The 115,343-nt window shown below is 42.5% G+C and carries 106 protein-coding genes, 2 tRNA genes and 5 pseudogenes (2 of these 113 cut by a window edge); 34 read left to right on the forward strand and 79 right to left on the reverse strand.

What is annotated here, in order from left to right; all coding sequences use genetic code 11:
- Positions 1 to 64 carry the 3' portion of a radical SAM protein gene (locus tag AOB57_RS05155; protein ID WP_054297880.1) on the forward strand. 932 nt of this gene lie to the left of the window's left edge, so only the last 64 of its 996 coding nucleotides appear in the window; its start codon lies off the left edge, out of view; its stop codon occupies positions 62 to 64.
- Between the two features lie 1,146 nt (positions 65 to 1,210).
- Here AOB57_RS05155 and AOB57_RS05160 read toward each other — a convergent pair.
- Positions 1,211 to 2,008: a 2-amino-3,7-dideoxy-D-threo-hept-6-ulosonate synthase gene (locus AOB57_RS05160; protein WP_054297879.1), complete on the reverse strand. Its 798-nt coding sequence runs from the start codon at positions 2,006 to 2,008 to the stop codon at positions 1,211 to 1,213.
- 76 nt (positions 2,009 to 2,084) lie between these two features.
- Positions 2,085 to 2,600, reverse strand: a complete 516-nt coding sequence (locus AOB57_RS05165) for a deoxyuridine 5'-triphosphate nucleotidohydrolase (RefSeq protein WP_054297878.1) — start codon at positions 2,598 to 2,600, stop codon at positions 2,085 to 2,087.
- 225 nt (positions 2,601 to 2,825) lie between these two features.
- On the opposite strand from AOB57_RS05165, the gene AOB57_RS05170 reads away from it, so the two are divergent.
- Together AOB57_RS05170 and AOB57_RS05175 are read left to right on the forward strand one after the other, a co-directional pair.
- Entirely contained in the window at positions 2,826 to 4,994 is a 2,169-nt protein-coding gene (locus AOB57_RS05170) for a DUF2341 domain-containing protein (protein ID WP_054297877.1), read from the forward strand.
- A 380-nt stretch (positions 4,995 to 5,374) separates the two neighbouring features.
- Positions 5,375 to 5,998 (forward strand): flavodoxin family protein, encoded by a 624-nt coding sequence (locus tag AOB57_RS05175; RefSeq protein WP_264371731.1) that lies wholly within the window; start codon positions 5,375 to 5,377, stop codon positions 5,996 to 5,998.
- 100 nt (positions 5,999 to 6,098) lie between these two features.
- On the opposite strand, the gene AOB57_RS05180 is transcribed toward AOB57_RS05175, so the two are convergent.
- Positions 6,099 to 6,614, reverse strand: coding sequence for a GNAT family N-acetyltransferase (locus tag AOB57_RS05180; RefSeq protein ID WP_082384059.1), 516 nt, complete (start codon positions 6,612 to 6,614; stop codon positions 6,099 to 6,101).
- Positions 6,615 to 6,886: 272 nt separating this feature from the next.
- Between AOB57_RS05180 and AOB57_RS05185 the strand changes: the two genes are divergently transcribed.
- The 3 genes from AOB57_RS05185 to AOB57_RS05195 all read left to right on the forward strand — a co-directional run bounded on the left by AOB57_RS05185 (position 6,887) and on the right by AOB57_RS05195 (position 9,865).
- On the forward strand, positions 6,887 to 8,098 hold the full coding sequence (locus AOB57_RS05185) for an ABC transporter permease (protein ID WP_054297875.1): 1,212 nt from the start codon (positions 6,887 to 6,889) through the stop codon (positions 8,096 to 8,098).
- 210 nt (positions 8,099 to 8,308) lie between these two features.
- Positions 8,309 to 8,740, forward strand: coding sequence for a peptide-methionine (R)-S-oxide reductase MsrB (msrB, locus tag AOB57_RS05190; RefSeq protein ID WP_054297910.1), 432 nt, complete (start codon positions 8,309 to 8,311; stop codon positions 8,738 to 8,740).
- Positions 8,741 to 9,220: 480 nt separating this feature from the next.
- Entirely contained in the window at positions 9,221 to 9,865 is a 645-nt protein-coding gene (locus AOB57_RS05195; protein WP_054297873.1) for an HAD family hydrolase, read from the forward strand.
- Between the two features lie 77 nt (positions 9,866 to 9,942).
- Here AOB57_RS05195 and AOB57_RS05200 read toward each other — a convergent pair whose 3' ends face one another.
- The 3 genes from AOB57_RS05200 to mtaC all read right to left on the reverse strand — a co-directional run bounded on the left by AOB57_RS05200 (position 9,943) and on the right by mtaC (position 13,898).
- The gene (locus AOB57_RS05200) at positions 9,943 to 11,082 is read right to left on the reverse strand and encodes a UDP-N-acetylglucosamine--N-acetylmuramyl-(pentapeptide) pyrophosphoryl-undecaprenol N-acetylglucosamine transferase (protein WP_054297909.1); all 1,140 of its coding nucleotides are present in this window, start codon (positions 11,080 to 11,082) and stop codon (positions 9,943 to 9,945) included.
- 643 nt (positions 11,083 to 11,725) lie between these two features.
- Entirely contained in the window at positions 11,726 to 13,111 is a 1,386-nt protein-coding gene (mtaB, locus tag AOB57_RS05205) for a methanol--corrinoid protein co-methyltransferase MtaB (RefSeq protein ID WP_054297872.1), read from the reverse strand.
- Positions 13,112 to 13,121: 10 nt separating this feature from the next.
- A complete protein-coding gene (gene mtaC / locus AOB57_RS05210; protein WP_054297871.1) occupies positions 13,122 to 13,898 on the reverse strand; it encodes a methanol--corrinoid protein MtaC in 777 nt (258 codons plus the stop codon).
- A 910-nt stretch (positions 13,899 to 14,808) separates the two neighbouring features.
- Between mtaC and AOB57_RS05215 the strand changes: the two genes are divergently transcribed.
- The 3 genes from AOB57_RS05215 (at position 14,809) to AOB57_RS05225 (ending at position 17,228) form a co-directional block, all read left to right on the forward strand.
- Entirely contained in the window at positions 14,809 to 15,663 is an 855-nt protein-coding gene (locus tag AOB57_RS05215) for a helix-turn-helix transcriptional regulator (RefSeq protein WP_193726279.1), read from the forward strand.
- A gap of 153 nt (positions 15,664 to 15,816) precedes the next feature.
- Entirely contained in the window at positions 15,817 to 16,617 is an 801-nt protein-coding gene (locus AOB57_RS05220; protein WP_054297868.1) for a helix-turn-helix transcriptional regulator, read from the forward strand.
- 134 nt (positions 16,618 to 16,751) lie between these two features.
- Positions 16,752 to 17,228, forward strand: a complete 477-nt coding sequence (locus AOB57_RS05225; protein ID WP_054297867.1) for a DNA-deoxyinosine glycosylase — start codon at positions 16,752 to 16,754, stop codon at positions 17,226 to 17,228.
- A gap of 113 nt (positions 17,229 to 17,341) precedes the next feature.
- On the opposite strand, the gene AOB57_RS05230 is transcribed toward AOB57_RS05225, so the two are convergent.
- The 4 genes from AOB57_RS05230 to AOB57_RS05245 form a co-directional block, all read right to left on the reverse strand.
- Positions 17,342 to 17,521, reverse strand: a complete 180-nt coding sequence (locus AOB57_RS05230; protein ID WP_054297866.1) for an indolepyruvate ferredoxin oxidoreductase subunit alpha — start codon at positions 17,519 to 17,521, stop codon at positions 17,342 to 17,344.
- Positions 17,522 to 17,712: 191 nt separating this feature from the next.
- Complete coding sequence (locus AOB57_RS05235; protein ID WP_226999677.1) at positions 17,713 to 17,985, reverse strand: PAS domain-containing protein; 273 nt, start codon at positions 17,983 to 17,985, stop codon at positions 17,713 to 17,715.
- A 586-nt stretch (positions 17,986 to 18,571) separates the two neighbouring features.
- Positions 18,572 to 18,889, reverse strand: coding sequence for a protealysin inhibitor emfourin (locus AOB57_RS05240; protein ID WP_054297864.1), 318 nt, complete (start codon positions 18,887 to 18,889; stop codon positions 18,572 to 18,574).
- A 66-nt stretch (positions 18,890 to 18,955) separates the two neighbouring features.
- Entirely contained in the window at positions 18,956 to 20,068 is a 1,113-nt protein-coding gene (locus AOB57_RS05245; protein WP_226999652.1) for a M4 family metallopeptidase, read from the reverse strand.
- A 366-nt stretch (positions 20,069 to 20,434) separates the two neighbouring features.
- Between AOB57_RS05245 and AOB57_RS05250 the strand changes: the two genes are divergently transcribed.
- Positions 20,435 to 20,587: a peptidase associated/transthyretin-like domain-containing protein gene (locus AOB57_RS05250; protein WP_167829549.1), complete on the forward strand. Its 153-nt coding sequence runs from the start codon at positions 20,435 to 20,437 to the stop codon at positions 20,585 to 20,587.
- A gap of 23 nt (positions 20,588 to 20,610) precedes the next feature.
- A complete protein-coding gene (locus AOB57_RS05255; protein WP_394339703.1) occupies positions 20,611 to 21,528 on the forward strand; it encodes a GMC oxidoreductase in 918 nt (305 codons plus the stop codon).
- Between the two features lie 304 nt (positions 21,529 to 21,832).
- Here AOB57_RS05255 and AOB57_RS05260 read toward each other — a convergent pair whose 3' ends face one another.
- On the reverse strand, positions 21,833 to 22,045 hold the full coding sequence (locus AOB57_RS05260) for a hypothetical protein (RefSeq protein WP_054297862.1): 213 nt from the start codon (positions 22,043 to 22,045) through the stop codon (positions 21,833 to 21,835).
- An 82-nt stretch (positions 22,046 to 22,127) separates the two neighbouring features.
- On the opposite strand from AOB57_RS05260, the gene AOB57_RS05265 reads away from it, so the two are divergent.
- Entirely contained in the window at positions 22,128 to 23,465 is a 1,338-nt protein-coding gene (locus AOB57_RS05265) for an erythromycin esterase family protein (RefSeq protein WP_054297861.1), read from the forward strand.
- A 279-nt stretch (positions 23,466 to 23,744) separates the two neighbouring features.
- On the opposite strand, the gene AOB57_RS05270 is transcribed toward AOB57_RS05265, so the two are convergent.
- From AOB57_RS05270 to AOB57_RS05290, 5 genes are all read right to left on the reverse strand, one after another.
- Positions 23,745 to 24,035, reverse strand: a complete 291-nt coding sequence (locus tag AOB57_RS05270; protein ID WP_082384056.1) for an antibiotic biosynthesis monooxygenase family protein — start codon at positions 24,033 to 24,035, stop codon at positions 23,745 to 23,747.
- 670 nt (positions 24,036 to 24,705) lie between these two features.
- Positions 24,706 to 25,119, reverse strand: coding sequence for a DUF1699 family protein (locus tag AOB57_RS05275; RefSeq protein WP_054297860.1), 414 nt, complete (start codon positions 25,117 to 25,119; stop codon positions 24,706 to 24,708).
- 641 nt (positions 25,120 to 25,760) lie between these two features.
- Positions 25,761 to 27,743 (reverse strand): PocR ligand-binding domain-containing protein, encoded by a 1,983-nt coding sequence (locus tag AOB57_RS05280; protein ID WP_054297859.1) that lies wholly within the window; start codon positions 27,741 to 27,743, stop codon positions 25,761 to 25,763.
- Between the two features lie 521 nt (positions 27,744 to 28,264).
- Positions 28,265 to 28,336 (reverse strand) — tRNA-Thr (locus AOB57_RS05285).
- A gap of 192 nt (positions 28,337 to 28,528) precedes the next feature.
- Positions 28,529 to 29,539, reverse strand: coding sequence for a class I SAM-dependent methyltransferase (locus AOB57_RS05290; RefSeq protein ID WP_054297858.1), 1,011 nt, complete (start codon positions 29,537 to 29,539; stop codon positions 28,529 to 28,531).
- A gap of 253 nt (positions 29,540 to 29,792) precedes the next feature.
- On the opposite strand from AOB57_RS05290, the gene AOB57_RS14465 reads away from it, so the two are divergent.
- Positions 29,793 to 30,251: a hypothetical protein gene (locus AOB57_RS14465; RefSeq protein WP_226999653.1), complete on the forward strand. Its 459-nt coding sequence runs from the start codon at positions 29,793 to 29,795 to the stop codon at positions 30,249 to 30,251.
- Between the two features lie 148 nt (positions 30,252 to 30,399).
- Here AOB57_RS14465 and AOB57_RS05300 read toward each other — a convergent pair whose 3' ends face one another.
- The 3 genes from AOB57_RS05300 to AOB57_RS05310 form a co-directional block, all read right to left on the reverse strand.
- Positions 30,400 to 31,056, reverse strand: a complete 657-nt coding sequence (locus tag AOB57_RS05300; protein ID WP_054297857.1) for a LysE family transporter — start codon at positions 31,054 to 31,056, stop codon at positions 30,400 to 30,402.
- 152 nt (positions 31,057 to 31,208) lie between these two features.
- Positions 31,209 to 32,222 carry a transcription initiation factor IIB gene (locus AOB57_RS05305; protein WP_048142134.1) on the reverse strand — a complete coding sequence of 338 codons (1,014 nt, stop codon included), beginning with the start codon at positions 32,220 to 32,222 and terminating at the stop codon, positions 31,209 to 31,211.
- 190 nt (positions 32,223 to 32,412) lie between these two features.
- Entirely contained in the window at positions 32,413 to 32,673 is a 261-nt protein-coding gene (locus AOB57_RS05310) for an H/ACA ribonucleoprotein complex subunit GAR1 (RefSeq protein ID WP_054297856.1), read from the reverse strand.
- Positions 32,674 to 32,999: 326 nt separating this feature from the next.
- Between AOB57_RS05310 and ppdK the strand changes: the two genes are divergently transcribed.
- A complete protein-coding gene (ppdK, locus tag AOB57_RS05315) occupies positions 33,000 to 35,651 on the forward strand; it encodes a pyruvate, phosphate dikinase (protein WP_054297855.1) in 2,652 nt (883 codons plus the stop codon).
- Between the two features lie 403 nt (positions 35,652 to 36,054).
- On the opposite strand, the gene AOB57_RS05320 is transcribed toward ppdK, so the two are convergent.
- The 13 genes from AOB57_RS05320 to AOB57_RS05380 all read right to left on the reverse strand — a co-directional run bounded on the left by AOB57_RS05320 (position 36,055) and on the right by AOB57_RS05380 (position 46,172).
- A complete protein-coding gene (locus AOB57_RS05320; RefSeq protein ID WP_054297854.1) occupies positions 36,055 to 37,020 on the reverse strand; it encodes a polyprenyl synthetase family protein in 966 nt (321 codons plus the stop codon).
- Positions 37,021 to 37,055: 35 nt separating this feature from the next.
- Positions 37,056 to 38,399, reverse strand: coding sequence for an RNase J family beta-CASP ribonuclease (locus tag AOB57_RS05325; RefSeq protein ID WP_054297853.1), 1,344 nt, complete (start codon positions 38,397 to 38,399; stop codon positions 37,056 to 37,058).
- 1,068 nt (positions 38,400 to 39,467) lie between these two features.
- On the reverse strand, positions 39,468 to 40,568 hold the full coding sequence (gene fni / locus AOB57_RS05330) for a type 2 isopentenyl-diphosphate Delta-isomerase (RefSeq protein ID WP_054297852.1): 1,101 nt from the start codon (positions 40,566 to 40,568) through the stop codon (positions 39,468 to 39,470).
- Complete coding sequence (locus AOB57_RS05335; RefSeq protein WP_054297851.1) at positions 40,565 to 41,353, reverse strand: isopentenyl phosphate kinase; 789 nt, start codon at positions 41,351 to 41,353, stop codon at positions 40,565 to 40,567. Before AOB57_RS05335 ends, fni begins: the two co-directional genes overlap by 4 nt.
- Before the next feature lie 94 nt (positions 41,354 to 41,447).
- Positions 41,448 to 42,353, reverse strand: a complete 906-nt coding sequence (locus AOB57_RS05340; RefSeq protein WP_054297850.1) for a mevalonate kinase — start codon at positions 42,351 to 42,353, stop codon at positions 41,448 to 41,450.
- 342 nt (positions 42,354 to 42,695) lie between these two features.
- Entirely contained in the window at positions 42,696 to 43,493 is a 798-nt protein-coding gene (locus AOB57_RS05345) for an MEMO1 family protein (RefSeq protein ID WP_054297849.1), read from the reverse strand.
- Between the two features lie 69 nt (positions 43,494 to 43,562).
- Positions 43,563 to 44,306 carry a 30S ribosomal protein S2 gene (gene rpsB, locus AOB57_RS05350; RefSeq protein ID WP_054297848.1) on the reverse strand — a complete coding sequence of 248 codons (744 nt, stop codon included), beginning with the start codon at positions 44,304 to 44,306 and terminating at the stop codon, positions 43,563 to 43,565.
- A gap of 70 nt (positions 44,307 to 44,376) precedes the next feature.
- Positions 44,377 to 44,559 carry a DNA-directed RNA polymerase subunit K gene (locus tag AOB57_RS05355; RefSeq protein WP_054297847.1) on the reverse strand — a complete coding sequence of 61 codons (183 nt, stop codon included), beginning with the start codon at positions 44,557 to 44,559 and terminating at the stop codon, positions 44,377 to 44,379.
- A 113-nt stretch (positions 44,560 to 44,672) separates the two neighbouring features.
- Positions 44,673 to 44,747, reverse strand: a tRNA-Pro gene (locus AOB57_RS05360).
- Positions 44,748 to 44,936 carry a DNA-directed RNA polymerase subunit N gene (locus AOB57_RS05365; RefSeq protein ID WP_054297846.1) on the reverse strand — a complete coding sequence of 63 codons (189 nt, stop codon included), beginning with the start codon at positions 44,934 to 44,936 and terminating at the stop codon, positions 44,748 to 44,750.
- Between the two features lie 4 nt (positions 44,937 to 44,940).
- Complete coding sequence (locus AOB57_RS05370; protein ID WP_054297845.1) at positions 44,941 to 45,345, reverse strand: 30S ribosomal protein S9; 405 nt, start codon at positions 45,343 to 45,345, stop codon at positions 44,941 to 44,943.
- A gap of 13 nt (positions 45,346 to 45,358) precedes the next feature.
- A complete protein-coding gene (locus AOB57_RS05375; protein WP_054297844.1) occupies positions 45,359 to 45,781 on the reverse strand; it encodes a 50S ribosomal protein L13 in 423 nt (140 codons plus the stop codon).
- Positions 45,782 to 45,791: 10 nt separating this feature from the next.
- Positions 45,792 to 46,172, reverse strand: a complete 381-nt coding sequence (locus AOB57_RS05380) for a 50S ribosomal protein L18e (RefSeq protein ID WP_054297906.1) — start codon at positions 46,170 to 46,172, stop codon at positions 45,792 to 45,794.
- 705 nt (positions 46,173 to 46,877) lie between these two features.
- Between AOB57_RS05380 and AOB57_RS05385 the strand changes: the two genes are divergently transcribed.
- Positions 46,878 to 47,045, forward strand: a complete 168-nt coding sequence (locus tag AOB57_RS05385; RefSeq protein ID WP_167829550.1) for a hypothetical protein — start codon at positions 46,878 to 46,880, stop codon at positions 47,043 to 47,045.
- Positions 47,045 to 48,673, forward strand: a complete 1,629-nt coding sequence (locus AOB57_RS05390; RefSeq protein ID WP_054297843.1) for an alpha-keto acid decarboxylase family protein — start codon at positions 47,045 to 47,047, stop codon at positions 48,671 to 48,673. The genes AOB57_RS05385 and AOB57_RS05390 overlap by 1 nt, the downstream gene beginning before the upstream one ends.
- A gap of 90 nt (positions 48,674 to 48,763) precedes the next feature.
- Here the strand turns inward: AOB57_RS05390 and AOB57_RS05395 are convergent, their stop codons facing one another.
- Complete coding sequence (locus AOB57_RS05395) at positions 48,764 to 49,267, reverse strand: DUF2240 family protein (RefSeq protein WP_054297842.1); 504 nt, start codon at positions 49,265 to 49,267, stop codon at positions 48,764 to 48,766.
- Positions 49,268 to 49,693: 426 nt separating this feature from the next.
- Between AOB57_RS05395 and AOB57_RS05400 the strand changes: the two genes are divergently transcribed.
- The gene (locus AOB57_RS05400) at positions 49,694 to 50,797 is read left to right on the forward strand and encodes a phospholipase C/P1 nuclease family protein (RefSeq protein ID WP_054297841.1); all 1,104 of its coding nucleotides are present in this window, start codon (positions 49,694 to 49,696) and stop codon (positions 50,795 to 50,797) included.
- Between the two features lie 37 nt (positions 50,798 to 50,834).
- The gene (locus AOB57_RS05405) at positions 50,835 to 51,389 is read left to right on the forward strand and encodes a hypothetical protein (RefSeq protein WP_128503643.1); all 555 of its coding nucleotides are present in this window, start codon (positions 50,835 to 50,837) and stop codon (positions 51,387 to 51,389) included.
- Positions 51,390 to 51,761: 372 nt separating this feature from the next.
- Here AOB57_RS05405 and serA read toward each other — a convergent pair whose 3' ends face one another.
- The 3 genes from serA to AOB57_RS05420 form a co-directional block, all read right to left on the reverse strand.
- Positions 51,762 to 53,333: a phosphoglycerate dehydrogenase gene (serA, locus tag AOB57_RS05410; RefSeq protein WP_054297839.1), complete on the reverse strand. Its 1,572-nt coding sequence runs from the start codon at positions 53,331 to 53,333 to the stop codon at positions 51,762 to 51,764.
- 147 nt (positions 53,334 to 53,480) lie between these two features.
- The gene (locus tag AOB57_RS05415) at positions 53,481 to 54,341 is read right to left on the reverse strand and encodes an RPA family protein (RefSeq protein ID WP_054297905.1); all 861 of its coding nucleotides are present in this window, start codon (positions 54,339 to 54,341) and stop codon (positions 53,481 to 53,483) included.
- Complete coding sequence (locus AOB57_RS05420; protein ID WP_054297838.1) at positions 54,334 to 55,698, reverse strand: Single-stranded DNA binding protein; 1,365 nt, start codon at positions 55,696 to 55,698, stop codon at positions 54,334 to 54,336. Before AOB57_RS05420 ends, AOB57_RS05415 begins: the two co-directional genes overlap by 8 nt.
- Positions 55,699 to 56,014: 316 nt before the next feature.
- Between AOB57_RS05420 and AOB57_RS05425 the strand changes: the two genes are divergently transcribed.
- Positions 56,015 to 57,121, forward strand: coding sequence for a right-handed parallel beta-helix repeat-containing protein (locus tag AOB57_RS05425; RefSeq protein WP_054297837.1), 1,107 nt, complete (start codon positions 56,015 to 56,017; stop codon positions 57,119 to 57,121).
- A gap of 283 nt (positions 57,122 to 57,404) precedes the next feature.
- Here the strand turns inward: AOB57_RS05425 and AOB57_RS05430 are convergent, their stop codons facing one another.
- The 3 genes from AOB57_RS05430 to AOB57_RS05440 form a co-directional block, all read right to left on the reverse strand.
- Positions 57,405 to 58,709 carry a TolB family protein gene (locus tag AOB57_RS05430; protein ID WP_167829551.1) on the reverse strand — a complete coding sequence of 435 codons (1,305 nt, stop codon included), beginning with the start codon at positions 58,707 to 58,709 and terminating at the stop codon, positions 57,405 to 57,407.
- Positions 58,710 to 59,348: 639 nt separating this feature from the next.
- A complete protein-coding gene (locus AOB57_RS05435; RefSeq protein ID WP_082384055.1) occupies positions 59,349 to 60,320 on the reverse strand; it encodes a right-handed parallel beta-helix repeat-containing protein in 972 nt (323 codons plus the stop codon).
- Between the two features lie 1,197 nt (positions 60,321 to 61,517).
- The gene (locus AOB57_RS05440; protein ID WP_054297835.1) at positions 61,518 to 63,233 is read right to left on the reverse strand and encodes a glutamate--tRNA ligase; all 1,716 of its coding nucleotides are present in this window, start codon (positions 63,231 to 63,233) and stop codon (positions 61,518 to 61,520) included.
- Between the two features lie 87 nt (positions 63,234 to 63,320).
- On the opposite strand from AOB57_RS05440, the gene AOB57_RS05445 reads away from it, so the two are divergent.
- Complete coding sequence (locus tag AOB57_RS05445) at positions 63,321 to 63,479, forward strand: hypothetical protein (protein ID WP_167829552.1); 159 nt, start codon at positions 63,321 to 63,323, stop codon at positions 63,477 to 63,479.
- On the opposite strand, the gene AOB57_RS05450 is transcribed toward AOB57_RS05445, so the two are convergent.
- From AOB57_RS05450 to ahbD, 12 genes are all read right to left on the reverse strand, one after another.
- Positions 63,466 to 63,771 (reverse strand): hypothetical protein, encoded by a 306-nt coding sequence (locus AOB57_RS05450; RefSeq protein ID WP_054297834.1) that lies wholly within the window; start codon positions 63,769 to 63,771, stop codon positions 63,466 to 63,468. The two genes, AOB57_RS05445 and AOB57_RS05450, sit on opposite strands and share 14 nt — an antisense overlap.
- A complete protein-coding gene (locus tag AOB57_RS05455) occupies positions 63,771 to 64,505 on the reverse strand; it encodes a fumarylacetoacetate hydrolase family protein (RefSeq protein ID WP_054297833.1) in 735 nt (244 codons plus the stop codon). Before AOB57_RS05455 ends, AOB57_RS05450 begins: the two co-directional genes overlap by 1 nt.
- A gap of 72 nt (positions 64,506 to 64,577) precedes the next feature.
- A complete protein-coding gene (locus AOB57_RS05460) occupies positions 64,578 to 65,357 on the reverse strand; it encodes a dihydroorotate dehydrogenase electron transfer subunit (protein ID WP_054297832.1) in 780 nt (259 codons plus the stop codon).
- On the reverse strand, positions 65,357 to 66,262 hold the full coding sequence (locus tag AOB57_RS05465) for a dihydroorotate dehydrogenase (protein ID WP_054297831.1): 906 nt from the start codon (positions 66,260 to 66,262) through the stop codon (positions 65,357 to 65,359). The genes AOB57_RS05460 and AOB57_RS05465 overlap by 1 nt, the downstream gene beginning before the upstream one ends.
- 27 nt (positions 66,263 to 66,289) lie before the next feature.
- A complete protein-coding gene (gene hemC / locus AOB57_RS05470; RefSeq protein WP_054297830.1) occupies positions 66,290 to 67,240 on the reverse strand; it encodes a hydroxymethylbilane synthase in 951 nt (316 codons plus the stop codon).
- A gap of 32 nt (positions 67,241 to 67,272) precedes the next feature.
- Complete coding sequence (gene hemL / locus AOB57_RS05475) at positions 67,273 to 68,547, reverse strand: glutamate-1-semialdehyde 2,1-aminomutase (RefSeq protein ID WP_054297829.1); 1,275 nt, start codon at positions 68,545 to 68,547, stop codon at positions 67,273 to 67,275.
- A gap of 361 nt (positions 68,548 to 68,908) precedes the next feature.
- Positions 68,909 to 69,883, reverse strand: a complete 975-nt coding sequence (gene hemB / locus AOB57_RS05480) for a porphobilinogen synthase (RefSeq protein ID WP_054297828.1) — start codon at positions 69,881 to 69,883, stop codon at positions 68,909 to 68,911.
- Between the two features lie 39 nt (positions 69,884 to 69,922).
- The gene (gene hemA, locus AOB57_RS05485; protein WP_054297827.1) at positions 69,923 to 71,251 is read right to left on the reverse strand and encodes a glutamyl-tRNA reductase; all 1,329 of its coding nucleotides are present in this window, start codon (positions 71,249 to 71,251) and stop codon (positions 69,923 to 69,925) included.
- 236 nt (positions 71,252 to 71,487) lie between these two features.
- The gene (locus AOB57_RS05490) at positions 71,488 to 72,162 is read right to left on the reverse strand and encodes a precorrin-2 dehydrogenase/sirohydrochlorin ferrochelatase family protein (protein WP_054297826.1); all 675 of its coding nucleotides are present in this window, start codon (positions 72,160 to 72,162) and stop codon (positions 71,488 to 71,490) included.
- 36 nt (positions 72,163 to 72,198) lie between these two features.
- Positions 72,199 to 72,657 (reverse strand): siroheme decarboxylase subunit beta, encoded by a 459-nt coding sequence (gene ahbB, locus AOB57_RS05495; RefSeq protein WP_054297825.1) that lies wholly within the window; start codon positions 72,655 to 72,657, stop codon positions 72,199 to 72,201.
- A gap of 4 nt (positions 72,658 to 72,661) precedes the next feature.
- Entirely contained in the window at positions 72,662 to 73,225 is a 564-nt protein-coding gene (gene ahbA / locus AOB57_RS05500; protein ID WP_226999654.1) for a siroheme decarboxylase subunit alpha, read from the reverse strand.
- On the reverse strand, positions 73,222 to 74,271 hold the full coding sequence (gene ahbD / locus AOB57_RS05505) for a heme b synthase (protein WP_054297824.1): 1,050 nt from the start codon (positions 74,269 to 74,271) through the stop codon (positions 73,222 to 73,224). The genes ahbA and ahbD overlap by 4 nt, the downstream gene beginning before the upstream one ends.
- 588 nt (positions 74,272 to 74,859) lie before the next feature.
- On the opposite strand from ahbD, the gene AOB57_RS15025 reads away from it, so the two are divergent.
- Positions 74,860 to 75,219, forward strand: a complete 360-nt coding sequence (locus tag AOB57_RS15025) for a transposase (protein WP_054297823.1) — start codon at positions 74,860 to 74,862, stop codon at positions 75,217 to 75,219.
- Positions 75,147 to 75,623 (forward strand): transposase, encoded by a 477-nt coding sequence (locus AOB57_RS05515; protein ID WP_167829553.1) that lies wholly within the window; start codon positions 75,147 to 75,149, stop codon positions 75,621 to 75,623. Before AOB57_RS15025 ends, AOB57_RS05515 begins: the two co-directional genes overlap by 73 nt.
- A 435-nt stretch (positions 75,624 to 76,058) precedes the next feature.
- Here AOB57_RS05515 and AOB57_RS05520 read toward each other — a convergent pair whose 3' ends face one another.
- The 7 genes and pseudogenes from AOB57_RS05520 to AOB57_RS05545 form a co-directional block, all read right to left on the reverse strand.
- Positions 76,059 to 78,773: a PAS domain S-box protein gene (locus tag AOB57_RS05520; RefSeq protein WP_226999655.1), complete on the reverse strand. Its 2,715-nt coding sequence runs from the start codon at positions 78,771 to 78,773 to the stop codon at positions 76,059 to 76,061.
- The gene (locus tag AOB57_RS14945) at positions 78,719 to 79,291 is read right to left on the reverse strand and encodes a PAS domain-containing protein (RefSeq protein WP_273076852.1); all 573 of its coding nucleotides are present in this window, start codon (positions 79,289 to 79,291) and stop codon (positions 78,719 to 78,721) included. Before AOB57_RS14945 ends, AOB57_RS05520 begins: the two co-directional genes overlap by 55 nt.
- Positions 79,277 to 79,752: pseudogene (locus tag AOB57_RS14950) on the reverse strand (MEDS domain-containing protein); the annotation flags it as partial. The pseudogene AOB57_RS14950 and the gene AOB57_RS14945, both read right to left, overlap by 15 nt.
- Before the next feature lie 308 nt (positions 79,753 to 80,060).
- Positions 80,061 to 81,158, reverse strand: a complete 1,098-nt coding sequence (gene aroC, locus AOB57_RS05530) for a chorismate synthase (protein ID WP_054299957.1) — start codon at positions 81,156 to 81,158, stop codon at positions 80,061 to 80,063.
- Between the two features lie 5 nt (positions 81,159 to 81,163).
- Positions 81,164 to 82,060 carry a cation diffusion facilitator family transporter gene (locus AOB57_RS05535; RefSeq protein ID WP_054299956.1) on the reverse strand — a complete coding sequence of 299 codons (897 nt, stop codon included), beginning with the start codon at positions 82,058 to 82,060 and terminating at the stop codon, positions 81,164 to 81,166.
- Positions 82,061 to 82,257: 197 nt separating this feature from the next.
- Positions 82,258 to 82,998, reverse strand: coding sequence for a 3,4-dihydroxy-2-butanone-4-phosphate synthase (gene ribB, locus AOB57_RS05540; protein ID WP_054299955.1), 741 nt, complete (start codon positions 82,996 to 82,998; stop codon positions 82,258 to 82,260).
- The gene (locus AOB57_RS05545) at positions 82,995 to 83,672 is read right to left on the reverse strand and encodes a winged helix-turn-helix domain-containing protein/riboflavin kinase (RefSeq protein WP_054299954.1); all 678 of its coding nucleotides are present in this window, start codon (positions 83,670 to 83,672) and stop codon (positions 82,995 to 82,997) included. The genes ribB and AOB57_RS05545 overlap by 4 nt, the downstream gene beginning before the upstream one ends.
- 170 nt (positions 83,673 to 83,842) lie before the next feature.
- Between AOB57_RS05545 and AOB57_RS05550 the strand changes: the two genes are divergently transcribed.
- The 6 genes and pseudogenes from AOB57_RS05550 (at position 83,843) to AOB57_RS05575 (ending at position 87,767) form a co-directional block, all read left to right on the forward strand.
- Positions 83,843 to 84,478, forward strand: coding sequence for an HVO_0476 family zinc finger protein (locus tag AOB57_RS05550; RefSeq protein WP_054299953.1), 636 nt, complete (start codon positions 83,843 to 83,845; stop codon positions 84,476 to 84,478).
- Between the two features lie 40 nt (positions 84,479 to 84,518).
- Positions 84,519 to 85,163 (forward strand): annotated as a pseudogene (locus AOB57_RS05555) (protein-L-isoaspartate O-methyltransferase).
- Between the two features lie 103 nt (positions 85,164 to 85,266).
- A complete protein-coding gene (locus AOB57_RS05560; protein ID WP_054299952.1) occupies positions 85,267 to 85,731 on the forward strand; it encodes a bifunctional nuclease family protein in 465 nt (154 codons plus the stop codon).
- Positions 85,732 to 85,964: 233 nt separating this feature from the next.
- Complete coding sequence (hisF, locus tag AOB57_RS05565) at positions 85,965 to 86,786, forward strand: imidazole glycerol phosphate synthase subunit HisF (protein WP_054299951.1); 822 nt, start codon at positions 85,965 to 85,967, stop codon at positions 86,784 to 86,786.
- 99 nt (positions 86,787 to 86,885) lie between these two features.
- The gene (locus AOB57_RS05570; RefSeq protein WP_054299950.1) at positions 86,886 to 87,173 is read left to right on the forward strand and encodes a MazG nucleotide pyrophosphohydrolase domain-containing protein; all 288 of its coding nucleotides are present in this window, start codon (positions 86,886 to 86,888) and stop codon (positions 87,171 to 87,173) included.
- A gap of 192 nt (positions 87,174 to 87,365) precedes the next feature.
- Positions 87,366 to 87,767 (forward strand): hypothetical protein, encoded by a 402-nt coding sequence (locus AOB57_RS05575; protein WP_054299949.1) that lies wholly within the window; start codon positions 87,366 to 87,368, stop codon positions 87,765 to 87,767.
- A gap of 93 nt (positions 87,768 to 87,860) precedes the next feature.
- Here the strand turns inward: AOB57_RS05575 and AOB57_RS14470 are convergent, their stop codons facing one another.
- Positions 87,861 to 88,067: a hypothetical protein gene (locus AOB57_RS14470; protein ID WP_054299948.1), complete on the reverse strand. Its 207-nt coding sequence runs from the start codon at positions 88,065 to 88,067 to the stop codon at positions 87,861 to 87,863.
- 126 nt (positions 88,068 to 88,193) lie between these two features.
- On the opposite strand from AOB57_RS14470, the gene AOB57_RS05585 reads away from it, so the two are divergent.
- The 3 genes from AOB57_RS05585 (at position 88,194) to AOB57_RS05595 (ending at position 91,640) form a co-directional block, all read left to right on the forward strand.
- Positions 88,194 to 90,734 (forward strand): DUF3656 domain-containing U32 family peptidase, encoded by a 2,541-nt coding sequence (locus tag AOB57_RS05585; RefSeq protein ID WP_054299947.1) that lies wholly within the window; start codon positions 88,194 to 88,196, stop codon positions 90,732 to 90,734.
- Positions 90,735 to 90,777: 43 nt separating this feature from the next.
- Positions 90,778 to 91,236 carry a nucleoside 2-deoxyribosyltransferase gene (locus AOB57_RS05590; RefSeq protein WP_054299946.1) on the forward strand — a complete coding sequence of 153 codons (459 nt, stop codon included), beginning with the start codon at positions 90,778 to 90,780 and terminating at the stop codon, positions 91,234 to 91,236.
- Positions 91,237 to 91,382: 146 nt separating this feature from the next.
- Positions 91,383 to 91,640, forward strand: a complete 258-nt coding sequence (locus tag AOB57_RS05595; protein ID WP_054299945.1) for a pro-sigmaK processing inhibitor BofA family protein — start codon at positions 91,383 to 91,385, stop codon at positions 91,638 to 91,640.
- A gap of 121 nt (positions 91,641 to 91,761) precedes the next feature.
- On the opposite strand, the gene AOB57_RS05600 is transcribed toward AOB57_RS05595, so the two are convergent.
- Both AOB57_RS05600 and lysS read right to left on the reverse strand, forming a co-directional pair.
- Positions 91,762 to 92,442, reverse strand: coding sequence for a class I SAM-dependent methyltransferase (locus AOB57_RS05600; RefSeq protein WP_054299944.1), 681 nt, complete (start codon positions 92,440 to 92,442; stop codon positions 91,762 to 91,764).
- Positions 92,443 to 92,444: 2 nt separating this feature from the next.
- Positions 92,445 to 94,058 carry a lysine--tRNA ligase gene (gene lysS, locus AOB57_RS05605; protein WP_054299943.1) on the reverse strand — a complete coding sequence of 538 codons (1,614 nt, stop codon included), beginning with the start codon at positions 94,056 to 94,058 and terminating at the stop codon, positions 92,445 to 92,447.
- Between the two features lie 32 nt (positions 94,059 to 94,090).
- On the opposite strand from lysS, the gene AOB57_RS05610 reads away from it, so the two are divergent.
- The gene (locus AOB57_RS05610) at positions 94,091 to 94,330 is read left to right on the forward strand and encodes a hypothetical protein (RefSeq protein WP_167829554.1); all 240 of its coding nucleotides are present in this window, start codon (positions 94,091 to 94,093) and stop codon (positions 94,328 to 94,330) included.
- Between the two features lie 599 nt (positions 94,331 to 94,929).
- On the opposite strand, the gene AOB57_RS05615 is transcribed toward AOB57_RS05610, so the two are convergent.
- The 17 genes and pseudogenes from AOB57_RS05615 to cobD form a co-directional block, all read right to left on the reverse strand.
- Positions 94,930 to 95,517, reverse strand: a complete 588-nt coding sequence (locus tag AOB57_RS05615) for a PepSY domain-containing protein (protein WP_226999656.1) — start codon at positions 95,515 to 95,517, stop codon at positions 94,930 to 94,932.
- Positions 95,518 to 96,368: 851 nt separating this feature from the next.
- A pseudogene (gene mtbB / locus AOB57_RS05620) lies at positions 96,369 to 97,772 on the reverse strand ([dimethylamine--corrinoid protein] Co-methyltransferase).
- 61 nt (positions 97,773 to 97,833) lie between these two features.
- The gene (locus AOB57_RS05625) at positions 97,834 to 97,983 is read right to left on the reverse strand and encodes a hypothetical protein (protein ID WP_167829555.1); all 150 of its coding nucleotides are present in this window, start codon (positions 97,981 to 97,983) and stop codon (positions 97,834 to 97,836) included.
- Positions 97,984 to 98,001: 18 nt separating this feature from the next.
- Complete coding sequence (locus AOB57_RS05630) at positions 98,002 to 98,298, reverse strand: hypothetical protein (RefSeq protein ID WP_054297576.1); 297 nt, start codon at positions 98,296 to 98,298, stop codon at positions 98,002 to 98,004.
- Entirely contained in the window at positions 98,299 to 99,345 is a 1,047-nt protein-coding gene (locus tag AOB57_RS05635) for an EamA family transporter (RefSeq protein WP_054297575.1), read from the reverse strand.
- Positions 99,346 to 99,567: 222 nt separating this feature from the next.
- Positions 99,568 to 100,221 (reverse strand): cobalamin B12-binding domain-containing protein, encoded by a 654-nt coding sequence (locus AOB57_RS05640; protein ID WP_167829556.1) that lies wholly within the window; start codon positions 100,219 to 100,221, stop codon positions 99,568 to 99,570.
- 25 nt (positions 100,222 to 100,246) lie between these two features.
- A pseudogene (gene mttB, locus AOB57_RS05645) lies at positions 100,247 to 101,734 on the reverse strand ([trimethylamine--corrinoid protein] Co-methyltransferase).
- Positions 101,735 to 102,179: 445 nt separating this feature from the next.
- Positions 102,180 to 103,586, reverse strand: a pseudogene (gene mtbB / locus AOB57_RS05650) ([dimethylamine--corrinoid protein] Co-methyltransferase).
- A 6-nt stretch (positions 103,587 to 103,592) separates the two neighbouring features.
- Positions 103,593 to 104,243, reverse strand: coding sequence for a dimethylamine corrinoid protein MtbC (gene mtbC / locus AOB57_RS05655; protein WP_054297638.1), 651 nt, complete (start codon positions 104,241 to 104,243; stop codon positions 103,593 to 103,595).
- A 946-nt stretch (positions 104,244 to 105,189) separates the two neighbouring features.
- The gene (locus tag AOB57_RS05660) at positions 105,190 to 105,582 is read right to left on the reverse strand and encodes a hypothetical protein (RefSeq protein ID WP_054297637.1); all 393 of its coding nucleotides are present in this window, start codon (positions 105,580 to 105,582) and stop codon (positions 105,190 to 105,192) included.
- Positions 105,583 to 105,693: 111 nt separating this feature from the next.
- Positions 105,694 to 106,656, reverse strand: coding sequence for a SufB/SufD family protein (locus tag AOB57_RS05665; RefSeq protein ID WP_054297636.1), 963 nt, complete (start codon positions 106,654 to 106,656; stop codon positions 105,694 to 105,696).
- 2 nt (positions 106,657 to 106,658) lie between these two features.
- The gene (locus AOB57_RS05670; RefSeq protein ID WP_226999657.1) at positions 106,659 to 107,399 is read right to left on the reverse strand and encodes an ABC transporter ATP-binding protein; all 741 of its coding nucleotides are present in this window, start codon (positions 107,397 to 107,399) and stop codon (positions 106,659 to 106,661) included.
- Positions 107,400 to 107,418: 19 nt separating this feature from the next.
- Positions 107,419 to 108,024, reverse strand: coding sequence for an NTP transferase domain-containing protein (locus AOB57_RS05675; RefSeq protein ID WP_054297635.1), 606 nt, complete (start codon positions 108,022 to 108,024; stop codon positions 107,419 to 107,421).
- Complete coding sequence (gene cobS / locus AOB57_RS05680; protein ID WP_054297634.1) at positions 108,009 to 108,851, reverse strand: adenosylcobinamide-GDP ribazoletransferase; 843 nt, start codon at positions 108,849 to 108,851, stop codon at positions 108,009 to 108,011. Before cobS ends, AOB57_RS05675 begins: the two co-directional genes overlap by 16 nt.
- A gap of 17 nt (positions 108,852 to 108,868) precedes the next feature.
- The gene (gene cobZ / locus AOB57_RS05685) at positions 108,869 to 109,411 is read right to left on the reverse strand and encodes an alpha-ribazole phosphatase CobZ (protein ID WP_054297633.1); all 543 of its coding nucleotides are present in this window, start codon (positions 109,409 to 109,411) and stop codon (positions 108,869 to 108,871) included.
- Positions 109,412 to 109,549: 138 nt separating this feature from the next.
- Complete coding sequence (locus tag AOB57_RS05690) at positions 109,550 to 110,536, reverse strand: cobalamin biosynthesis protein (protein WP_054297643.1); 987 nt, start codon at positions 110,534 to 110,536, stop codon at positions 109,550 to 109,552.
- The gene (gene cobD / locus AOB57_RS05695) at positions 110,533 to 112,023 is read right to left on the reverse strand and encodes a threonine-phosphate decarboxylase CobD (protein ID WP_054297632.1); all 1,491 of its coding nucleotides are present in this window, start codon (positions 112,021 to 112,023) and stop codon (positions 110,533 to 110,535) included. The genes AOB57_RS05690 and cobD overlap by 4 nt, the downstream gene beginning before the upstream one ends.
- Positions 112,024 to 112,564: 541 nt before the next feature.
- On the opposite strand from cobD, the gene hisS reads away from it, so the two are divergent.
- Both hisS and AOB57_RS05705 read left to right on the forward strand, forming a co-directional pair.
- The gene (hisS, locus tag AOB57_RS05700) at positions 112,565 to 113,800 is read left to right on the forward strand and encodes a histidine--tRNA ligase (protein ID WP_054297631.1); all 1,236 of its coding nucleotides are present in this window, start codon (positions 112,565 to 112,567) and stop codon (positions 113,798 to 113,800) included.
- A gap of 623 nt (positions 113,801 to 114,423) precedes the next feature.
- Positions 114,424 to 114,978, forward strand: a complete 555-nt coding sequence (locus AOB57_RS05705; RefSeq protein ID WP_226999658.1) for a ferritin-like domain-containing protein — start codon at positions 114,424 to 114,426, stop codon at positions 114,976 to 114,978.
- Between the two features lie 321 nt (positions 114,979 to 115,299).
- On the opposite strand, the gene AOB57_RS05710 is transcribed toward AOB57_RS05705, so the two are convergent.
- A protein-coding gene (locus AOB57_RS05710; protein WP_082384029.1) for a type II toxin-antitoxin system HicB family antitoxin crosses the window boundary here: on the reverse strand, positions 115,300 to 115,343 show its final stretch. It continues 94 nt past the right edge of the window; only the last 44 of its 138 coding nucleotides appear in the window; its start codon lies off the right edge, out of view — the gene reads right to left on this strand; it ends in the stop codon at positions 115,300 to 115,302.

Below are 115,343 nucleotides of genomic sequence, written 5' to 3' on the forward strand. Positions count from 1 at the left end.
GCTTGCAAAGACCATGTGCTTGAAATGTACAGGCTGTGATCTTGTTCCCTTTGTTGATCTCTAATTCCTAACTTTTCTCCAATTTTTCTTATCTACTTGTAATTTTCCAGATTTTTTTATTTTTTACTTCAATTCTCCGCTATCTATGCTCTGTTTTTTGAGATTCTTACCTCATTTTATCTCTGTAAAGAGGGACCCCTTCATTTCCACTGGAAACTTCTGCGGATTAATTTTCTTTACTATCTGTGTTTCTTTCGTTTATCTCTTTTTTGCTTCTTTTCTATATACTCCTCAATTTATCTCTAATATTTTCATTTTCATATTAGAAAGTCTCTCTTTTCCGTTTTGGTTTGATTGTTTAGGACTCACAGGCACTTTGTCTGCAATTTTATCTCTTAAAGTTCGCTTGAGGGCCTGTAAATATTTATTCACTTAAGCGCATTCATTCTTATCTTTTTATCTACTTTCCTGGGAGCTTCAGCATCCCCTTATTTCCACTGGAATCTACAGGTTAACAACCTGTTTTCAATGAAATATATACATGAGTTCCGGCTTAATTCTCCTCAGTTGTTTTCTTTCACTCTTCTCAGTTGATCTCTTTCACTCTTCTCAGTTGTTCTCCCTATTCTGAATACCATGCTTGAGTGATTTATTCTGGGGAATCTTTCCTGAGAAATATCTGTTAAAATTACAACTTTAAGGGTAATAAATTCAAAAAAAGAGTCCAAAAGATTGACTCATATAAAATTTTAAATGTTTCCTGTTTAGAAAAAAATAAACCGGAGAGATTCAAAGGTAAAAATCTGAAAAGAAGGGATAAAGAAGATAAAGAGGACAAAGAAAATAACGAAGATAAAAAGGATAAAGAAAGCAATGAAGATAAAGAAGATTAAGAAGATAAAGAAAATAACGATAATAATAAAATAAACAAAAGTAGAAAATAGTATTTTGGGGATCGCAACCGATTAAAGGATTTTCAGGTGGATAGGGCTATGAGAATTAAGTTTTTAGTTTGAGGGTGTTTCATCTCAGGTTCTAAAAAAATTAAAACCCTTTCATTTCCACTGGAAAGATTTAACATCGTTTTTTCTAACACTATATTTTCTGTCTAAATTAAATTCCGTTCGTTTTTGTCAAATTAAATTCCGCCCGTTTTTGTCTTTTTTAATTTCAAATTATAATTTCTAAATCAGGCTTTTAATCTTCAGATTTACCTGCCTAATTTCGATAACTCTTCCACACTCACGCCTTCATGAACGATTTTTGCAATTTTGCGGACAAGACCTGTGGGGTTCTGAGCCTGGAAAACATTTCTTCCAATAGCTACACCCCTTCCTCCTGCTTCAAGAGAATCTTCAATCATTTCCAGCAGTTCCTTTTCAGAATTCATTTTCGGGCCGCCTGCGATGATTACAGGTACAGGGCATCCTTCAACGACTTCTTTAAAGGTTTCAGGGCTTCCGGTATAGTTTGTCTTAATGATATCAGCCCCAAGCTCGGCTCCAATCCGGGCTGCATGTTTTACAACATCCACATCATATTCAGAATGAACCTTTTTTCCGCGTGGATACATCATGGCAAGGAGAGGCATTCCCCATTCATCGCACTTTCCTGCCACATAGCCCAGTCCCTGCAGCATCTCGTACTCGTCTTCAGCCCCTACGTTTATATGAACCGATACCGCATCGGCTCCAATTTTTATAGCTTCTTCTACTTTTGTTACCAGAACTTTATGGTTCGGATCAGCGGAAAGAGAAGTTGAAGCTGATAGGTGGATTATAAGACCGACATCATGCCCGTATCCCCTGTGTCCATGTTTGGCAAGACCCATGTGCCCGAGTACGGCGTTTGCCCCGCCTTCTGCGACTTTGTTTACAGCTTCCTGAAGGTTTCTAAGCCCTTCAATCGGACCTGCACTAACTCCATGGTCCATAGGAATAATAATCGCGTTACCCGTATTTCGATTGAAGATACGTTCCATCCTTATGGATTTACCTATAGTGCTCATGCTGTTATATTGCAGATCAGATAATAAATACTTATCGATATATTTTCTAAAGATCTCTATCATCGTTTTTAAGAGTTCATTTTGTATTTTCGTTCTGGTATATCCCTGAATATCCTTTTTCTACCTCGGTGTCCAGCGTATAGAATAAAAGCTGCATAATTCGTGCGTCTTTTTTCAGCCTGAAGCCTGAAGCATTATAAACTACCAACAATGACTCGCTGCGCCCCCTGTATCCCGCGTCCCATACTGCAGTCTCAAGGGTAGCCCCGCAGCGAATAAGTGTTGATCGTGGCTTTGCAATTGCAGCCAGGTTCATGGGAATATTTACAACCTCATTAAAAAGTATCTTATAGATTCCCTCAGGCAGGTGAATCCAGCCATCACTGCCGAATTCAAGGGATTTTCCATCTGGCAGCTTTCTTTCAGAATTATCAAAATCCACAGCTCCAGGACCTTCTATTGTTTTTATTTCCTTCAGGGTAAGTTCAATCCCATTAGGCTGGATCTGGGTCTCGATGTCAACAGCGTTTTCAAGCAAAGGAGGATTTGCCTGTATAAGTTTTCTCAATTCGGTACTGGATAAAAGCGTCATCTGAATTGTAATTGCGAAGATTCTTTATTACAGTTTCGGATTCCTTTCCCTAAACATCGTCATTTTTCAGATTTTTTATCAGAATCACTAATATCATTATCTTTATTATTTTAGACATTATTTATGAAAAGGTTTATTGTTTTCAGGTAAGTAACCATTACCTGTCAAAATTCTCATATTAATCTCAATCTGGTTTAATAAAGGGTTTACGAGAGGCTTCTAAAGATGGCAAAAAGATCTACTGTATTCGGGATTACTTCATTGTTTCTCATATTTTTGTTAACAGGCTGCGCCCTGGGCGCTATAAACAATACGTGGAACCTATCCACAAGTGAAAATTCATGGAATTTTTCCCAGGAAATTGTAGTTACTGAGAACGCCGGCAAAACTCTGCAAGGATATCCTGTCCCTGTTAGTTTGAACTCATCCAATTTCAATTTCTCAGAAGCAAAAAATGATGGTTCAGATATTCGATTTTTGTCAGGAGATAGAACGCTCAATTACTGGATTGAAACTTGGGACCCTGAAAATAAAGAAGCTCTTATCTGGGTCAGGCTTCCGTCTCTTCCTGCAAACAAGACCGGCAAAATCCTCATGAGATATGGGAACCCAGATGCTGAAGCCATGAGCAATGGAGAGAAAACATTCGACTTTTTTGATAACTTCGAGGGCAATAACCTCAACGAGCTTAAATGGAATACTGAAAGTGCAGGGGGAGGCCTAGTTGAGGTTAAAGATGGGATTTGTAATGTTGCAGCCCCGAAGGTCCATGCTTACGACTCCTCAATGATTTACAGCAAAAAGAGTTTTGAAATTAATTCTATGTTTGTGGTCAAAAGAATGAAAGTCACTACAGGCACGGATACTAGAGGGCCTGTACTACGGCAGGGTTTCATAGATCAGATAGACAGCAGAAAAAACGAAATAAAACATGAAACCGAACTTGCCAATGAAAGCCGTGTTAACCTTGGAACAACCTACAGGAAGCAAAAGAATACTCTCCATGACGTAACTGATGTCAATGTTCCTGAAGGAGAATGGTATGTCTCAGGAATCGCCTGGTATGAAGAAAACAGTACTCGCAAGGTGTCATGGTTTAAAAACGGCGTCCGGGACTCTAAAATGGATTTTGCTTCAAATGATTATATCACCAATTTCCCAATGCGTGTTTATCTGTATGCCGCTTCCTACCAAGATGCATCGAAGAATACAGGCTATATGGCAGTCGATTACGTTTTTGTCCGGAAATTTGTCGAAGCCGAGCCTACGGTCAAGGTTATTTCAGTTCATGGTGAAGACGAAGTTTCTTCAGAAAGTACCTTTGAGGAGAATTCTGTAAACCTTCCTAAAAATAATTATGGCGATAATTTCGAAAATAATTCCGGAAACAACTCTGAAAACGCCTTTGAGAATAGTTCTCAGTCGGGAACTCTTTCTGAGCCTCAGGCAGCTCAAGGGTCCGAGTTAAACTCCGAAACCTCGGCTCCTGAGAGAGTTGCCCAGGCGCAGGAAAACCTGAGTCAAAATGAGATCGGCTCTCCCGATCCTCTATTCCCTGAGTACGATGTGCATATCTCCGGAATCAGGCTTTCTTCCCCTTACAGGTTCGATTTCCCAGCCCTTGTAGAGGAACTCAACTCCTCAGGCATAGATACGATTTTCCTCAGTGTGGACAGCAAGGACGTATGGCAATACGAGCGCTTTGTAAAGATGGCTCATGAAGAAGGAATTTCGGTGCACGCAGTGCTCCTGGAAAACATAAATTGCACAGAAAACGGAGCCGACGACACCTGCCAGGGTTTACTGGATACGATACTGGGTTACAATGAAAAATCCCTCGCCCCCTTTGACGGGATAGATATCTACGTAAACTCCTCTGCTGGGGAAGGCTATAAAGAAAGCTCAATAGACTACAGGACACTGTTTGAAACAGCCAATAAAGAGGCTGAAGAAAATGTATCCATCTCAGCAAGCCTCCCGTTAAATTATAACGCATCCAGAATCGAAGAAACAGCTCCTTTTGTCGATTTCTTCATCATCAGGGCTTATCCTTCGGAAATTGAAGGGCTTAACTCAGTGCCAGGAATTGTTGATACCGTTGCACTTGAGATGGGAGAGATAAGAGGCGCTGGTTCAAGAGGAATAATCGAAGTCTCTGTGGAAGAAGGTTTTAAGGATAAATTTTCTATACAGGAACTCTTTGCCGGACTTTCAGATTATTATTCAAGTGATCCGGCTTTCCTGGGAGTCTCGGTTTTCAATTACGATACCTATACAGCATTACCTCGCACAGAACCAGATGAGAAAAGTTTTCCGATTCCTGGATTCAAAGCTCTCCCGGTACTTCTTGCAGGTCTTGGAGCTTTCGCCCTTTTAAAGATAAAGAGAGATTAAAAAGAAATTAGATAAAAACAAGAGAAATCAAAGAGTAGTCAGATGAAATTAAAGAAAGTTTAATCAAGCAGAAAAAAGACAGGGAAAAGCTAATAGAGAATTATTCTCTCTTTTCCTATCTTTTTTGATCTCACTCTTCTTTTCTCTTTTTCTTTTCCCTTTAATTTTCCATTTTTCCTTTCTTACCAGTCTATTCGTTTTTTAATTCACTTTCTAATTCCTTTTTTCTCTTCCATTCACTTTCTAATTCCTTTTCCCTCTTTTCTGTCGTGCTTTCTGAGCCAAATTATTTTCCTTATTCAACAGGAGAAACATTTTTATGCTGATTGTTCGTTTATACTCTTGTTTACTTCTGTTTAAAGTTCTAAATTATTAAACGTTTGAACGGGGGTTCTAGCATTAAAGTTCTTGGATTGGTGGGTAGTCCTAATATAAATGGAAACACTGCAAAGCTTATAAACGCAATTCTCGACGGAGCTGCCGAAAACGGTGCAGAAAAAGTAATTTACAATCTGGGCTCACTAAACATTAAAGGTTGTGATGCTTGCTGCAAATGCCAGGAATCAGGCTGCTGTCTCATAGATGACGATATGCAGGAAATTTATCAACAAATCCAGACTGCAGACATGGTTGTACTCGGTTCTCCAGTTTACATGTGGCAGATGACTGCCCAGACTAAACTCCTGATTGACCGCATGACAGCCTTCTTAAAACCTAATCTTTCGAGCAGACTTGATAATAAAAAACTGATTCTTGTCTTCTCCCAGGGCAGTCCGGACAGGGACGCCTTCAAACCATATTTTGAATACACAGCCGGCCTTCTTTACTATCTCGGTTTTGATGTTCTGGATACCGTAATTGCTGCTGGCACGGATAAGCTTGAAGTGTCCTTCAGACCCAGGCTGCTTGAAAAAGCAAGGGAGCTCGGAAAACTGGTCTCGACTCCTAACCTTACTGGTCCTGAGTTTAGGAGAGCCGAGTCAAGCTTAACCCCGCTTCTCTGATTTAATTCATTTTATTTTCCTTTTGTCTGCGGTTTTTGGTTCTCCGGACTTGTTTTTACTCATTTAAACCTAATTTTATTTTTTAATCTATCTTCCTTTTTCAAACCTCAAGAAACTCGCCCGGATACTCTACGACCCCGCCTGCCCCTTCAAGTGCTTCTACCTTTAATTCCAGCGCCATAAACGCTTCATTCGGCACGCCAAAAGGATCAGTTATTCTCCACTTATTTGCCGGCTTAAACCCGAATTTAGGATAATATTCAGGATGCCCAAGAAATATAACAGAATCGTATCCCAGCCGCTGGCAGGCTTTGAGCCCTTCTCTTATAAGTTCGCCTTCTATGCCCTGCCTCTGAAACTCAGGTAAAACTGCAACAGGGGCAAGTGACATAATTTCTTTTTCTTCGCTGTTCTCCAGTTTGATAACTACAGGGAAAAAGAGAATGTGGCCAGCTATTTTCCAATCAATTTCAGCCACAAGCGAAAGTTCGGGAATAAACTTTGGATTTTTCCTGAGGTTCTCAACTAGTTTTCCTTTATTGGGCTGCCCGAAGGCAAGATTGTTTACTTCGGTTATTGCCGGGCAGTCTGAAAGAGTTTCGGGGCGGATTTTAATAGACTTCTTTCCTTCCTGTTTGTTTCCTTAAGCATGTTTCTCTTTTTCCTAAACAAGTGTTTTTTTCTTCTTATAATCTCATATAATAACAATTTATTGTCATAACAACAATTTATTGTCATAATAACAATTTATTATCCCTATTTTTTCTCTCTGTAGAGTTTATATGTCTAATGTATTCATTTAAAGAATGCTTAAGGAAGATCAGTTCTATTTTAGTTCTTAATCACCCCAGTTTTTCCCTATAAAAATCTATAAAATGGAGCCCAGTTATGATCCCCCTTTTCAGTGCAGGAAAAATCGCGCTTGGAAGCATTAGAAGTGCAAAGTTGCGTTCAACCCTTACCATACTTGGAATTGTCATAGGAGTTGCAGCCGTAATTGCAAATGTATCCCTCGGGGCAAGTTTCAACCAGCATTTTACAAATGAAGTGACCAACCTGGGGTCGAACTTTATCTATATCCAGGGAATGCAGCCCAAGCTTTTTTACGATAATGAGCTCAAGATTGTTGAAAATACGCCCGGAATTTCGGGAGTTTCGCCTTTGAAGTCACAGACCGCAGAAGTCACGTACATGTCCGAAACCAAAAATATCATGGTTAGCGGTGTCGGGGAATCTTATGATGAGGTAGCGAATACAAAGCTTCAGAAAGGGGACTTTATCGCCGACAATGACGGGTACGTGGCTGTCATCGGGCACAAGGTTGCAAACGAAAAGTTTGATCGTAACATTTCTGCCCGGAGTTCCATAAACATAACCTTCACGGTAGGAGAAAATGAAAAAGTTTCAAAGACCTTTAAAGTCAAGGCAATAATCCAGAACCCGGAAAATACTGTTGTCCAGGCATATGACGACAATGAGGCTGTTATTATCCCGATCGATGTCATGAACAAGATTCTTGGCGAAAAAGATTATGGCGGGATTTTTGCAATGGCTGAGGATCCTGCGACGATTCAGGAGACTTCGGATGAAGTAGATGAACGTCTTGCCCGAAATTTTGGGATCTCCGAGAGGGCACTTGAAGATAAAGAGGCTCGTCCTTATTTCATCATCAATCAGGCTGAGATCTTAAAACAAACAGATATGATGGCAGCAGCCCTCAGTTCTTTCCTGACGACCGTTGCGCTGATCTCTCTGCTGGTCGGCTCTATAGGGATAATGAACATTATGCTCGTAAGCGTGACTGAAAGAACAAGGGAGATAGGAGTGCTCAAATCCCTGGGATTCACAAGCTTTGATATCCTTTTCCTTTTCATGGTTGAGTCAGTCTTACTTGGAGTTTTCGGAGGCATTCTCGGTAGTATAGTAGGAATTGCAGGCGCATACAGCGTTGAGACCTTTCTCAAGCTTCCTGTCATATTTCCTTTCAACCTCATAGCAGCCGGATTTTTTGTGGCTGTGTTCGTGGGCTTCGTCTCGGGAGTCTACCCTGCAAGGAAAGCTGCAAAAATGAAACCTGTAGACTCACTCAGGCACGAGTGAACACCCGATTCCACATTCCGCCTCAGATAAACTTTTTAAATAGGCTTTATTCCTGAAACTTTATTTATATTAAATATTATATAATTCTTTATAATTTCCATTTTGCTTAATTATCCTGCTTTCGAATACGTAATTTATTGATCCGCTTCTTATTTCAAGAAAAAGCGATATTTCCACAAAAACTAACATAAATACACAGGGGGTTTGCAACTGGCACAGGAAACAATAGAAAAATCCGAAGAAGAATGGAAAAAGGTGCTCACGCCCGAGCAATATCATGTCCTGAGGGAGAAAGGTACAGAAAAACCCTTTTCCGGCAATCTGTACTATAATAAGGAAAAAGGAATTTATACCTGTGCTGCCTGCGGGCAAGAACTATTTTCCTCGGATACAAAGTTTGAATCTGGCTCAGGTTGGCCAAGTTTCTATGATGTAATCTCGAGTGACAAGGTAAGGCTCAAAGAGGACACCAGCTATTTCATGAGCAGAATCGAGGTAGTGTGTTCCCGCTGCGGAAGTCATCTGGGTCATGTTTTTGACGATGGACCTGCGCCAACCGGGAAGCGTTACTGCATTAATTCCATCTCTCTTAATTTTAAGAAAGAAGGGGAAAAAGACAAGCAAGGAGAAGAAGGAAAGTAAGCTCAAAAAGAAAGTAGGAATATCAAACCAGGAAGAAAGTAGGAAGGTCAAACCAGGAAGAAAGTAGGAAGATTAAACCACAAAGAAAGTAGGAATATCAAAAACCAGATCAGGTTAAGCCTGATCTTTGAGATTTACAGATTCTGCGGTTGGAGAAAGGGGGTTTGGGCGGAACTTGAAATTGCAAAAAAAGTATTTCGAGATGTTTGGATTTTTAATCTTTCTAATCTTCTACCTTCTGTTTTTCAACCTTTTATTTCCTATTCAGGGCTCAGATGCACCTATCTATGCTCCGGGCACACTCATTTTTGCTTTATTTGGGTATTGGTTAGGAGGCATCCTGTATGAGAAGTATATAAAGTGAAAAAGCCTGATCGAAAAATATTCTGGCTTCACAATCTAAGATATGTCTATATAGAGATTTTACTGAACTTTGATCTTCATAATCTTTATCATAGATTACAACAATCTATTGAATAGATGTTAAAAGCAATAATTTTTGATGTGGATGGAGTTCTTGTAGATTCCATGTTTTACCAGGCCGATGCCTGGGTTAAAACCTTCAAGGAAGCTGGTATTAACATCACCAGGGAAGATATTTACGAGCTTGAAGGCTCAAATAACCAGAGGTTAATTAAATCGATCTTCGAAAAGGCTGGAAAAGAGCCTGATCCCTGGCATTTAGAGCAATTGCCTGAAAAGAAACGCGAGGTTCTTGAATTTGATAAAATAAAACCCTTTGAAGGTATTCTGGATTGCCTTAAGGAATTAAAACAGCACTTTAAGCTCGCCATGGTTTCCGGGTCACATATCGACACGGTAACTGGGGTTGTAAATAAGTATTTTTCTAACTGCTTTGACGTCATAATTACCGGTAGCGACCTTGAGCGTGGGAAACCTGATCCCGATCCTTATCTCAAAGCCCTTGAGATGCTCGACCTGACAAAGAATGAGTGCATAGTAATTGAAAATGCACCTCTGGGCATAACTGCTGCCAAGAGGGCGGGGCTTTACTGTGTCGCAGTTGCAAGTATGCTTGAACCTGAAAAAGTAGAGCATGCGGATCTTGTACTCGAAGACCATGCTGCCCTTCTCGAATATCTGAAGAGCCTTATCCCAAAGTGATCGCAGTTCTCTCCTGATCACTTCTTCACTCTGCCCGAGTTTCCAGAGATATTATGGACGGAAATTGAGGAGGCTTTTCAGAACGCTTTTTCTTTAAACTCTTTTTCAAGCATTTCTCTCACAGCACTGGGACCATTCAGTTCTCGGGCAAGCCTTCGCAACCTTTGAGTTTTATTTCTATACTTTTCTTCCTCAAGAACTTCCCGGATACATTCGAGAACGACCTCAGGAGGTGTGGAATAACTGAGCATCCTACCATAGCCCTCTTCTTCAATCACTTCAGCGTTATTTTCCTGCTCGCTATGCTCCCTGTCAGGAAAAGAAAGGATAGGAATTCCGAAGCTCAGGGCTTCTATAATGGTACTGTGCCCCCCAGGGGCTATTACTGCATCCGAGCCCTTCATGTATGGGTATGTATCTTCTATGAACTTAAGGAGTTCTACATTTTCCGGCAGGTCAGCAAGCTTTGAGGGGTCAAGGGAGGGACCTGAGATTAGAGTATAATTGATAGAAGTATCGAGCTTTGCGGTCTCGATTACTTTTTCGAAAATAGGTCTCCTGTATCCGAAACCTCCAATAAGGGAAACAGTATGTGGCTTTTTAAGGGTAATTTGCTCCACTTCTTCATACTTTTCTTTTAAAAGGGGGCCACTGTAGAATACTTTTTCCTGAACTTTACCCCGGAAATTCAGATTTTTCCTGCAAACGGTATAGGGGAGGGGATAATCAGGAATAATTATTTTGTTTACTTTCTCAAAAATTTGGTTGTAGAATCTTCTTGTCATTTCCCCAAGAAGCCTCAGAGAAACTCCTCGATTTTTAAAAAATTCCTCCATATTTGATTGGTTCAAAATAAGGTATACTGGAATTCTAAGTGTGAAGCCGGCAAGCGTTCCCAGATAATAGCTGTCCGAAAAGATGACATCGGGATCTATATCTTTTATCAGCTTCAGAAGCTTTGGCCCTCCTAAAATATCTGCGTTTTTAAGAGTTGCCTCAATTGAACCCTTGAAATCCAGGGTTCCAGCCTTTCCGATCAGCTTTATTTCAGAGGGAATTTCATGTGCCGGATAACCTGTCTTCTCAACCATTTCCTTTGAGTATCCATAAGCTCCGAAATGTACTTCGTGCTCGCCCTCAAGAAATTCTTTTCCAAGTGCCAGGCATCGGCTGGTATGACCAAGTCCCTCTCCACAGATTAAAATAATTATTCGCATTCCCATCCTTTCCTTTAAAGCTGCATTTATTTTCCCTTTATTCTCCCCTTAGTTTTCAACTTTTAATTCTATATTTCAGGTCTTCTTAAAAAAAATTGCGGACAACTTCCGGCTTGACATCCAATCTCTGAGAACTACTGGGAAAACGTTAGAACAGCGTCTAATCTATAGAGTGAGACTTACTAACCTTTAGAATTGGATAATTATGAAGATTCTAAAAATAAAAGGAAAGGAAGTAACATGGGAGAGCTATATAAAACTTCCTACTGATGGCACGGTTTTTGGTCTGTTCATGTATTTTTTTGTCCCACGCTACTATTTATCGATACACCTCTCAGGTATATATACTTTTCTTTTTTCTATGTAATTCCTTAATTAAGTATTGTTCTTACGCTCATGGAATATATTTATTTCTCAAATTTAATTTTATGTTTTGTTGTCCTGCCTTCTTCTATTTCTACCCTTTATATTTCTTTTTTATCAGTCTGTCAACTGAGTGAATAATCAAAGGGCAGAAAAGAAGGGTACAAATGATAACAACCATGTAAAATCATTGCAAAAAGCAGAGGTCAAAAGTAATAAGAAATGAGAAGAAATTCACGGATTCAAAGTGAATTTAAAAAAGAAAAAGAGAACAGAGGGCTTAGAAGCCGTAGTTCTCTGGCAGGAAGACCTTAACTTCACTCTGGTATTTTGTGAGGCAGTCGTCCATGAACTTGTCCATATCGTCTGGAAGAGCTTCGAGGGTTGCCTTTGCGTCTCCGAGAGCCTTGGTCTCGAACCTGGAGAGCTCGAGCTTGCCAGCTGCACCTTCGTTGACGATGTTGCAGCATTCTATTGCGGCGTTCTTTGCTCTGAGGTAGATGTTGTCTCCGTCCTTGACAATTGCTTCACCGACTCTGTATGCGTTGTCGTATGCAAGCACATAGGCCTGTGGGTCTCTGTACCTGTCGGAAAGCATGAGAAGGTCCCTGAGAACTTTGTCGTTCTTGGTTTCAAGAGCAGTGTTCATGAGGGCGCAGTCGTATGCGAGGGACTCAGCCCAGCACTGAACAGTTGTACCGCCGAATTCGCCGTGGTACTCAACAGACTCGTTGGACCAGCAGTCACAGCACTGCATAATGAGGTTACCCATAACATCAGAGTGGGCACAGGTGGAGGTCTTACCTTCCTGGGTCATCGGCATACCAGTGATGGCTTTGATGATAACGTTTTCATATCCGCAGTCCTTACCAGGGCCCTCTGCTCCGCATTCGTATGCAACGAGGGATCTTGGGGCGGAAATTGCCCTTGCAATGATTGCGAGGGTGTGGGCAAGGTTCTTGTCAAGCAGCCCACCGCCAATGAACATTGCCGTGTTTGCCTGGGCGCAGTCAGTGTCACCAGCTGCAACAGTACCTGTCTTCTTTGCGATTGCGGCAATGTCGGACCAGATTAGTTCCATGTCAATGGAGCCGAGGCAACCGATTGAGTAGAGAATACCAGCAATGTCGTTTCTGAGAACTGCGTAGTCGAAAACTTCCTTACCACCCATGCTCTCTACGGAAAGCAGGTCTGCGCCGGCCTTGGCGCATTCTTCAAAGGCTTCGAGGAAGACAGAGTACTTGTCGCCTCTGAGCTGGAGGAAGTCCCTGTTCTCACGGATGTCACCAATTGTGTGGCGAAGTGCACACTTTATGCCATATTCATCGTGATATTCTTCCATGATGGTCTTCTGGGCATGTGCAACTTCTGCTCCCCAGGAGGGGTTGTTGGACATCTGCTGAACGTGTTCGGTTTCGAGGATAACTGCCGGGAAACCAACCTGAACCATTCTTGACATAATGTCGGTGGTGATCCTCTCATATTCCCTTATGAGTTTTTCCTTGGATGCACCGGCTTCTGGCCTTGGAGCATAGTTAATTTCAGGAATTGTGTAGCCTGCACCGATCTCGAGATCGAGACCTGCCTTTACCGGATACTTGGACACGCCGAAGGTCATTTCGTCTGCGCTTGCATATGCCATTGAAGTGTATCTTTTTGCTGCCATTTAACTCACCTCAGTGCTTGTGGAATTTCTCTCTTAATGCTGCGATATCTGTAGTACCTGCAACGATTGCGTCAGCAATCTTGGGTGCATCAGCGGCTTCCTCACCATAAATGCCGAGTGCGTACTGGGATACGAAGTCCTGGTTAACTGCGCCACCACCGCATGCAAATGGAATCTTATATCCTTTCTCGAGGAGTTTGTCGTTAACTTCCTTGAATGCATACATGGTGGTGGTCATGAGGGCAGTACCTGTGACCATTATTGGGTTGTTCTCAGCAACTGCTGCAAGGACTTCGTCCACAGGAACGTCCCTTCCGAGGTCGACTACATTGTAACCGTTTGCCCTGAGGAGAGCGGTAACGATGTTTTTCCCGATGTCGTGAACGTCACCCTCTGCAACATGGCAGACAACAGTTCCCTTTGTTACAGGAGCAGTTTGGGAATTTTCCTTGCAGAATTCGATACCTGCGAGCATGGCATCAGCGGACATCATGACATTTGGAAGGAAAATTACACCTTCATCATAGAGTCTTGTGACAACGCCCATACCGACCATGAGAGCGTCATCGATAAGTGCAATGGGGTCCTTGCCTGCATCGATTGCGGCCTGGAGACCCTCGATAACGTCATCTTCTTCTCCTTCAAAGATGGCCTTTGCGATCGGGTAGATTAATTCGTCCTTAGGATAGATCTCTTCTGCGGCTTCTTCAGGTGTCATTGCCTTTTCCAGAGCCACATTGTATCTGGTTAATACTTTTTTCAGACTTGCTTCTGTAAAGTCCAACATATTTCTAAACCTCCGTTTTGGTTTTTAGCAAAAAGGTCGTTACCGTTTCCGGGTCTGCAGTCCCGGAAATGTTCGGCACCTTGAGGTCCCGGCTTTTCCTCCGTGAAGTTTTCCTCTTCCGGGGGCATTAAGTTCTGAAAAATCTGCAATATATCCGTGCCACAGGATTTTATCTTCAGATTATCCTCAGCAACCTTCCTGCGAAAAAATTTCTCCTTTTCACCGGAACTTTTCCTTTTTGAGTTAATTGCCTGTCTGTAATGCCAACAAGCGTATACAGCATAATTAGGGGAAATCATCACATATACCATAACCGACGGAAATTTTTTCCTGGTTTTTATAGTGCAAGATGAGGTCTAAAATTTTGAGCCGACTATGCAGTTTTCTATCCTGAAATTTTTTGCTGGTTTTTTTCCTGATAAACAACCCTTAAATTTTTGAGGCAAATTTGTCAGATGTATACATTTTTGCGTCTCAATTCCTGTACGTGGGTTGAATACATAATAAAATCTTTTGAACAATGCGATTATTCAGATAAATCCTTTCAAAAATTTCAATGTTCATGCTGCACTCTTTTCAATTTTACATAATTCAATTAGTCAGTCTGTAAGGGTCCTATCGATTTTAAACTCTCGCCAATGATACCGTTTTTACGGGGATCTGAGATTTTTCTCAAACTCATATAATTATATTGTTTAGATTCCCTCGCGTCTAAAATTATTCATCCAAATTCTTTTATATAAATGGGTATATCGGATACCCCAAACATATGGCACAAACGCTTCTTCCTATTCAGGTCATACAGGATCAGACTGGAACTTAAATTTTCATCAGACCTTGCGCGGAGATTTTAGCGTCACTTGATACAGACATTTTATATTTACATAAAAACGCGATAGAAGTGGTTTGAATGCAACATAAGTTAATAGATGTCGTATTTCGTTCCCAGAAAAGAATAGACCTCATTTTACTCTTGGGAGAGGAACCAAGAACAATGGAAGAAATTAAGACCCTTCTTGAAGTTTCTCCCACCGCTATCTTACCCCAGATCAAAAGGCTTACAGACAGCGATATTGTTATTCAAAAAAATAGCAGCTATGAGTTGACAGATATGGGTGAACAGGTATTTAAAAAAGTTCAATCCCTTGTCAATGTCCTCACATTGCTTGAGCGAGACAATTACTGGATCGAGCACGACCTCAGTGGAATTCCTCAGTACCTTCTCGATAGAATAGGTGACCTTAAGGACTGTAAACTGGTTGAAGCCGATCCGAGCCAGATTTTTGAGCCACGCACAGAACTTTTGAATTTCTTCTCTTCTTCACGTTTTCTTATGGTATTTTCGTCCTTCTACAGACCTGAATTCCTGCCCCTTTATACAAAACTTGGAAGGCTGGAGTCTGAGGTTACCCTTATTTTCACGGAGTCAGTACTCGAAAAATTCCTGTATAATTATGAGAGGAAAATAAGGAAACTTTCTACAATGAAAAACGCCGAACTTTTTGTCTGTAATGATGGGGTCAAGCTGGCTGAACTCATGGTCTCGGACCGTGGAATGATGATCTCTCTCTTTGATAGTAATGGAAGATTCTATCATAATTACATGTCCTGTTCCGAGCCTGAAGCTGTAAACTGGGCAAAGGAACTTTTTGAATTCTATAAATCAAGAGCATGGCGGATCGATAGCGAGAAAAGTATTGATAACTTTGTCTGTACAGTTGAAAGTGAAACTTTCCCGGAATCCATGCTACTCAGCCCGCACTGAGATACAAAAGTAGTTTGAAAGGCAGCTTCAAAGGTAATCTGAAAGGCGATTTGAAAGGTAGTTTATAAGGTAGTTTATGCAGGTTTAACTTTAGAGTCAGATTTTCAACCAAATTCCTGATATTAACCAAGAATTTTTCCGGAGTTAACTTTAATGAGCACGGAACTACAATTAATAGACACAATTTTTTTTTCGGACAAGAGGAAAAAATTGCTTCTACTCCTGAGGGAAGGGGCAAAGACAATTGAGGAAATCAAGACCGAGCTTGATGTCAGTTCCAGCCCTATAATGGCTCAGATTCGCATTCTGCTCAAGGAAGGGCTGCTGGTGCAAAAAGGAGATAGTTATGAGCTCTCTATAAAAGGAAAAATTATTGTCCCCAAAATGGAACCTCTTCTCTCTACCTTCCGGGTTTTTGATGAAAACCATGATTACTGGGCAAGGCAGGATTTGAGGACCCTTCCTTCCCATCTGCTTGACCGGATCGGAGAACTTGGCAGCTGTAAGGAGATCCTGCCCGAAAGAACCCACATTTTTGATTACCCTCCTGAAATTATGGACCCTCTTTACAGGTCAAAGACAGTTATGGAAATATCCTCATTTTTCCGCCCTGGATATCCGAGCCTCTATCTGGACCTTGCAAAAAGAGGTATTGAAGTCTCGCTTGTTCTGGAAAGGTCAATCTATGAAAAACTGATTTCTGACTACAGGGCAGGTGCTGAAGAGTTCTTAAGTCTGGAGAATACGCGCCTTTTTGTCTGTGACGATAAAATTGAGCTTGCTTCCAGTATTGTTACAGATCGCTTTATTTCCCTATCCATGATCTCTAAAGAAGGAAGATATTATAATCATGAAATGGTAAGCTTTGAGAAAAGTGCCCTTGCCTGGGGGCAGGAGCTTTTTAAATATTACAAAGATCTGTCCGAAGAGATAACTGAATTGGAATCCAGTTGAAGTTCAATTGGAATCCAGTTGAAGTTCAAATGAAATCAGTTTAAACTCAAATGAAATTTAACTGAGGTTTAACTGGAATTTAAATTTTTGCCTCCAAAGTTTGATATAGTGTTACATTGTAACTTCTTTAATCTATGAAAAAGCAAGGTTTCCCAGAAGTTCTTGATGAAAATACCGAGATCCTTATTCTCGGATCCCTTCCAGGTGACGTTTCTATCAGAGAACATCAGTACTACGCGCATCCGGGCAATGACTTCTGGAGGCTGGTCGGCAGTATTATTGGAGAAAACCTTCAGGACATGAGCTATCAAGATAGGCTTGATACTCTTAAACGTCACAAAATAGGGCTCTGGGATGTATTTAAAGCCGGAGAACGAGAAGGAAGTGGGGATGCAAAGATAAAGGACGAAGAAATAAACCAATTCTCAATGCTGAAAGATAAGGCTCCGAACTTGAAACTGGTTCTTTTTAATGGCAAAAAGTCAGGAGAATATGAGCCAATTCTAAGGGCAATGGGATATAAAACGAAAGTCCTTCCTTCGTCAAGCGGAGCTAACCGGCGGATCCTGAAAAGTAGAAAATCAGAATGGGAAGCAGCTTTAAAGCATTGATAGGCTCTTCCTTGCTCCCACTCTCTTACAATTTCCAGATAATTATGATTTCTGTTTATAAGAGCTACTCTAGCGTGCAGTTCTGTTCTTTTGACTATCTGATTTCTTTGAGGCTATCTGACCTCTATAGCCTGTATGGGGCAAACTTCTTCACATGCTTTGCATTCTACGCATTCTTCTTCATCCACAACTGCACAACCTTCGTCCTCATCAATAATGATTGCTTCTACAGGACACTCCTCCACACAGGTTCCACAGCCTGTACATTCTTCTTTGTTAACTTTTGCTGGCATTTTTATGACTCCTTTCTTGCGTTTTTCTCCATACCTTTTTCTGTAATTTTCTGTTCAGATCAGCATTTTTAAAGCGTGTCAGGGATTTAAAAATCTATACTAGTCAGAAATCTAATTAGTCAGAAATTCAAATTAGTCTGACCCCATTTTTATCTATGCTATTTTATATTATATAAACTTGCTCTTACCTCTTACAAATTTGCTGATTCATTTTGCCGGTTGTCAGGATGCTTTTGAATCTTCTGCCTCTTTTTCTTCGGTAATATCGTAAACTGCTCCCTAGTATTATCTGGCTCTCCATACCTTCCCGGAATTTTCTGATACAGCTCCTTTATCCATCTTATTTTTTCATCCTTGCGTACTATTCTGAACTCAAATTCGGTATCGTGAGCACGAGCGGGATTTTTGATCCTCATCACCTGTTTAAGAACAGAAGGCCGGTCTTCTGGATAGATATGTGCTATTCAGTCTTCCAGAGTAAAGTTTTTAACTTCCTCCAAGTTGTACTCGAAAACTTCTTCAACAGCACCTGCCAATAAAGCCTGTCATTCTGAAGATCATTGTCGTATACGAGCTGCCCTGTCTGTTCTGATTTGAAATCCAGAGAATAACAACAGGGATTACATGGTTTGAAACAAAGTGGAGCATTATAAGAAACGCTGTTAACCAATTTATAAGAAAGCCAGTTTACACCTTAGAATAAAAAGAGAAAAATTCAAAAGTTGTCTGCAAAGCAGGCAACCGCGTAAGTCCTATTATATTCAAGTGCCAGAGTCTCGATCTGGTCACTGCTTTCGCATATGATTCATTCGCTAGCAGCCTGTGATGAACTTCCATATCTTCGCATTTACGCTGAGTTGATACTTCCGAAGGCTCCTCCCAGCTCTCCTTATTTTCAATTTATTTCTGCCATGTGTTATACTTCCTACCGGTTGTTTGTTTGAGATTGCAAATCTCAAAAAATTGAACAAAATTTATCTATTCCAGCCATCTGCCGAATGTTCATGTCTGTCTTTTCTAAGTTATCATTTGTTTGTCTTCTCTAAACTGTTAGTCTTTTCTAAGTTGTTCCCATGCTAGCTCCTGCAAAAACTCTAATAACGGTTTCAATTGATCTGGCACCGTAGCATCATTAAAGGATAATGATTTTTTCTGACCGCCTTCGTAAAGCGTGAGATTATAATGGAACGCATCAGGAGGGCCAGCAATAGTGGAATCGATTTCACTTTGTTGAATTTCAAGTACTCTGGAGCTTTTTATAAGTCCCAGGAGCTTACTGGCAACATCAGGAGGAAGTTTCTCGGTATCTTCACGATATGCTAAATTAATGTTGACATATCCGCCTGAAATCTCAAATTCTATGTGCATAATCAGCGATTCCTGTCTCGGTGAGAAGAGCTCCCTGCACTTTTAAATCACAGGGAGTATAAAAAATTACAACTGTATTAACTGAGCGGTAGGGCTGCCCAGGATATTGGCCTCGTCTTTGGCTGGAAGTCCAACTTCTTTGAATGCTGCCCTCACTTTTTGCGTGGACCCACTTTTTATTTTTCTATTTTTTATAAGAAGCTGGGTAGCTCTGACAATCTGTGCGACAGCATCATTAAAATTTGATGTAGGCCAGAGATTCTGTAATGCAGTATACCATATTAATGCTGCGTTTTCGGTTTCGAGTTCCCTTGCTGCAAGGTAAAAAGCTTTGTTCATGATCCCGCTGTTAATATGCACGCCCCCGTTATCGCTAGGGCCTTTATAAATGTCTCTCATATGGTCAGGTTGCGGGTCCTTGCCCATAAGATCATTATCATATGCAGTCCCAGGTGAAGCCATGCACCGAAGAGCTTCTCCATATAATTTTGGTCCCATAATTTCGTCACCGATTAGCCAATCGGCATCATCTGCTGTTATTTGTTCAGCATGCTGTGTAATCACGGTCCCGAACACATCAGAGAAATGTTCATTCAATGCCCCCGATTGATTACGATATTCCAGATTAGCCGTCCACTGTACAACGCCATGAGCCAGTTCATGGGCTATAACCTCACGTGATCTGGAAAAATTGGTGAATATTATATCGTCCCCATCCCCAATGGTGATTTCTTTACCATTGAAAAAGGCATTATTGAACTTTACACCAAAATGAACATTGCATATTATGTCCATCCCATTGTTATCAATGGAATCTCTACCTAATTTTTCTCTAAAGTAGTCACAGAAATTCCCAATATGGTCATAAGCATAATTCACAGCATCATCTTCTACAACCGGGCCTCCTTCATCTCTTATTAATTTCACCTGATACTCCGCTTTATTCTGCGAATCAAACACCCGCCTGGCGGATCTCCCTCTCTCTGCTACCGGAGCAGTACCCAAAAACGCTCCTATCTCCGGAACTACAGATGCTATTTGTTTGAAGCTACTCCTTTCTTGATGAAGGGTTCGCGTTGCGTCCTCAATCCCGGCTTTTGCCAGGTTTTCGAGAATAAAAGGTGGTACAAACGTGCAGAAACATTTATGGCTAACCTTTAAATTTGTAATATGATCCAAACTCCTATCCCCCATGATATTGTTTAATCCCCATCTTAGAGCATTATTTAAACACTTATAAAATATAGTTGTAGCAAAAAAGAAAAATTAACTATAATTCTAAAACATTTAAGATTAAATACGCTCTCTGTAACGTTATATTTTTAAAGGAATAAATAACTAACGCAATTATATTTTTAAGCATATTCTGTTACTCAAATATATTATTCTGGGTCGCTGGATAACTTCTTTTTTACTTTTCTTCTCAATGAAAGTTTTAAAAAATTCTAAATCTCTGGAGTTACATCAGGATTAAGAATTTTGTTCTGAATTTAAAACCAGGGTTATATCTAAATATTTTAAATGGTAATTCTAATTAGTGGGATTATGACAGGGGAATATATAATTACTGGCAGGATCAGGGATAAGGATAATAATCCTGTTGAAGGCTACACCGTAGAAGCCTACGATAATGATCCAGACCTTTTTGGTTTTAACGATGACTTGCTTGGAAAGACAAAGTTCGATATAAAGCTCTAAATGATCCTAAATCAAAACTAAGGGTGTTTTGCAATTGTGTGGCTGAGAAGATAACAGGTTCACATGGAATTATTGACGGGGTAGAAGGGCATTTCTTAAACAGGATAGGTAGTGCAATTCACAGCATAAGGGTTAACGCAAAGCTTGTAATCATATCTGCAGGCTCCATTGGTTCGACACAGGTACTGATGAAAAATTCCATCGCAAAAGATAAGACCGGAAAGGGCCTTGCTATGCACCCCGCACCTTTTATCCTTGGTGATTTCCCCTTTGAAATAAGGGCTAATCAGGGCATACCTATAAGTTATACCCTGCACGAATTTGGAGTGACGAATGGAGTGGAAGACGGAGGGTTTCTCATACAGGCTGTATATTTACCTCCTTTACAGTTCTCAATGGCTCTTCCAGCAACCGGCAGGCAGGGACAGGATCTTATGAGCCGATACAATTATTTTACAATGGCAGGAGTGGAAACAAGGGACGAGTCGAATGGTGTAATAACCTTATCGGATTTTGGTATTCCAAGAATGTCATATTCCTTTGGCGAAAAAGAACTGGATATTATGTCAAGGGGCGCTTCAATAATCTCGAAGATGTGGTTCAGGCTCGGTGCAAAAAGGGTTATTACTTCTCACATGGTAAAGCGTGAACTAAAAAGCGAAAGTGAAATCCCTGAACTGATAAACGCCATAAAGAAGGATCCTAAAAATCTTCTGGTAGGTTCTGCCCATCCTCAGGGAGGCAACAGAATGGGCAGCGATCCGGACAGGTGCGTTGTAGACTCTAACTGTAAAGTATACGGGTTCAGAAACCTTTTTGTCTGTGATGCAAGTGTTTTTCCAACAGCAGTTGGAGTAAACCCTCAGATGAATATTATGGCTCTTGCCTCTATAATCTCTGATAGAATAAACAAAAATTGGGATGATTTCGTGTCTGAATAATGAAAAGAAGGCCTGTAAAAAGGCTTTTTAGAAGTAAAAATTCCAGTTTAAGCCCTCAAAGCATTTTGCAGCTCTCTGGAATTTCAGATTCTTAAGGCAATTCCAGCTCGACAACTACTTGCGCATGGTCCGACTTCGGGAATTCGGTATCAGTTGCAAAAGCTATAGTCTCATCATGCCGCAGTTTGTTGTGTACCTCAAAATGCTTAAAGTATTCAAACAGGTCTCTTAATCTGCAGATGATCCAATCCTCCCTTTGCCTTGGTGGTAAAGCGAAAAACGGGAGGATTCAGGGATGCTTATTTTACAGGGCAGTATCACGCATCCTGGCAGTTTTTCGTTCTATGTTTTCAACTTTTTCCTGAATGGGATCAAGAGGCACCTCATCAAATTCCGCATTGAAACCTCCACAGATTACGATCCAGAGATTCTCGGTTTTATCGGATAAATCATCAGTTAATATCTTTACTTCAAAATCGGAATAAGCGTTGCTAGTTATCAAGCACCCGGTATCCAAGAATTAAAGCCCATTAACTTTAACAAAAAAGTATTAGATACACAATGTCTGGATTATCCCGACTATCAGGAGTCCTTGGAAAATGAAAAAAAATCTATCTCTTCACAGAAATTCCGGCCCGGAGTATACCATTCTAGACGACTGGATTTTACACGAAACGATTCCTTTCTCTATAGATTCACCCGAAATCTTCAACGTCGCCGTCGACAGGGTTATCACCTCACTTGATAACTCGGTGAAGTTGCTTGGCTTTGGAGAAGCACTTCATGGCGGCGAAGATATTCTTATACTTCGCAACCGGCTTTTCCAGCGCCTGGTAGAAGCACACGGCTACAGTGCCATTGCCATCGAAAGCAGTTTCCCCAGAGCGCACCTTGTGAATGAGTACATAGCTGGCCACGGTCCGGCATCGTATGAGGATTTGCAGGATTCCGGATTTAGCCACGGTTTTGGCGGGCTCGACGCGAATCGAGAGCTGGTGGAGTGGATACGGCAATACAACGCTGATTCTTCCCATCCAGTCAAACTTCGATTCTATGGCTTCGATAGCCCGACAGAAATGACCTTCAGCGATAGCCCAAGGCAAATTCTATACTTTATTCTCGATTACCTTGCCTCGATCGATAGTGTCAGCAGCCAGAAACATCGGGAGCGTATAGACGCATTTCTTGGTCAGGACTCTGATTGGGAGAATCCTGATGCAATGATGGACCCATCTAAGTCAATAGGCTTATCCCCGGCTGCAACCTCACTTCGGATTGAGGTGGAAGATCTCATTATGGAATTGCGCTTACGCCGTCCCGAATTGGTAGCTAAGAGTGATGAGAGCCGTTATCTGGAAGCTGTGCAATATGCAGTGCTCTCCAGGCAGTTACTTAACTATCATGCGGTGCTGGCGCGGACTTCTGCCAAACCAAAAGAAAGGCTTGTCGAAGGCCTCGGCATTCGTGACCTGATAATGGCAGATAATCTGACGTATATAGTGTTCCGTGAACGCGGCAGGGGAAAAGTTTTTGCCTTCGCTCACAACAGCCACCTGCAGCGTGGAAAGGCGCAATGGCAACTGGGCACTGATTTACTCATCTGGTGGCCAGCAGGAGCCCAACTCAATGAGATATTCGGCTCACATTATGCCGTAATCGGAACAGCCGTGGGCGTTTCAGAAGCCAATGGCATCAGTGAACCCGAAGCCGGTACTCTTGAGGCTCGATTGACCAGCTCACCAGGACCGGGGCGATTCATTCCAACCTATAAAGGTCAGGGACTTCCAGCTTCTGAAATTGAAGCTCTTCCAATTCGCTCGGGCAGTATGAAGAATTCGACTTACTTCGCACTAACTCCGCAAAGCTTCACTGACTTTGACTGGCTTGCTGTCTTGGATTCAACGGAATACAGCCGCGGTGGCCCTCCATTGCAATAAAGGGACGCTGACAATGAACACTAATTCAAGGCAGTAAAACCTGCGATATTCTGCCAGCCGCCAGTACAGTGAGATGTAAAGTCGGTTAAATATTCAAACAAGGTTGAAAAATAAAAAATACTCAAGCTATTAACGTTATTAAATGTAAACAATAGCCGCCGGAGGGATTCGAACTCCCAGCCTGCTGATTACGAATGATAGTAAATATAAAAATTTTTCGATCATGTGTAGTTCCAGTTAAAGTGAATTTCTTCCACTATCACATTGAACTTTTACAATTCATAATGAAAAATCCTCGATTTTCTCAAAAAAGTGGATTTCAGGTTTTGTGATTACTCCTGCTTTTTTCATTATTTTTCTCAGTTCTTCAGATTCTACGAACCCGGTTGCGTTTTCTTTTGTATCCCATTCCAAAAGGATGAAGATCTCATTGGGGTCATCCAAACTGCGGAAAAGCTGCCAGCCTTTACAGCCTGCTTTTTCTCTCCTTGATCCATCTTCATCAAAAACAGGTTCCCACTTTGAATAATCTTCGACCCTGTGCTTTATAAAAAAATATACTATAACTATCCCCCCGCTTTACCCAAAGGTTATTGTAAACAAGACTACGTACTTGAGATAAAGTCAAGTATGAGTTAGATGAAGGATTATGCTACTGAGTTTGTAATTCAGCTGCTTCAATCCTAATTTTTATTCTTTTTCCAAATCTCCCCATACTTCTTTCTCAATGTAAAATTACCAGCCTTATAATCTTTTGACCCCTCTTCTATTGATTTCATATCCTCTTCACTAAGAGGCTGCCAATCATAAGCATAAGTAGCTAATCTTTTTATTATAGAATCAAGAGATTCTTGAGGATATATTTTTCAAGCCTATCAACAATTCTTCCGCTTCAGAGTCTATACTGATAGCTGTTGATAATGCCACAATATCTCATAAGATGTTATCTTATTTAAGAGCCTATTCGAAAATGTGTGACTCACATTATCTGATGATTCCAATATCGAGCCTTTCTAACATAGAGTTTTATAGAAATCAAGAGGGTAATATTGTAGTAGATTTTAAATTGGGGATATGGTAGATTTTAAATTGGGAATGACGGTTTGTATTGCTATTGAAAACACTGATTTTAATACATATACCCTTTATAAATCTCTGAGTTTCTTACAGAAATATAAGTCAATAAATTAATAATAATAGTATAACTGGCTTTACCGGTTATAGAAATTTTTTATTTGACTCAAGCCCAGGCTTGAGCTTCTTTGCTCATAATGTAGGCAACCATATCAGGGTTAAGTCTGCTTTCCCTTAAGATTCTCTCCTCAATCACCTCATTGGATTTACCTGCAATCTTCATTTCCTTTATTTTCTCAAAGACCGAGGTGGGAATGATATAATACTCGTTTATATCCTTTCTGTGACCCCAAACATCGCCTTCAATAAGCTGGATTCTCTGCATTTCAAGGAACATTCCAATGGATTTTGAGACCGTACGTCTGTAAGATTTTGGAATTTGTATAGCCTCAATTTTCGGGCAGGTTTCGACAAGTGTAAAAATATCCTTGTTCGACGGCCTGAAAGCCAGGTGAACAACACGTTCATTAGGATTTAATGTAAAGATTTCTTCTTTTGAGCTAACTACTCTAATCTTCATATCTTTCCCCTTGCAAAGTTTTTAATCTCATAGGACTTAAATATTTAAGGATTAAAAATCACGATCACTGATAATTCCTTGTTTTATTCGATTTCTTTACATTTTTTACCCAATAGGCTGGGTTTAATAAAGAGCCATTTATAATCGAAATTACTTGGAAATCTTCAAATATATACATACTTATTTTTATTATATTTTATAAAAACAGAAAATGAAATTTAAAACTTCATAATACTTTGTACTCAAAATTAAAACATTATAAAACCAAAAATATTTTTACTCTTAATGCATATCTCTTAAATAATAAATTTAACATATATGAAGAAGTAGTGGCTCTTTATATCTCTTTATAGTTCTTCATATCTAAACACACCACATTTCTAAAGTTTTTTTCTGTATGCCTGGGTTATTAAGGCTTTTTATGGTATTACAGGACCGCATATGTAGTATTTTAAGGAAAAAAAGCTTATTATTTTCACAACAATGCTGCACTTACAAAGAACAGCCAATCAACTAATCATTCCTGTATATTTGTATATCAGCAGCCCTTCTCCAATTAAGGTACACTTATTTCTCTGGCATTGAAGGGGTTTGGGTGTGAGTGGGATTTGGTTTGTCTAGAGTTATAGAGAGAAAGGGAATTAGGAACGAGCAATACGCTGTAATGGTTCAGGTTCATTTCTTATACCACTAAACCGGATAGTGAACTCTGTCCCATTGTTTCTTTTCAGTTCAAGTTCACCATCTAACTGGTCTACAAGGGAAGTTATAAGCTGAAGCCCCAAACTATCGAGTTCTTCAATATCAAGATCAAGATTTTCAGGCATGCCTATGCCGTCATCTGAAACAATTAGAACAAAGTCGGCACACTTACAGCCATTGTTTTTGCATTTTCCTATCTCGTCCCTATGGAGTTTGATTTGGATCTCTCCTTTATCCCGGTCAGGAAATGCATATTTAAGAGAGTTTGAAACCAGTTCGTTGATAATTATCCCTAGCGGAACAGCAGTATCCATATCTAAAAATAGGTCTTCTTCCAGATCGAGATTCAAGTTAACATCGGTTTCAAGCCTGTATGTAAGGAGCAGGTTATCAGCTAAGTCCTTGATGTATTTAGAAAAATTAAGCACATCGATATTTTCATCTTTGTACAGTTCTTCATGTATAAGAGCAATAGAAAGAACTCTGTCTATGCTTATTGCGAAAGCGTTCAACACTTCTGAATCTCTAATGTTGTTTCTGCCTTTAAACATCTCAGCCTGAAGATCCAGGAGAGAGGAGATTACCTGAAGATTATTCTTGATTCTATGATGGATTTCCTTTTTACGGAAAGTCTCGAAATTCATTAGAGCTTCTTCAGCTTCTTTTCGCTTTGTAATGTCAGTATGGAGGTTCAGAACCCCGATAAACTTACCATCCTTATCAAAAAGAGATTTAGAATTTGTATGCATCCAGATAGGATGACCGTCTTTACGTATAAGTTTAATTTCAAAACTTTCATTGGCGCTTTTACATCCTTTTTCTATCATCTGGCTGATAATAGCCTTACTTTCATTACTGAGAAAGTCCCACATCGATCTGCCAATAAGTTCTTCTGAACTGTAGCCAAGCATATCTTCAATCTTCTTATTGACAAAAGTAATTCTTTCTTCAGCATCAATTATGCTTATGCCTTCATTTGCGGTCTCAACGATGTTGCGGTACTTATCCTCACTTGCGCTCAACGCTTCTAAAAGAGCTTCGCGTTCAGCTAGCGATTGAGCCAGCTTGTTATTGCTATAGCTTAACTGTGAGAGTATATTGGCAATGGTCATGAAGAAAGACAAGGCTGTATCCACGGCTTTCCTGCTTAACCGCGGAACTTTTTCAAGTGCTGTTATATATTCCTCTTCGTTGAAGCCGTATTTTCTAGCCTGTGATCGGAAAAGCTCATAGTCCAGAGGCTCGTTATTAAAAATGAACTGCCCTGCGATGATATTGCCTATATGTTGGTTACTCACCGTGATAGGAGTCAATATATCCCACATATTGTTCTTGCACTTGTACAGCTTATACTCTCCAGGGAGTATATCCCTGGATTGTTCTGTAATACTTTCTATGCAATGCTTGCAAGTTTCTGGGTGAACCCTGTGAAATTTAGAGCAGATATCCTGGAATCCAGCACCTGCCAGAACATTGTCTTTGAGATCTCTTAAGCCAATTGGAATATGAGTAAGTTCATAGAAATCATTGATAAGGGACTGAACCGTTTGGATATCAATGATTTCGGCAAGCTCCACGTTCGCTATTTCCTTAGATCCATTTTCCTGAACTTTTTCATTAAGATCTTTCTGGTTGTTTATATCAAATCCATAAATGTTTACGCATTCTTCTACTGGTAAGGGGTGAAAAGAGACCAGGTATACTTTATTTCCCACTTTAACTTCTATTTCTTCGGCGTTATTCCGTGAAATTACCCTTTGCACAAAATCTATGATAAAGGGAGGCAATTTTTCTTCGAATCCCATACCCCATCCATGCAATAAGTGCTCATATACTCCATTTGAGTAAAGAACCCGCCCATCCTTTCCCACACTGATCACAGGATTCGGGTTCTTTGCGGGAAATAGCTTCATTTTTTCCATTTTTCCCCTCAGGATCTTCTTTGATAGTAATATGCCTATTTCTCAATGAAACAGGATAGATTATTACTTTAGCTAACATTACTCCTTATTTTCGACTCTGTAGAAATCCTCTAAATTCTATTTTTACCAAAAAATATTATAAAAATAAAATTGTAAAAATGCTCTTTAATTTTTTTTATCCCCACAGAAAACAAAGGAGCAATTGCTATTGTCATCAAATAAGTATATTAAATTTATCAATTTCAGTCTTAATTCTGCCCTTAACAAAGAATAGTGTGGATAATTCAGCAAATATTTATCCGTTTCTGGATAGTTAAACATAATCCACATTTATCCTAACTCAAAAAAGTGATAGAATTACTATATTTTTCTCACCCCGCAAGCCAAACGCAACCATATGGATAGACCAACACATACATTCAGCGTTACCTAACCCATTAAAGGTATGCTCATATAATCCGGTGGGTAATTATTAAGTACAGTAAATAGAAGAGATGCGGTACCGGACAAAAATTTTATTAAGCCGCCGGAGGGATTCGAACCCTCGGCCTGCTGATTACGAATCAGCCGCTATACCGCTAAGCCACGACGGCAAATGAATAAGAAAAATAAGCAGACTTAAAATAGCAATCAAGAATTTAATTATTTCGCTCGGGCGGAGCTATCTGCTTTTACAGATTCTGGATAATCTTGATCCACTTAAATAATTATGGCGTCCCTTAATAACCCTGACATTAATTAATAATCCTATAATTAATAATCTGTAATTAATAATCCTATATTGTTTAAATAACCCTGGCTTCTATGCAGATATTATACTGGTGAGGGGCATAAGAGCGAACTACTCTTTTGTCCAGAATCTCGATTTTCCTTCCTGCTTTTTCCGCAGCCGCCCTTATTAGTTCAATAGAGCTTTCGAAGAGGTCGTCCTCAGGGGTTATTCCGTAATAATGGATTATTCCGCCGGGCTTTGTCAGGAGCACCGCAGAGTCCAGAAATTCAAAAGCTTTATGGGGAAGATTCATAATCACATGGTCGGCAGTGCCTGCAAACCTCTTTGCTTCTTCCCTAGCATCACCTTCTATTGCTTCGATGTTTTTCACAGAATTAAGAATTATGTTTTCCCTGAGATACCGTACAGCTTCCGGGTTTTTATCGATTGCCAGAACTTTTGAAGGTTTTTTGTTTTTCGCAATCAGGATGCTGTAAGGGCCTACGCCTGAAAACATATCAACAACAATATCGCCTTTTTTAACCCAGGAGAGAACTCTTGAGCGTTCGGTCGAGAGGCGGGGAGTAAAATAAGCTCGTGAAAGGTCAACCTGATAGCGACAGCCGTATTCCCTGTGAATTGTTTCGGTCCTGGGCTCGCCTGCAATAACCTCAAACTCCCTGACCCGGAATTCCCCAATCACAGGTGTAAGAGGCTTAAGTACAGTTTTTACATTCGGATGTGCCCGGAGTAGGGCGTCGGCAATTCTTGAGGCTTTCTGGGTATCAAGATCAGGATCTTCCAGAAGGGCAATATCTCCTATAACCTCATAGACTGGGCTGAAACCAAGCAGATCTTCAGGAACAGGCTTTTTTTCTTGAATTTCGAAATCACACTCATTAAGCTCAGTTTCTTCAGGGAAATTCCTCAGTTCGTCAGGAGCAGGCTCTCTGGTCAGAGGAAGATAAAGAAACATCTCATCTGCACTTATTTTTACGGAATTGTCAAGAATCTCAAGCTCAAGGAGCATTCTTCTTATTGATTCTCCTTTCTTTTTAGGGACTTTTATGCACTGCCTTCTCATGGAAAATCGACCTTTCGAAAGCCTAAGGCTATCCTTCTATTAATAAGCTGTCTCAATAACTGTCCGGTTACTTGTCCTGCACTTATCCAGCTATTTTCTCGGACGTTAAAATTCTGAAAAATCTGAGAAGTCCGACTGAGCTTTTCAGTAACGGAAGATTTCTCAGAATCTTTGCTTCCAAAGAGATCATTAAGCGTGAACCTTATTTTCAAATAAGGTAAAAACGCAACTTAACTTTAATGGGGTGCTAAAATTGGTAATGGGAATGGGCATTAATCAGCTCAGGGAAATCTCACTTGGTTTGCAGGTTTCGACTTTATTGACTTATATATTTGGATTTACTGCACTGAAGTTAAGCAGCTTAAAGAAAGATGGAATTCTAAGGCATGGAAGAATAAACACTGTTGGGTATACCCTTGGAGCCTTATCTTTACTGTTTATGTTATACTCCGGAATAAGGCTAATAATTGCCAGGGCAGCTCCTTTAATTCTGTATATTCACGGCTTCTTTGGGATTATAACTCTGGCTCTCAGTTCCCTGTTCGTGGCTAATAGGTGGAGCTGGAAAACTGTCAGAAACATGAGGATTCTTGTGCTTCTATTCCTGTCTACTTTCAGTGGAGGTGTTTACATGTTCTCAAAGTTTTATAAAAGAGATGCGGCTGCAAAAAAGAGATCTATTAAAAAGAAACTTGCAGCTAAAAGGTACTAATAAAACCATAAATTCATAACTTCATAGGCCGGAAACCATATACAAGTCTCAGGATGATTGATTAACCTGGCGACAATTTCCCGATACATGACTGAACTTTCAGGACATTGTGGTCTAGTGTGGTCTGGACTTCATGAAAGCTGAGCTTTCAGGCCAGCTTAACTGAATTATTATAGTTAAGCATAAAATAAAACCCGAAAATTGCCAAAAATATCCCGCAGATATAGAGAATATACCTGTGCATTTTTTGGGAGAGCAGGTTTTTCCCACGGCTGAACGATCCGGATACGATAGTAAACCAGCTCAGATCTGCTATCCAGTGCCCGAGCATGTAAGCTATTGCAAATATAACTCCCAGCTCATATTCCTTAAGTATAAGGGCACTGCCCGCAGTCAGCCACCAGATCCAGAAATAAGGATTGGATACTGAAGTAACCACGCCTATCAGGATGGGATTGGAAGTCAATTTCGAGCCTGGCGAGCCCTGAGAGATCTGTGCAGAAGAAGCCGTGGCTCTGGCGTCCTTTATGGTGAGAAGCCCGAAGACCAGAAGTGAAAGCCCTCCTATAAGAAAAATTGCAGAGATTACGCCGCTGTCTACGAGTGAAGCAGCCCCAAAGAGAATCATGAGATATATCACTACTTCCACAATTATATGCCCGAATACGACCTTAGGACCTGTAAACCAGCCTTTTTTCAAAGAAGTCTCTATAGTTGCAAAAAGCATAGGGCCTGGAACGAGTGCGCCTGTAAGCCCTACAGAGAATCCTAAAAGCAAAGCTTTCAAAATTTCAATATTTAGCATTATAGATCAAAAATTCAAAACTTTAAAATTTTTAAAACTCTGTTTGAAAATAATCTCCGCGCGGCTAATGCAGCTAGACAAAATGCAAAAATAGGATATCTCTCTATGTAATAATAGAGAAAATCTGCTAGTGAAAGAACAATAGGAAGAACTTAGAGGATAATTTCAATATCCAGTTCTTCTGCAAGTTCTTTGTACCTGTTTCGGATGGTAACTTCCGTTACGCCGGCTACATCTGCGACTTCGCGCTGGGTTCTGCGTTCACCGCAGAGAATGGATGCAATATAGATTGCAGCTGCAGCAACTCCTGTGGGACCCCTTCCGCTTGTGAGTTCCTTTTCGGAAGCCTGCCTCAGGATCTCAACGCTCTTGGACTGGACCTCTCCTTTAAGGTTAAGGCCGGAACAGAACCTTGGGACATAATCAATTGGTGAGGTAGGCATAAGTTTCAGTGCCAGTTCTCTGGAAATAAAACGGTAAGTTCTTCCGATCTCTTTCCGGCTGACCCTGGATACCTCTTCGATCTCATCAAGGGTTCTTGGAACGCTGCACTGACGGCAGGCAGCATAAAGGGCAGCTGCAGCGACACCCTCAATACTTCTTCCACGGATAAGATTTTTGTCCACAGCTTTTCTGTAGACGACTGCTGCAGTTTCCCTGACCGTTCTCGGGAGACCAAGAGCAGAAGCCATTCTGTCCAGTTCGGATAGTGCAAATGCGAGGTTTCTTTCAGTTGCGTTACTTACGCGGATTCTACGCTGCCATTTTCTTAAACGATAGAGCTGAGCACGGTTTTTGGAGGAGATTGACTTTCCGTAGGAATCACGGTTTCTCCAGTCAATCATTGTGGAAAGCCCCTTGTCGTGGATTGTGTATGTCATTGGCGCACCCACACGGGAACGCTTCATACGCTGATCATGATCGAAAGCTCGCCATTCTGGGCCCTCATCTACAAAATCGGCATCAATGACAAGTCCGCAGTCCCCACACACAAGTTCGGCTCGCTCGTAGTCGTGAACGAGGTTTCTGCTACCGCATTCTGGACACACTGCCTTTTCCGTCTCAAAACTTTGCTCCTTTTGTTTCTCTTTGCGAGCTTTGATCATGGCACGTATTTTTTCCCTTTCAAGAGTGTCCGAATAGCGAACCCTTTCGACTTCTACCATATCATATCACCTTACAAGTTAAAATGACCATATGTTTATGCTTCCCGGTATTTTGGCTGCACCACTTAAATCACAGTATATATAAAAGGAAGGAGAAGAAAAATCACGGCTATAACCAGCAAAAAATATATAAACCAGTTAATGTTAAACCATAATAAAGAATTCAAACGCGCATTCAATGTCAGAGATCTCACCGAATATAGACTCTTTCATTAACGAGAGCCCGAATTTCTGAATCAGGAGTTCGTTTAAAGCCCTTCACCAAAAAATATGGGTGGTTTACAGGTCCGAAAACATTGACAATTGTACCAATCCGATTCAAGGATTTATCTACAACGATTGAATTTAATTTAGGGAGACTACCTGATACATTCTCGGGTTTTATCTTATCCCCTCTAACTATCAGGTTTTTAACACCTGAACTGTGCAGCACTTTACCGAGTCGTTTCATATTAGCCACGAGTAATTAATAGCTATTTCTCCAGCTCAGGGCAAAATTGCCTGGCTTTGAGCATGTTATTCTGTCAGTCATAAATAAGATTATATATCATAGACTGAAAAGCATATGTAGTCTATGCTCATCCTATATAAAGATATCGCAAGACCTATATTATACGTTAATATTAACTGAATTGAGATAGTAAAATATAAAATATAGGAGTGGGAATCCACAACCTTATATATTAAATGGACATTGTTGGCAGCAATCAGACCATAAATTTGGTCATATATAGTCACTAGCTCCGATTAATGATCTCGTTCCAGGGAGGAGACTCATTGTCCAAATTCGTATATTTTTTTGGAAAGGATGTAACTGATGGCAAAGGTAGTATGAAAGACTTACTTGGAGGTAAGGGCGCAGGCCTTGCCGAGATGGCAAATCTCGGAGTGCCGGTACCGCCAGGTTTTACAATAACAACCGAAGTTTGCGTACTTTATTTAAAGGAACGGAAATATCCTGACGAAGTACTCAAACAGATCGAAGAAGCAATTGATAAGCTAGAGACCTTAAATAACAAAAAATTGGGGGATCCAGAAGACCCACTGCTTGTTTCTGTAAGGTCCGGAGCCAGGGTGTCCATGCCGGGGATGATGGATACCGTCCTTAACCTTGGGCTCACGGACAAATCTGTTATCGGGCTCGCAAATAAGGTCAACGACGAAAGATTTGCTTATGATTGCTACCGCAGATTTATCTCCATGTTTGGAGATGTGGTTCTGGGAGTTGACTTCGACAAGTTCGAGTCCCTTATTGAAGACAAGAAGAAAGAACTTAAAGTCGAGTCAGATACCGATCTCGATGCAAAAGCCCTGAAAGAATTGGCTGAGAGATTTAAGGGAGTAATCAAACTCGAAAAAGGATTCGAATTCCCTCAGGATCCAAGAGTTCAGCTGCAGATGGCAATTAACGCTGTTTTTGAGTCTTGGAATAATCCGAGAGCCATCACTTACAGAAAGCTTAATGAGATTGATGACAGCTGGGGTACAGCTGTTAATGTACAGACCATGGTTTACGGGAACAGAGGAAACACCTCAGGTACAGGAGTTGCTTTTACAAGAAACCCGTCGACAGGAGAAAAGAAGTTCTTCGGAGAGTACCTTATCAACGCACAGGGTGAAGATGTTGTTGCAGGTATCCGGACACCGGATTTCATTGACACTCTTGGAAATAAAATCCCTGAAGCCTATAATCAGCTTGTAGATATCTGCCAGAGGCTTGAAGCCCACTTCAAGGATATGCAGGACATAGAATTTACCATCCAGGAAGGAAAACTCTATATGCTGCAGACCAGGACAGGGAAGCGCACAGCTGCCGCAGCCGTTAAGATAGCAAAGGATATGGTAGCAGAAGGGCTAATTGATAAGGAAACTGCAGTCACCAGGGTTAAAGCCGAGCATATTGACCTTCTCCTGCACCCGAGAATCGATCCTAAAGTAAAACTTGAAGTAGTTGCAAAGGGACTTCCTGCATCTCCCGGAGCTGCCGTAGGAAAAGTTGTGTTTACTGCAGAAGATGCCGAGGAAATGGCTGAGATTGGAGAAAAGACAATTCTCGTCCGAAACGAAACCTCTCCTGAAGATATAGGAGGAATGGCAGCTGCTCAGGGTGTACTTACCGTACGCGGAGGTATGACCTCTCACGCGGCAGTAGTCGGAAGAGGTATGGGCAAGCCCTGCGTTGTGGGGTGCGGGGAAATCTCAATCGATACAAAGAATAATTTCTTCATGGTAAATGGTCACACTGTCAAAGAGCACGATTATATCACCATTGATGGAAGTACGGGCAGTGTAATTATCGGGAAAGTGGATCTGATTGATGCTGAAATAAATGACGATTTGAAGCAGATTCTTCTCTGGGCTGATGAAATCAGGACTCTCGGAGTGAGAACAAACGCAGACAATCCGGCAGATGCAAGTCTTGCCCGCGAATTAGGGGCTGAGGGGATAGGACTTTGCAGGACTGAGCACATGTTCTTCGGAGAAGACAGGATCCCCGCAGTAAGGGAAATGATCATGGCCGAAGACGAAAAATCCAGGAAGAAAGCTCTTAAAAAATTACTTCCTATGCAGAAGGAAGACTTCCTTGGCATTTTCCGCTGCATGGAAGGTCTGCCTGTAACCATCAGGCTGCTTGACCCGCCTCTCCATGAATTCCTTCCTGACAAAGAAGAGCTGGACACAAAGCTCAGGGAGCTTGAAGCCTCAGAAGACTGCGGAAAGATCGACGAGGTAAAAAAGATCATCCAGCGTGTGACTTCCCTCAAAGAACTCAATCCTATGCTTGGCCACAGGGGATGCAGGCTCGGAATAACCTATCCGGAAATCTATAATATGCAGGTGCGTGCAATTATGGAAGCAGCATGTGAACTTGCAAACGAGGGAGTGCAGGTTATTCCCGAAATTATGATACCGCTCGTAGGCCTGGCAAAAGAGCTTTCCGTCACCCGGGAAGAAGTCTGCAAGATGGCAGAAACGGTCATGGCTGAAAAAGGCTTAAAGATTGATTACAAAGTTGGAACAATGATTGAGTTGCCCAGAGCTGCAATTACCGCAGATCAGATTGCACAGGTAGCTGACTTCTTCTCCTTCGGGACAAACGACCTGACCCAAACAACCTTTGGGTTCAGCCGCGACGATGTTTCCAAGTTTGTACCAATCTACCAGAAGGCAGGAATTCTCGAGCACGACCCATTTGCAGTTCTTGACCAGGAAGGCGTTGGCGAGATAATGAAAATCGGCATAGAAAAAGCCCGCTCCGTCAAACCCGATCTCAAAATGGGAATTTGCGGAGAACACGGCGGAGAACCGAAATCCATTTGTTTCGCTCATGAGGTAGGCCTCGACTATGTAAGCTGCTCCCCTTACAGAGTTCCTATTGCAAGGCTCGTAGCTGCCCAGAGCACAATTAAAATGAGAAATAATGAATAATTCCTGAAATTTTAAATATTAATTTAAAGAAAGGCAGGGCTCCCATCCTGCTCTTATTGCTTTTTCTTGGAAAACTTAACTGGATGATGAAGACTTGTAATTTTGTTTTTAAAACCTTGATTTTTAAAAAATTAGTTTTCAATGAATATTATACGCTATAATATAATAAGTTAATACAAAGTACAATTCCTGAATTACTATAATATATTAATAGGTAGAAGAAATAGTAAAATGGTTTTAAACTTAATCTAAATTCAGTCGAAAATAAGCCTGAGTTCTGTTTAGAACCCAGCAAAACAATAAACCAGGTTATATTGCGACCTTCATTAGCCACAACTTTCCCTGGAGCCTTCATTAGTTCTGGCGTCTTAGCTATTACTTATTCAATTATTCTTTATTTCATTCAATATTTCCTTGAGATCATATAATCGGCGATCTGAAGGAGAAGATCTTTTTCCGGGCAGTCCTGCAGAGCGTCCAGCTTTGCTTTGCCTTCGTTGATATATGAAATTGCAAGGTTTTTCACATAATCAATTGATCCGCACTCTGTTAAGATACTGACGGCTTCGTCGGTTTCTTCCTGAGTTGCTTCCCCTTTCCCGAAAATGTCCAGTTTCACACCTTTTTCGAAAGCATCGATTACGATAAGAGTGTGCTTTCCTTCCATAAGGTCGCTACCTCTCACTTTTCCAAGAACTTCTTCGGGGGAGACCATATCCAGAACATCATCGTACATCTGGAAGCCAATTCCTATAAGACGTCCATATTCGGATAAAGCCTCAGCGACTTCATCAGAGGCTCCTCCAAGAAGGGCTCCGATCTTGGCTGCAGCGGCATAGAGAACCGAGGTTTTCTTTTCCACCATCTCAATGTATCCGGATTTAGAAACCTTCTCTCTTTTCTCAAAATCCATATCAAGCCATTGCCCTTCGCAGATCTCGGTACAGGTCTTTGAGAGGACATCCATACATTTTAAAATCCTTACAGGTTCATTCTCGACTTTTGACAGGATCTCAAAAGCTTTGGAATAAAGCGTGTCACCTGCAAGAATTGCCCCGGCTTCACCCCATATTTTATGGACTGCGGGTCTCCCTCTGCGAACATCATCTCTATCCATTATATCATCATGGATCAGAGTGAAATTATGTACAAGTTCCACGGCTACTGCTGCAGGCAACACCGATTTTAGATTTGAGCCTACGGCTTCGGCTGCCAGAATAAGAACTGCGGGGCGGAGGCGTTTTCCTCCCGCATCGACCAAGTAGCGAGAAGCTTTATACAATTCCTCGGGACGGGCTACTGGCAGCAGTTCATTAATTGCGTCATCAACATGGACACTTCTTTTTTTGATCTCATCAATCAGCATCATAAACATCACGAGATACGGAATCTATTCCTATTCAATTATTCTTCTATATATAACACTTCACCGTTCCTGAGAAGGTGTACTGTATCTCCGAGTACATACCCGGCATCTTCCGCCATCTCGATGTAGTGCCCGTGCATTTCCATATCCCCATGAGCAGGGATTACATGTTCAGGATTTATCATGCGCAGAAGCTCCCAGTGGTCTTCTCTGTATGCATGTCCTGAGACGTGAACATTGTCATAGATCCTGGCGCCCCGCATCTTGAGCTTGGTTTCAAGAGCATAGCGGTTAGCCTGAGTCATGGGACTCGGGATTACATTTGCAGAGAAAATAACCCTGTCTCCCGGTTCAATTGTATAAGGGGTTTCCCCGTTCGCAACACGTACAAGTATGGAGCCTGGCTCGCCCTGGTGTCCGGTGACGATTGGAAGGTACTTGTTCTTTCCTTCCTGGATAATACGTTTGAAAGCCCGGTCGACATCTTTACGCTGCCCGTACATCTCGACATTGGAAGGTAATTCCAGATAACCCAGATCTCTCGCAGCCCCCACATAGCGTTCCATTGAACGGCCCATAAGTACAGGAATCCTGCCCATTTCTCCGGCTGCCTCAATAATTGCTTTTAGCCTGGGTATGTGGGAGGCAAAGGTTGTAATGATCATCCCGACTTCGGACTCTTCAGTTCCGAGCAACACATCCCTTACCATATCTTTTGCAATCTGTTCGGAAGGAGTCTTTCCTGAGCGCCCGGCGTTCGTGCTCTCGACAATCATTGCGATAACCCCTCCCTTTCCGAGGGCTTTGAGGCGCTCGAAATCCGGAGCTTCACCCATTGTCGGAGTCCTATCCAGCTTAAAGTCGCAAGCGTACAGGATTGCTCCAGCTGGAGTATGAACCACTGCAAGTACACAGTCAATGATGCTGTGCTGAACGTTAATGAATTCGACGGCAATATCTTCCGTAACCTGGTAAGTCCCTCCTGCATTCAAAGGAATAACCCTGTTGCAAACCTCAAACTTGCGCTCAGCCTCGATCTGTTGTTTGATAAGGGCTGCTGTATATGGCGTGGAGATAATTGGGGCGTTATACCTGTGGGCAAGTTTCGGGATTGCCCCTATGTGATCAAGGTGCCCGTGAGTACAGACAATTGCCCGGACAGTTCCACTAATTTCTTTCATAATGGTATCATCAGGAATTGCCCCCATCTCGATAAGTTCGAGAGAATGCATTTTGTCAATTTCGACATCTTCATGGATCTGAACCCTATCGAGCCTGAGCCCCATGTCCAGAATGACAATGTCTTCACCTATAATAACTGCAGTCATGTTACGGCCCATTTCATTGTAACCGCCGACTGCAACAATTCCTATTTCAGTCATATTTTTACCTCTTGATTTGTTTTTTATCCTTGTGAACCCAATCCTCAGAAAACGGATCAGGTGATGACCTTAAAGTTATAACCATGACTTGAGCAGAGCGCATAATATCAATTTAACAAAGAATCAGCTTAGAGCAGTCACTACTCAGACCTGCTCGCAGGAAGAACTCAACCCCCGATGAGACAATTCAGGTTACATCCCTTACAGAAGAATCTTACTTCAGATATATACTTCATATATTTGTTTTGTATACAAATACTCAAATGCCTGTTAAATGCTCCAGAATTCTTTAGGCACATCCATTCAATGGATTTTTATCTGCCAGATAGAACGAATTCTGACTATTAACCTAATTAACAGAAGCCTTTACGCACTCTTCCCTTACTGGCCAGTACTTCTCAGGAACCTCATCTCCAACCAATCATGCAGGTTCCAACCTTAAAGTATTTTGAAAACGTACAGTCCTCTATTTCAGCCTATTCTTCGAGAGCTTATTCAATAACCTGTTTTGTTACAATTGGGTCTTTACTTATTGGTTTTTTGTTCCTACTTTTATTTGTAGCTTCATTCCTGCTGATTCTAACTAACCCATTCTTACATTGATCAGTGAATTCTTGATATTACGATAACTCTCTACAGTCGATTCCTGGGGTGACAGTTATCATGGATTATTCCAATTCCGATAAGAAATCACTTGATAACGAGTATTTCAGCCTGGATAACTGTAAAACTGATCTTCATTTAATTAGTTTTACAGTAATTTATGAGAATAATTCCTTAGTTATACCGATCTCAGGTAAAGTAAATTCTATATAACTGTGAATAACTTCCAGAAGTTCAGTCGGATTTAATTATCCTTGATAGTTCTGTGTGAATTTCCACTGTTCGAGAGTACGAACCATTATTCATATGTTAACGATTTATTCCGAACATTACTTTGGTATCATGTATAAAGATTGTTATGGAACAGACTTTCTAATGAGCGCATCAGCTATTTGACTTTACCGGTGTAATGCAATTTTTGATATCAGATTACAGGTAAAAGTAGCCGGACATCTGTGCTGCACTTTAAAATGCATCTTCTCCTGCCACATCATAGTCTTTTACATTAAAGCCGCGTTGACTCAGATACTCAAGGGTCCAGCCGGTAACAACCACAGGTGCCCTACACAGGTCCTTTATGTTTGCACAACCGCAGAGAAACATTGCAACCCTGAATTCATCCAGCATGCGGGAAAGAACCCTGACAACTGACTTTTTTCCTTCAAGGGCAGGTCCCACAAAAGGTAGGGCAGCACTTGCCGCACTGGCTCCGAGAGCAATAGACTTAGCGATATCTACTCCCGTTCTGACCCCACCTGTTGCAATAATTGGCAGAGAAACCCTGGATTCTATAATGCTGGCAACTGTAGGAATTCCGAAGTCCCAGAAAAGTTCCCCAAGATGTTCCGAAGCTGAATCTCCACTTTCCCTTGCCCTGTAGACCTCAACGCCTGCCCAGCTTGTACCTCCTGCGCCTCCTACATCAATTGCGGATGCGCCTGCCTTCTGGAGGAGAAGGGCATCCTCCCTTGAGATTCCTGCTCCTGTTTCCTTAATGATTACTGGCTTGCCCAGTACAGAGCAGATCTCTTTTATCATATCGAGACAGCCAGTTGCGTCCCTGTCCCCTTCTGGCTGGATGGCTTCCTGTAAGAAGTTCAGGTGGATGGCAAGGGCATCGGCGTCAACCATCTCTACGAGTTTTTCAACTCCTTCAACTCCATACTCGCGAATCTGGGCAGCGCCCACATTCCCATACACGAAGGTATTGGGAGCTTTTTCCCTGACAATCCTGAAGGATTCTTCCTGCGCAGGGTCATCAATTGCAGCTCTCTGGCTGCCAACTCCTATTCCTACTCCCAGCTCTTCGGCTGCAGCGGCAAGGGCGGCGTTTACAGGAATAGTATCTGGGTGTCCTCCAGTGATCGAAGCGATTAGAAAGGGAGCTTGCAGACGCTTCCCCAGAAGGTTTATAGACAGGTCAAGTTTATCCATATTGAGTTCCGGAAGCGCCCTGTGGATCAGGGTCACATCCTCAAAGCCCGCGCTGACTTTTCGGGATTCAACCGGGCTTTCAGCACACAATTTCAGGTGTTCGATCTTTCGCTTTGAGGTCGTGTTGATCATACTTCTACCCTTTTATCCGGACTGATTCTGGTTCCTATGGATTCCCCATTCAAGAACCTATATGTGTTATTTCCTTTTCCGGCGTTGAATATATACGATGTAATACAAGACGTTTTGCTAAGTTCCAGAAGTTCCTGTACCTTCCCAAGCATTCCGCCTGTAACATCAGTACTTCCCGAACCTCTTATGTAATGCTTGAAAGTCTCGAAGGTCTTGGGGGTGATCTCAAGTATGAGTTTTCCATTATTATCAAGCACCCCATCCTCGGCAGAGCCAAGCCCGAGCCGGGTAATCCTGAGTTTTTTTGCAAGATAGGGGACTATCTGGTCTCCTGAGAGCACGCACGCCCCGAGTTCGAGATCCATGACCATATCCCCATGCAGCACCGGGACAAAACCTTTCTCAAGCATGAGCTTTATGTTGTCAAGGTACATGCTCTCGATCCTCCCATTCCTGCAAACCGTACAGCCCATGGGGTGTACAGCTATAGCCCGGACTCCATACTCATTCAGAGCATCTACCACCCTGGATGCAAGTTTCTTGACAGACTCATGTGTTATAATTACTCCATCAGGATCAAACCCCATATCAAGTCCATATTTCTTGGCGTAGGTATGCCCAAAGGAACCTGCACCATGCACAACAATCATTTTTCCCCGGTATTCGGAAACTTCCTTTGCAATCCTAAGGAGGTCAGCTTCTCTTACAATCCCTTGATCTGCAGCTTTGTCTGTGATGACGCTGCCTCCAAGTTTCAGGATAACAGGTTCTGTTGAAACCTTCATACCATATCACTTAATACCTTTTAAAACTTCCAGCTTCGTTATAAATAATATGAAATTATGAGATAAACTCTGACAAGCTTAAGGTTTGAGTTGCTCATTCTAACTTTAAGCCCTGCTCCGTGGGTTTTGTTATGATTGCTTTACCCCCTGCGCCTTCAATGGCTTCAGCAACTTGTATACATTTGTCAGGTGCTGTAAGGGCAACCATACATCCCCCACCTCCACCTCCTGTAAGTTTTGCTCCGAAAGCTCCAGCTTTCCGGGCGGAGTAAATTAGATTAGAGAGTTCAAAGGTATTTACTCCAAGAGCATCCAGAAGACCCTGGTTCACATTCATAAGCTTGCCAATTGAAGGGTAATCTCCTGTCTGAAAAAAGGGTTCTGCGATCCTGGAAGTTCTTCCAATAACAGCCATGAGAGGTTCTACAAGATTTGGATAACTTTCACGGAGCTTTCTAACATTCGCTACAAGCTCCTTTGTGGAAGCGAAAACACCTGTATTCCCTACGACAATCCCGCAATCAGGAGTTTTCAACTTCCTCCTGTCGTTAATAGTCACAACTCCTCCGAATGTAGAGACATAGGTATCTGTAGGACTTGCAGCTCCTTGTACCTGAATTTCAATTTCATGCCCCATTTTAGCAATTTCTTCGAGAGAGAGACCGCAGCCAAACAGTTCATTGAGAGCACCTAGACTTGCAATTGTAACAGCAGCAGATGAACTGAGTCCTGAACCCACAGGAATATCAGAATCGACTTCCAAAAAGACACCAGCTATTGGAAGGATTTCCTTAATTTTTTCAATAGCTGCGGAGATATAAGGATGCTTCTCAAAATCAATCCCTGTTCGGCCAATCTCCGATTGAATTATTATAGAATTGTTTAGTTCCGCTCGCACACGAATTCTTAATTCAACTGCACATCCTATTGCGGTTTCACCATAAACAACCGCATGTTCTCCGAATAGGTAGATTTTCCCGGGGGCAGAACATGAAACCATATTACTCCTCTGAAAATTACAAATTTGATTGAAGCAGGCAAGCAATAAATTTATACTTGAATTTGAAGGCAATTTTTTTGAGTTTAATGATTCATTTTTGAATGCAAGAGTGAATTTATCTTGGAACGTGACAGCGAATTTACTTATGAATTTACCGTTAATTTGTTTCCAAATGCTAAAATACTTCTTTTTGATGTTTGTCCTGTTTTACAAACCTATAATAAGTAGATAACGGTAAAAATTTATAAAAAATTTATTTGAATATGTGACTATCCTGCCGCTGTTTAATTAAAAATGAGTATGCTCCATTTCCCTGCAGAATTTTCTTACTCCACTATTTCCTTACTCGACAATAATCGCGGCATACCCTACTACTGCACTAGTGTCTCCGGAAACATCTCCACTATTTGAATATTTAAGCAGTTCAGCCCGATTTGCACCAAGCCTTTTTGACGCTGTTAACATTGCTGCAATTGGCCCATATCCGCACACGGAAGCGTTTCTCCTGTAAAGCTTATCATATATTCCCGGAATGTCCAGGTTAAGGATAGCGCCTATAACTTCATTGTCTATTTCCCTTGCAACATTTGCGGGCTCGTAGTGAGTAAAATCGCTGGATGCAATGAAAGCTAATTTTTTCCCACTTTTGGAAGCAAGCTCCGCAACAAGATTTCCAACCTCAACTGCGGTTTCTTCATCCTGCATACCAAGGCAGATAGGAAGGATCATGAAATCCTGATCAAAGCGATATTGAAGGAAAGGAAGTTGAACTTCGATAGAATGCTCGTATCGGTGTCCGAGCTCATCCAAGTCAATAATACTTCCTGATAGCCCGTCTGCAAGTTCACGATCAACCTCGAGAGATCCCAGGGGAGTTTTCCAAGTATCCGTGGACACTGATACAGGTGAGCCGTATCCCGTATGGTTGGGACCGAAAATGACATATGTATCGGCTTTAGGGAGAGCTGCATAGACATGTGCAGCGACCTTACCTGAATAAACATACCCGGCATGCGGGCAGATAGCCCCGAGGACATTTCGTTCCCGGATCTCCAGACCTTCAAAACATTGCTTGAGTTCTTTCTCTAGATTCTCAGGACGCAGGGGATAGAACTGCCCTGCAACCGCTGGCTGTCTCATTTATATCACCCATATAAGATATGAATCATTTTTATATAGCCTTGCAGTATGCAGGACTGCCTTTCAGAATCACAGAGGTGTTTCGAAGTCGGTCAACGAGTAATTGAAAGGAATACCATTAAGTCGTGCGACTTCCCTCGCAAGCAACCAGTAGACAAGAGAAAGTGCTTTTCTACCTTTGTTGTTTGTGGGGATTACAAGGTCCACATTTGAAGTCAGGTTGTTGGTATCACAGAGTGCTATAATTGGTATTCCAATGCTAGAAGCTTCTTTCAGAACCTGGGCATCGCCTGCAGGGTCGGTAACGATTACAATATCAGGTTCAAAGAAACCGTGAATCTGAGGGTTTGTAAGCAAGCCAGGAATGAACCTTCCAAGCATTGATTTGGTACCGAGTGCTCTGGAAAACATCCTTGCAGGATGCTGCCCGTACTGCCTTGAAGAAACCACAAGAATTCTTGAGGGATCGTAATGGGACAATAATTTCGATGCAGCTTTGATTCTTTCGTCTGTTGACTGGATGTCAAGAACATATAATCCATCAGTTCTGACCCTGTATACGAAACGCATCATATCCTGGGTCTTTTGCTGAGTACCTATGTGAACACCTGCTGCCAGGTATTCGTCAATGGACACAAGGGATGTGGAACCTTCTTCTCTAGCAGAAGTTGCTTCATCCTCGTTTTCAGGCACAGGCCCGGTTTCTGCTGCGGCTTCCTCTTCAGGTGCAGGTTTTGCTTCAGCCGCGACATTTTCTTCAGGCACAGGCTGTGCTTTGTTTTCCTCCTGCCCTGTTTTCTCAATTTCCTCCATAAAGTCACCTCATAATATAGAATCAACAATAAAACACATTCGATATCTGAAAATGTATCCCACTGCGTTTTCAACTGATTTTACGTTTGACCGTGATAGGAATAACTCCGGCCTTCAACTCTTCAATAGCGATACTGAGAGGATCCAGCCGCCCGTCATCTTCTACAAGGACAGGAGCCCCCATTGCAATCTGCAATGATCTTGCACCTACAATTCGTGCCCGCTCAAACCGGGTATACTTTTCCTTGACCAACTGATCACCCTTAAACTTAAAAACGCTCCGATGAATTCCGATAATTGAGAATAATGAAAAGTTTGATATTTTACAGTACATGCCTTAAAACCAGCACCCTGAAAATAGGGAAATGGGACCGCTGAGATTCGAACTCAGGTTCCGGCGTCCCGAACGCCGAAGGATGGACCAAGCTACCCTACGGTCCCTTACTGGTACGGCGAAAACACATCAATGAGTTCGACATGGCTCAGCAACATTCTGCGGCAGCAGTAGCGGGTGATCCCGAGATCATCCAGCACTGCAGCAGCGTCTTCGCCATCACTGACACGTCTTTTGTACTCATCCCAATAGTTTGAGATTACTTTTCCACATGAGAAACATCGGACTGGGATCATATTTTTACCTGTAAGATTTCTGGTATTTAGCCCTTGCTCCGGGACCACCAAAGTTCTTTGACTCTTTCTGCCTGGAATCGTTTACCAGTAGATTGCGGTCATAGCTTGCGAAGTTGTCTCTGATTACTGTGTCATTTGTCCATTCCACAATACCTCTGGCAACTGCGGTCCTTACCGCGTTAGCCTGCCCGACAATCCCGCCGCCCCGGACATCTACATTAATATCAAGCCCTGAGACCACTTCGTCTCCTGCGATCAGCAAAGGTTCTGAGATCTTCATCCTTACAAGCTCTGGAGCATATAACTCGAGCGGAATTTTGTTGATCCTGACCTTACCGGTTCCTTTCGTGACTGTTGCACGTGCAGTTGCAGTCTTGTGCTTTCCAGATGAATTAATTACTTTGACCATGAGGACTCACCCTTTAAAACTTTGAACCCATTTTCTGGCTCACTTCACCAAGTTTGATATATTTGCTAGAGCTCAAACGCCTCATATCAGCATCGGCAATAGTGATTGTTTCAGCGCCCTTGAGTTCAGAGGGAACGCCTACATAGACTTTGAGCCTGGACATTGCATCCCTGCCTTTTGCCCTCTTGTAAGGCAGCATGCCTCGAACAGTCCTCTTAAGGATGCGGTCCGGGCGCTTCGGGAAGTAAGGCCCGAATTCCGTAGCTCCTCTCTCCCGGGTTTCTCGGTAATCTTTGAGGGTAGTAGCCCTTGAGCCAGAAATTACAGCTTTCTCAGCATTTACAATATAAATCTCGTCGTCTCCTGAAAGCAACTGTTTTGCAACCGTACTTGCAAGACGCCCCATAATAAGTCCATTTGCATCGATAACCGTCATCTTCGACACCTCAGCGGAAAATCCGGATACCGGATCCTTTCGGATTTGCTTCCATTATCTCTTCGAGACTCAGGCACTTGCCACCGGCTTCAGTAATCTTTTTAACTGCTGAGTCACTGAAGGTTAGAGCTGCAACCGTTACAGGGTGGTCAAGAAGACCTGCGCCCAGAACTTTTCCCGGGATAAGCAGCACATCATCCTCCGCAGTGTGCCTGTTGATCTTACTTATATTTACAGCCGCATAGTCTCTGGACGGCATCTCAAGACGTCTCGCGATATCCTTCCAGATGGGGGCAGCGTTAGCATTTGCCCTCTCTTTCAGGGTAAGAATCAGGGAAACGATTCTTGGATTTGTTTTTCTTATCAGTTTTACCAGTGATTTTTTACCCAATGTATGTTCCTCCGCAAGATTTGCATAAATCCCACTCACGCGGAAAAAATTCCCTATCGCGTTCGAACATCGCTATAACTGCCTGTGCGGGACTTAATCCCAGGAATGGCAAATTAAAGAACAAGCGATTAATCGGAATTGGTATGATGTGAATAACATTTCTAGTACATAAAGATTATGTGCATCCTTAATCTCAATTTACTATAATTTCGGATAATTAAAAGTGTTTATTTCTTCTTCGTCTACCTGTACCTTCTTAATGTTTCACAGTTAAAGCTATGCAAGTGTATCCCATTAAAAACAACTAATATACTGTTGTGTAATTTCGAATAATCCGATCATTTTGGATTCTGGTTCCCATCTGGAATTCTTGGTATTTTGCTGACATACTGGTGTAATTCGGGTAATTCATTCACTAAATACCGGTATCGTCATTTATTAATTAAAAATCCAACCAGATAGGTAATAAGTTTGGGCAGGACATAATGAGAAAGAAGCCCTATTTTATATTATTAAATGAATATACTCCCATGGGACTGATCAGTTAAGGGGGAACTGGCAATAACCTGTTGAGCGAATATCTTGCCAAGATTTTATGTGTGAGTGGGCATTGAGAGTACAGGATTCCTTCATAGATGCAACTAAAGTAAAAGGCATATTAGCCAAGAGCCTCAAGACAAAAAAGACTATATAACTAGTCCTGCCATGCTTGCTCTGTCTGCACCCGATAACTACCGGGAAGCCCACATCAGTCCCTTTTTCGAGCCTATATCTATACTTCTCAAAATTAATGGACTGGACTTCTCAAAACTTATGAAAGCTGTACTTGATCTATGTGATGAAATAAGTAACTCAACCAGGTGGTACTATTAATGCCGACAGTTATTCAATATCTTCTGGGTAGATTAAAGCAACTGGGAATAAGGGATATTTTCGGTGTGCCAGGAGACTTTGCGTTTCCTATCAACAATGCGATATGCGATGATAATGAACTTCGCTGGATAGGTTGCTGCAACGAGCTGAATGCTGCATATGCTGCTGACGGCTATGCTCGTATTAATCGTATATCAGCACTGTCTACTACCTTTGGAGTAGGTGAGCTCTCGGCATTATGCGGTATAGCAGGCTCTTATGCGGAGAACAATATGGTATTTCATATTGTAGGAATTCCGAAAATGCAGACACAGAAGAGGCATGCCATAGTGCATCATTCGCTGGGTGACGGAGAGTACGGCACATTTATGGATATGGCTACGCCAGTAGTATGCGCCAGTACAATGCTTACTCCGGAAAACTGCGTTGATGAAGTCGAGCGCGTTATCGAGGCGGCCCTGGAAAATCGCCAGCCTGTCTACATTGCAATACCTCACGACTATGTGAATGCAGAGATTTCATCCCTTACGGCACCAAAGAATGTGTTTGTAAAAAGCGATCCTGCGACTCTTGAAGAAGTGGTCTCGATTATTACAGCTAAGTTATCAAACGCAAAACAAGCCTGTATTATGCCGGGCTTCCTTGTTGACAGATTTGGTCTCAAAGACCTCGCTATGGCTGTTATTAATGCTTCAGGCCTACCTTATGCTACTATGGCGCTGGACAAGGCCGTACTTGATGAGACAAATCCCTCCTACATGGGATTATATATGGGACAGCTTATCAATCCTGAAATTCAGGAATTTGTGGAATCCTGCGACTGCATACTTGCCATAGGCGTTGTCATGTCTGATATTAATATGGGCATGTTCACGGCGAAGCTGGATAAATCCCGAGTTATCAATATCATGCCTTTCAGTGTCCATATAGGAAATACTGATTATATCAATGTAAAAATGCTTGATGTACTGGAGGAGCTTTCCAGAAGGCTTAATAAGCGTACTGATGTCAGGGGACCTGTTGCAAAACATCCCGCAGTTCCAGAGGTAAATGCTGAAGACCCAATAACAGCTGACTATTTATACGCCAAGTACGCCGAATTTTTTAAGCTCGATGACATAGTTGTAGTTGACTCAACCTCATCCTTTTATGGGTTACTGCCTTTACCTTTACCAGAAGGAGTTAAGTTCCTGAGCCAGATGCTCTGGGGAGCGATAGGCTGGGCTACTCCCGCTGCCTTTGGCACTGCACTGGCTGCACCAGACAGACGAGTAATTCTTATAACGGGCGAAGGGTCACACCAGATGACAGTCCAGGAGATCAGCCAGTTTTACCGCTATGGTCTAAAGCCTATTATTTTCGTGCTGAATAATCACGGCTACCTGATAGAAAGAATGCTATCTAAAAAATTAGATTACTGTTACAATGACATTCCAGAGTGGCAATACCATAAGTTGCCAGAGGTGCTTGGTTGTAATAACTGGATAACAAGAAAAACCACCACCTGTGGTGACCTTGATAAGATCATGAGAGAGCTGGATACTGCTAAGGTCGGCGCATATATAGAAATAGTTACGCCAGAACTCTCGGCTCCCCCACTTATGAAAGCAATCCACGAAAATTTATAAACTTTGTAGATTAAACCTTGAGGAGATTATAAGAACGTCGGCTTAGAGGGGGGCTTCCATCAAATCTATTTGATTAATTGCGGAGACTTATTAAAAAGAGATGCCGAGTACAGACTTGGCAACTCTTTCGAAGATTGCTTCTATATTGCACCCGAACTTTTTTCCGACAATAAGTGCTACTATTCGGATATCCACAAGGTAGGAAAGTCGGTCCTGCATGGAGTTAATTTCCGAAACAAGTTTCTGCCGGTTTACTCTGGTATCTGCTGAGATAAATTCCAAAATCTGTTCAAAAGAAATTTCTTCCTTTACCGGCTTTTTTGCACCAGAATTTTTCTGGTTTTCAAGGAAATTCTCCGATGGCTTAAATGCATGTGGAAGCCGGATACTTTCCACATCGAAGCATGGCACAAGAATTCCGGCTTTAAGGGAGAGAACGCCTGCTTCAAGAGCTTTTTCCTTTACCTTTGAGGCAATTTTCGGGGAAAACCATTTCAGGTCAAAAGCCAGGGAATACTCAAAATCTTTTTCTGAAAGGGAAGATGCAAGTGTTTTTTTAAACGGAACGGAAACTACTCGTTTAAGTTCTTCCATTAACTAACCCCTTAAAATTGATATTGGTAAGAAGTTGTTTTATCCTGAAATAATTTCGCTTCGAAACTCTTTTCCTCTTGTCCATATTTTCACAACACAAAAAGCCTTATCCCAATTCTGAATTTCGCTTCTATTAGCAATCTGTTCCAGATATGCTCATATAAAATAATTCCGGCTAAATCATCTAACTGTCAGAGATAAAGTAATAATTTCAAACTCAAAATTAGTTAAAATCGAATTGTTTAAAAGATTACAAAAAACTTTTAAAGAATTAATTAAAATAGTTTATAGGGTTTGGAAGTAATTTTCCCAATACACCCTAAACTCTATAAATCTACCCAAGATGCATGGATTATGTTAGCTTTGCTTTTATTTAAGCTTGCCTGATTCTGCCTCCTGGGGTTAAAATCATTAGGAGTGAAACAGATGATTAAGATCAAAATTACAATAAGCATACTTTTTTTGGCAATGCTAGTTAGTATGGCGTTGATACCATCAGCAATGGCCTCCACAGAAGAACAGCAAACCAGCCTAACTAAAGATGCTGCTCAGTTAAAAATTGAGGCTTTAGAGGCCAAACTGGGAGAAGAAGGAATGGAGGAAGTTGCAGATTACTTAGAACTGCAAACCTCTTTGCCGGATGTCGTTAAGGCGATGCCTTATAGAGCGCTTGCTTTTGCTGGCACTCAGGAGGAAAGTAGGTCTATCACCTTCAAGTACATTGATGGTTTTAATGTCTCTGAGGAGGAGAAAGACAGATATAAAGCTGGTATCAAAGATATCTGGGATAGGTATCCAGATAAGATCACCAAAGACGACTATGAATTTATGAGTGAGATTGGTCCTATGCTAGTCAATGAGTCTTTGAAAAGTTATAAGCTTGTCTCCGTGATGTGGCTTTCTACCCCACATCAGGACTATGCTTACTATGCTTGCGATGGATCTTCCTATAGGAATTATGCTAAAAATGCAGCCGACGACCCAGATAATGGTGTGATGGACCCGGAACCATTCTATAGATATTATAATCACTATGAAGATGGGTTGCTACATATTGGAGGAGCACCTGGTAGGTGCGATGAGTTTGCGGATTCTGCCATTTCTGCAGTGAATAATGGAGATTGGGCTACTGCACATCAGAGATTTGGTTACTCAAGTCATTATCTAACTGATCCAGGTATCCCGTTCCATAGCGCTGGAGTAATCCGACAGGGTGATCAGTACATTTGGGATTCTTATGAAAACACATACCATAGCATCTATGAGAATTATGTGAAAAGCAATTGGACTTCAGGATATAAGTTTAAAGATTATGTGCAATATAATACTCAGTCAATAACTGTGAATGATCCTGAAGAAGCGGTTGAAGACAACGCTGAGCATAGTAGCCAGTATTTTGACTATATCTGGACCGAGATGTACGAAGACCCTCAAAATTTTGGCTCAGATATCTACGTAGCTTACTATACTGCCCAGTGTGTCCAAATGTGCGCAAGATATACCCATGGATTATATGATTATATAATGTGAGGAAAAGGTAATTTAAATGAAGTTTAGATTTAAGGAGGTGCCATGGGAGGCATCTCTTTTCTTTATTGGTTGGATTTGGCTTGGTTTGTCAATGTTTGGAATGACTTTAGTTAACATGTTTGTACCAGAGCTGAATTTATATCATCTTGTTGTAGGTATGATATATCTGTTTCCAATGACAGTTATTGGATTTAAGACTATAAAGAACAGGAATATCACTGGTCTGCCTTTGTTTATTTGTTCTGGAATAGTCGGAGTTTGGGCAATTCTCTTGCACATGAAAATGAATTTAGGACGTGATTACGAGTTTTTTCATGGTCAGATTCAAGAAACAGTTATGTTGATATTATTATTGGTAGCTGTACCATTAAGTTACTATATATTTGCTCGCTCAGTAGGATGCAAAGACACACGAAACATGAAAGTTCTTAAAATATTCCCTGTAGTAGCTTTTTTCATAATAATTATTATTGAGTTATTAGGGATTAGCTACTACGGCATGGTCAATTCTGTTTTGTTGTTTTCTTTCTTATTATTAATAGGGCCTTTATTGGGGGGATTGTACATATCGGAGATTGTGCCGAGCATCTAATTTGTTATATCCTGAAGTGATTCCTCAGTTTAAAAATTATTGCATTGTTTGATGTATAATACACTATCGGATGACTCAAAAGTTTAATCATTGAGGGAAATTCATTTCTATCTAGAGATGTGAAACGACCACATAGCATGAAATAAATTTGAAGTAGAAGTAAAAATAGTGAGTTCCCTGTATTCGATTTACACCATATATAAAAAATTAAAAAAAGTGAAATAATTTTGGGATAAAACAAAATCTAAGATAATAGAATTTAAGATAAATGAAAATAAAGAAATTTAAAGTAAAGACTACAAAATTAGAATCTCCGGCGCGGAATACTCACCTTAAACTTTCGCCGGAGTAAGGTCTTCCTGAAGTTGGAATTTAGAGGGTTACAAGTTTGGCATCGAGTATTCCGTCAACTTTCCTGACTTCATTAAGGATCGGGTCAGAAACTTCAGAGTCTACGTTAAGAACCATCATGGTAACGCCTCCGATTTCTGCCCTGCCAACCTGCATACCTGAGATGTTGATATTGTTTTTCCCGAGCACGAGGCAGCACGGTCCGATAACATTAGGCCTGTTAATGTGCTTGGCAAAGATCATACGACCTGCAGGGAAGATATCAACTCTGTCGTCATCGACAGCAACAATCTTTGGTTCATCTCCGACAACAGTGCCTGCAACCAGTTTCGCCTGTCCATTGCTGCTAAGCTTGATACTGATGGTTGAAGAATATTCTTCAGAAGATTCGGATTTGCTCTCTACAACTGCAATTTTTCTAGACTTTGCAAGGGTAGGGGCATTAACGTAGTTTACTCCGGAGCCGAGTGCCATCTCAAGCAGCCCTTTAAGTGCAGAAACCGTAAGAGGTCTGGTATCCTTTCCGGAAATCTCACCATTGTATCCGATTTCTACCTTTTCGTAATTTCCATCTACTAGCTGCCCTGCAATCTTGCCCATAATCTCAGCGAGCCTGATGTAAGGGGCGAGGACTGCCATAGCTTCCGGTTTTACCGAGGGGATATTGATTGCGTTCTTTGCAAGCCCGCCTGAAAGGACAGATACTACTTCTTTTGCGATATCGATTGCCACATTTACCTGAGCTTCCTGTGTAGAGGCTCCAAGATGGGGAGTGACTACCACATTGTCAAAGTTCAGGAGAGGACTGTTAAAAGGAGGTTCCTCGACGAATACGTCTATTGCTGCACCGCCCACTTTTCCGCTTTCAATAGCTTTTGCCAGAGCTTCCTCGTTAATAATGCCACCGCGAGCGCAGTTGATAATTCTGACGCCGGGTTTCATCAGGGCAAACTGTTCTTCATCAAGAATATTCCTGGTTTCTTTGATGAGAGGGGTGTGCACTGTGATATAATCGGCTGCTTTTGCGATTTCGTTAACTGTAGCCAGCTTGACTCCAAGTTCTATTGCCCGTTTCTCGGAAATAAAAGGATCGTACCCCATAAGGTTCATTTCAAGCCCTGAAGCTCTCTTTGCAACTTCAGAACCGATTCTTCCGAGACCTATAATTCCCAGGGTCTTGCCTTTTACCTCAACGCCCATGAATTTATTGCGTTTCCATTCCCTGGATTTCAGGGAAGCATTTGCCTGGGGGATATTCCTGGACATTGCCATCATCATAGCAATGGTGTGCTCTGCTGCCGAAATCATGTTGCCTTCGGGAGCGTTTGTCACAATAATGCCCTTCTTAGTAGCTGCATCCACATCAACATTGTCAACTCCGACCCCAGCTCTCCCGATAACTTTCAGGTTGTCGGCAGCCTCGATAATCTTCTGAGTAACCTGGGTACCGCTGCGTATAACAAGAGCATCGTAATCTTTGATTTTTTTCACCAGCTCTTCTTCTGAAAGCCCGGTGGAAACATCAACCGTAAAGCGTTCTTTTAGAATCTCCAACCCTTCATTGGAGAGTGAGTCGCTGACCAATACTTTCATTTCAATTTCTCCAGATAATACGATAAGCATGAGATATTAAATTTTAACAGAGAATACCAATCAACCTGATTACACTTAAGCGTTATCACACATACTTAGGGAAACTCTGTTCTTTCTGTTTCTATTATGGATTTTCTTCCTGCACGATTATCCTACCAGTCTTATTATTCCGATCTTCGGCTCGTAACATTGCCCGCCTGAAAGCAATATACGGATGACCTCTTCTACAACTTGCTCAGGAATGCCTCTGGCGACCGCTTCTTTCATGAAAGCTGCATAATCCACTCCTTTGCTACCACCCATCTCCTTGAGCAGTTCGAGCACAAATTCTTTCTGGTCAGCCTTGGCGCCTGCACCTCCATCGAAATCAAGAGCTTTGAGCCCTTCCCTGATGGAAGTCCGAAGCAGTTTTATAAATTCCTGAGAAACATCCTTTTCAAGCACAATGGATATTCCCTGAGCAAGCTCGGAGGAAATGCCTCTCTCTATAAGGTATTCCCGAAGTTCTTCTCCATGATATCCGCTGGCAAGAGCATCCGAAAAGGCTACAAGCCTATCAACGGTCTGTTCTGCGGTATCCACAACCCATCTGTTGCGGATTTCCTCATCTACAACATTTGCCTCTTCAGCCCGAATAGAGACAAAAACCGAACCTGGCTCAGGTTCGTAAATCCTGGCTTTTCCTGTAAGGGCGATGAAAGCAGGAACCTTTAACGTCGAAAAGAAGATAGATGCTTCAGGCTGGTACTGCCCTGCGTACACTGTAAAAGCTCCGGTAGGATCAACAATCCTGGCCTTCCACATCTCCCCCTGTGTCCCGATATTGTCAAGTTCCGTGACCACACCAACCACAAAGACACGGTTAAGAATTAGCCCAAGCGGGCTAATTAGAAAGTTTGGAACTTTCGAATCCAGGGCTTCAGAGTCAGATCGTGCGTCCTTCTCAAGTTCTCTACAGGCTTCGAATTCCCTTGCAAAAACCCGTTTTGCAACTTCTCGCTTAAGCAAGATAAATTCCTCCAGTGGAAGAATATTCATCCTGTTTATTCTCTTCATCCGGTCCGAGCCTGCGAAGCAGTTCCACTACCCTGACTGCAAGGTCCTCTTCAGGTACCCAGGCTTTTTCAGCTACAAAAGAAACCCCGTATTCACCTTTTGAAGCGTTGCCTCGTACTGCAAGATGTCGACCTGTAAGAGAGCGCCTTAAATCTTCATAGACCGCATCCTTAGAGACGTCAGAAAACATTAGCTGCTCGGCTTCTTCAAGGGTTTTTCCATAAATGATTTCTGCAAGTTCTCTTGGAAACATAACTGACATTGAGCCTGTTCCATCATCCAGTATGGCTTTGATCCGCATATCCCGTACGCCTTCGACCTTGCCGTGCACCCTGCAATTTCCTTTCTGGATTACACGACCGCACTCGGGGCAGCGGGAAATAATGCCTGAACCTGGACGGACTGAGACCACATTGCCTGCTGCGGCTACATCAAACATACTTTCTCTTGAATTGATCTTTTCTATTTTGATTGGAGCAGGATCTTTTACTGCGGACTCGAAGGTAAAAGCAAGGTTTTTTGCTTCTTCTGGCTCAACCTGGGAGACTTTTGTGCTGTTGAGGATATTGACCGACGGCATACCCTTGAACATCCGAATCTGGGCTCCTTCAATTCGGATAATGCTCCCAATATCAATGCCTGGCAGTTGAACCCAGGCTGTAAAGGGCAGCCTTCCGGTCTCATCAGCAAGTACGCCTGAAATCACTCTGGACTGGCGTCCTTTTACAAGCACTTCCCTGTGAGAGAGTTGAAGCACGCAGGCTACGGTATTTACGGAAAAATCCATGGCTCCTATGTCAATTAACTTCTTTTTCTGGCTTCCTGAGAGTTCGGATAGAGAAGGAAGCGTAGAATCAGGATTCTTCGACACAACAGATTGATCCCCTATCGAAAGCCTGATCCTATTTTGCCAGACGCGTGTATACGCGTTCTTAATGGTAATTACATCCCCAACCGAGCCAGGAAGCTCTTTCCAGGAAGAAAACAGAACTGAGCCGGTTTCGTCCGCAAGAACCCCAGTGTAAAGCCTGGAGGAACCTTTATGAGTCCCTTCCTGCGGGCGGATTGGCTTTTCCCCAAGGTCAAGAATTCTGCCTGTGAGTTCGAAATTTTTAAGGTTGGCAGACAGGTCCTTTATTTTCAGGGCTTTCCTTTTTCCTCCGAACTTGCGGAGTATAGTCTCTTTTGCAACATAAGGCGGCACGCGAAAAGCAATGAGTTTCTCAAATTCTGCTCGGATGCCAGTCTTTTCAAGGTCTCCAAACGCCCTGGTTAATTCTTCAAGGTGGGGCGCAGTTTTCTCATCCATTTTTAGGCCTCCATTCGAGACATTATTAACACGATAAAATTCTATAACAATATCGGATTCTACAGTATTTAAACCTTAATTGAAATTAATTTCCTTTATCGTAGAGGATAATGAACTATTATTTAAGGATAGTTGTTTAGAATTTTTGGTTTCCAAAAGTATATTAATTTCAGAGAAAATTTCTTTTCTGGAGAAGTCTTGAGAGAATTTTCACTAAAAAGTGATAAAAAGCCTGAAAGGGAAACTTTCTTTCTATTGAGAGTTAAAGTCTGGATAAAGGATATGGAAGCTTGAAAAGGGGAAGTGAGAACTGAATATGAGAGGAACAAAAGGAAAGAATTTTAGAGCTATTAAGCTGACAGTGTTTGCGGTTATTCTGATAGTTCTCTGCACCTGCTCAGCCGTTTCAGCCTCCAATTTGAGAGTAAGTTCGGCTATTGAAGGAGATTATATTTCCATACAGGCTGCAGTAGATGCCGCAGAAGCAGGAGATACAATTTTTGTAAGCCCTGGAACCTATGTTGAAAATCTTAAAATAAATAAAGAAGTACGAATCTGGTCGGACTCTAGAAACCCAGAAAATACGATCATAAGGGCAGCCGACCCTGAGGAAAGTACTGTTGAAATCAGTGTTGACCGGGTATTTTTTAGCGGATTTGGCATCGAAGGCTCGGAAAAAGCAGGAATCCTGCTCACAGGGGTCAAAAGCTGCTATATCAATAACAACAGAGTCCTGGGAACTGAATACGGCATTCTTCTCAACGGCTCAGAAAGGAATACCATAAGAAATAATCTCGTTACCCTCAATGAAATAGGAATAAGGCTTGAAAGCTCAAACTCAAATGATATCCTGAATAATGTAATTGCCTACAATTACGGTCCCGGAATCTCCCTAGAGGCAAGCAGCAGGAACCTTATCTATAACAATTACTTCAAGAACGCCGAAAACGTCGAAGAAAAAAGTATAAATGCGGAAAATATCTGGCAGAGCCCTCTCGTAACAAGACAGAACATAGTCAAAGGCCCTTACATTGCCGGAAACTTCTGGTCTGACCCTGAAGGCAAAGGTTTCAGCGAAACCTGCGTGGATGAAAACAATAACGGAATTTGCGACACCTCGTATAACATTACAGGTGGAGGAACTGATAAATCCCCACTTTACCCTAAAGTCCCAAACGCTGTCAAAACCCTTGAAAGTAAACTGAATGTCAGTGCTTATGAGCAGGGACTCGCCGACAGGGAGAACGCAACCAGTCTGGAAACACCAGTAAATGAAACTGAAGGATCAGCAGAACCGGAAACCGAAAACACTACCAATGAAGGAGTTCAGGAGGAAGCTGAATCACCTGGTCCGGGGGCTGGAATTGTGGCGGTAGCTATAGGTGCTGCTTATTTCCTTAGACGAGCAGGTAAACACAAGTGAAAAATTTAATAATTTTCTCACCGGGGAAGTTTTCCTGATGCTGAGGGAAATCTCTGTACTGGAGAAACTGAAGTTTCCTGAGATTCCCTCAGTTTTTGGGAAGGTCTGGAGAAACAAATTTACTGGAAAAATAGGTTTGCAATAGGCCACAAAGAAAACCAAAAAAGAGTATCAAAAAAGAAAATGTCATGAATGTAAAAACACAGTATTGCTGATCCGAAACTACTGATCAGAGTATTACTGTTTCTTTGTTACATACCACGACTAAATTCAACCTTGTCCCTTAATGCGTCTCAATCAGGTCTATAATTTTCCTTGCCTCTTTGACCATGTAATCCGCTTCTTCAGCCGAGATCTGCTTGCATACCCTCATTTTTTCAGCGAGGTGAATAAATGACTTAAGCATTGAAACGGCTTTTTTATTGTCACAGTTCTCATAGTGGCACATCGAGGTATCAAGGAGTGTAGCCAGCCCTGTTTTTGTCTTCACATTGCATTTATATGTGCATTCCACGTATTCTTTGAGAGCCTGTGTCCTGTCTAGCGGTGTTAACTCGGATGAGCAATTATCTGGAACCTGGGTTTCATTATCGATTCCATTACTGTCATCTGTGTTATTGTCATCCAGAGGTGGCTCTTCATCCCAGGTAAGAGTGGCCATGTAGATACCACCATCTCCATTATGCCCTTCAATCCAGACTATCTTATCCCCATAGACATCAAGATACCACGCATTTCCTCTAGCAATTAGAGTTTCAGTGGAAGTGGAGAGATTATACATACGAATATTTGAGTATTCATCCGAATAGCAACTGTCACTCCATACTATTCTGTCACCATATATCTTAGGAGATCCCGTTGAACATCCTACTTCTTCACTGGCTTTAATCAGGGTTTCTTTCTTAGTGGAGATATCATACATGTAGATATCGTCTTTTCCGTCACGATTATCTACCCATACTATCTTATCATCATATATTGAAGGCTTTCCTACTGCTGATTTACTAGTGGTAATCTGAGTCTCCTTATTAGTGGAAAGATTGTACATATATATATTAGGATTCAGGATCCCATCGTTAAATTCGGTTCCATATGCATCGCGCGTATCCCAGTATACTATCTTGTCATTGAAGATATCCAGCCGTAGATTTGTTCCTGGGTACTGCTGTTCGGTGACAATCTCAATCGTTTCGTTAGTGGAGAGATTATGCACGTAAATGTTATCCTCGGATCCTTGCCAAACTATTTTATCACCACTAATTGAAGGAGATTCATAATCATATGCTGATCCATCGGCGGAGATCTGAGTTTCCTTCCCAGTAGAAAGATCGTACATGTAAACATCATAGTAATAACCGGAGTTAGATCCTTTATTGCGCTCATCTATCCAAACTATTCTGTCACCGTAGATATCCGGAAAATGTGCCGATCCGCTAGTGGTAATTTGAGTTTCTTTCCCAGTAGATATATCGTACATGTAAATATCTGAGTTTTCGTACCCATTGCGATAATCCTCCCACACTATCTTATCATTATAGATAGCAGGTTGATTCCAATATGATAATACACCAGTAGCGATTCGAGTCACAGTAACCGTGGGCGAAACATTTTCCGCAGTAACTGTCGATGCTGTACAGGCAATTAAAAACAAAACTAAAGCTATAGAAATTAAACCCGTCTTATAAAATTTCTTCATCTTCTCCATTTATACTCATCCCCATTTCTTAAATAAAAAAATTTAATTTAATTAATAATAATTTAAGCAGTATATTTAATTTTTTTCTTTTAACTTCTATATTTATAAAAATCAAATTTATTTGATGATTTATAAGAAACATTGAATTATAATAGAATCAGAACTTAGTATAATTTCCAAAAATATGAGTAAAACCGAACTTAATATGTACAAACAAAATGTTGAAATATAAAAATAATAAAATAGTTACTTTGAAATTTTCAATTAAGATTAATAAGAATTAAGTAGCTACCTTTTCGGATTAGATATTCTTGGTAAACGAACTTTGACAGGCTGAATAGCCACAAGTGTTCAATAAAAAAGAAATGAGGATCTTCCTCATTTTAATTTACCCAGGATCTCAATTCGACTTCATAGTAAATATCGGCTTCGGTTACCTGTTCAGTAGCACTCTCTGTTGCGAGAGTTTCATTAGTTGGGATCTTGTCATCTTTTCAGATGTAGCGCTTCACAGTTTTGTATCTGTGAACTTTAGGAGTTGCCGAGAGAGCCGTATCCGTACCCTTTCGCCACCCAATTATTAACATTGTGATCAGATGGTCCCAGTATATTTGAGCCTGAACCTACCTGAACGTAAGGAGACACGTTCCACATAACGTTATCATGAACGCTAATTGACCCTTTTGCGTTCCAATTTCCAACACCTGCACTGCTGCTTGATCCTTTAAAATCATGCATAATGTTGTGATGGACTTTCACATTTGTCAGCGTATTTTGGAGCTGAACGCAACACCATCCAGATCCGGCACTACCTGTGAAAGTATTATGGTCAACTTCAATATTTGCACAGTTGTCTACTCTGACACCTGTGTTGGTCTGAACCTCAACATAATTGTTGTACATTCTGGAATTTTTGGTTCCGGACAGGAATGATACGCCATCATGCCCTGAGGACTGTATTCTGCAATTATATACGTTTATTCCAGAGCTTTTACTTATTCTGACACCATCACCATACAGATAGCGATCGAATAAAATGTCATGTACTTTAGCATTACTCACAGATATGAATCTTATGCAGTTTCTATATGATCCATGACCTCCATCTTTAGGTCCGGTTGCCGTACTTTGGAATTGAAGATGAGATACTTCAACGTTAGAAACACCTGATCCGAATATATATCCAGGCGCTCCTTCGGAGTTACAGACTGAACCGGTGGCAAAGATTATTGTACCGTCGCCTGAACCTTTCAGTACTACATTAGATTTCAAAACTATAGGTGCACTTATCTTATAAGTGCCAGCACTGAGGATAACAACTCCGGGGTTACTTGGAGTTGCTTTTGATGCTACGGAATTTATTGCATTATTAATTGCAGTCTGAGCACCTGACCCAGAAGTAGGATTTACAGTTATTGTATTCTGTGCACTTAACGCAGCGGGTACGGTTGTTAAAATAAGGCATGTTGCTAGGAATAGGGTTCCTATCTGTCTTTTTAGCATCGTATCACCTTTGGGTTGGGTTTGGAATTTGAGTGGACTCAAAAAATTTCTGGGGTCCTAGTATAATTTCCCAAAGCACATACGGCATTTAAGCTAAGGCACATTGTCAGGAACAGCGTTTCCTGCTCCATTTTTTGCATCGTATCACCTTGGGTTGGATTTAGAATCTGAGAAAACTCAAAAAACTACAGGGTAGTTGTGTATCCAACAGCTGATACGTTTTTTAAGCAAAACATGCTGTCAGGAATAGGGTTCCTGAATTCTTTTTTTAGCATTGTATCGCCTCTGGATTGGATTTAGAATTTGAGTAAACTCAAACACTCTAGGATTATTGTATATTTTTTCCCAGATATTCCTCAAAATTCCATATTACGTTACTCGTAATGTTTTTCCGAACTATCTAATTAGACCGAGTCTGTATCTAACATCTAATTATTCCGGGTCTATACAGTAATTCAAAGATTCTAATTACGTCTGCGTAATATTTTTGAATCTATCCAATCCGGTTCTCTGCGACCAATGTGGGGCGGACACGCTGCACACAGAGTCCCACACTCCAATCACATTATAGGGATCAGTCATTGGAAGTGAGGTCGGATTAGAATTTCTGGCTTCTACCACTCAAAATCTGTTACTGATTACAGGACAATCCTCTTCCGGTCAATTCTTCCTGTTTTCAATAATGGCAGTCTTTAGCCAGGGAAACTCTTCTTAAAAGTTTCCATTTATTTATTATTAATTACAGGTTGACATCAAGGTTTATACAGATTATATTATAAAATATTTTTGCTTTTTTGAAGAGAAATTTGGAAAGAACTGTACACATAAGGAAGAGAAGTTATCAAAAAAATAAACGAATATAATTGAATATTTCTACTGCTAATGACAAAAATTTAAAATATAATAATAAAAACTTTTAGAAATTGAAGGAGCAAATATTTTTTTATTTTCTTAATCCATTAACTAAGAGTTATTATAAAAATAAATACATTAATTTTTAGCCAATAATTATCTCAATAACCATCTTAGAGCTTAAATTATTTTCTTTAATTGGATAGTAATAATATTAACTGCTTCAAACGATTAGATACTAAAGAAACTGATTAATCTACATTTTCTTGTTGTGGAAAAATTAAAAAGTTAATGGAAAACAGATAAAAGAAAAGGCACAGTTCTCTGTCCCTTTTCTCCGGGCAATCATTTATGGGCAAAATACGCCACAATTTGTTCTTCATCCACTGAATCAATTCTGCAGAAACCGAAACGCTCGAATTGTACAATCTTATCAAGTTCGGTTGCAATCCCACGTTCACCTATTCCGCTAATATCGCCTTCCGGGCCGCGCACTTTCACATTTATTCCGTCAAGCGGAACCCAGTGGATAATTTTTGCTTTTGCTTTTTTAAGAGCTTCAAGAGAAATATCAGAAGTTTTTGCCTGTAGCGGGGAAAGAGAAGTGATTTCAATATTGCAGAAATCCTTCAAGCGGATGATAGAGCCCACCTCTAGCTTATCGACATCATCAAGGCAGACAAGCACCTTATTTCCTGCCGCGATTTCCCGGAATCCTCTTGTGTGGTCAGTGGGGTGAAGCGGAACTTTAACAACGACAGGTTCGACATCAGTGATTTCCAGTTCTACCGGATTCCAGACAAAGAAGTAGCGGTTTGCGATGGGGTCTATGATCTTACGGTTCTCGGCATAGAGAGACTCCATACTTATGCTTACATCGGTCATTCCGACTCCCATTTCGATCATGAACCTCTTGAGGGCTTCAGCCTGGATTCCACGGCGCCGGATAGCCCGAACTGTGGGAAGCCTCGGATCATCCCAACCGCTGTATTCTCCTGCTTCGATGGCTTTTCTAAGGGTGCTTGTACTGAACTTTCCGAATTCATGGATCTTGACCCTGCCCCAGTGAGTTGTTCTGGGGTACTTCCAGCCGAAATATTTGTAAATGTAGCCCTGCCGCTTTTCGCTATCTATAAGATCTTTTCCTCTAATGATATGGGTCATACCCAGTTCGTGATCTTCAATAGCCCCTGCAAAATCCAGAAGGGGCCAGACTACGTACTTATTCCCTACTTCAGGGCGGGGATGCGACATCTTTCTTATTCTGAAAGCACCCCAATCCCTCAAAGCAGGGTCTTTATGCTCTATATCCGTTTTTATCCTCAGCACTGCCTGCTGGTCTTCATATTCCCCGGCAAGCATCTTCTCCCAGTGCATAAGGTTTTCTTCAGGGCTGGTACCCCTATGCGGGCATGATTTTTTAGCATCCTTGAATTGCTTGAAGTCTCCTCCTTTACAGAAGCAAACGTAAGCTTTGTCCATCTCAATGAGTTTTCTTGCGTAATCGTAATAGAGAGGGAAATGATCAGAGGCATAAACCACCTGGTCAGGCACAACCCCGAGCCATTTGAAGTCATCGAGATACCAGTCATAAGCCTCAAGCATGGGTCGTTTTATATCAGGATCGGTATCATCAAAGCGTAAGACGAACTTTCCCTGATACATCTTTACGTATTCGGAATTAACTACCATGCCTCTTGCACTGCCCAGGGTTGCAGGCCCGTTGGGATTTGGGGCAAAACGCATCACAACCTTACCCATTTCCGCCCCCTCAAGAGGTTTTAAGCCTTTTTCAGGTTCTTTTTTCACGTTCAGAGCTTCAATAAGTTCGGGGGCAATTTCCGAAAGTTTTGCCTCCCAGGTTTCAGGATTCTCTTTGCTAATTTCGGCGACAATGGCTTCAAGAGCCTCTGATACCGCCTTCGGGTCGGATCGAAGTTGAGGACACTCCCCCATTACCTTACCCATTACAGCCTTGGGCTGGGGAGCTTTTCCATATTTTACAGCGTTTTGATAAGCATATTTTTTAATTGTTTTAAGGTCTTCAGAACTTAAAGTCATAGGAGTTTCTCCAAAAATAAAACTGGATTAAATGATTGATTAAGAATGCAAGTCTACAAACACTTTCACAAGTTTTTTCGAAAACGCTTGAACGAAAACCTGCATGGCGGCGTGGTAAAGCGGCGTAACGCAAGCCTTTTCAAAAAAGGTTTTATCGCAAACTTTTTCGGAAAAAGTTTGATCAAAAACCGGTATGGAGGCGTGATAAACCGGCGCAACGATTGCGGGGATTTTATCTCGGGATAGAAGCTTCAATCTCCCGTATACGAGACAATTTTTCGTTGATTTTCTCAAACTCGCGTTCGAATTCTTCAAGGAATTTAGGAACTGCTTCCCCTGGCACTGCACCCTGGGCAGAAGGCTTTATAAGGTTAGCTTGCTCAAGAACCCTGAGTGAGTAGCGTACTTTATGGCTCTGCATTCCGGTAACTTCTGCAAGTTTCAGGATTCCGATAGGAGCTTCTTCAATCACTTTTTTGAGCACCAGAAAATGGCGCTCAGTAAGGTCAAGTTCAGTTCCGATATGCTCAAGAAGCATCAGACAACCTCGTTTCTTAGTATTCCGATTCCCTGGATTTCAACTTCCACAATGTCCTCACGCTGAAGTTCTCCAACGCCAGGTGGCGTTCCTGTGGTAATAACATCTCCAACTTCCAGGGTCATGATCTCGGTGATAAATTCAATAAGGTAAGGAATGTCAAAAATAAGGTTTGAAGTGCTGGAAGCCTGTCTGGTTTCCCCATTCACCCTGCAGGTAATTTTTGCATCCTTAACATCAAGTTCATCTGGAAATGCAAGATAGGGTCCAAAAGCTGCAAAAGTATCAAAACTCTTTGCTCTTGTCCACTGTCCGTCTTTTTGCTGAAGATCCCGTGCGGTTATATCGTTAAAACAGGTGTAGCCAGCAATTACATCCTCGGCTTTTAAGGCTGAGATATTTTTACAGCGTTTGCCTATCACGACTGCAAGTTCGGCTTCATATTCCACTCTGGAGCTGGATGCTGGATAAATTATCTTATCTTCATGCCCTATAACGGCTGAAGGAGGTTTTAAGAAGAGAACAGGAGTATCCGGGATTTCCATGTGCATCTCTTCAGCATGATCTCTGTAGTTCAGGCCGACACATACAATTTTGGAGGGAGACGCAGGCGGAAGGACGCGAAGTTCCGAAAGCTCAAAGATTCCTGCGGAAGCCCCTCCCTTTGGATACACACGCTCATCTTCGATTTCTCCATAGAAAATCTCATCTCCTGATCTGAACCTTCCAATCATATCTCTGTCTTCTCCTGCTTTCCGGATGAATTCACCTGCTTTCTTTTATTTTTTAAAAGGATATATTCAAACTTAAATTTTAACTCTTCGCCCACTGGCGTCCCGCGTATATTTTCCCAGCTCGGAATCGAGGAGCTGCACTCCTGAAAATACAGGCCCGTCCCTGCAAACCCTGAGCCCTGATCGGTCTATGCAGCACGCCCCACAGATTCCGATGCCGCATTTGAAATAACGGTGAAGGCTAAACTCGGATTTTTCAAGAAGCTTTCTGTCCTCAAGCAGCCTGAAAACAGAAACCATCATTATTTCAGGCCCGCAGACTGCAATTCTGTCATAAGCTGAAAGATCGAGATCATTAAGTACATCGGTAACAAAGCCCTTTGTCCCTTTTGAGCCATCATCCGTAGAAACGTAGACATTCCCTGCTTCTGCAAACCGCTTCTCAAAAATCAGGTCATCTGCACTCCGTGCTCCAAGGACTGTGTGTACTTCAGAGCCTGCAATACGGGCAGCTTCAGCATAAGGAGCAAGAGGTGCAGCTCCTACACCACCTGCGATAACTAGAGTTTTCTCTCCCTTAGAAGGCAGGGAAAAGCCGACTCCGAAAGGTCCTCTGAGCCCGAAAGAATCACCTTCTTTCAATTCAAAGAGCTTTGAGGTTGCCTCCCCAACTTTCTGGACAGTTATTGAATTCTTACTTGAGAGACCCATGGGTATCTCATCCACGCCTCTGACCCAGACCATTACAAACTGGCCTGCTTTCATAGTCTCAAACTGATAGTCGAAAAAGAAAGTCCTGACAGAAGGAGATTCTTCATTTATCTTTACTACTGTAGCATTAAGGGGAAGCATCAGACCATCTCATGGGCAAGTCCTATTAATTCTTTTATATCCGAATAACCTCTCCTCTTAAGGAAAGCTTCTATCCCTATACTGATTTCGGAGAATATATCAAGCCTGTCATAAACCGCAGACCCTACCTGAACAGCCGTTGCCCCTGCCATCATCATCTCCACGGCATCCTGCCAAGAGGATACTCCACCTACCCCTATTACAGGGATTTCCAGGGCAGTGTAGAGGTCATAAACACATTTGACAGCTACGGGTTTTATAGCCTTTCCTGAAAGCCCGCCTGAGCGGTTTCCCAGGACAGGATATCCGGACTCAATATCTATTGCCATACCTTTTACGGTATTAATTGCGACAACTGCATCTGCGCCCCCTGACTCAGCCGCATTTCCTATGCACGTAATGTCAGAAACATTCGGAGTAAGCTTAACCCAGACAGGTACATTTACCACATCTTTTACTGCTGCAGTAACTGCTTCTACCAGGCAGGGGTTAGAACCGATAGCAGCCCCGTACCCTTCTGCATGCGGGCAGCTTACATTAAGCTCGAAAGCATCAGGCTTTCCGGGTAGCAGACCCTCGGCAACTTCCTTAAACTCATCAGGGCTCCCACCGAAGATACTTGCAATTACCGGAACGTCGGAGTCCTTTTTTGCAGTTTCGAGTTCCTGGAGGAATCCGGGATAGGAAGGGTTTGGAAGCCCCATAGCATTTAAAAATCCACAGTCAAGCTTGACCATGCTGGGGTTGGGATGCCCGGTTTTAGGTGTGGAACCTATGGATTTGGTTACAACCGCTCCTGCTCCTCCTTCACATGCAACCCTGCACAGCGATGCTCCGGTTGTACCAAGCACCCCGGCTGCAAGAATGGTAGGATTTTTCAGTTTAAGTCCGGTAAGTGTATACATAGCTGGTTCCTTTCTGGGCGGTAATCATCAGTCGTATAGATTGTCCGGGCCACATGAGTTTCCAGAGAGCTGCAGTAGCGCATCTTCAGCGAGTTTCCTGCCACCCATCTCTACAAGCCTGTGTCCCAGTTCCGTGGCTTCTTCAAGACCCCCCAGCATGGGGATAAATTCGTCTATTCTTACAGATTCTTCCCCATCAAGGGAAAGGACTTCAGCTCGAACATGGATTTCTTTTCTGTCAGGCGTAATTTCGGCGTATGATCCTACCGGAGTGGTACAGCCTCCTCCGAGCTCGGAAATCAGGATGCGCTCGATTTCTGTGGCAATCCGGCTATCGGTATGGTCAAGCCTGGAGACCACAGCTTCAGCTTCAGTGCCTGCCCTTGTGACAACTGCAACCGTACCCTGGTTCGGGGAAGGGCAGAAGAAATCGGGAGAGAGAATCTCTCCCTCAAGCTCCCAACCCAGGCGCTCAAGTCCTGCTTTCGCAAGAAGGATACCATCGTATTTTCCCTCTTTGAGCTTTCTGAGCCTTGTATCAATATTACCTCTTAAATCCTGCGTAATAAGGTCAGGTCTGTAACGCTTGATCTGGGCAGCCCTTCTCAGGGAACTGGTCCCTATAATGGACTGTTCGGGAAGCTCATCCAGCGGAGTCCCGTCATAAGTGAGCAGAATATCGAATGGGGTATCCCGCTTCAGCACGGCAGCGGTTGGAAGGGTTGCAGGGCGGATAGTTGGCATATCCTTCATGGAATGGACAGCAATATCTATTTCTCCTGCAAGCATAACATCGTCCAGTTCTCTGACGAAAGCTCCGACTCCGCCTGATACCGCATGCAGAGGCCGGTCCGTAAACCTGTCTCCGCTGGTTTTTATAATTTTCAAACTGGTTTCAACGCCCTGTGCTTTCAAAAGGCGTGCGACATTCTCAGCCTGGGCAAGCGCAAGTTGGCTGCCCCGCGTACCTATTATCATATGGAATCCTCGTTTTAAAGCTGCAAGTCCATTCAGAGATTTTCGGTATATGCTTTAAGGGTTTCTTCTATATCCTCTTCGCTGTGGGATGCAGAGATGAAATTGGTCTCAAACTGTGAGGGAGGAAGGAAAATTCCACTTGCGAGCATTTTGTGGAAGAAGGCAAGGTAACCCTCCTTATCGCACTTCAGGGCTTCCTGGTAGTTATGTGGCTCAGCCCCGAAGAAGATCTTGAACATTGAAGCAATTCCACATACGCTGTAATCAAGTCCTTCATCCTCAACGATTTCAGTGAGTACAGCCCGCATATAATCGCCTTTCGAATTGAGTTTTTCATGAATCTTCTCTTTTTCCAGATAGTCAAGCACTGCAATTCCCGCAGCCACGGAACAAGGGCTTCCGCTGAAAGTTCCTGCCTGGTAGACAGGCCCGGATGGGGAGATCATTTCCATAATTTCTCGCCTGCCGCCAAAAACCCCTATAGGCAGCCCTCCACCCACAATCTTTCCGAGGGTAGTCATATCAGGCACTACTCCGAAGTATTCCTGTGCTCCTCCCATTGCAAGCCTGAATCCGGTGATAACCTCATCGAATATAAGAAGCACATCATTTTCCTGAGTGAGCTTCCTGAGTTCCTCCAGGTAGCCGGGAAGGGGAGTTACAGGGCCTATGTTTCCGAGTACAGGCTCTATTATCACTGCAGCGAGCTCATCTCTATTCTTTTCCACAAGCCCGGTCATTGCTTCAATATCATTGTATGGAGCCTGAAGAGTGTACTTCGTGAAATCCACAGGAATGCCCAGGGAATCAGGTTCTCCAAGAGTTGTAGCTCCTGATCCTGCTTTTACCAGCACTGCATCATGTGCGCCGTGGAACCCGCCTTCAATTTTGATGAATTTGTTCCTGCCTGTAAAGCCGCGGGCAAGGCGGAGGGCACTCATCGTGGCTTCAGTACCTGTTGATACGAAGCGGAGCATATCGATACTTGGATAATAGCCTGCAACCTTCTCTGCAAGGTTTACTTCAAGGTCGGTAGGGGTTCCGTAGAGCCAGCCTTTATCAAGCTGTGCTTTAATAGCCTCTTTTATCACGGGATGGTTATGTCCAAGAATTGCAGGGCCATAAGCCATGCAGTAATCGATGTATTCGTTCCCATCAAGATCCCTTATTTTTGAGCCGTCAGCTGATGCTGTATAGAAAGGATAGGGCTTGATTGCGCGTACGGGGCTGCTTACCCCACCCGGAATAAGGGTCTTTGCTTTCTCATACATCTGTCTGGACTTCTCAAGTGTTGCCTCAGATACCATGGAAATTTCACCGGATCGAACTGAAAAATTTTAACAATTATTCATAAATTAAAGTGTGTTTCTGCACTGAGTTTAAATTGTATACTGGATCCAATTTATATTATGTGTTAAATTGAATCTTCTTATTAAACCGTTTTTTATATTAAATTAATTTTATATTAAACTGCATTTTGAAGTAAAGGCATTTTGTACCTTGCTATGTTCCTTTTATCTTATAACAGAGTCTTCCCCTATTAAGCAGTTATTGATGAAATTATGGGGCAGGTTCATGAAACGAGCAACAGGTTTGAAAGGCTGGGAGAGGGGATTGAAGAAAACGAAATAAATTTTCTAAAAGAAGGAACGCCTGGAAAATAGGCGCTTACTTCAACATGCGGGCAGCATCCTTTGCAAAATAGGTAATGATGATGTCAGCTCCTGCCCTTTTGATGGAGATAAGAGATTCGTACATGGCTTTCTTTTCATCAAGCCAGCCGTTAGCTGCGGCGGCTTTGAGCATTGCATACTCCCCGCTTACATTATATGCGGCTGTCGGCATTGCGTATTCTGTCTTTACCCTGTAGATAATATCAAGATAAGGAAGGGCAGGTTTTACCATTATTATATCGGCACCTTCTGCCACATCGAGGGTTACTTCCCTGAGAGCTTCATCGCTGTTTGCGGGATCCATCTGATATGTTGAACGGTCTCCAAAAGAATAACCCGATTCGGCGGCTTCCCTGAAGGGCCCGTAGAAAGCCGAGTGGAACTTTGCGGCATAGGACATAATCGGAATATTCTCAAAACCTTCCATGTCAAGCGCCTGCCTGATGGCTTCTACCATTCCGTCCATCATTCCTGAAGGGGCTACCATGTCTGCGCCTGCTTTTGCGTGGCTGACCGCGATTTTTCCGAGAACGTCAAGGGTAGGATCATTAAGGATTTCTTTTGTTCCGAAATCAACAATCCCACAGTGCCCATGGCTTGTGTATTCACACATGCAGATGTCTGTGATCACTACAAGTTCATCCCCGAGTTCGGCTTTGATTCTCCGGACAGCCTCCTGGATGACGTCAGTTTCCCCATAGGAGGAACTGCCTTCCACGTCCTTGAAAGCAGGCACTCCGAAAAGGATTACTGCAGGAATTCCGAGTTCTGCGATCTCTTTCGCCTCTTTTACAACTTCCGAAAGAGGAAAACTATATATTCCGGGCATGGAGGAAATCTCAATAGCGGACTCGATAGTTTCATTCACAAAGATAGGCTGAACCAGGTCGTCTAAGGATAACGTAGTTTCACGCACAAGGTTCCTGATTTTCCCTTTTCTCAATCGTCTTAACCTGACATCTGGAAACATTTGATCACTTCTGTAACTGCGAATTCATATAGTTTCTAATTATTCTTTATGAGTTGCTTTTTCAGAAACCTGATTTAACTGGCTTCCGCAGCCTGGCTTTATTTTTTCTACCTTTGCTCTTTCTTTTTCGAGGCAGAAGATCCTTGAGACCACATCAAGGAACTCCTCATTTCCAAGCTCTGCGGCTTGGCGGAGAACTTTGGTAGGCTCGGCAAGAATTTTATTTACAATGGAATGAGTAAGGTCATCAAGCACTTCAGTCTCGATTTCTCCTATGGTATGGTAGGCACAGAGCCTGTTGACAGCTTTTTCCCTTTCCCTTATTCTTACATCGTACATCTGTCTGTAAAGGTTGGAAATAATTCTGTCGGCTTTCTGGCGCTTATACTGAAGATTTAAAAGCCTGATCTCCTCCTGAATTATAGCTTCGGCTTTTTTAGCTTCCTCTTTTCTCATTTTAAGCGTTTTTTCGCTGATTATCCTAAGATTGTCAATATTGCACAGTTCCACATTTTCTAGTTCAGCAACCGACTCCTCTATATCCCTGGGATTTGCGATATCGATCAAGAGAAGTTTACGGGCTTTATCCCGATCACATATAGTATTTTCAACCATTTCCCTGGTTAAAATGTAATGAGGAGCGCTTGTACCACTGATTACAACATCAGCATCTTTAAGGTAACCCTGTATATCATCGAGCCTTACTGCATGCCCTCCCAATTCGTAGGCAAGTTCTTCAGCTTTCTGGAATGTGCGGTTAGCAATGTATATTGCTTCAATATCTTTTTCAGCCAGAGCCTTCGCAACAAGGACTCCGATTTCGCCGGCTCCGATTACGAGCACAGATTTTCCTGTGAGCCCTTTCAGAATGTCCTCTGCAAGATCTACAGCCGCAGAACCTATAGAAACTGAGCCCTTATTAATTTTGGTCTCATTGCGGATACGTTTTCCTACCTGAATAGCCTTCTCAAAAGCAGTGTCAAGGATTTTTCCGGTCGTCCCTGCTTTCTTGGAATAAGCATAGAGTTCTTTTATCTGTCCAAGGATCTGATCTTCACCTACAATCATGGATTCAAGACCGCCAGCAAGCCTTAGCAGGTGTTCAAGGGACTCATCATGCCCATAAAAGTCGATAATATGGGTGGAAGCTCCCATTTCTTTTGCAAAAGAGAATAGTACACTGCTGCTCTTGGGGGAAACAACGTAAATTTCAACACGGTTGCAGGTTTTTAAGACAACGCACTCATGAACGTACTCGTGATTGTACAGATGGTGGAGCAGACCGTCCAGATCTCCGTGCCAGGCGGACTCCATTTCCTCAATTTTTGCTTTTTTATGGGATATAACCATACTTGAAATTTCTGTCACAGAGAGCCTCCGGATAGAATGAATAAAGGAAATAGAATAATAATATAAGGAGTTGTAAATTAATCTTTGTCCATACTCCTACCTTTTTTCAGTAAATGATTTTTATTTACGAAATATTTTGATTTAAAGTTTCCATTTAGAGAATATTTTGATTCGAGAATGTTTGACTTATCAAGCTTCTTTGAAACCACTTATGCTTTTAACTTTATAAGAGGTTCCTTTGCTTCCTGCAGCCGTCATCTGCTAGAATTTTCCAGGTAATCTGAAACCATCGCATATGCCCTTTCAGCCGCTTTTTCATATGACTCGGAAAGATCATTCCATATAGCTTCGCTTTCAAGAATTATCCAGAGAATCTTCTGTCTCTCTCTCTGATCTCCCACATGCTCCTTCAGATAGTTCCTTAGCTCATCCTGAAGTCGAATCATGTCAGAATATTCGGGGGTAATTACGCCTTCAATCTGCCTGCGGGTATATTTTGAGACTGCGGGGCTGTGTCCCAGAGTGGAAATCCCGATTATAAGGTCTCCTATCTTTATTACTGATGGGATTACGACACTACCTAAAGCGTCTACCTGATTAATCAAAATATCGTTTTCCCGTGCAATGGCTGTAATTTTTCTGTTTAGTTCGGAATTGCTTGTTGCAGGTATGACGATAAAAGCTCCTGAGATAAGTTCCCTGAGTTTAGAATCCGATGCCGTTAACAGGTCAAGCCGAACAAGCCGCACCTTGCCTGAAGCTTCAAGCTCATACAGCCGTTTGGAGAACTCGAGGCTGGCAACAAGGGTATCTGCGCAGCCTGAGAATAGTTCGGCTTTGCGTTCTCCAACCGAACCGCCTCCGAATATAACGATTTTTCTGCCAGACAGGTCAAGCATAAGCGGGAGAAAGTTATTTGTTTCAGCCATAGCCAGGAACCTCGCAGAAGACCTTCAGGTTGACCCTTAAAGCCTGACTCCGGTTTTTTTGAACTCCCGTTCACTGAAAAAGAGGGTATAATCCTTAATTCCGGTAGCTTCCGAAATTCTAACAGCTACCTCCTCACATTCCTCAGGCGTATAGGAATGGACCATAGTGAACAGATTATACGGCCAGTCAGGATAGCGCGGGCGCTCATAGCAGTGAGTCACTTCAGGGAATTCTGCCATGATATTCCCTACTATTTCTATCTTCTCATCAGGAACATTCCAGACACACATTGCATTTGCTTTTATGCCTATAGCCCTGTGCCCGATTGAAGCTGCAAAGCGACGGATCTTCCCAGCTTTCTGGAGGTTTTTAAGCCTGTCAACAACCTCCTGTTCACTGATCCCAAGTTCAGAAGCAAACCCTTTGAAAGGAGAGTGAGTGATTGGAATTCCGTCCTGCATCAGTTTTAGCAATTTTACATCCGTTTTATCCATAATTTCACCTGATATCAAACCTTACCTGAATCTTAAATAGGTGCTTTGTAGGAAGATCAAGAAGCGGACAGCCTGTTTTCTCCCGAATTTCGCTGAGAATCTCCTCAAGCCTGTTTTTATTTGGAGCCGAAAGTGTAAACCAGAGATTATATTGTGCAGCACTTCTGAGATAATTATGGGAAACTTCGGGATACTCGTTAATAAAAATGGCAACTTCTTCTATGCGGGACTCGGGCACTTTCAAAGCTACAAGAGTACTTACGCCCCCCATATTTCTCATGCTGAGGACAGGGCCTATCCTTCTTATTGCCCCTTTCCTGTTGAGTTCACGCAGCCTATTAATTACCTCAGTTTCCGGAAGCCCGAGAATCTCGCCTAACCTTGCAAAAGGTTCGACATCGAGGGGGACTTCCTGCTGGATAAGGTTGAGGATCCTTTTGTCAGTCTCATCAAGTTTTATTACCGGAACTTCCCCTTCATAAGGATCCATGTCACAGGAAAAATCGGCAGCCTCTTTCTTAAGCCTATTTCTATAATTTTCAATATCAATCATCTTGATCACGATCACTTCTTTCCGGGCCTGTATATGCAGTAAGGTTCTTCTTTGAGGTAGTCGCCTGTTGCAGCATAGGCTCTTGCCCTGCAGCCTGCACAGACATTTTTATATTCACATATCCCACACTTTCCTTTAAGCTCTTCAGGATTCCTCAATTTCCTGAAGACTTCGGAGTTCTCCCAGACATCTTTGAAAGGCTGTTCCCTTATATTCCCGGCAAGAACCGGGAGGTAGCCACAAGGGTAAACCTCACCCACGCTCGACACAAAACAGAAACCGGTGCCTCCGAGACAGCCTTTTGTCATTGCCTCGTAGCCGTGGGTTTTAACCGAGATTTCAATGCCTTCTTTTTTCGCCTGCTGGCGCATTATCCTGAAATAATGGGGGGCACAGGTTGCTTTTAGCTGGATTTCCGATTCTTTCTGCATATCATAGAACCAGTGCAGAATGCGCTCGTAGTCTGCTGGGGAAACCTCATCGGATTCTTCCCCCCTGCCTGTGGGTACAAGGAAAAAGACATGATATGCAACTGCTCCTAGCTCTTTTGCAAGCTCAAAGGTCTTTGGAATTTCTTCAAGGTTGCGTTTTGAGACCGTGGCGTTGATCTGGAAGGGAAAATCTGCTTTCCTGAGGATCTCGATGCCTGCAAGCGTTCTTTCAAAAGCGCCGGGCATGCCCCTGAAATTATCGTGCGTCTCTGCAGTCGCTCCGTCAATACTGATACTTAGCCGCTGGACGCCTGCCTCTTTTAATTTCTCCACAATCTCAGGCGTAAGAAGTGTGCCGTTTGTTGCAAGCACGACTCGAAGCCCGGCATCCGTTCCATAGCGTGCGATTTCAAAAACATCAGATCTGGTTAGAGGCTCGCCTCCGCTCAGGATAAGAATGGGTTTTCCAAGCTCTGCAACTTCGTCAATGAAGTGTTTAGCTTCTTCTGTTGTGAGTTCGCCTTCGGGAACCGAGGAGGTGGAAGCTCCCCTGCAGTGCACGCAGTTCAGGTTGCATCCCGCAGTTAGTTCCCATGCAATAAGCCGCGGTGGATTTGTCATGGCAATCATAAATTTTGGGTTTCTATTTAATTGAATTAGGAGTTATGAAATATAAATTCAACATCAAGGGTTTGCATTGCGAATTAGAGAATAAAGATAGATCAAACAATTATTATTTAAAGCTGGTATAATTGAAATGTGACAGGTCATATTAATAAAGTAATATTAAAATTCTGCCATTTCAAATAAAAAACTGTAAAAAGAAAAAGATCAAATGTTAAGGATTCTCGTTTCATCTAGGTTTATTGACAAGTTATTATTGAGCCTATCCCAAAACTCAAAATCGTTTACTCAGATCTCGAATTTGCAATCGATACTTGAGCTTCGGATAATGAAAGCAATTCTGAAAATTTTATGATTCTGAGAATAAAGTTGGTTTTGGGATGGCCTGCTCTCTTGTTTATCTTGTTTCCATTAATGCAGGTTTTTTGAATTAGCGTTTTTTACATTAACTGTGTAAGTCTCACAGCAATTTTTTGCTGTAATGACCTAACATAGAATACACACGTAAAAATAGGTTTTATGCATATCGTTTAGCATGTGCATAAAAAGCCTATCCCGAAACTAATATCATGTTGAAATTATAAATTTAGAATTATGTCTTTCCATGAAATCGATGATGTTCTATGGGAATCCATAGAACAACATCTTCCTCCACAGAAACCACATACAGGAAGACCTAGTTCTGACTTAAGAAAGTTAATGAATGGGATTTTGTATGTTGTTACAACAGGTTGTACCTGGCAAGATGTTCCCCGTAAATATGGTTCTAAATCAACAGTTCATAGATTTCATCTCTATCTGTGTGAACATGGAATTTATCAGGAAATCTTTAATGAACTTTTAAACAAAGGTTATGACTTGAATAAAATAGATCTTTCTCATTGTTTTATCGATACAAAGGATATTCCTACCAAAAAAGGGGAAATATCGGATATGATGGTTACAAGAAAGTAAAAGGAGTAAAATTAAGTGTTTTAGTAGATTCACAGGAGCTGCCTCTATCCATTATTATTGTCCCTGCAAATCAAAATGACTCTACGCTTTATATCCTTACAATTAAAAACTTCAAGATAAGAAGACCTAGAGGAAGACCTATAAACAGACCTTCCAGAGTGACAGCTGATGCGATGTATGATACAGCTGATATCAGAAAATATAATAGAAGAAGAGGAATAAAGTCCAATATACCAGTAAACAAAAGAAATAGAAAGAAAAAGAAGAAAGGAAGACCAATAAAGGTAGATTGGGAAGAGTTCAAAAAGAAAAGTGCAATAGAAAGGTTCTTTAGCTGGATAGAGTCATACAAGAAAGTTTTTCCAAGATATGAAGTCAAAGAAATATCATACTTGGAGTTGTAATGTTAGCAGCAATAATGAGAATAAATCAAGTTGTGGGATGAGCTCTATATTAGAAGAATTCAATAAGAAAATGAGGAAAAATTTGTGGTACAGAGATAGAAAATGAACAAGTTTAAAATTTTAACGAAAACAACTATAATTTTCAGGCAACGTACAGATCAAATCTTCTAACTGAGATACTTCTATCATTAAACGAGAGCAGCAGAAAGCTTCCCAACGGTGTGGAATTATAGGAAATGTCTCACAGGCCACGAGAAAAAATAAACTTTTCTCTTACATTCAACTATTTTTTAGAATTTTTATCTGTCCAGGGTATCTCCTGTCACATAGTAGCCCTGACCTTTAAAAAGCCCATATCGCTCTTTAAAAAGCCTGTACTGCAAACAGCTGCTTTTGTTTCATCCAGGTGCTGGCTCTCTGTAATTCTATTCGGGCTTATTCCCTTTCCGTTACATTGAAAATGATTCTGAATTCCGTTCCATGTGCTCTTTCAAGCTCGATTTTTCCATCAAGCTGGTCAACAAGAATATTTACTAACTTCAGCCCCAGAGATTCAAAATTTTCCAGCTTTATGTTATCGGGAATTCCTTTTCCATTGTCTGAAATTGTCAGGCTGAAGAGTGACTCCTGTGTCTCATAATTCTTTTCTTCCCTGCAAAGCTTGATTCGAATTTCCCCTTCTTCTTTAGAAAAAGCATGTTTGAGGGAATTGGAAACAAGTTCATTAACAATTATTCCTAACGGGACGGCAACATCCATATCAAAGAATGCATTTTCCTCCAGATCCATATAGAGGCGAATGCCCTTACTCCTGAGGCTGTAAGTCTGGAAAAGATTCTCAGCTAACTTTTGAAGATAGGCAGAAAAATTCAGAATATCTGTCCCTTTTCCTTTGTAGAGCTCTTCGTGGATGAGTGCCATTGAAATGACACGGTTCTGACTTTCTCTGAAAGACTCCAGTACCTTCTCATCCTGGAATCTTTCAGCCTGGAGATCCAGCAGGGAAGAAATTACCTGCAAGTTATTCTTAATTCTATGATGAATTTCTTTTATCCTGGCTTTTTCCATTTTTGCCAGGGTTTCTCTTGCTTTTTTGCTCTCTGTGATATCATGGGCGTAAAGATTAACATAACCAGCGGATGGAAATGGAGTAATACTTATCACGTATGTGCGATCGGCGTAGGTGCACTCAAGTTTACGCCGGATGCCATCACCAAGGGCAGCAATGGCATGCTCTGTAATTTCTGTGGGAGCTTCCTTACTGATCGCACTACCCCAATCTGTCAACAACGCCTCGGCAGAGGGGGAGGCATAATTGATTATATGGCCCTGGCTCAGGCGCATAACTGGGTCCGGATTTTCCTGAGGCAGGCGCGCTACTGACTCCAGTTCTGCCTCAATTTCTTTACGTTCAGTAATATCCTGAACTATTCCCTTCACCCGGACAGGGTGATTATGCTTATCAAAGATAACTTCAGCTTGTGAATGAACTGTACGTTCTTCTCCATTAGCTAAAACAATACGATAATCAATGCCAGTTTTAGGTCCTTCTTTTAACCCATTCTTAATGCTTCTAGCTACATAGTCCCGATCGTCGGGATGTATGTAATTTAACAACTCATTATAAGATGGGGCTGGTTTCTGAGGACTGCGCCCAAAAATACGGTATAGCTCATCAGACCAGTGTACCTCATCAGTTGCAAGATCCCAATCCCAATTTCCAATATGAGCCATTTTCTGAGCTTCAGCAAGTCCGGTTTCTTTTTCTTTCAATGACTCATAAGCCTTCTCAAGCTCTTGTGTTCGTTTCTTAACTAGGTATTCCAGATTATCATATGCTTTTTTCAGGGCTTCTTCCGATTTTTTGTGCTCGGTGATGTCACGCGCTGCAGCAAATACTCCAATGACTTTGCCGTTCTCGTCTTTGTAAATTGAAGCGTTATATAGCACCGGTATTACATATCCATTTTTATGCTGAATTTCCAGAGGATAATCCCAGACTTTACCATCTGTGAAGACCTGCTGATACCCTTTTCTGGCTTTCTCAGGCTCGGTAAAGTAATCGGAAAAATCAGTCCCAATTAACTCATCTCTGGAGTAGCCGGTAACCTGCTCTGTAGCAGTATTCACATCTGTAATCTTACCATCATGTCCAATAGTCACCAGAGGGTCCAGACTGGCTTCAATAAGACTGCGGTTGTAAATATTTGATAACCTGAGAGCTTCTTCTGCCTTTTTGCGCTCGGTAATATCGCGGATGATTCCTGCTCTGAAGCATGCCATGCCGGTTTTATCTTTAATGATCGAAAAGTGATCAGCTAACCAGCGATATTTTCCATCCTTGCATTTAAAGCGATATTCATGTGCCCCAAAACCTTCCTCCAGTGACCGAGTAGTTTCCACAATTACCTGTGGGTGGTCATCAGGGTGGATGCGGTCAAGAAAACCATTGCTGCCTGTCATATTTATATCCTTAACAGAGAAGCCTGTAATCCGCTCTATCACCGGGCTCATATAATCGAAGCCTCTGTTCTGAAGGTTTACACGGTATGCAGAATCGAGCGAGTTCTCAAGAACTGAGCGAAACCGTTCATCGCTTTCCAGCAGCGCTCTCTCAGCCTGTTCACGTTCCTGTTCTTCCTTTTTCCTCTGGAGAGCCTGTGTAATTGCTGGCGCTATAGCTTCAAGATCTTCCTGCTGCTCGAGGCTGTAGCCTCCTTCGCGGTTTGCGACCGCAATCAAGCCCATCGTTTTCCCGTCCTGAATAAGGGGCACGCCAAGAAACGATGTGATAGGCGGATGTCCGTTCGGAAGACCCATGCAGTCGGGGTGTGACAGGGGATCGTTGGTAAAGAAGCTTTTCCCGCTCTTAATCACACTGCTATACAGACCACGGACAATAAAATCGCTCGGGGGACGACCATGCCCTGTTTTATCATACATAAGGCACTGTTCCCACCCAAGCTTGCTTTTTGCAATATCGTGCAGCAGCCCATCGTCACCCATCTTATTTATGAACCCAAACTGGCTGCCAGTAATCCCCAGGGCTACAGATAGGCATGCGTTTCCCAGTTCTTCTTCTGTCTTTGCCTGCATTACATTGCTGAAAATCCAGTTGATTCCTTCAAGAATACTGTGTTGTATCTGCATATCCTGTGCTCTCTTTGTTTGAGTTCGTTGATATCACGGGCGACATAAACACTTCCAATGAGTTTTCCTTCCGAATCATGTAGTGGCGCTATACTTACCGCGAAATGCCCGCCAAGGCAATCTTCGCAAACCTTTGTGGTGTGTTTAGCCCCGTCTTTAAGCAACTGCCGGTGCGGGCAAAAAGACGGGGGATGGTCTGTTCCATGGATGACACAATGGCAAGTTAACCCTACACACTCTTCCGGTGTCACTCCCAGCCTTGCCGCCATGGCTCTGTTTGCACGAACAATCCGGCACTCATTATCTATTATGGCTATAAGGTCTGGAACAGTATCAAAGGTAGATTTCCAGCTTTTTGCAGCCTGAATAGCTTCTTTTTCTGCTCTCTTCCTTCCAGTATTTTCTATCTGCTCCCATTTTCCTTTCCTTTTGATCAAAGCAAATTGATGGTTGGAGATTACATCAACAATCTCGGTTGTGCTGCACGTATCGAGATAATATGGGCATAAGGCTATCACGCGGTGTTTGTCAATAAAAGCATCCACTTTTTTCTCATAGTCAACAAAATCATCCCAGCCTTCTTTTTCCAGCCAACGATTATCCCTGAAGCCCTTAATCCATCATAGCCTCTTGCCATAACCTGATCGATTTTTTCAACCAAATTATTCATCACTTTATCCGGATCGAAAACCTCTCCATTTATATACCCCTGAATGTAAGGGATAATTTCTATTTGCTCTTTCTCCAGATAGACATCGATATCAGGAACAGCCTTTTTCATGGCTTCCTTTGCCTCTTCTACCTCCATAGGGTATGATGTTATCCACACACAAAGCTCATTACTTTCCAACCCTGCTTTGAAGTAAGGGACCAGTATGTCCATCAAATCTTCTTTTGTCTGGTAAAACTGGCAGAAATGCGTTCCCCAGGGCACATCTCCAATTATATTGATGCCAGATTTTCTCAGGCTTTCTCTCATCCCAAAACTTTCTCCTAATTGACGATATATAAGGCAAAAATTTCGTTGTCTTTATAGTGTCTGGTCTTGCCTTTCCGTGCTCATAATTATACTTTCATTTAAAAACCGTGTACCGAGCGCTATTAGAAAAAAATCAAAACCCCCATTAAGTGAGAGATAATAGCTCACAAGGCTATGTCAACCATATGACAGATAAATATTAATTCTTTATCATTTAAATTCTTTATCATTTATTTTGTTATCTGTACTGTTTTATTGAACCTACAATGACTGTCCGATTTGAATATCTTAGTTGAGAACTCATCCTTCTATTCCAGCAAAGTTCTTGGATTAATAAAGCCGCTCCTTAACATATGATCAGCAAGCACAAGGGCAACCATAGCTTCCGCAACCGGTACCATGCGAGGGGGAATTGTGGGATCATGCCGACCTTTGATTGTGATTTCCGTATTTTCAAGGGTTTTTAGGTCAATGGTTTGCTGAAGTTTTCCTATCGACGGGGTTGGTTTTACGGCTGCCCTGCATACAATATCCAGGCCTGTTGAGATTCCTCCGAGGATTCCGCCGGCATTATTGCTTGGAGAAGTTACTTTTCCTCCCTCCATCCTGAAAGGATCATTCATTTGACTCCCATGCAGGCGGGCAGCCTCAAATCCGGCTCCGATTTCAAAGCCTTTGACGGCAGGAATACTCATAAGGGCTTTTGCAAGGTCAGCGTCCAGCCGGTCGAAAACAGGCTCTCCAAGACCGACGGGCACACCTTTTATAATAAGCTCGACGATGCCTCCAATGCTATCTCCTTCCTGTCGCATTGCCGCAACTTTCTCAAGCATTTTTCCTGCAGCTTCTAGATCGGCACAGCGCACAGGGGTCTTTTCTACGTTTTCTAAGATTTCTTCAAAGGGAAGAGGGTTTGCCCGAATTGTCCCGAGTTCAATCACGTGCCCGACAATTCGGATTCCAAATCTGGAAAGCAGGAGTTTTGCAAGTGCTCCGCCGGCAACCCTGCCTATTGTTTCCCGGGCTGAAGACCTGCCTCCTCCACGGTGATCCCTCATTCCGTAGCGAGCCATATAGGTAAAATCGGCGTGTCCGGGTCTGGGAGTATCTTTAATTGCATCGTAAGCCGAAGATCTGGCATCCGAGTTCCAGACAAGCATGGAAACAGGAGTGCCTGTGCTCATTCCTTCGAAAATCCCAGAGAGGATTTCCACTCTGTCAGCCTCATGGCGGGGGGTGGAAACTTCACTTTGCCCTGGACGTCTCCTGTCCAGTTCTTTCTGTATGTCAGCCTCGGAGAAAGGAAGTCCTGCAGGCAATCCGTCTACCACAACACCTACAGCCCTGCCGTGGGACTCGCCCCAGGTTGTAATCCGAAACATCTGCCCGAAAACGTTTCCAGCCATGCATCTTAACTGGTTTTTTTGGTATTTGATTCTTGGGGTTGCCCAATGGATGGTTCGAGATGCACGACGACATCAGAAACATCTTTGTATTCTCCCTTCAGCTTTTTACTGACCTTGTGAGCGATAAGATGTGCATCCTCAAGCTTCATATCCGACTGAACAAGCAGATGCATATCGACCCTGATATCCCCCATGCTCCCGCGAGTCCGGATCTTATGGCAGCCCTTTACCCCTTCAATGCTCAGAACAAGGTCACAAATTTCTTTTTCTTCAATTCTGGACATATCCATAAGAGCCATTGAGCCCTCCTTAATAATCCTGTATCCTGCCCTGAAAATCAGAAAAGCTATTACTACAGCAATTAAGGGATCCATAAAAGGAAAACCAAGTTTTACAGCAGCAAGGCTTACTAAAACCGACAGGGAAACATAAATATCACTTTTTGTGTGCATTGAGTCGGCTATAAGTACCTGGCTTCTGAGCAGCTCGCCCTGCTTATGCTCATATCGTGTTACCAGATAATTAATACCCATTGTCCCGAGAATTACAAGAAAGCTTATAGCTGTGACCTGTGGGTTACTCTGGATTAGGAAACGGTTGAGAGCGTCCCTGAAAATCTCAATGCCTACGAAGATCAGTAGTAAAGCGATGAAAATAGAAGCTACAGTCTCATATTTCCTGTGCCCGTAGGGATGCCCCATGTCAGGCGGGCGGGCTCCGATGAAACTTCCTGCCAGTCCTATAATATTGGAAACTCCATCAAAAAGGGAGTGGTAGCCATCTGCAATCATGCTTAAGGTGCCGGTCAGGTTTCCATAAATAATTTTGGCAAACGCAACTGTAAGGTTCAGAAATAGTACATAGATAAGAACTCTCTGTACTTTCTTAAACTTTTGTAACATATTCCTGACTCCCTTACATCGAACTGTAAAAAACCGAAAATGATCGGCGCATAAATGAAAAATAAACACCGTTAAGAACTGTCAAGAGGCTATCAATGATATACTGGTTTACCTTTATATAAAATTCTGCGGCTTAAAAAATAAAAAACAGGAAAAAGGGGAAAAATAATATAAAAAAGCGGAAGAAAAGAGATTTCTTATTCCGAACCTGTCCACGTCATATAAGCTTCCACTATTTCCTGCCCTTCTAGAAACACAAGTCCATGTTCTTTACCGTATTCTTTCGAGTCTTCTTTGGAGAGTGCCTTTCCGCTATAATCGTCCAGCATCTCACAGACTACCATTGCAGGGGTAATTCCTGCCATACGGGCGAGTGCAACTGAGAGTTCGGTCTGTCCTCTTCGTTCGTCCAAAAGTCCTTCTGCAGCCCTGAGCAACGCAACATGTCCTGGAGTTCTGAATTCGTCACCAAAATGGATTGTATCTCCAGACAGCTTTCTTTCTGTAATTTCTCCTATTTTCCGGATTGTCAGGGCTCTTTCATTGTCAGGGATGCCGGTTCTGGTATTCCTGTGATTCACCCAGAGGGAAAAGGAAGAATGAGAATCATATTTAAGGTCGCCTTCCTTTTCCACTATCTCCCCAAGCATGTCACTTGTTTTACTTGCTTCCCGGACGAGTTCAGCCATAAAAGGCAGCCTGAGCTGTTTTGAAGCTACAGGGTCAACAGCCACACAGATGAGACCGCCTGCGTCTTTTCGCATCCATTTTACATCTTTGAAAGTGACCGCTTTTGCAGGAATTACAAGGTCTGTCTCCCCTTCCCTTGAATCCGAATCGTAAATCTGGATCATTTTTCCTGCTCTCAGGGCTTCCAGCGCCCTGTTGATGTTCTCATTTCTATACGTAAGACAATTGTAAACTGTACTTCCGCTCATTTTTGGTTCTCCGTCACCTGGCTTTTAACCTGTATTACAACTCTATCTCCGTCGTTTAATTCCAGGGCATCCCTTAGCTTAACAGGCGCAATAATCTCGATCAAATCCGGTGGGTAATGTGTTCTTTCAGGAGCGACTACAGCAGCTTCGATACCTCCAACAACGACCGGATAACACTTCCCGCCTCCGAAGGTGCGTTCCCCGTCATTGAAGCCTTCTACCTTGACAGCTGGCATTTCATGCAGAAGATTCTGAAAAATCGAACTATTTTCAGTAAGTTGTACGTTTAGAGTCCCGGGAAAAGGTGAAAAATGCAGTTTTTCTTCAAACTGCTTTCTGTATCCGGGTATATTTACATAATATTTGCCCTCACCTAGACCTTTGAGTACCTTTCCTTCCAGCTCCAGAATCTCCGGTTCCGGAGAAAAGATCTTGCTGTACTGGATGTACTCGCTCTTAAGAATTCCAATCCCTTTTTCTGTCATTTTTATCAACTGGCCACCTGGGACTATCTTCCTTTCTATCAGCCCCTCTTCTTCCAGCTGCTTTAGCTTTCTTGCTACGGTTTTGGAGCTTGCCCCGGTATGTTTTTGAAACTCGCTCGATGAGACCTTGATAATTTTGTTTACTGCTCCTATAAGTGCAAGTCTTTTCAGGTATTCAATGTCAGGCACTGTCGCCACCCATCTTAATTTTGAGATGCATCTCAATAATGAGATGTTAGACTATGCATTCCGTTATAATAAAACTTTTGATAGCATCGTTTTATCCCATGCCTCTTCAATAAAAACATCACCGGAGAAGTTAAGTATTTAGTATCCTGAATCCATCTATTGATTACACCATGACAAAAGAAATTGAAGTTGAGTGCCCCTCATGTTCTCCGGAAGAAGAGGTAAGGCACGAGGTTCTGAAAGAGGGACAGAGTCCGCTTGTCCGCTGTCTGGAGTGCGGACAGGTGCATGCAGCTAAAATCAAAATCCCTAAATCCGTTACTTTGAAAGTGATAGTTAGCAAGATGGATGTCTCAAACACTTATAAAACTGAACTGGATTCCAAGACGATTCTTCAGGTAGACGACGAGCTGGTTGTGGATGACGAGGAGACAGGAGTGGTAGTACCTATCCTGATTACCGCTCTTGATGCAGGAGGAAAGAGGGTACGGGTTGCCAGAGCGGAAGATACTGAAACAATCTGGGGCAGAGCCATTGATGAGGTAACCGTAAAGTTTTCTGCTCAGTCAGGGACTGAAATAACTGAAGTAATTGAAAAACGCGTGCCTGGAGATTATGAATTTGTAGTAGGAGCCGAAGAAAAAGCGGGAAATAAACGCCTTCTCATAACGAAGATTAAAATAAGGGATGGGGGCTTCCGGTCAAGGAAAGGCGATGTTGTGCTTGCAAAATATGTAAAAAGAATTTTTGCGAGAAAGAAAGGGGAAGGTTCGGGTCAGCGTGATTTCCGAAGAGGGCCGTGGTAAAGGAAAGAATAAAAGGGAAAATGAAGAAGTATTCGAAGCAATGCGCAGACGCCTCGTAGACAATCTTGGGGCTTACGTGCAGATGGAAGAAAGAATTCGCGAGGCTATGCTCCGCGTTCCAAGGCATAAGTTTGTTCCGGAATATGAGCAAAAAGCAGCTTATACGGACAGACCTCTTGGCATCGGTCACGGGCAGACGATATCTGCTCCTCATATGGTTGTGATTATGTGTAAACTTCTGGAACTTTCGGAAGGGCACAAAATCCTGGAAATAGGATCAGGTTCAGGATATAACGCTGCAGTGATGGCAGAGCTAGTAGGGCTAAGCGGGCATGTGTACACGGTTGAGCGCATTGAAGATCTTGCAAATTTTGCAAGAGAGAACCTGAGAAATACTGGGTATAAGAATATTACAGTAGTACTTGGTGACGGATCAAAGGGGTATTCTTAGTGTGCCCCTTACGACAGGATAGCTGTAACATGCGCAACTCCCAGTATCCCTAAGCCTTTGCTGGAACAGTTGAAACCCGGAGGCATAATGGTTATTCCTGTTGGGAGCGATTCCCAGGAGCTTTATAAAGTCAAAAAGGACAGCAAGGGGAATATTTATAAAAAGAGAAAAGGGGGAGTTGCTTTCGTACCTCTGATAGGCAAGTACGGCTTTAGAAAGAGTCTGGAATGCTAGAGGTTCTGGTAAGGAAAAAAACCAAACCAGAGTTCAAGCATCCTTTCAATAAATTTTAAAAAATTAAATAAGGTATTAATAAGTGTAAAATCATCTAATGAGCATGGGCATCGACATCTATGAGGACTTTGAGGAAATTAGAGTCAAGGATGTCTATATAGTCGACGTTTTTACGGACCCAACTCCTGTGGTGCTTCTTGAAGATACACAGGGGAAAATGCTCCCTATATATATAGGGCATCTAGAGGCTCTCTCAATTGGAAATGTGATTAAAAATATTTCTCCGCCCAGACCTATGGCGCATGACCTTATGATTAACATTTTCGAGCGGCTTGAGGTAAAAATCGAGGGTGTATTGATTGATGAAAAGATAGATAAAATCTATTACGCCCGGCTTTTGCTAAAGAAGGATAATAATGTTATGCAATTTGACGCAAGACCAAGCGATTGTATCGCCCTTGCTCTGCGTGTTGGAGCACCGATAAGGGTTAGGAAAAAGGTTCTTGAGAGTTCCGAAGTCGAGATGTCAAGATTTGAAGGCGCCCGCGTGATAAATATTTTCGGTTAGGTTAATTGAGGTGCTCAGAGTTCTTTTTGAGCCTGAGAACTTAAGTTTACCTCAGCCTGGTTTTATGTTCTCGATTCTTGAGAAGCTATTTTCGTTGTTAGTAACCTGCAAGGTGTTTCTTTATATAATTTTTATAATATTGATCTAAATGCCTTTTAGAGAATGCTATCTGTGGCTCTTATTGGCTTAATTTCAACAAGCTTTTAATAACAGTTAAATTTATTATCCCATAGATGCTCACCAAAAGAATAATACCATGCCTTGATGTGACCCTTGACAGAGCAGGCGGCTGCGTTGTTAAGGGCGTTGAGTTCGTAGACCTGAAAGAGGCTGGAGACCCTGTGGAACTCGCCAAGCGCTACAATGAAGAGGGCGCAGATGAGCTTGTTTTTCTGGATATCACAGCTTCTGCTCACGGCAGGGAAACCATGATCGATGTGATTGAGAGGACTGCAGACGAGGTTTTCATTCCTCTTACAATTGGAGGGGGAATAAGCTCCATAGACGCAATTCGTCAAATTCTCAGAGCTGGGGCAGATAAAGTCTCAGTTAACACCTCTGCGGTCAAGAACCCTGATTTCATCAAAGAGGCTTCGGATATATTTGGAGCCCAGTGCATTGTTACTGCGATTGATTGCAAGAGAAATCTCGATATAAAAAATAATCCGGACAAAACTATCCTGGAACTTGAGGACGGAACTCCTGCCTGGTATGAAGTGGTAATCTACGGAGGTAGGGAAGCTACAGGAATCGATGCTGTGGAGTGGGCAAGAAAGGCAGAAGAACTGGGTTCCGGGGAAATCTTGCTTACAAGTATGGACAGGGACGGAACATGTGCCGGTTATGACCTGCCAATTACAAGAAAACTCTCAGAAGAGCTCGATATCCCTATTATAGCTTCAGGAGGAGTCGGAAACCCTCAGCACATTTATGAAGGATTCTCAATCGGAAAAGCCGATGCCGCCCTTGCAGCAAGCATTTTCCACTTCAGGGAATACTCAATTAAGGAAGTTAAAGAATATCTTAAGGAACGGGGAATCCCTGTCAGACTCTAAAATTCAGGAAAAGGTTGTAAAGGCAAAAAGTAAGTCAGGCAACTAACATCACGCCGACTAAAAATTTTCCGGAATAAAATAAGGGAATGGGGAAGAACAATGGAAGTCTCAGAATTCCAGAGGATAATGTACGAGCTCTATGCACATAACGACAGGAGAAGGGGAGGTAAGGCTACAATGCTCTGGCTTGTTGAGGAAGTAGGAGAACTTGCCGAAGCCATCCGCAGAGAAGAGCCAGAAAATATAGAGGAAGAACTTGCAGACTGCTTCGCCTGGATAGGGGCGCTTGCCAATCTCTACGGCGTGAACCTCGAAGAAGCTTTCCTTAAAAAGTACCCTGGCATATGCCCTACCTGCAAACAAAAACCTTGCATCTGTACGGATTGAAAGTGGTAAGTATTTTATTCGAGAAATCTGAATACCAGGCTTTTTTTTGGAACTTATATCATGCCGGAATCATCATCTGTGAGATCTTTTACATATTTACTTTCATATATTTTGAGATACTTTTTTATTTATTAAAGTCAATATCTTATATGGAATTCTTATCTGGATTCTTCATTTATCGGGGGAACACAAATGTCAGAAGTCGAAACCATGGAACTTCTTGAGGGTGTGCAGATTAAGGTACTTAACAACACTGGCGAGGATCTTGTGCTGCAGGCTCAGAAAATTGAGAAAGGAATGTTCAAGAAAGGTCAGCGGGCTCCTGCTAGAATCGGGTCTTATGAGGAAGAAAGCTTTGAACTTGTTGCATGTGAAGGAAGCTGTGAAGGTGGAGCAGATATCGAAGGATGGGTAAAGTACGGGCTGGGATGTACGGAAGGGTATTGCAAGATACACTTCAGATACGTGGGGAAAACAAACAAACTAGGTTACTCCTGTGAATGCCACATACGTGATGGGAAGATGCTCTGCGAAGCCTCAACGGACGAGAAAACTGGAAGAATAGTGAGCTGGATAATAGGACCAAAGGAGTAAACCCAAAAGAAATGCTCACTGGACTTTGTCCGATAATGTTTTTAATCCATAGCTTCTTTGTTATTTTGGCTATGCTACGACCCTGGTTGTAATTTAATATCTTATAGCAGAGCGGACAAAAAGCTCTGCTAATTTAATCAATAATGCCCGTAATCTATAATTATACCAGGTAATCTGTGACTGATCGTCAATAAAAACGGATTTTATAATATTTTTCAAATAGTTTTTGAAGTCTGTAGAAAAACGGATCGGATTAGCCGTTTCGTTTTTGATTTTTCCTTCAATAACTGCTTTTGTCATAAGTACAAGATTCTTTGCGCCGCCTTTAGAATGCCGTAGTTTTCTCTTATAAATTCAGTTCCAGGTTTCCCGGAAAGGAAGGGAATGCCAAAGCTTAATTAAGGGCAGGTTCTGTAATCCCATCTGATGAAGCCTAAAAAACCGGAACTGCTTGCCCCGGCAGGCGGCATGGAAGCTTTTGTTGCAGCCGTAGAAAACGGAGCGGATGCCGTATACGTTGGAGCCAGGGCTTTCAGTGCTCGGGGGTATGCCTCGAATTTCTCAGAGAAAGAACTTGAGGAGGCCATTGACTATGCTCATCTCAGAGGCGTGAAGGTATATGTAACCGTAAACACGCTGCTTAAGGAAGAAGAAGTGGAAGATGCCCTTAAACTGCTTTCCTGCCTGAGAGAAATAGGAACAGACGCGGTCATAGTCCAGGATCTCGGACTAATCTCGCTTGCAGGAAAATATCTCCCAGATCTTCCACTGCATGCGAGCACACAAATGACCCTTCACAACAGCGAAGGGATCGAGTTTGTAAAAAAACTGGGTATAGAAAGGGCTGTGCTCTCACGAGAGTCTTCACTTGAAGAGATAAGACGGATAAAAGAGAAAACCGGGACTGAAATTGAAGTTTTCATACATGGGGCTCTTTGCATTTCCTATTCCGGCCAGTGCCTTCTTAGCAGCCTTATAGGGGGAAGGAGCGGAAATCGAGGATTCTGTGCCCAACCCTGCCGTAAAAAGTACAGGCTTTACTGTGAAGGGAAACCGATCAAAACAACAGGCAGCTATCTCCTGAGTCCGAAAGATCTTAACACTACCTCAGGCCTGGGAGCTCTTATAGAAGCCGGAATCGAGTCCTTCAAAATTGAAGGGCGCATGAAAAGACCTGAGTATGTAGCAGGCGTTGTCAGAATTTACCGCCGCCTGATTGACAGGTACATTGAAAATCCTGCAAAGTATTTTGTTTTCGAAGAAGAGCAGGAAACACTCATCCAGCTTTTTAACAGGGGTTTTACTCAAGGTTACTTTTTTGAAAATCCACGCTGGGAGCTCATGAGCCGGGAAAATCCGAACAACCGTGGAGTTCCTGCAGGTACGATTACAGGATATTACAGGCGTACAAACCGTATCCGTGTAAAACTCTCGCAGCCCCTTCGTCTGGGAGACGGAATAATGGTTGAAAACGCAGGAATAAGGCCCGAGGATAAAGGGAAAATCATATCTTCAATGTACTCCGGAAAGAGCCCGGTATACAGCGCAGGAGCAGGAGATATAGTAGAGATTCCCTTCGATTCAAGGGTTCCAGCAGGAAGCACAATATACAGGACATATGACAAAAAGCTTATGGACTCCCTCAAAAAAGAATGTGAATCCGGAAACCTGAGACCTAAAATCCCTGTATTCATCAAGGCTGACATTGCACCTGGAATGCCTGTGAGGCTTGAGGTAAAAGACAGGGATTCAAACACAATAACAATTGAATCTGAGTATATGGTTGAGAAGGCTGAAAAGCAGCCTACTTCAAAGGACCGGATAGAAAAGCAGCTCTCAAAACTCGGAAACACGCTTTTTGAGGCTTCTGAACTTCATGTCTCTGTGGAAGGGGACGTTTTTATTCCTGTCGGACAGTTAAACGAACTGAGGACAAAGGCAATAGAGCAACTTGAAAACCTGCGGATTTCCAGGTGGAAACGAAAACCTATCGATACTCTGCAATTCTTTGAATCTGAAGAAAAAGCAGACCTGGATGCAGGAAAACCTGTGAAAGAAAAAATTCCAACGCTTCCTATGCTCTCGGTTTCCGTGTATTCTCTTGAGGGACTTAAAGGGGCGCTTGCGGGTGGAGCCGATCAGGTCTATTTCGGAGAAGGGCTCTTCAGAAGGCCAGAAACTGCAGGGCAAAAAGAAAGCTCTGCACAGGAGCTTGATGCTGTTTTTGAAAATGCGGTTTCAGAGACGCAAAATGCAGGCAAGAAAATTTATCTCATTACCCCAAAAGTCGTGAAAGACTCCGAAATGAGATCTGTCGAAAGAACCTTCTTTCGCGTAAGAGAACTGGGGGCTGATGGCATTGTTGTCTCAAATCTTGGAACTCTGAACCTTGCAAAAGCTAGGAAAATCCCTTTTATTGCAGATAGTCCACTTAATATCTTTAACAGTCACACTTTTGCCCTTATGCTGCAGGAAGGGGCTCAAATGACTGTAATTTCACCAGAACTCACCGTTGAGGAGTTAAAAAATATTGTTTCTTATGGACCTGCAGAGTGCATCGTTCACGGCCGCCTTGAACTCATGGAATCGGAGCACTGCCTTACAGGCGGGCTTCTTGGGGACGATAAAGGTTTGTGCAATGCTCCATGCAGGTCAGGAAAGTTTGCACTGATAGACGAGAAAAACTACGAGTTTCCTCTGCTTATGGACTATGAATGCAGAATGCACCTCCTTAACTCAAGATCACTCTGCATGCTCGAATATATTCCTGAAATCCTTGAAAGCGGAGTTTCAAGTATAAGGATCGAAACTCTGGGGATGGAGAATCCTGACGAAATAAGAAGAGTAACTCGCGCTTACAGGAACGCAATTGATGCATATATTGATACCGGGAAGCATGGAAAGGAAAACTGCGAAAAGCTTGGAAAGGGCTTTACCACAGGACACTATTTTAGAGGTGTACAGTAAAAGCTGAGATTGCCGGAAAAACGAGTTAAAAGGTGAAAAGAACATGGAATATCTGGATAAAGCAATAATTTCCGAAAAACAAAGCCCGAAAATTTTTCTTTCTGGCTCGATCCGCGGAGGAAGGCAACTGCTTGAGACATACAGGTTTATATTTGATACCCTTGAGGAAGCAGGGGCTGAAGTACTCACCTGGCACGTTGCCGACCCTGAGCTGGAAAAAGTGGAGATGAGGATGACAGAAGAAGAGATTTATGCCAGGGATATGGATTTGCTTGTAAGAAGTGATGCCCTGATTGCAGAGGTTACGGTACCTTCCACCGGGGTGGGTTACGAAATCTGCAGGGCGCTTGTCCGTAAAATTCCTGTGCTCTGTCTCTACAATCCGAACGCAGCAGTTTCGGCAATGGTGCTCGGAAATCCAGATCCTTTGCTTGAGGCAAGGGCTTATCCGGATAAAACCTCACTCAAAAATATTATTACTGAATTTATAAGGAATTTCTGAGAAGAAAAAATCTATATTAACCTCTGTTCTAAACGAAAAGCCAATAGATATGTTGCTTAAACCTGAAATGTGAGCTTTTATTCTCTGCAAAGGTATTATAACACTCAGTGATAATTATAAATAAGTTGAGATCCTATTTATGACTCATGGTAGTTGAAATTATAGAAATTTTAGTACTGGTTCTGGCAATTGTAGTGGCCTTCCTCCTGTATAAAGTCCTGAAGACCGCAACTGGCCTTGCAATAAATGCAGTACTCGGGGTCTTAGTCCTGTTCGCAGCAAAAGTTTTTCTTGGACTTAACATTGCAATTACGTGGGTGGCAGTTATTATCTGTGCAATAGGCGGCATTTTCGGAGCGCTTGCCATAATTGTGTTAAACTATTTGAAAATAGCATTCGTATAATAGGCAAACGGGGAAAGATAGCAGAGATGACTGAAAGCTATTGAGGAGGATACAAACCTAGAAGAAGTTTTTTAAAGGTTCAGGAAAGGAGAAACTCAGGATTTCCTGTATGAAAATAATCTCAGGATTTCCGGAAGATTCCTCTTACCAGATGCCTTCTATAAGTTTCTCCTCTGAATGTTTTTTCTTTTATTACCTCTTCTAGCTCGATGACCTCAAATCTCCCGAAAAGTGCCCTTACTTCCCCTTTGGTAAAATAATGGTAAATTATACCACTTTGTCGGGCAAAAGTCCTTTCCTCATAAGGGGTTGAAATTTCTCCCCCGCAGCGCATATCCTCACAGCCGAAGGCTTCAAATAAAACAAACCCGCCTTTCCTGAGTATGTAATGAAACTCCCTGACTGCGGATTCTCTTTCTTCTTTGAAGAGGTGCTGGAGCACTCCATAACAGAGAATTCCGTCAAAAGCATGGGCTTTGAGAGGAAGTTCTGACACATCTGCCCCGAGATGTTCAGCAAACCTGCCGCTCCGTACTATCTGAGCTCTGGAAGCTTTAAGGGCAGTTAAAGAAACATCAATTCCAATTGCGTCGTAATGCCTTGCAAGTTCACCAAGGTATCTGCCATTCCCTGATCCGGCATCAAGCACCCTGGACCCGGGCAGAAGATGAGCCTGTATATCCCGGACAGGTGCAGGCCCGCCCCATTTCAGGTGGGCATATTCCCTGTCCCAGGCAAGGAAGTGATTTTTTGCAGGCGTTGCCTGAGAACTTGAGAGGCTGTAAGCATCCGATTTATACATATTTATTCTTGTTTTTCAGGGCTGTAGGTTGAGGCTTCTTTGAATCTTTCTACCAGGAATTCCTTCTCAAAGGAAGACAGGAACCACCCAGCTTTGGGGCCCGAGTTTTGCCCAAGTATTGAGATATAAATTGCTTTGAAAAGCTCCCTGGGGTCCACCTGCGGAGCAGGATTATTTAACTTTTCTGCAATCAGCCTGTTCAGTTCTGAACCCTCATCTTTTGCGGAATAGATCAGCATATGATATTCTTCACCGCTAATTTCCCCTCTGGTTTCTATAAGATCTGCAATGGCTGAAAGGAAAGCTTTCTGGGGCTCGGATAGGGTTGCAGCCTGCACAGGCACCTTCTCTTTCACATTAAACTTGGCAAAAGGTGGAGCATAGAGTTTAAGCCATTTAGAGACATTTTTTGTAAGTTCCTTTATACACTTTTTATCTTCAATTGAAAAGCCTGAGCGTTTTACAATTTTCAATATCTGGTCAAAGTCCCCTCTTGCTACCTGATAGATTGTCACCATCTGCTTGAAAGGAACTTCAGACTGGCAGATGCCTGTTGCCCTGGAAAGCTCATAAACTCGACTTTGGAAAACCCCAAGCGAAGGATTGTTTTCCCTGAACAGCGTTCTGAGCCTTTCGTATTCGTCAACAAGGGTTAGAAGCGGTTGTCCAGGATCGAACTGGATATGTTTCTCAGGTTTTGTGCGTATAATCAAATAGCGAAGAACCTCAGGAGGCACAACTTCAAGCATATCCGAAATCGAGATGACAACTCCAGTAGAAGAGGACATTGCACCCTGCTTTCCAAGCATTATCCACTCATAGACAATAGGATAAGGAGGTTCGTGCCCGAAAATCTCTTTTACTATCCTCTTTCCAGTATCGTAAGAACCACCCTTTGAAGCGTGATCTTTCCCAAAAGGTTCGACTGTTACTCCTAAAACCGCCCAGCGAGCAGGCCAGTCTACGCGCCAGGTGAGTTTTCCTCCCCCTGCCATTGGCACAGTACCGGAGTGCCCACATGCACAGACATAACCCACAATCTCAGCCTCAAGATCAAAATCCGTAACCTTTGTTGTTGTAATCCTTCCACACTGGTTGCATCTCGGGTTGAAAGGGTTCCAATCCGGTGCTACAGTCTTCCCCGAGACTTCCTCAAGGATTCTTGCAATAGCATCCCTTTTAACCAGGGCAGTTTTTATTGCTTCGGTGTATCTGCCTGCCCTGTACATTTCATCTGCCCTGTAAACCTGCGGATTGATTCCCAGGCGCCTGAGGGCTTCCAGGAAAGGTTTCAGAAAATGCTCGGCATAATTTGCGCAATTTCCGCAGGGGCAGGGAATTTCAGATATCGGTTTTCCCACGTATTCAGCATAACTTTCGGGAAGGAACGGATAAACTTTGCGCAGGGGATCGTAATTATCTGCAATATAAATGAAATTAGCATCTGCTCCTTTATCAATAAGCGATCTATAAGCTGCATCGGCAGTCACGACTTCTCTCATGTTGCCTATGTGAATGTGCCCTGATGGAGTGATGCCTGTAGCAACAAGGTGCTTGTCGCCTTTTTTTAACACGTCTTCGGCTATGACGTCTGCCCAGTGAATTGTATCAACCATATTTCTCACCAGAATTACAAGCACAAGCTTTTTTGAAAAAGCTTGATCGCAAGTCTTTTCAGAAAAAGTTTGATCACAAGCCTTTTCAAAAAAGGCTTGAGCGAAACCTTTTGAGAAAAGGTTTTATCGCAAACTTTTTAGAAAAAAGTTTGATCAAAAACCGGCGTGGTCGGCGTGGTCAAGCGGCACAACGCTTGGAGATAAACCGGCGCAGCGGTTTACGCAAACCTTTTCAGCATAGTCTTGATCAGAAGCTTGAATTCACTTCATAATTATCATATCAATTAATAAACCTTGAGCTCGGAGGCAAAGAACTGAAGTTTACATTTTATTAATACGTTTGGTAAAAACGAAATAGCAGTAAAGGAAAACCAGATAAAAAAATAAAAAAAGAAGGAAAATAATGGAGGTTCAAAGGCAAATTATTCAGGAGTCTGCAGATTACGGAGATTTAATATGGCACTACACTAAACAAATCAAACAAACTTGATTTACCAAAATATAATAGCACATAAAAATATATAAATATATCGAAATGGGTCGGATATGGGAAGAAAGATTAAAACTGATAGAACAAGCTAGATGAAAACAATATAAATGTAAGCTATTCCGAGAAAAATGTTAAGGCACAGGTTAACAGCTATGAAATTCAGGAAAAAATACGGTACAGCTCAAAAATGTTGAAGAAAAATTCATTCAATATATGACCAGTTAAATATCAAGGAATTAAAGGCTGCCTGCAAAGCAGGCAGTTGTAGGAGCCTATTAGCGAATAAATTCTTAATATGCCTAGCAATTTTAATGGTTTTACTGTCCCTGAAACGTCCTCCTATTATTTTTACAATTAAACAGTTTAAGTTTTCTGCAAGGATCAATCGTCAAAAACAGGTTCAGAGCTCCATTTTACAATTTTTCCAGTAGCTGCATCAATTTCAAATTCGTACTCCACATTGTTATAAACAATAGATCCTTCATATACAGCCACTCCGTCTTCTGTATCCAGATGAAGCCGAATATTGGATTCCGTTGCTCCTGGAACTCTCGCAAGTGCAATGGACCTGGCTTTTTCTTCACCAATATACGTGTTAGTCTGGCCTAATTGCATATTGCTTGATATCGAATAGTTTTCCACATCAGAGTCAAAACTTAAAATTTCTCCGGTAGACGCATCAATCTCATAATCATACTCCTTATTACCGCTATAAAACTCGATTTCATACTCCTGTCTACCATTGTCAGTGTCAAGCTCTGTTTTAACAAAAGTAACATTAGCTTCTGTAAGTCCGGCATCAGTAAGAGCTATTTCCTTTGCTTCTTCCATAGTGATAATATTGCCTATGCCGGTAGTATTCCCATCTGCGGGAGAGGGTGCAGAAGTTGCTGGGGATGCTGCTTCATCAGCAGTGTCCGTTGTCGCGTTCTCTGTAGATGTACAGCCAGTAACACTAATTGCTAACAAACTAACTATTAATATTGTGAATAGGGTTCTCTTCATATGAAATACCTCTATATATTTTTTATTTTGTGTTACAGTATTTTAATTTTCTTATTTTCTTCCCACTCTCATGGTATTTCCAGAATCGATCCGTCTATTATGTTTACTCTAACCTTATTTACCGGATATAACACATTGATAAACTTCCTGGATATAAAAACAGATTAAATAAAATTTATCTCAATTAGAAGTAATTCGCCCCCCGATTCTCTATTATTTTTAATTTTATATAAAATTTTTTTATGTTTTATTCTCATGTTATAGTTTTATTTTTCACATTATAATTCATATATGAAATATATAAAATCATTCATTATAAATGGCACTCATTATCATAAAAGAATAAGTCTTATTTATTTTTTATAAAAGTGGTACGGGAAATTACTGGGATATGGGTATAAAATATATCTGGTAATTGAAAATCAAGTGCCAAAAAGATATAAGCTATTTTTAAGGAAGCAGGTAGTAACTTATTATCTAACCAGGAAACACATTCAGAAGCGTATAAATCAGGAATTCAGAAAATATAAATCAAGTACTTTAGAGACGACTTACTAACTTGTGACGGAATCTAACAGATACAGGGATGGTTACAAAGTAGAACAGGGTCGAAGTTCTGCTAGCTATAAAGAAATAATTAAAAAAATAGAATAACAGCAGGGGAGGTAGTTGCCGTTTTTTTAAGGATAACTTTTCAAACCTGCCTCAGGATTCACAGGTATTTTAGAGCTCCTTTTAGTGGCATGTGTTTGTTCTTTTAGATCTTTTTACCCCTGCTGTGGAGGAACATTTAATTTGCTACCTGAATTCTCTCCTCAGGCTATCTGCTTTCTAAAGGTGTTGCAGGAATTTATCTTTATATCGAGCAGCTTCTCGATATTCATTTTTGCAGCAATGCCATTTGCAGCTCCAGGGACTGAGGTAATCACACCGATATCGAGTTCTTCACGCAGCTCGCGCATGACATGCTCGTCTACCAGGTCCATTACATCGACTCCGAGTTTTTTTGCCACGTATTCTTTTGCCTCGCCTATGCGCATGTTCTTTGAGAACTGCATCCTTGCAACAAGGTCGCCTGCAGCTCTTATTCCAGTCATTCCAGAAGCCATTATGTGGGAAATCGGCATACCCAGAGGGTCGCCGACCCCGATCTATATGCCGTCGACGCCTGCAATTTCGACCATTGCCTTGCTTGCCCTCGTAACAGCATCAATCGGAGGAGTTTCAAGCATGGGGATTCCGCCGACTCCCATACCCATATCAACGTGACAGGGAATTGGAGAAGCTTCCACAGCTGCCTTCATGAAGGTAACTGCACGGGCAAGGTTCCAGGCTGAGGTTTTGCTGGTATTTGTATTACAGACAGGCCCGAAAACATTTGCTCCGGCTTTTGCAACAAGAGGAGCCTGCTGATGAGGCCAGAGCCCTGCAAGGGTTACTCCGTCATACTGAAGGTTTCCGTGCATACCAAGTACGCATTCCCCTGCCATTCCTGCTTCTATGTACATGTCAGGGAATTCCTTTCTAAGGGCCTGGATTGCATGGAGGGTACCGTACATATCAGCGTCTCCTGCTGCACCTGTTGTGTCGAAATTGACACCATCGGCTCCTGAGGCAAAGAGTTTCTGCATAACCCATACAGTATCCCTTGTCAGGTGCTCGGCTGCATATTCCATTGATTCCCAGGCTTTCTGAATCTTGAAAGCCTTCATAAGGTCACCGGGGTTCTCGAAAGGACCATCAGGGGTATAATAGAGTCCCATATTGGGCATTGCACCGTAAAACAGCGGAATAATCATGTTCTGCTGGCAAACTTCCATTGCCTGGCACTCGTTTGAAACAACAGGCTTTACAGGCTTGAAGCTGTAGTCAATGTGTCCCAGTTCCATTGTGTCGGCACCAAAAGCCCGCTCGTGCATCATGCACCCAACAAGCCGGCTTGAAGGAATTCCAACGCCACTGTTACCCTGGTCACCGTCAAGCCTTATAGTACCAATGTCGTGCGTTACAGGAACTTCCATGCCCTGTTCCACACTTACGGCCTTACCCGGCATCATCAGAATTTCTGCAAGCTTATCAACCTCATTGGCATTCAGAGTGGGAATTTCACCAAGGTCAGCAGCATTTGCAGTACCTGCCTCAATTTCCTCCATGATCTTCTCTTTTGTAAGGAAGATTCTCTTTCCGTCTCCCATACGCAAAGCATATTCTGTTGCCATTTTTCTCTCACCTTTTCCATTTATCTTTAATAATCCAATTTAATAAGCTGTATTTTGGGGCTCAGAATTTGGATACAAAGGTTCTGGCCTGCCAGAGGGCTATTATTGCCAAAATCAGGATAAAAACCATCCACATGATATCGGCTGCCGGTATGAAAGAATTCGCCCAGTAGTTGTTGTAAGCCTCCAGAGCCACTGCTGTTTGTGTCATATTTTTCCCTCTTTGAGATTATAAGCCTCTAAGGCAGGCATCGGTTGCCCTGGTTATTCCGAAGTCAGTTATCCTGTACCTGTGCAGAAGGAAACCTTTTTTGTAGATTCCATTCTCGTCAACTTTCTGCTCCAGATCTTTCAACATCCCTCCGGATGCCAGTTCGATAATATCGAAGTTTATACTGTCCCTGCCGTAGCTGCTCTTCATGCCATATTCTTCCTGAATCTTCGAAACGACCTCGTAATTCCAGTACTCTTTCCCATCAAGGAAAAGTTCCAGAATCCTGAACTTAATAGGACGTCTTTGGCTCATTCACTCACCTCTCAGGGTTTCAAGTGCACCTGTATCTTCAGTAAACATGATGAAACTCCCTGCGATACAGAGCAAACCACCTAAAACAATAGTCCATTCTGGCACGTCTCCGAAGAAGAGGAATATGAATATGACAGCGCAGAACCCGTATAGGTTTCCAATGCCCTGACCTCTTCCAACTCCTATTAGCGGAAAAGATTTGTACCAGGTAACATAACAGAAACCAAATGTGATACCTGCGAAGACCAAGACCAGCAGAGTTAAAGGCTCGAAAACTTGGAATGCAAATGAGTACATCGGAAAGCCAAGGATTGCCAAAATCGGCACGATAATAATCCACCAGATTATGTTTTCTCCAAGGAAACGAAGGGTAAGCCCCGCATCCGGCTCTGCGATGTCAAGTCCTTTACCTGCAATTGCACCTTCAATACCCCAGCCAGCAGCAGCCATCAAACCTCCGAGATATCCTATCCAGGGGATGTTACCTGAAGAAAGTTCTGACAGAACTCCGCCACCGTAAATAGAAATACCTCCAAGGACGATGATTCCAATGCCGATTATTGCCCTCTTTGAGATTTTTTCTCCGTACCAGTAATAGGCAAGAATCGAACCTATAACAGGATAAAGAAGGCCGGCAACAGCTGCAAATGCTCCTCCTATAAAGCCCATAGCAATAAAAGAACCGAGAATTGCCATCGGGCCACCGAAGATAGATGCAACGAAGAACCACTTGGAGCAGGGATGGAATTCCTTAAGGGTCCTGCCCAGTTCTCCGTACTTTCCAAGCACTCCATTCCAGAGCATAAGCGCAAGCATAACAGTGAGTGCATTGAAGGCAGTGATCAGAACAGCAGTAACAACAAGGGACATACCGTCTCCGCTTGCTTTGGCAATGGCAGCATACATCTCATCGAAGGGGTTGAGTACCCAGACAACAGTTCCTGGCAGATACCAGATTCCCCAGAAAACAGCACAGAAAAGGGCCCACATATACCCTTTATTGATTTTTCTTTTACTTTCCTGTTTTTTTAAAGTTATTAAATCCACAAAATTCCCTCCATTTTTCAGAATACTGTGGAACTCCCTCAGGGGTGGGGGTCTCCCAGTCCCAATTCCACAGCCTGAAGGTGCAGCCTGCGAATATCTGCAAGATATTTCTTGCTTATGTCAACATCAGGGATCCGCAAAAACTGCACAATAAACTGTGGCAGAAAATGCGTTCCGAAGATCACATTTTCTACAGTTTAAACCGTTTACTAGGGCTGTTTCTCAGTTTTTCAAGGCTGCTTTTACCTTAGCGACTGCATCGTTAGCGCTTTCACCGTAGATGTCTGCACCGATCTTGTCTGCCCAGTCCTGGGTTACAGGAGCGCCTCCAACCATAGTCTTTACCTGATCGCGGATACCTGCCTCTTTCAGCTGTTCTTCAATCTGGATCTGGTTTACCATTGTGGTTGTCATAAGTGCGGAGGATGCGACAACCACGGGATTGTGTTCTTTTACGGCATCGACATAGTTTTTAATTGGAACATCCCTTCCAAGATCCACAACTTTGAAACCTGCAATGTTGAGCATGGAGGCTACGATGTCCTTTCCAATGGAGTGAATGTCACCTTCTATGGTTCCGATAACAACAGTTCCAAGGTTCTTTGTCTCGGACTTACGCTTCTCCATTTCCGGTGTAATGATATTTATTCCTGCTTTCATCGCCTCTGCGGCTGCAATCACATGTGGCAGGAAAAGAGATCCCTGTTCGAACTGTTCCCCTACTTCTTCCATGCCTGCAGTATATCCTTTTTCAATAAGCTCTACAGGATCAATCCCTGCAGCAAGGGCTTCTTCTGCGACTTCAGCCGCCATTTCCTCGTCGAACTCGGTAATCGCTTCTTTTGCTTTTGCAATGATTTCTTCTTTGCTTGCCATTTTTAGATCTCCTGATATCCTGTCTTTACATACCTCTGAAGGCTTTATCAGCCCTGTCCACGACAGCCTGCATATCCTTGAGGATATCTGCATCAATTGGTTTTACCTGGTGGTTCTTAAGAATGTCCTCTACTTTTTCATGCGCAACTGCTGCAAGATCTTTTGAGCCTGCTGCTGCCCAATCTCCATACATGCGTCTGTCAATGAGCATTGGGCTGGAAGGATAGTCTATAAGCTGCCTGGTCTGTTTGAGGGCAAGGAAATTGTTTCCGATGCCTACTTTCTGGATGGATTCCACTGACAACGTTTCTTCTGAGACAGGAATTCCTTGCATAGCCTTCTTGACCATACTGATAATATCATTGTCAATTACCAGCTGCTCCATTGAGAAGGTCATTCCAAGCTCAAGCATTCCGGCTCCGTAGATAGTGTTTGCTCCTGCAAGGGCTGGAAGGAGGGTGGTTATGGTTTTTTCGTGTCCTGCCTGGTTGTCCGGGATCTTCGCATCAGACTAGGAACCTGCCACAAAGGAGGGTAGGCCATAGAACTGGGCAAGTTTCGCGACAGCGCCGCTTATCAAGCCGAGTTCAGGAGATCCGACAGGAGCAGTTCCTTTTTTCAGGTCAAAGGTAGTTGTGGAACTTCCATACCAGACTTTGCTTCCTGGAACAGTCAACTGGGCAAGCACAATTCCTGAAAGCACTTCGGCATTGTGGGTTACAAGAGTGCCTGCAAGATAAACAGGAGAAGATCCGCCTGACATTGCCATACTCAGAACGTTAACCGGAATTCCGAGACGGGCGCCTTTAATAATAACCTGGCAGGCATTGACACTGAGTTCGAGCGGGCTGGTCGGACAGAGCAGCATGGAGAAAATCGGTTTTTTCCTTGCCTCTTCTTCGTCACCGCCATAGTATGCTTTTACAATGTCCCAGTAATATTCGACGTTTTCGCCGACGGGGTCGATGTGATGATAGTGTTTAGAGGTGTTTGCAAGTGGTGTGAGGGTTTCGTGGACATCCTGTGCACCCTGGCCTGCAACGTCCCTTGCAGAAACTGGTAGTGAGAAGTAGTCAATGTTCTCTGCCCAGTCGCAGAGTTTTGCGATATCTGCAATGTCCTGCTCAACGGAGTCAACTGTTACATACTTGCCGTCCTGGTATTTGCAGACCTTGACACCGGTACCGAAACAGGTCCAGTGCACTTTACCACCACATTCCTGGACAGTATTGTTCTTTTTATCGCGGCCCCAGAGGACAAATCTGGAAGGCGCAAGCTGAAGAGCTTTTCTTACAAGATATTCAGGGATTTTTACAACGTTGGTTTTCTCGTCGACTTCGCAGCCATTTTCTTTGAAGATCTGCCTTGCTTCGGGATCAGAAACCTGAACACCTGGGTTCATCAGAACTTCCATGGTTGCATAGTGAATTGCCTTAAGTTCGTCATTAGTAAAAAGGTTTAATTCTACACCATTAAGTGCATTAAATCCTGCAACTGCATTATTTTTTGCCATTTCCTCTCTCCTTATTATCGAATTTCCTAAATTTGCTTTTGTTCACTTTTACCGCACCAGAGAAAACCTGTTTTTTCTCTAGGGCAGGATTCGGTAGAAATGTGAGCAGGAATAAATTTTCTGGGATGGATCTAAAACAACTTCAAGAGTTTTTCTGACAAAGCCTGGCGATTCTACCTATGTCTAAAAAAGAAAAGTTTGATATCCCCACACCCCTGAGATTCCTGTTCCGCCTCCTCTAGCCGCTTCTCCAAAACCCTAAAGAGCCATTCTCCTCGATTGCATTTACAGAGAAAAACCGCGCTGCCTTTTGGCAAAATCTCATACTTTTTACGGATTAAATCCCTGTAACTTTAATTTTTCCAGATTATATAACCATATACCTTATAACACCTAATATAATTTCTTGATAATTTCCTCTGATTTTTCTGATAAAATTTTCCTCTTACTCTCTTATCTGTCTTCTAAAGGTGTTGCAGGAATTTATCTTTATATCGAGCAGCTTCTCGATATTCATTTTTGCAGCAATGCCTTTTGCAGCTCCAGGGACTGAGGTAATCACACCGATATCGAGTTCTTCACGCAGCTCGCGCATGACATGCTCGTCTACGAGATCCATGACATCGACTCCGAATTTTTTTGCCACGTATTCTTTTGCCTCGCCTATGCGCATGTTCTTTGAGAACTGCATCCTTGCAACAAGGTCACCTGCAGCTCTTATTCCTGTCATACCAGAAGCCATTATGTGGGAAATCGGCATACCCAGAGGGTCGCCGACCCCGATCTATATGCCATCGACGCCTGCAATTTCGACCATTGCCTTGCTTGCCCTCGTAACAGCATCAATCGGAGGAGTTTCAAGCATGGGGATTCCGCCGACTCCCATGCCCATATCAACATGGCAGGGCAGGGTGGAAACCTTAACTGCTTCTTTTATGAAGGTAACTGCACGGGCAAGGTTCCAGACTGAAGTCTTGCTTGTATTTGTGTTTACCACAGGCCCGAAAACGTTTGCTCCGGCTTTTGCAACAAGAGGAGCCTGCTGATGAGGCCAGAGCCCTGCAAGGGTCACTCCATCATACTGAAGGTTTCCGTGCATGCCAAGCACCATTTCCCCTGCCATTCCTACTTCAATGTACATATCAGGGAACTCCTTTCTAAGGGCTTCGACCGCATGGAGGGTACCGTACATATCAGCATCTCCTGCAGCCGCAGTTGTGTCGAAGTTGACACCATCGGCTCCTGAAGCAAAGAGTTTCTGCATAATCCATATAGTATCCCTTGTCAGGTGTTCTGCAGCGTGTTCCATTGATTCCCAGGCTTCCTGAATCTTGAAAGCTTTCATAAGGTCACCGGGGTTCTCGAAAGGACCATCAGGGGTATAATAGAGTCCCATATTGGGCATTGCACCGTAAAACAGCGGAATAATCATGTTCTGCTGGCAAACTTCCATTGCCTGGCACTCGTTTGAAACAACAGGCTTTACAGGCTTGAAGCTGTAGTCAATGTGTCCCAGTTCCATTGTGTCGGCACCAAAAGCCCGCTCGTGCATCATGCACCCAACAAGCCGGCTTGAAGGAATTCCAACGCCACTGTTACCCTGGTCACCGTCAAGCCTTATAGTACCAATGTCGTGCGTTACAGGAACTTCCATGCCCTGTTCCACACTTACGGCCTTACCCGGCATCATCAGAATTTCTGCAAGCTTGTCAACCTCATTGGCATTCAGAGTGGGAATTTCACCAAGGTCAGCAGCATTTGCAGTACCTGCCTCAATTTCCTCCATAATCTTCTCTTTTGTAAGGAAGATTCTCTTTCCGTCTCCCATACGCAAAGCATATTCTGTTGCCATTTCTCTTCACTTCCTGACCAGTAGCTCTTTTGCCTTTGCCACTGCCTCGCTTGCGTTTTCGGCATAGCAGTCTGCACCAATCTTGTCAGCCCATGCCTGGGTTGCAGGTGCACCGCCTACCATGACTTTTATTTTGTCCCTGAGCCCTTCTTCCTTGAGGAGCTCGATTACATCCCTCTGCCCCTGAAGAGTTGTGGTCATAAGGGCGGAAACTCCAATCATATCAGCATTGACTTCCTTTGCCTTTTCGATAAAATTCTTGATTGGAACATCACGGCCGATATCATACACCTCAAAACCAGCAGACTGGAGCATTGTGGACACGATTGATTTTCCAATGTCGTGCACATCTCCCTCTACGGTACCGTTTACGATAACCCCCAGTTTCTTTGTCTGAGTTCCTGCAGGCATTTCAGCCTCAAGAATCTTGACTCCTGCAGTCATTGCATCGGCGGCCATCATTACGTGTGGAAGGAAAAGTTTTCCTCTCTCAAAAAGGATACCTACCTCGTTCATACCTGCAGCGAGTCCTTTTTCAATTATTTCTGAAGGTTCCATTACTTCTTTTGCTTTGTTTACGGCATCAATTACTCTATCCTTTTTACAGGAAACAATTGATTCTGAAAGTTCCTGAAGTAACTCTTCTTTACTTGCCATTTCAATCCCGTTATCCAGATTTTTGTTTTATTTTAGAAAGCTTTTATCAACCTTTATCCTTTATAAATAGAAGGCGTGGCTTTTCTAATTCTCGCTGTAGTTAGAAAATTATTCACTGCAGAGATGGCTGCCAGGATCTAGGGGTTTCAACTTCAGCATCCTTATTAATACAATGATCGAACATTTCCAATCGAGTTTTTTCCATAACTACAACTCTTATAATCCCTTGCTGCCTGTAAACCCCTAAATCTGGTTTTCACCCCTCTAACCAGATCATAATGTTCCCAAATACTTCTTCTCTATGGGAAGATTCAGCTTTTGAAATCTTCAAGCAAGCCGTCCTATCTAAACTTCCATTTTGAACTCCAAGGACAGTCTTGATAAAAATTAATATTCTTCTGAGCTTCCCTATATATTATTTTAGATTTATGTATTTATTCTTATCTTAGAAACTATTTTATGCATTAATTAAATCTTCCGACTTATGCAAATACAATAAGATTTTATCCAATACGCTTTCTAGAAAATTTAAACTCCATGAAACTCTATAGAGTTTGCTTACATTATATGACAGCTTCCAGGTGTTTACAGTATGGTACCTTTATTTTCCAACAATTTCTGAGGGTTTTCCGCCATACTTCAGGCAGGAATTACCAAGCTCTTTTCGAGAAATACAACTGATTAGGTCAATATTCCAGTCCTGGCTTCTTCTCTGTAGCCTTCTGCTATGAATAGAGCCAGAGTGGGATATATAGCGCCAACGCGATGCACTCAATAGGCGTAGATGTCCATCCTATTTCACGACTGTTCAGAAATATTATATCTATAAAACAGAAGGGCAGATTGAAAAGTCCATAAGCCAGCGCAATAAATTTCCAACCTCCTGAGCTTTGGAAGATCTTTCAAACCTCACACGTTCTGGATTCAATTTTGCTTTCTGGACTAATCAGTCGTTTTCCATGCCTGAACTTTCTCCCACTGCAAGCATAAGTTCTCCATAGAGTAGCTTTTCCAGGGTTTCGGCTACATATTTCCTTTGCTGATATTTTTGGATATCCTCATGCATCCTGAGGTCGGAATCTACCTGGACTCGCAGGAGAGCAAAATGGAAGGCTTTTTCGTTCTTTATCGGCGCGGTATAGAAAGCCTCTAGCAGGTAAGGGAGTTTGAGGGGATCTTCAATGACTTCGCTTAAAAGCAGCATTTCTTCGGGAATATCCTGATAATGCGAAGATATATCTTTTTTCCCTGTAATAAGCTGCAGGTTTTTTTCAGAATACCTTTTCTCTAAGATAATAATTTCACCAACTATATCTCTCACCTCTTGTTCAGATCTCATTCAGATTAAATTGGGATCCCCTTTTAACAGTCTACGGGATAGACTTCCAGTATTCCTGGAGAGATAATTAAGTTTCTTAAGTTATACGTGAAAAAGGGGATAAAACGGGTCTCAGGCCAGCATTCCCTTCACGATGACATCAATTGCGTCGTCTTCTTCAAGGCCGCGAGCCATCAGGGTTTCTACCTCTTTTTTGTCCACACACCCAATTGCAGCCTCATGGGTTACTTTGGCAAGAGGGTTATCAACACGTACGATGGGAACAGCTTCGGCTTTTGCATTGCCCTGGATAACCTCCATGCAGTCCACATGCCCTCTAGCTCTCGGGGCATGACCCTCGGTAATTCCCCTGAATTCCGATTCCGCGTTATCGGTAATGGCCAATCGGCTTTTAATCACGCTTCTTGCATTTTCCCCATTAAGGGATATTTTTTCTAGGATTTTTATTTTATCGTTCTTTTTCCCATAGACTTTGGTAACCATCTCACAGATAGCATCTTTCTCGGCATCCACGCTGTAATCAAGCTCAAGATATCCTACTCTGCCCGAGGTAAGTGAGAAATTAGTAAAGTAACTGCCTCCTTCCTCTATCTTTATATGGGCTTTCGGAATCACCTGAATTCCTCCGTGGGGACCGTGGAAGTGAGTTTCCGTATACCTTAATGAGGCATTTTTCCTTATGACCATTTGGGCATCCATTCTATGAATAACCTTCACAGCATTAGGAAATGTACAGTGAGCAATGAGCTCAACAGCCGAATCTTCTTCTGCCACGAAATTCATCTTAATTTCCTGAAGCCCGTCTTCCGGGATAAGTCCAAAACATAGGTGAACAGGATGTGGAATTTTATATCCTTTCTTAATGGTCATTTTAATATCCACTCCATGTTCGGTTTCACGCTTTTCGAGCACGATTCCTTCTGTCCCGTTCGCATTGAGCACTTTATTCCCGCTTACCACAAGGCTTGCAAGCTCATGCTTATGCAGTACTGCAGCATCCCCTCCTGCTGCCGAATAGGCTGCGTCCATTTCTTTGATTTCGCTGGAAAGCGTATTAACAGTTATCTGGGTCATTGTTAAGCCGCCTTTGATGGGTATACCCTGTTATCACACGGTATGCACCTGTTTTTGAAAAATTCGCTGATTTCCAGGGGGTCTCCGCTCCTGAGGATAGCCCCTTCGCACATCAGGGACGCCTTATCGGATGCGGCTGCAATCTCCTCCCTGTGTGTAATTACAAGTACCGAGGAACCGTTTTCCTTTAAGGTCTGGATCAAAGCCACGATCTCTTTTAAGGAGACAACATCGATCCCGGAATCCGGTTCGTCAAGGATTGCAAGTTTTGGTTTCATCGTGATTATCGATGCAAGTTCTATGCGTTTCCTTTCCCCTCCGCTGAGTGCTTCACCAACTTCCCTTTCCAGGTATTTTTCGGGCTTAAGGTCAACTTTCCTCAGGGCCTCTTTAAGTTCCTCCTCAGTAATGCCCCCATTGCCTTTTGCCCCGATTGCCAGGTAATCCCTGACTTTCAGCCCTTCAAAACGAGCAGGCTCCTGCCAGGCAAGAGTAATGCCTTTTCTTGCACGTTCGGTTATTGAAAGCTGTGTGATATCTTCCCCATCAAAGATGAGGTTGCCTTCTTCGTATTCGTAACCCTGGAGTCCCATCAGGGTATATGCAAGTGTACTTTTTCCCGCGCCGTTTGCACCGATAATGCTGTGAATTTCCCGGTCGCCTACCTCAAGATTGACCCCATGCAGGATTTTCTTCCCATCACGGCTCAGCACCAGGTTTTTTAATGATAGAATATACGACACCTCTAGTAAGTTTTTAGTTTTAAACCTGCAGCAGATCCCTGCAGCGCTGCAGATCCTCAACAGTATTTACGTTTATTGCTAGTCTGGGATTGTCAAGTATCAGATTAAAGTCTTCCTGTTCTTTTCGGATTTGAGAACTGTCCAGGATATTAATTCCGGCAGGTACTATGAGCTTCCCATCTTTATTAAAAACTGTGTCCGGCCTGATTCCGGCTCCTTTGCAGACATTTATCGGGACATAGACCGAAAGTGCAGGCTTTCCTTCTTCTCTATATTTCTCAATTACTAAATCGATGAGTTCAGGGTTTATCAGGGGGAGGTCGGACATGATAATCATTACAGGGCCAGTTGTTCCTGCGGTTTCTACCGCATGGATCATGTCCCCTACATAGTTTCCGCCAAAGGTCCTTATTACGCGGACTTCTCCTTTGTAGCGCTCCTGAATCATGATTTCAGTTTTGGGAGTAACAGGTGAGACCGCTACGAAAACCCTGTCAATACCCTTTGCGGCTCTGAGGGTATCTATTACGTAGGCTATGAGCGGCTTTCCAAGCAACTCAACACATGGCTTTTCCCCCATTCCAAGCCTCTGCCCGAATCCCCCTGCCATTACAATAGCGTCCATTCTAAACCTCCCATGTGTCCGTTCAATGAGAGCTTCAGGATAACTGCGAGAATAGTAAGAGCGGTCACCCTGCCGATTTCGTTAGCAGTACCGATTCCGTCGCCATTTAAGCCGCCGAAATGGGCATAACTCCGGTTAAGAATCACCAGAGCCGAGATACAGGCTCCAAGATAAGCCAGAAGCCCTATCCACCCGAAGGGCAGGAAACAAACAACGGCACCGAATACGAAGCCTATCAGGAAATTCTTTCTTGTTGCTCCGTTTATAGTCATGGTTCCAAGGCCAGGATAAGCCTGTTTTTCCCGTGGAGGTATTGGCTTCCCAAAGGCAGCAATAGTCAGCATTGACTGTTTTGCACTGACTTCGGCAATAAACATTGATCCAAACATTAGAACCGGAAGGTCAGGTCCGACAACAGCCAGGCCTTCTTCCTGGATTGCCCTTATGGAACCATAAAGGGCCAGCAGCAGCAACATGCAAAAAGCTGCCCCTCCTGTCCCAAGGGTTGTATCCTTGAGAGCTTTGAGCTTTTTTTCTCTCGATCCGTGGGCCATGAAACCATCTCCCATATCAGTAACTCCATCGAGATGGTTAAACCCTGTTATATAATATATGAATCCCATAATAAGGGCTGCAAGCACTGGTCCGGGAAATATTATCTGCCCGATGTATGCAATTGCCCCTATAAGAAGCCCGAGAACGGCTCCTACCACGGGATAGAAGTAGATCTTCTTCATTAGCTCATCGATCCCTTCCATGCTGATTCCCACAGGGATCGTGGACAGGAAGCCAAAGCCTGATTTAAAAGCCAGCAAATATGAATTCATTGGATATCGCCTGTTTTTCAATCCTTTCTTTCAAACTCTGCCATACCTCTTGAATACATGTTGGAGGACACGCCTCCTATGAGGCCTCCTATTATGTCATCCATAAAAGGCCCGAGCTTTGAAAGGATTCCGGGTTTCTGTTTATCGTACCTGACAAACTCAAACGTGCCTTTGGAACCGCTGATATAGTTTGCAATACTTATGCCAAGCACTTCATCTGCAATTATAAAAGTAAGGTCCTTTTCATAGGCTTTTTTGCTGAGGTTCGGAAGGTTTCCTGCCCTGCCTTCTCGCTCCAGCAGGATTCCGGAATAGATCAGAAGGCAGAGGTTTGGATCAGAAAGCGCGTACTTGAGCTCCCTTTTGAACAGAGCGTCGGCTTTCTCCCTGGTCTCAAGCCCCGGATGTGGAACATACATTTCCAGAGCCGTATCTGTAAGATCCTGAATACTGATGCCTTCTTCAGCCAGGACGTCGAGAATGTCGACTGTAGCTTTTTCTTGTACTTTCTCAGACTGTCCTTTTTTCAGGTCCCTTTCCTCAATATCGGATAACTTCATATGATCACTTCGGGGTTGTTAAACGGTTCTATTAGATTTCGAAAATCTTTAACAACATCACATGGCTTTTCTGGGAGACCTGCTTCCACATGAAGTTCTGGATGTCTAACGGAATTGGCTCCGGTGGCAAAGGAAAAGTCACGGATGCAGGTGTATCCCTGCTATCTGGATTACTGCCGCAAAGGCAGCAAGCGAGAAGCCTGAAGCTACTGCTATTAACTGGGATACCCTTTTTATATCTTTTACTTCGGTCGGGGGATATAAGGCCCCAAGTATGTAATTATCAGGTTTTTCAAGTTTTATTCCGAGCGCTCCTGCAGTAGCTGCCATGGGATAGCCGGAATTGGGGGACGGAGTTTTCATTCCGTCTTCAAGGGCGCTCTTTATGCTGTTTAAGGGGAAAATTTGCCCAGGCTTTTTCGGGAGCAAAGCCATTGTAAGGGCTGCAGCAAGAATAAATATAACTGAGATTCGGGCAGGGATCCAGTTCAGTACATCATCGGATTTTGCCGAGAAGTATCCGAGTTCCCTATACGGTTCGGTTTTGTATCCTACCATTGAATCCAGAGTACTTATGGCTTTAAACGCATACGCGGCAATAAGCCCGTATCCCCCGAAAAGGGCATAATAGAATATCGGACTCAGGATACCATCAACGTAATTCTCTGATACGGATTCGATGACTGCCGACGACATCTGGGTTCTGGTCAGTTTGGAAGTGTTACGGCTCACGTATATCGGGAGCATCTCTCGGACTTTCTCAAGCCTGTTTGCTTCAAGATGCCCGTAAATCTCCCTTGCAGGGCTGAGCAGACAGTTAATGGCAAAGGTAGCTTTCAGGAAATAGGCTTCGAGAAGGAGCCCAAGTACGCCTGGCATTCCCGGAAGGGCTGCAATGTAAAGCACTGAGTATCCAAGCAAAGCTGCGAAAAAAACGCAGCATAGAGCCATTGCAACTCCGTAAATCTTTCTGTGAGTGCGAGGAGCCGCATTTTTCAAAAAGTTGATTAATTTTCCTATCCACACAACAGGGTGTACGGCAGCAGGCGGTTCCCCGAAAACTATGTCTATTGCTGCTGCAAGCAGAAGCACGAGAGCAAGATGCCCGCTGTCTGGCAAAATCATAGGATAGGCTCCATAACTTTCTTCCATGCCACTTTCACAAGTTCGTCTGTGTCTCCTTCCTGCATAAGACAGTCAAGGATTTTCTGGGCGGTCTCTTTCTTGTGAACTAGATGACAGTCAACGCAGCTCCATACCTTGCCGCCTCTTGAGCTCTCAATCCATTTTCCTCCTGTGCGCTCGTTTTCACAGGGATAGAACGGACAGAAGCAGAAGGTGCAGTTCTGGCCTTCAAAGTGGCAGGGATAATACTCGCAGGTTTTCCTGCCTCCGATGCCTTCTTCAGAAGCCTTTTCTATTACATGCTGAAGTTCGCTTTTCGCCTGTTCTTTGCCCCACTGGGTAATTACGTCCCCTATTGCGGCAATCAGCTTGTCATTTTCTTCTGCAGTCCGAACTGCAACCCTTATGTAGTCCTTTCCGAGGCCATGGAAGGAAGAACAATCCCTTACAAGGACTCCGTGAGCTGCCAGGCGCGCACTTAACTCAGTCGAGTCAAGCATGAATTTGCTGATATTGACAAAAATAAAATTTACATTTACTTCTCCGGCTTTAAAACCCCTTATCCTGTCGAGTTTCGCTTTGAGCTTCTCGCCTTCTTCCCTGATCATAAGCCTGGCTTTTTTCAGGTACGGATTTTCTACCCCGCCTTCAATATTAAGAAGCGCAGTTCCCATGGCATTTGCCAGGGTTCCAAGGTTCCACGACAGCCTTGCAGTATCTAGAATCTCAGCCACCTCAGGAGAAGCTATTCCGAAACCTATCCTGATTCCAGGGATTGCGAAATCTTTTGTAAGGGAGCGCATGACAAAAACATAATTACTGCTTATTGGAAGGTCTGCAATGCTCTGTGAAGGATCCGATAGCTCGATAAAAGCCTCGTCAACGAAAAGAAGGGTTTTATGCTTTGCACAGCGCTCGGCAAGGGCTTTGATTTCATTCCTTGTACGGAGCTTCCCTGTAGGGTTATTGGGGTTGCAGATAAACAGGATTTTTGCTTTTTCCAGAAGCTCGTCAGGAAGTGTTTCTACCTCGTCTTGGTTTGGGTACTGAAGTTCCGCCCCCATAATCCGGCACTGCATTTCATATTCCCCGAAAGTGGGCTGAGGAAGAAGGACAAGATCTCCTTTTTCAACCACACATTCCACTACAAGCCTTATAATTTCTGTTGAACCGTTACCCGGGATTATATTCTGCGGGGCTACCCCAAGTCCTACAAACCTTGCAGCAGCTTCCCGAAACTCAAGATACCTATTGTCAGGATATTCGGTAAGTTTCTTAAAGCCGTTTTTAAGAACCTCATCAAAATTCAATCCGCTTTCCGGATGCTCAAAAGGATTTCCCAAAGGATTAAAGTTGGCACTGAAGTCAAGAATTTCGCTTTCAGGGATCCTATAAGTCTCAGATGTTTCCTGAATTAATCCTCCATGTCTGCAGGGCTTCAGGTTCATCAGATGCTTCCTTAAAGGTACACTTCTTTGCTCTGACACGATGATCGCAATTATTTAGTGTAAATCATGTATATTAAGCTGCTTATTATATTATTCATTTTAAACTTGCCTTTATTTGCTTTACAATTGTTTGATTGCGAAAACTTCTCTTTCCGGAATCCATTCTACTTTATCTTACAGGACAAATATATTAATTTAGATTTTTCATTGTTATTTGTGCTTTTTTTTTTAATTCAGATTTTTTCTTTGTTATTTATGTTTTTTTCCTTATCTTTATCTTACTTTTTTCTTTATCCTTCAGCATTCCATTCCTATCGGTTTCATATAGTATCGAAAAAGTAAAATAGCTTGCTTTTAACTTAGTACAATCCAGAATCATTCAGGATCATTCAGAGTCATTTGGAATCGTTCAGAATCACAAGAATCATCAGAATCATCCAGACTAGCTGAAAAAGATCGCATCTATCAGCAACATGCATTAACGACATGCATAAAGTTAGAAGAACAATAAAACCTGGTTCGAAGCTCAGTAAATCAGGAACATAAGGAACATATTTGAGATTATCAGGTGCATTTAAAAATGATAGTTAATAGACCAAGAGGGACCCGGGACTTTTTACCTGCCGATACTGCCCGGAGAAGATACGTGGAAAGTATTATGCGCGATGTCGCCCGCAAATGGGGCTACAGTGAGATCATTACGCCCACGTTTGAACATCTTGACCTTTTTACCCTGAAGTCAGGGGAAGGAATAATAGAGGAACTCTATAACTTTGAGGATAAAGGCGGCAGGGAAATGACCCTCAGACCCGAGCTTACAGCCCCTGTCATGCGCCTGTATGTGAATGAACTCCAATCCTTCCCGAAGCCTCTGAAACTATTCTACTTCGAGAATTGTTTCCGCTATGAACGCCCCCAGAAGGGTCGTTTCAGGGAATTCTGGCAGTTCGGGGTTGAACTTATAGGAAGCGGAAAACCTGATTCAGATGCCGAGGTTATCGCCCTTGCCGATGCCCTGCTAAAAGCTGCTGGAGTGAAGGGGGATATGAAAATTGGAAATCTTGCAGTCATACGCACACTCCTGAGTGGTCTTGAAGCCGAAATTGTGAGCAAGGTCATGCGCTTTGTGGATAAAAAAGAATATGCAGGCCTTGAAGCCCTGCTTGATGAGATCGGAGCCGAGGAAAAGCTCAAGTCAGATCTCTTCCACCTTATTAAGCTGGAAGGCAAGTATATCCTCCCCGAAGTAATAAAAATTGTCGGGAATATTTCCGAACTCGTCAGTTTTGAGAAAACCCTCAATCTTCTTGATGCCTATGGGGTAGACTATTCCCTTGACTTCGGGATTGCCCGCGGGCTGGACTACTACACAGGCATGGTTTTTGAGGTCTATGCCGAGGGTCTCGGCGCCCAGAGACAGGTCTGCGGAGGCGGCTCCTACCAGCTTATCCAGCTTTTCGGCGGTGGAGACGTACCCTCAACCGGCTTCGGAATCGGTTTCGACAGGGTAATGGAAATCTCTCCTCTCACCCCGCCCACCCCCAAAACCCTTGTCCTTGTATCGAAACCCGATGTCCACCTCGAAGCAATTCGCTTTGCAAACGAATTAAGAAAGCACGTGCCAGTCCACATAGACCTCATGGAACGCAATTTCAAAGCCCAGCTCTCCTATGCAAATACAATCAATGCCGATTACGTTGTCATAGTCGGGGAAAAAGAATTAGAAGCTGGAAAACTTACGCTGAGAGATATGGTTTCAGGAGAACAGGAACTTCTGACGCTGGAAGAGATTATTGAGAAGGTTTCACATAGCTAAAGTTGAAAGCTTCTTTTTCCATTCTTTTTACCCATAAATTGGGTTCCATTGCAAAAATTCAGCATAAGCATGTAAATCTATAAGTAATGAATAAAAGACAAAAGATCCAAGGAAAATGTACCGACATTATAAAATTATACCAAATAATTGATTAATATATTTGACTTCATTAAGAACAGAGTAATTTAGATCAGTTACTATCTTTTTCTGTCATTATTTTCTTTAAATTTCGATAACTCAATATTTATTTTAAGTACCACCTTACTGTTTGCAAGATGATTTATCCTGCAAAGTGTTTTCATTTAAAGGCATTTACTGAATATCGATACTCATAAATTCCTGTTATTTCATAGTATCGATCTGATATTTTTTGCAACGGAATACGTTTTGCAAAATTAATCAATGACTCATGGGTACGACCAGAATTCCACGGCATTCACAAGTTTTTATAAGATCTACTACATATTTAGATTTGGATGATCTTTTGGACCCTATCCGGGAACGCGAAAAAAATAAACTGAATAGTAGACTAAAAAGAACCAGCATCAAGAACTTTGATAGGATTTATGAAAAAATAAAAATCTGAGGGGGTATAAGGAATAAGGAGCGCATATCAGGATGTAGTGGAGGAAGTAAAAAATCTTAAGGGAATTGAAGAAGCAGTAGCTCTGGCGATTGAGAGAGAAAAAGAAGCAAGGGACTTCTACCTGAGTAAAGCCGCTTTAATGGAAGATCCTAAATTTAAGGAGCTTTATGAATACCTGGCAGATGAAGAAGCAGGGCATATAACCTATCTTGAAGTGTACCGTGATACAAAACAATTGCCCGTAATCAGTACGAAAACAAAAAGCGGCCAGTCTTTCACTCCAGAGTTCAATGTTACTCAAACAAAACAATATATAATGTTACACATGTACGATCAACAGACAACTTTCCCTCCTGAGTTCGATACAATTCGAACGACAAGTGGTGAAGCTAAACTTGGGGACGCCGGCATCCATATTGCAGCTATGAGGCACGAGAGAAAAAGCGAGGACTTTTATTCGGAACTAGCAAAAAGAGTTGGAGACGATACACAGAAAAACTTCTTCGAGATGCTGGCAAGATACGAGAGAAGTCATTATGAGGTTCTTGACAGTTATCTTGATTACATCACCGGCTTCAGGATGCAGACTTGAAAAACTGAGAAGATTGTGGAGATATGAAAACTTTCCTAGCGTGGATATAGTGAGTAAATTTTGGAATCAATATGTTAAGGCATTAAAGATGTGATATTCATGATGTGTCTTCTAGTCATTGCCAAAAACTCCCACCATAGTTTTTTTATTACTAAGAGATAGCAGAGATCGCGAATATCCCCTCCCTTTAGAAGCCGTCCGACAATTACTATAAGTAATTAACTGGACTTCTTTTTTTATTTAGAATTTTTAAACATTATTTTTTTACATGTTTTTGCCCTGAAATTTAACTATCTGAACATCTTCATCTTCAAGATAGAGTTATACAGCCTCTTTGAGCTTATCAATAGTTTCCTCGATTGTCT

The organism is Methanosarcina flavescens, assembly GCF_001304615.2.
GTDB classification, from domain to species: Archaea; Halobacteriota; Methanosarcinia; order Methanosarcinales; family Methanosarcinaceae; genus Methanosarcina; species Methanosarcina flavescens.

Excerpts from the sequence above, each read along its gene's own strand:
- AOB57_RS05570 (WP_054299950.1), top strand. The coding sequence starts at position 86,886 with ATGGAAGTCTCAGAATTCCAGAGGATAATGTACGAGCTCTATGCACAT.
- fni (WP_054297852.1), bottom strand. The coding sequence starts at position 40,568 with ATGATCAACACGACCTCAAAGCGAAAGATCGAACACCTGAAATTGTGT.
- AOB57_RS05345 (WP_054297849.1), bottom strand. The coding sequence starts at position 43,493 with ATGAGACAGCCAGCGGTTGCAGGGCAGTTCTATCCCCTGCGTCCTGAG.
- AOB57_RS05420 (WP_054297838.1), bottom strand. The coding sequence starts at position 55,698 with ATGGATGAGAAAACTGCGCCCCACCTTGAAGAATTAACCAGGGCGTTT.
- cobZ (WP_054297633.1), bottom strand. The coding sequence starts at position 109,411 with ATGAAGTTATCCGATATTGAGGAAAGGGACCTGAAAAAAGGACAGTCT.
- AOB57_RS05630 (WP_054297576.1), bottom strand. The coding sequence starts at position 98,298 with ATGAGCCAAAGACGTCCTATTAAGTTCAGGATTCTGGAACTTTTCCTT.
- AOB57_RS05160 (WP_054297879.1), bottom strand. The coding sequence starts at position 2,008 with ATGAGCACTATAGGTAAATCCATAAGGATGGAACGTATCTTCAATCGA.
- AOB57_RS05400 (WP_054297841.1), top strand. The coding sequence starts at position 49,694 with ATGATTAAGATCAAAATTACAATAAGCATACTTTTTTTGGCAATGCTA.
- ahbB (WP_054297825.1), bottom strand. The coding sequence starts at position 72,657 with ATGGATAAAACGGATGTAAAATTGCTAAAACTGATGCAGGACGGAATT.
- AOB57_RS05395 (WP_054297842.1), bottom strand. The coding sequence starts at position 49,267 with ATGGAAGAACTTAAACGAGTAGTTTCCGTTCCGTTTAAAAAAACACTT.
- AOB57_RS05280 (WP_054297859.1), bottom strand. The coding sequence starts at position 27,743 with ATGGAAAAAATGAAGCTATTTCCCGCAAAGAACCCGAATCCTGTGATC.
- AOB57_RS05690 (WP_054297643.1), bottom strand. The coding sequence starts at position 110,536 with ATGATTTTGCCAGACAGCGGGCATCTTGCTCTCGTGCTTCTGCTTGCA.
- serA (WP_054297839.1), bottom strand. The coding sequence starts at position 53,333 with ATGAAAGTATTGGTCAGCGACTCACTCTCCAATGAAGGGTTGGAGATT.
- hisS (WP_054297631.1), top strand. The coding sequence starts at position 112,565 with ATGATAGTTAATAGACCAAGAGGGACCCGGGACTTTTTACCTGCCGAT.
- AOB57_RS05585 (WP_054299947.1), top strand. The coding sequence starts at position 88,194 with ATGAAGCCTAAAAAACCGGAACTGCTTGCCCCGGCAGGCGGCATGGAA.
- AOB57_RS05305 (WP_048142134.1), bottom strand. The coding sequence starts at position 32,222 with ATGGTAGAAGTCGAAAGGGTTCGCTATTCGGACACTCTTGAAAGGGAA.
- ahbD (WP_054297824.1), bottom strand. The coding sequence starts at position 74,271 with ATGATTGCCATGACAAATCCACCGCGGCTTATTGCATGGGAACTAACT.
- AOB57_RS05460 (WP_054297832.1), bottom strand. The coding sequence starts at position 65,357 with ATGCTTCCCCTTAATGCTACAGTAGTAAAGATAAATGAAGAATCTCCT.
- AOB57_RS05390 (WP_054297843.1), top strand. The coding sequence starts at position 47,045 with ATGCCGACAGTTATTCAATATCTTCTGGGTAGATTAAAGCAACTGGGA.
- hemL (WP_054297829.1), bottom strand. The coding sequence starts at position 68,547 with ATGGTATCTGAGGCAACACTTGAGAAGTCCAGACAGATGTATGAGAAA.
- AOB57_RS05625 (WP_167829555.1), bottom strand. The coding sequence starts at position 97,983 with ATGACACAAACAGCAGTGGCTCTGGAGGCTTACAACAACTACTGGGCG.
- rpsB (WP_054297848.1), bottom strand. The coding sequence starts at position 44,306 with ATGGAGGAAATTGAGAAAACAGGGCAGGAGGAAAACAAAGCACAGCCT.
- AOB57_RS05200 (WP_054297909.1), bottom strand. The coding sequence starts at position 11,082 with ATGCGAATAATTATTTTAATCTGTGGAGAGGGACTTGGTCATACCAGC.
- AOB57_RS05535 (WP_054299956.1), bottom strand. The coding sequence starts at position 82,060 with ATGTTACAAAAGTTTAAGAAAGTACAGAGAGTTCTTATCTATGTACTA.
- AOB57_RS05590 (WP_054299946.1), top strand. The coding sequence starts at position 90,778 with ATGGAATATCTGGATAAAGCAATAATTTCCGAAAAACAAAGCCCGAAA.
- AOB57_RS05595 (WP_054299945.1), top strand. The coding sequence starts at position 91,383 with ATGGTAGTTGAAATTATAGAAATTTTAGTACTGGTTCTGGCAATTGTA.
- cobS (WP_054297634.1), bottom strand. The coding sequence starts at position 108,851 with ATGAATTCATATTTGCTGGCTTTTAAATCAGGCTTTGGCTTCCTGTCC.
- AOB57_RS05675 (WP_054297635.1), bottom strand. The coding sequence starts at position 108,024 with ATGGACGCTATTGTAATGGCAGGGGGATTCGGGCAGAGGCTTGGAATG.
- AOB57_RS05325 (WP_054297853.1), bottom strand. The coding sequence starts at position 38,399 with ATGACTGAAATAGGAATTGTTGCAGTCGGCGGTTACAATGAAATGGGC.
- AOB57_RS05195 (WP_054297873.1), top strand. The coding sequence starts at position 9,221 with ATGTTAAAAGCAATAATTTTTGATGTGGATGGAGTTCTTGTAGATTCC.
- hisF (WP_054299951.1), top strand. The coding sequence starts at position 85,965 with ATGCTCACCAAAAGAATAATACCATGCCTTGATGTGACCCTTGACAGA.
- AOB57_RS05265 (WP_054297861.1), top strand. The coding sequence starts at position 22,128 with ATGAAAAAAAATCTATCTCTTCACAGAAATTCCGGCCCGGAGTATACC.
- AOB57_RS05375 (WP_054297844.1), bottom strand. The coding sequence starts at position 45,781 with ATGACGGTTATCGATGCAAATGGACTTATTATGGGGCGTCTTGCAAGT.
- AOB57_RS05225 (WP_054297867.1), top strand. The coding sequence starts at position 16,752 with ATGAAAAAGCAAGGTTTCCCAGAAGTTCTTGATGAAAATACCGAGATC.
- AOB57_RS05365 (WP_054297846.1), bottom strand. The coding sequence starts at position 44,936 with ATGATCCCAGTCCGATGTTTCTCATGTGGAAAAGTAATCTCAAACTAT.
- lysS (WP_054299943.1), bottom strand. The coding sequence starts at position 94,058 with ATGGTTGATACAATTCACTGGGCAGACGTCATAGCCGAAGACGTGTTA.
- AOB57_RS15025 (WP_054297823.1), top strand. The coding sequence starts at position 74,860 with ATGTCTTTCCATGAAATCGATGATGTTCTATGGGAATCCATAGAACAA.
- AOB57_RS05165 (WP_054297878.1), bottom strand. The coding sequence starts at position 2,600 with ATGACGCTTTTATCCAGTACCGAATTGAGAAAACTTATACAGGCAAAT.
- AOB57_RS05575 (WP_054299949.1), top strand. The coding sequence starts at position 87,366 with ATGTCAGAAGTCGAAACCATGGAACTTCTTGAGGGTGTGCAGATTAAG.
- AOB57_RS05550 (WP_054299953.1), top strand. The coding sequence starts at position 83,843 with ATGACAAAAGAAATTGAAGTTGAGTGCCCCTCATGTTCTCCGGAAGAA.
- mtbC (WP_054297638.1), bottom strand. The coding sequence starts at position 104,243 with ATGGCAAGTAAAGAAGAGTTACTTCAGGAACTTTCAGAATCAATTGTT.
- AOB57_RS05560 (WP_054299952.1), top strand. The coding sequence starts at position 85,267 with ATGGGCATCGACATCTATGAGGACTTTGAGGAAATTAGAGTCAAGGAT.
- AOB57_RS05300 (WP_054297857.1), bottom strand. The coding sequence starts at position 31,056 with ATGCTAAATATTGAAATTTTGAAAGCTTTGCTTTTAGGATTCTCTGTA.
- AOB57_RS05435 (WP_082384055.1), bottom strand. The coding sequence starts at position 60,320 with ATGCTAAAAAGACAGATAGGAACCCTATTCCTAGCAACATGCCTTATT.
- AOB57_RS05490 (WP_054297826.1), bottom strand. The coding sequence starts at position 72,162 with ATGGCTGAAACAAATAACTTTCTCCCGCTTATGCTTGACCTGTCTGGC.
- AOB57_RS05310 (WP_054297856.1), bottom strand. The coding sequence starts at position 32,673 with ATGAAACGACTCGGTAAAGTGCTGCACAGTTCAGGTGTTAAAAACCTG.
- AOB57_RS05335 (WP_054297851.1), bottom strand. The coding sequence starts at position 41,353 with ATGAAGGTTTCAACAGAACCTGTTATCCTGAAACTTGGAGGCAGCGTC.
- AOB57_RS05440 (WP_054297835.1), bottom strand. The coding sequence starts at position 63,233 with ATGACTTTAAGTTCTGAAGACCTTAAAACAATTAAAAAATATGCTTAT.
- AOB57_RS05250 (WP_167829549.1), top strand. The coding sequence starts at position 20,435 with ATGACAGGGGAATATATAATTACTGGCAGGATCAGGGATAAGGATAAT.
- AOB57_RS05660 (WP_054297637.1), bottom strand. The coding sequence starts at position 105,582 with ATGAGATCTGAACAAGAGGTGAGAGATATAGTTGGTGAAATTATTATC.
- AOB57_RS05240 (WP_054297864.1), bottom strand. The coding sequence starts at position 18,889 with ATGCACATAGAATTTGAGATTTCAGGCGGATATGTCAACATTAATTTA.
- AOB57_RS05340 (WP_054297850.1), bottom strand. The coding sequence starts at position 42,353 with ATGGTTTCATGTTCTGCCCCCGGGAAAATCTACCTATTCGGAGAACAT.
- AOB57_RS05230 (WP_054297866.1), bottom strand. The coding sequence starts at position 17,521 with ATGCCAGCAAAAGTTAACAAAGAAGAATGTACAGGCTGTGGAACCTGT.
- AOB57_RS05600 (WP_054299944.1), bottom strand. The coding sequence starts at position 92,442 with ATGTATAAATCGGATGCTTACAGCCTCTCAAGTTCTCAGGCAACGCCT.
- AOB57_RS05465 (WP_054297831.1), bottom strand. The coding sequence starts at position 66,262 with ATGTATACACTTACCGGACTTAAACTGAAAAATCCTACCATTCTTGCA.
- AOB57_RS05450 (WP_054297834.1), bottom strand. The coding sequence starts at position 63,771 with ATGCTTCTTGAGCATATCGGAACTGAACTTGACCTTACTGAGCGCCAT.
- aroC (WP_054299957.1), bottom strand. The coding sequence starts at position 81,158 with ATGGCTGGAAACGTTTTCGGGCAGATGTTTCGGATTACAACCTGGGGC.
- AOB57_RS05320 (WP_054297854.1), bottom strand. The coding sequence starts at position 37,020 with ATGATGCTGATTGATGAGATCAAAAAAAGAAGTGTCCATGTTGATGAC.
- AOB57_RS05520 (WP_226999655.1), bottom strand. The coding sequence starts at position 78,773 with ATGCAGATACAACACAGTATTCTTGAAGGAATCAACTGGATTTTCAGC.
- AOB57_RS05370 (WP_054297845.1), bottom strand. The coding sequence starts at position 45,345 with ATGGTCAAAGTAATTAATTCATCTGGAAAGCACAAGACTGCAACTGCA.
- AOB57_RS05215 (WP_193726279.1), top strand. The coding sequence starts at position 14,809 with ATGCAACATAAGTTAATAGATGTCGTATTTCGTTCCCAGAAAAGAATA.
- hemB (WP_054297828.1), bottom strand. The coding sequence starts at position 69,883 with ATGTTTCCAGATGTCAGGTTAAGACGATTGAGAAAAGGGAAAATCAGG.
- AOB57_RS05170 (WP_054297877.1), top strand. The coding sequence starts at position 2,826 with ATGGCAAAAAGATCTACTGTATTCGGGATTACTTCATTGTTTCTCATA.
- ribB (WP_054299955.1), bottom strand. The coding sequence starts at position 82,998 with ATGAGCGGAAGTACAGTTTACAATTGTCTTACGTATAGAAATGAGAAC.
- AOB57_RS05185 (WP_054297875.1), top strand. The coding sequence starts at position 6,887 with ATGATCCCCCTTTTCAGTGCAGGAAAAATCGCGCTTGGAAGCATTAGA.
- AOB57_RS14470 (WP_054299948.1), bottom strand. The coding sequence starts at position 88,067 with ATGACAAAAGCAGTTATTGAAGGAAAAATCAAAAACGAAACGGCTAAT.
- mtaC (WP_054297871.1), bottom strand. The coding sequence starts at position 13,898 with ATGTTGGACTTTACAGAAGCAAGTCTGAAAAAAGTATTAACCAGATAC.
- mtaB (WP_054297872.1), bottom strand. The coding sequence starts at position 13,111 with ATGGCAGCAAAAAGATACACTTCAATGGCATATGCAAGCGCAGACGAA.
- AOB57_RS05425 (WP_054297837.1), top strand. The coding sequence starts at position 56,015 with ATGAGAGGAACAAAAGGAAAGAATTTTAGAGCTATTAAGCTGACAGTG.
- AOB57_RS05290 (WP_054297858.1), bottom strand. The coding sequence starts at position 29,539 with ATGAGAAGGCAGTGCATAAAAGTCCCTAAAAAGAAAGGAGAATCAATA.
- AOB57_RS05455 (WP_054297833.1), bottom strand. The coding sequence starts at position 64,505 with ATGATTGGAAGGTTCAGATCAGGAGATGAGATTTTCTATGGAGAAATC.
- AOB57_RS05275 (WP_054297860.1), bottom strand. The coding sequence starts at position 25,119 with ATGAAGATTAGAGTAGTTAGCTCAAAAGAAGAAATCTTTACATTAAAT.
- AOB57_RS05665 (WP_054297636.1), bottom strand. The coding sequence starts at position 106,656 with ATGACCCAGATAACTGTTAATACGCTTTCCAGCGAAATCAAAGAAATG.
- AOB57_RS05220 (WP_054297868.1), top strand. The coding sequence starts at position 15,817 with ATGAGCACGGAACTACAATTAATAGACACAATTTTTTTTTCGGACAAG.
- AOB57_RS05640 (WP_167829556.1), bottom strand. The coding sequence starts at position 100,221 with ATGGCAAGCAAAGAAGAAATCATTGCAAAAGCAAAAGAAGCGATTACC.
- hemC (WP_054297830.1), bottom strand. The coding sequence starts at position 67,240 with ATGATAATAGGTACGCGGGGCAGCCAACTTGCGCTTGCCCAGGCTGAG.
- AOB57_RS05385 (WP_167829550.1), top strand. The coding sequence starts at position 46,878 with ATGCTTGCTCTGTCTGCACCCGATAACTACCGGGAAGCCCACATCAGT.